General features: G+C 63.6%; 107 protein-coding genes, 3 tRNA genes, 1 rRNA gene and 1 riboswitch (1 of these 112 cut by a window edge). Of the genes, 57 read left to right on the forward strand and 54 right to left on the reverse strand.

The window, feature by feature from the left end:
• Positions 1–232: 232 nt before the first annotated feature.
• The 3 genes from JQ628_RS08005 to JQ628_RS08015 form a co-directional block, all read right to left on the reverse strand.
• Positions 233–308 (reverse strand) — tRNA-Ala (locus JQ628_RS08005).
• 35 nt (positions 309–343) lie between these two features.
• Positions 344–420 (reverse strand) — tRNA-Ile (locus JQ628_RS08010).
• 210 nt (positions 421–630) lie between these two features.
• Positions 631–2,119 (reverse strand): 16S ribosomal RNA (locus JQ628_RS08015).
• Positions 2,120–2,975: 856 nt separating this feature from the next.
• On the opposite strand from JQ628_RS08015, the gene JQ628_RS08020 reads away from it, so the two are divergent.
• On the forward strand, positions 2,976–5,033 hold the full coding sequence (locus JQ628_RS08020) for a M23 family metallopeptidase (protein ID WP_212221652.1): 2,058 nt from the start codon (positions 2,976–2,978) through the stop codon (positions 5,031–5,033).
• A gap of 52 nt (positions 5,034–5,085) precedes the next feature.
• Here the strand turns inward: JQ628_RS08020 and JQ628_RS08025 are convergent, their stop codons facing one another.
• From JQ628_RS08025 to JQ628_RS08035, 3 genes are all read right to left on the reverse strand, one after another.
• Positions 5,086–5,493: a hypothetical protein gene (locus tag JQ628_RS08025; RefSeq protein WP_212221654.1), complete on the reverse strand. Its 408-nt coding sequence runs from the start codon at positions 5,491–5,493 to the stop codon at positions 5,086–5,088.
• Positions 5,494–5,787: 294 nt separating this feature from the next.
• On the reverse strand, positions 5,788–7,680 hold the full coding sequence (locus tag JQ628_RS08030) for a TIGR02594 family protein (protein WP_212221656.1): 1,893 nt from the start codon (positions 7,678–7,680) through the stop codon (positions 5,788–5,790).
• 24 nt (positions 7,681–7,704) lie between these two features.
• Positions 7,705–9,189 carry a hypothetical protein gene (locus JQ628_RS08035; protein WP_212221658.1) on the reverse strand — a complete coding sequence of 495 codons (1,485 nt, stop codon included), beginning with the start codon at positions 9,187–9,189 and terminating at the stop codon, positions 7,705–7,707.
• Between the two features lie 432 nt (positions 9,190–9,621).
• Here JQ628_RS08035 and JQ628_RS08040 point away from each other — a divergent pair, with 432 nt between their 5' ends.
• Complete coding sequence (locus tag JQ628_RS08040; protein ID WP_212221660.1) at positions 9,622–9,888, forward strand: hypothetical protein; 267 nt, start codon at positions 9,622–9,624, stop codon at positions 9,886–9,888.
• Positions 9,889–9,938: 50 nt separating this feature from the next.
• On the opposite strand, the gene clpB is transcribed toward JQ628_RS08040, so the two are convergent.
• On the reverse strand, positions 9,939–12,578 hold the full coding sequence (clpB, locus tag JQ628_RS08045; protein ID WP_212221661.1) for an ATP-dependent chaperone ClpB: 2,640 nt from the start codon (positions 12,576–12,578) through the stop codon (positions 9,939–9,941).
• Positions 12,579–12,796: 218 nt separating this feature from the next.
• Between clpB and JQ628_RS08050 the strand changes: the two genes are divergently transcribed.
• Positions 12,797–13,585, forward strand: a complete 789-nt coding sequence (locus JQ628_RS08050) for an MOSC domain-containing protein (protein WP_212221664.1) — start codon at positions 12,797–12,799, stop codon at positions 13,583–13,585.
• Positions 13,586–13,690: 105 nt separating this feature from the next.
• Here JQ628_RS08050 and JQ628_RS08055 read toward each other — a convergent pair whose 3' ends face one another.
• Positions 13,691–14,305 carry a TIGR02594 family protein gene (locus JQ628_RS08055; RefSeq protein WP_433996120.1) on the reverse strand — a complete coding sequence of 205 codons (615 nt, stop codon included), beginning with the start codon at positions 14,303–14,305 and terminating at the stop codon, positions 13,691–13,693.
• Positions 14,306–14,771: 466 nt separating this feature from the next.
• Here JQ628_RS08055 and JQ628_RS08060 point away from each other — a divergent pair, with 466 nt between their 5' ends.
• On the forward strand, positions 14,772–15,644 hold the full coding sequence (locus JQ628_RS08060; RefSeq protein WP_212221667.1) for an alpha/beta fold hydrolase: 873 nt from the start codon (positions 14,772–14,774) through the stop codon (positions 15,642–15,644).
• A gap of 92 nt (positions 15,645–15,736) precedes the next feature.
• Here JQ628_RS08060 and metW read toward each other — a convergent pair whose 3' ends face one another.
• Together metW and metX are read right to left on the reverse strand one after the other, a co-directional pair.
• Positions 15,737–16,396, reverse strand: a complete 660-nt coding sequence (metW, locus tag JQ628_RS08065; protein WP_212221669.1) for a methionine biosynthesis protein MetW — start codon at positions 16,394–16,396, stop codon at positions 15,737–15,739.
• A gap of 1 nt (position 16,397) precedes the next feature.
• Positions 16,398–17,597: a homoserine O-acetyltransferase MetX gene (metX, locus tag JQ628_RS08070; RefSeq protein WP_212221671.1), complete on the reverse strand. Its 1,200-nt coding sequence runs from the start codon at positions 17,595–17,597 to the stop codon at positions 16,398–16,400.
• An 82-nt stretch (positions 17,598–17,679) separates the two neighbouring features.
• Positions 17,680–17,759: riboswitch (SAM riboswitch) on the reverse strand.
• Between the two features lie 170 nt (positions 17,760–17,929).
• Between metX and JQ628_RS08075 the strand changes: the two genes are divergently transcribed.
• Genes JQ628_RS08075 through JQ628_RS08085 form a run of 3 tightly spaced genes read left to right on the forward strand, consistent with a single transcriptional unit; the run spans position 17,930 to position 20,835 of the window.
• Entirely contained in the window at positions 17,930–18,778 is an 849-nt protein-coding gene (locus JQ628_RS08075) for a chorismate mutase (protein ID WP_212221673.1), read from the forward strand.
• A gap of 24 nt (positions 18,779–18,802) precedes the next feature.
• Positions 18,803–19,900 (forward strand): histidinol-phosphate transaminase, encoded by a 1,098-nt coding sequence (gene hisC, locus JQ628_RS08080; RefSeq protein ID WP_212221675.1) that lies wholly within the window; start codon positions 18,803–18,805, stop codon positions 19,898–19,900.
• Between the two features lie 11 nt (positions 19,901–19,911).
• Entirely contained in the window at positions 19,912–20,835 is a 924-nt protein-coding gene (locus JQ628_RS08085; protein WP_249127610.1) for a prephenate/arogenate dehydrogenase family protein, read from the forward strand.
• A gap of 161 nt (positions 20,836–20,996) precedes the next feature.
• Here JQ628_RS08085 and JQ628_RS08090 read toward each other — a convergent pair whose 3' ends face one another.
• Positions 20,997–22,178 (reverse strand): DUF2125 domain-containing protein, encoded by a 1,182-nt coding sequence (locus tag JQ628_RS08090; protein WP_212221679.1) that lies wholly within the window; start codon positions 22,176–22,178, stop codon positions 20,997–20,999.
• A gap of 99 nt (positions 22,179–22,277) precedes the next feature.
• On the opposite strand from JQ628_RS08090, the gene JQ628_RS08095 reads away from it, so the two are divergent.
• Positions 22,278–22,883 (forward strand): gamma-glutamylcyclotransferase, encoded by a 606-nt coding sequence (locus JQ628_RS08095; RefSeq protein WP_212221681.1) that lies wholly within the window; start codon positions 22,278–22,280, stop codon positions 22,881–22,883.
• Here JQ628_RS08095 and JQ628_RS08100 read toward each other — a convergent pair.
• The 4 genes from JQ628_RS08100 to ftsE all read right to left on the reverse strand — a co-directional run bounded on the left by JQ628_RS08100 (position 22,880) and on the right by ftsE (position 26,096).
• A complete protein-coding gene (locus JQ628_RS08100; RefSeq protein ID WP_212221683.1) occupies positions 22,880–23,653 on the reverse strand; it encodes a lysophospholipid acyltransferase family protein in 774 nt (257 codons plus the stop codon). The two genes, JQ628_RS08095 and JQ628_RS08100, sit on opposite strands and share 4 nt — an antisense overlap.
• An 11-nt stretch (positions 23,654–23,664) precedes the next feature.
• On the reverse strand, positions 23,665–24,384 hold the full coding sequence (locus JQ628_RS08105; protein ID WP_212221685.1) for a YdcF family protein: 720 nt from the start codon (positions 24,382–24,384) through the stop codon (positions 23,665–23,667).
• Between the two features lie 91 nt (positions 24,385–24,475).
• On the reverse strand, positions 24,476–25,444 hold the full coding sequence (locus JQ628_RS08110; RefSeq protein ID WP_212221687.1) for a cell division protein FtsX: 969 nt from the start codon (positions 25,442–25,444) through the stop codon (positions 24,476–24,478).
• A complete protein-coding gene (gene ftsE / locus JQ628_RS08115) occupies positions 25,437–26,096 on the reverse strand; it encodes a cell division ATP-binding protein FtsE (RefSeq protein WP_212221689.1) in 660 nt (219 codons plus the stop codon). The genes JQ628_RS08110 and ftsE overlap by 8 nt, the downstream gene beginning before the upstream one ends.
• A gap of 145 nt (positions 26,097–26,241) precedes the next feature.
• On the opposite strand from ftsE, the gene JQ628_RS08120 reads away from it, so the two are divergent.
• Together JQ628_RS08120 and JQ628_RS08125 are read left to right on the forward strand one after the other, a co-directional pair.
• Positions 26,242–27,117, forward strand: a complete 876-nt coding sequence (locus JQ628_RS08120; protein ID WP_212221691.1) for an MJ0042-type zinc finger domain-containing protein — start codon at positions 26,242–26,244, stop codon at positions 27,115–27,117.
• 31 nt (positions 27,118–27,148) lie between these two features.
• A complete protein-coding gene (locus JQ628_RS08125; protein WP_212221693.1) occupies positions 27,149–27,523 on the forward strand; it encodes a response regulator in 375 nt (124 codons plus the stop codon).
• An 84-nt stretch (positions 27,524–27,607) separates the two neighbouring features.
• On the opposite strand, the gene JQ628_RS08130 is transcribed toward JQ628_RS08125, so the two are convergent.
• Positions 27,608–30,163, reverse strand: a complete 2,556-nt coding sequence (locus tag JQ628_RS08130; RefSeq protein ID WP_433996116.1) for a TIGR02302 family protein — start codon at positions 30,161–30,163, stop codon at positions 27,608–27,610.
• A gap of 287 nt (positions 30,164–30,450) precedes the next feature.
• Here JQ628_RS08130 and JQ628_RS08135 point away from each other — a divergent pair, with 287 nt between their 5' ends.
• Both JQ628_RS08135 and JQ628_RS08140 read left to right on the forward strand, forming a co-directional pair.
• Positions 30,451–31,362, forward strand: a complete 912-nt coding sequence (locus JQ628_RS08135) for an NAD(P)-dependent oxidoreductase (RefSeq protein ID WP_212221697.1) — start codon at positions 30,451–30,453, stop codon at positions 31,360–31,362.
• Between the two features lie 13 nt (positions 31,363–31,375).
• The gene (locus JQ628_RS08140; protein WP_212221699.1) at positions 31,376–31,660 is read left to right on the forward strand and encodes a hypothetical protein; all 285 of its coding nucleotides are present in this window, start codon (positions 31,376–31,378) and stop codon (positions 31,658–31,660) included.
• A gap of 6 nt (positions 31,661–31,666) precedes the next feature.
• On the opposite strand, the gene lysA is transcribed toward JQ628_RS08140, so the two are convergent.
• The 3 genes from lysA to argH all read right to left on the reverse strand — a co-directional run bounded on the left by lysA (position 31,667) and on the right by argH (position 34,795).
• A complete protein-coding gene (gene lysA, locus JQ628_RS08145) occupies positions 31,667–32,932 on the reverse strand; it encodes a diaminopimelate decarboxylase (protein ID WP_212221700.1) in 1,266 nt (421 codons plus the stop codon).
• Positions 32,933–33,032: 100 nt separating this feature from the next.
• A complete protein-coding gene (gene lptM, locus JQ628_RS08150; protein ID WP_212221702.1) occupies positions 33,033–33,305 on the reverse strand; it encodes an LPS translocon maturation chaperone LptM in 273 nt (90 codons plus the stop codon).
• A gap of 92 nt (positions 33,306–33,397) precedes the next feature.
• A complete protein-coding gene (gene argH, locus JQ628_RS08155) occupies positions 33,398–34,795 on the reverse strand; it encodes an argininosuccinate lyase (RefSeq protein WP_212221704.1) in 1,398 nt (465 codons plus the stop codon).
• 97 nt (positions 34,796–34,892) lie between these two features.
• On the opposite strand from argH, the gene tlpA reads away from it, so the two are divergent.
• Complete coding sequence (gene tlpA / locus JQ628_RS08160; protein ID WP_212221706.1) at positions 34,893–35,579, forward strand: thiol:disulfide interchange protein TlpA; 687 nt, start codon at positions 34,893–34,895, stop codon at positions 35,577–35,579.
• A gap of 14 nt (positions 35,580–35,593) precedes the next feature.
• On the opposite strand, the gene JQ628_RS08165 is transcribed toward tlpA, so the two are convergent.
• A complete protein-coding gene (locus tag JQ628_RS08165) occupies positions 35,594–35,782 on the reverse strand; it encodes a putative motility protein (RefSeq protein ID WP_212221708.1) in 189 nt (62 codons plus the stop codon).
• 865 nt (positions 35,783–36,647) lie between these two features.
• Between JQ628_RS08165 and JQ628_RS08170 the strand changes: the two genes are divergently transcribed.
• Positions 36,648–39,470 (forward strand): toll/interleukin-1 receptor domain-containing protein, encoded by a 2,823-nt coding sequence (locus JQ628_RS08170; RefSeq protein ID WP_212221709.1) that lies wholly within the window; start codon positions 36,648–36,650, stop codon positions 39,468–39,470.
• 29 nt (positions 39,471–39,499) lie between these two features.
• Here the strand turns inward: JQ628_RS08170 and JQ628_RS08175 are convergent, their stop codons facing one another.
• From JQ628_RS08175 to JQ628_RS08190, 4 genes are all read right to left on the reverse strand, one after another.
• A complete protein-coding gene (locus tag JQ628_RS08175; RefSeq protein WP_212222261.1) occupies positions 39,500–39,703 on the reverse strand; it encodes a hypothetical protein in 204 nt (67 codons plus the stop codon).
• A gap of 196 nt (positions 39,704–39,899) precedes the next feature.
• Entirely contained in the window at positions 39,900–41,384 is a 1,485-nt protein-coding gene (locus JQ628_RS08180; RefSeq protein ID WP_212221711.1) for a UbiA family prenyltransferase, read from the reverse strand.
• An 11-nt stretch (positions 41,385–41,395) separates the two neighbouring features.
• On the reverse strand, positions 41,396–43,072 hold the full coding sequence (locus JQ628_RS08185; protein WP_212221713.1) for a hypothetical protein: 1,677 nt from the start codon (positions 43,070–43,072) through the stop codon (positions 41,396–41,398).
• Between the two features lie 161 nt (positions 43,073–43,233).
• Entirely contained in the window at positions 43,234–43,932 is a 699-nt protein-coding gene (locus JQ628_RS08190; RefSeq protein WP_212221715.1) for a TetR/AcrR family transcriptional regulator, read from the reverse strand.
• Between the two features lie 96 nt (positions 43,933–44,028).
• Between JQ628_RS08190 and JQ628_RS08195 the strand changes: the two genes are divergently transcribed.
• From JQ628_RS08195 to JQ628_RS08205, 3 genes are all read left to right on the forward strand, one after another.
• Positions 44,029–45,246 carry an HlyD family secretion protein gene (locus JQ628_RS08195; protein ID WP_212221717.1) on the forward strand — a complete coding sequence of 406 codons (1,218 nt, stop codon included), beginning with the start codon at positions 44,029–44,031 and terminating at the stop codon, positions 45,244–45,246.
• Between the two features lie 4 nt (positions 45,247–45,250).
• On the forward strand, positions 45,251–46,861 hold the full coding sequence (locus tag JQ628_RS08200; protein ID WP_212221719.1) for a DHA2 family efflux MFS transporter permease subunit: 1,611 nt from the start codon (positions 45,251–45,253) through the stop codon (positions 46,859–46,861).
• Positions 46,862–47,079: 218 nt separating this feature from the next.
• The gene (locus JQ628_RS08205) at positions 47,080–48,105 is read left to right on the forward strand and encodes an SAM-dependent methyltransferase (protein ID WP_349628041.1); all 1,026 of its coding nucleotides are present in this window, start codon (positions 47,080–47,082) and stop codon (positions 48,103–48,105) included.
• Between the two features lie 152 nt (positions 48,106–48,257).
• On the opposite strand, the gene JQ628_RS08210 is transcribed toward JQ628_RS08205, so the two are convergent.
• The 5 genes from JQ628_RS08210 to JQ628_RS08230 all read right to left on the reverse strand — a co-directional run bounded on the left by JQ628_RS08210 (position 48,258) and on the right by JQ628_RS08230 (position 51,904).
• Positions 48,258–49,139 carry a 3-hydroxybutyryl-CoA dehydrogenase gene (locus JQ628_RS08210; protein ID WP_212221723.1) on the reverse strand — a complete coding sequence of 294 codons (882 nt, stop codon included), beginning with the start codon at positions 49,137–49,139 and terminating at the stop codon, positions 48,258–48,260.
• A 170-nt stretch (positions 49,140–49,309) separates the two neighbouring features.
• Positions 49,310–50,254: an electron transfer flavoprotein subunit alpha/FixB family protein gene (locus JQ628_RS08215; RefSeq protein WP_212221725.1), complete on the reverse strand. Its 945-nt coding sequence runs from the start codon at positions 50,252–50,254 to the stop codon at positions 49,310–49,312.
• On the reverse strand, positions 50,254–51,003 hold the full coding sequence (locus tag JQ628_RS08220; protein WP_212221727.1) for an electron transfer flavoprotein subunit beta/FixA family protein: 750 nt from the start codon (positions 51,001–51,003) through the stop codon (positions 50,254–50,256). Before JQ628_RS08220 ends, JQ628_RS08215 begins: the two co-directional genes overlap by 1 nt.
• A gap of 117 nt (positions 51,004–51,120) precedes the next feature.
• Positions 51,121–51,693: a cob(I)yrinic acid a,c-diamide adenosyltransferase gene (locus tag JQ628_RS08225; RefSeq protein WP_212221729.1), complete on the reverse strand. Its 573-nt coding sequence runs from the start codon at positions 51,691–51,693 to the stop codon at positions 51,121–51,123.
• Between the two features lie 16 nt (positions 51,694–51,709).
• A complete protein-coding gene (locus JQ628_RS08230) occupies positions 51,710–51,904 on the reverse strand; it encodes a twin transmembrane helix small protein (protein WP_212221731.1) in 195 nt (64 codons plus the stop codon).
• Between the two features lie 129 nt (positions 51,905–52,033).
• On the opposite strand from JQ628_RS08230, the gene JQ628_RS08235 reads away from it, so the two are divergent.
• Positions 52,034–52,927 carry a YihY/virulence factor BrkB family protein gene (locus tag JQ628_RS08235; protein ID WP_212222224.1) on the forward strand — a complete coding sequence of 298 codons (894 nt, stop codon included), beginning with the start codon at positions 52,034–52,036 and terminating at the stop codon, positions 52,925–52,927.
• Here JQ628_RS08235 and JQ628_RS08240 read toward each other — a convergent pair.
• Entirely contained in the window at positions 52,854–54,161 is a 1,308-nt protein-coding gene (locus JQ628_RS08240; protein WP_212221733.1) for an ATP-binding protein, read from the reverse strand. The two genes, JQ628_RS08235 and JQ628_RS08240, sit on opposite strands and share 74 nt — an antisense overlap.
• 102 nt (positions 54,162–54,263) lie before the next feature.
• Positions 54,264–55,139, reverse strand: coding sequence for a tRNA glutamyl-Q(34) synthetase GluQRS (gene gluQRS, locus JQ628_RS08245; protein WP_212221735.1), 876 nt, complete (start codon positions 55,137–55,139; stop codon positions 54,264–54,266).
• Positions 55,140–55,258: 119 nt separating this feature from the next.
• Here gluQRS and JQ628_RS08250 point away from each other — a divergent pair, with 119 nt between their 5' ends.
• Positions 55,259–55,909: a DNA-3-methyladenine glycosylase family protein gene (locus JQ628_RS08250; protein ID WP_212221737.1), complete on the forward strand. Its 651-nt coding sequence runs from the start codon at positions 55,259–55,261 to the stop codon at positions 55,907–55,909.
• Here JQ628_RS08250 and JQ628_RS08255 read toward each other — a convergent pair.
• Both JQ628_RS08255 and JQ628_RS08260 read right to left on the reverse strand, forming a co-directional pair.
• Positions 55,903–56,355 (reverse strand): hypothetical protein, encoded by a 453-nt coding sequence (locus JQ628_RS08255; RefSeq protein WP_212221739.1) that lies wholly within the window; start codon positions 56,353–56,355, stop codon positions 55,903–55,905. The two genes, JQ628_RS08250 and JQ628_RS08255, sit on opposite strands and share 7 nt — an antisense overlap.
• A gap of 176 nt (positions 56,356–56,531) precedes the next feature.
• On the reverse strand, positions 56,532–57,419 hold the full coding sequence (locus JQ628_RS08260) for a LysR family transcriptional regulator (RefSeq protein WP_212221741.1): 888 nt from the start codon (positions 57,417–57,419) through the stop codon (positions 56,532–56,534).
• 181 nt (positions 57,420–57,600) lie between these two features.
• Here JQ628_RS08260 and JQ628_RS08265 point away from each other — a divergent pair, with 181 nt between their 5' ends.
• The 7 genes from JQ628_RS08265 to JQ628_RS08295 all read left to right on the forward strand — a co-directional run bounded on the left by JQ628_RS08265 (position 57,601) and on the right by JQ628_RS08295 (position 64,979).
• Entirely contained in the window at positions 57,601–58,575 is a 975-nt protein-coding gene (locus tag JQ628_RS08265; RefSeq protein ID WP_212221743.1) for an NAD(P)H-dependent flavin oxidoreductase, read from the forward strand.
• 28 nt (positions 58,576–58,603) lie between these two features.
• The gene (locus JQ628_RS08270) at positions 58,604–59,788 is read left to right on the forward strand and encodes an ABC transporter substrate-binding protein (protein ID WP_212221745.1); all 1,185 of its coding nucleotides are present in this window, start codon (positions 58,604–58,606) and stop codon (positions 59,786–59,788) included.
• A 19-nt stretch (positions 59,789–59,807) separates the two neighbouring features.
• Positions 59,808–61,334 (forward strand): acyl-CoA synthetase, encoded by a 1,527-nt coding sequence (locus JQ628_RS08275; protein ID WP_212221747.1) that lies wholly within the window; start codon positions 59,808–59,810, stop codon positions 61,332–61,334.
• Between the two features lie 106 nt (positions 61,335–61,440).
• Complete coding sequence (locus JQ628_RS08280) at positions 61,441–62,283, forward strand: AraC family transcriptional regulator (protein WP_212221749.1); 843 nt, start codon at positions 61,441–61,443, stop codon at positions 62,281–62,283.
• Positions 62,284–62,436: 153 nt separating this feature from the next.
• Complete coding sequence (locus tag JQ628_RS08285; RefSeq protein WP_212221751.1) at positions 62,437–63,294, forward strand: helix-turn-helix domain-containing protein; 858 nt, start codon at positions 62,437–62,439, stop codon at positions 63,292–63,294.
• Positions 63,295–63,395: 101 nt separating this feature from the next.
• Complete coding sequence (locus JQ628_RS08290; RefSeq protein ID WP_212221753.1) at positions 63,396–64,760, forward strand: FAD-binding oxidoreductase; 1,365 nt, start codon at positions 63,396–63,398, stop codon at positions 64,758–64,760.
• Between the two features lie 30 nt (positions 64,761–64,790).
• Positions 64,791–64,979, forward strand: a complete 189-nt coding sequence (locus JQ628_RS08295; protein WP_212221755.1) for a hypothetical protein — start codon at positions 64,791–64,793, stop codon at positions 64,977–64,979.
• A 40-nt stretch (positions 64,980–65,019) separates the two neighbouring features.
• Here the strand turns inward: JQ628_RS08295 and JQ628_RS08300 are convergent, their stop codons facing one another.
• Positions 65,020–66,342 (reverse strand): hypothetical protein, encoded by a 1,323-nt coding sequence (locus JQ628_RS08300; RefSeq protein WP_212221757.1) that lies wholly within the window; start codon positions 66,340–66,342, stop codon positions 65,020–65,022.
• A 161-nt stretch (positions 66,343–66,503) separates the two neighbouring features.
• Between JQ628_RS08300 and JQ628_RS08305 the strand changes: the two genes are divergently transcribed.
• The 4 genes from JQ628_RS08305 (at position 66,504) to JQ628_RS08320 (ending at position 71,091) form a co-directional block, all read left to right on the forward strand.
• Positions 66,504–66,983 (forward strand): NUDIX domain-containing protein, encoded by a 480-nt coding sequence (locus tag JQ628_RS08305; protein ID WP_433996117.1) that lies wholly within the window; start codon positions 66,504–66,506, stop codon positions 66,981–66,983.
• Between the two features lie 119 nt (positions 66,984–67,102).
• Entirely contained in the window at positions 67,103–68,194 is a 1,092-nt protein-coding gene (locus tag JQ628_RS08310; protein WP_212221759.1) for a DUF2855 family protein, read from the forward strand.
• A gap of 94 nt (positions 68,195–68,288) precedes the next feature.
• Positions 68,289–70,082, forward strand: coding sequence for a flavin-containing monooxygenase (locus JQ628_RS08315; RefSeq protein ID WP_212221761.1), 1,794 nt, complete (start codon positions 68,289–68,291; stop codon positions 70,080–70,082).
• A 37-nt stretch (positions 70,083–70,119) separates the two neighbouring features.
• On the forward strand, positions 70,120–71,091 hold the full coding sequence (locus tag JQ628_RS08320) for a peptidyl-alpha-hydroxyglycine alpha-amidating lyase family protein (protein ID WP_212221763.1): 972 nt from the start codon (positions 70,120–70,122) through the stop codon (positions 71,089–71,091).
• 124 nt (positions 71,092–71,215) lie between these two features.
• On the opposite strand, the gene JQ628_RS08325 is transcribed toward JQ628_RS08320, so the two are convergent.
• Positions 71,216–72,190: a tripartite tricarboxylate transporter substrate-binding protein gene (locus tag JQ628_RS08325; protein ID WP_212221765.1), complete on the reverse strand. Its 975-nt coding sequence runs from the start codon at positions 72,188–72,190 to the stop codon at positions 71,216–71,218.
• Between the two features lie 179 nt (positions 72,191–72,369).
• Between JQ628_RS08325 and JQ628_RS08330 the strand changes: the two genes are divergently transcribed.
• The 6 genes from JQ628_RS08330 (at position 72,370) to JQ628_RS08355 (ending at position 78,427) form a co-directional block, all read left to right on the forward strand.
• Positions 72,370–72,927, forward strand: a complete 558-nt coding sequence (locus tag JQ628_RS08330) for an HNH endonuclease (RefSeq protein ID WP_212221766.1) — start codon at positions 72,370–72,372, stop codon at positions 72,925–72,927.
• A gap of 42 nt (positions 72,928–72,969) precedes the next feature.
• Positions 72,970–73,428, forward strand: a complete 459-nt coding sequence (locus JQ628_RS08335; RefSeq protein WP_212221768.1) for a hypothetical protein — start codon at positions 72,970–72,972, stop codon at positions 73,426–73,428.
• Between the two features lie 108 nt (positions 73,429–73,536).
• A complete protein-coding gene (locus tag JQ628_RS08340; RefSeq protein ID WP_212221770.1) occupies positions 73,537–75,054 on the forward strand; it encodes an AMP-binding protein in 1,518 nt (505 codons plus the stop codon).
• Between the two features lie 72 nt (positions 75,055–75,126).
• The gene (locus tag JQ628_RS08345) at positions 75,127–76,212 is read left to right on the forward strand and encodes a DUF2252 family protein (protein ID WP_212221772.1); all 1,086 of its coding nucleotides are present in this window, start codon (positions 75,127–75,129) and stop codon (positions 76,210–76,212) included.
• Between the two features lie 135 nt (positions 76,213–76,347).
• On the forward strand, positions 76,348–77,319 hold the full coding sequence (locus JQ628_RS08350; RefSeq protein ID WP_212221773.1) for a S1C family serine protease: 972 nt from the start codon (positions 76,348–76,350) through the stop codon (positions 77,317–77,319).
• A gap of 25 nt (positions 77,320–77,344) precedes the next feature.
• Positions 77,345–78,427 (forward strand): phospholipase, encoded by a 1,083-nt coding sequence (locus tag JQ628_RS08355; protein ID WP_212221775.1) that lies wholly within the window; start codon positions 77,345–77,347, stop codon positions 78,425–78,427.
• A 19-nt stretch (positions 78,428–78,446) separates the two neighbouring features.
• On the opposite strand, the gene JQ628_RS08360 is transcribed toward JQ628_RS08355, so the two are convergent.
• Both JQ628_RS08360 and JQ628_RS08365 read right to left on the reverse strand, forming a co-directional pair.
• Positions 78,447–79,112, reverse strand: a complete 666-nt coding sequence (locus JQ628_RS08360) for a nucleotidyl transferase AbiEii/AbiGii toxin family protein (RefSeq protein WP_212221777.1) — start codon at positions 79,110–79,112, stop codon at positions 78,447–78,449.
• The gene (locus JQ628_RS08365) at positions 79,096–79,398 is read right to left on the reverse strand and encodes a hypothetical protein (RefSeq protein WP_212221779.1); all 303 of its coding nucleotides are present in this window, start codon (positions 79,396–79,398) and stop codon (positions 79,096–79,098) included. The genes JQ628_RS08360 and JQ628_RS08365 overlap by 17 nt, the downstream gene beginning before the upstream one ends.
• Before the next feature lie 153 nt (positions 79,399–79,551).
• Between JQ628_RS08365 and JQ628_RS08370 the strand changes: the two genes are divergently transcribed.
• From JQ628_RS08370 to JQ628_RS08380, 3 genes are all read left to right on the forward strand, one after another.
• Entirely contained in the window at positions 79,552–80,880 is a 1,329-nt protein-coding gene (locus JQ628_RS08370) for a hypothetical protein (RefSeq protein ID WP_212221781.1), read from the forward strand.
• Positions 80,881–80,888: 8 nt separating this feature from the next.
• On the forward strand, positions 80,889–81,740 hold the full coding sequence (locus tag JQ628_RS08375; RefSeq protein WP_249127614.1) for a hypothetical protein: 852 nt from the start codon (positions 80,889–80,891) through the stop codon (positions 81,738–81,740).
• An 89-nt stretch (positions 81,741–81,829) separates the two neighbouring features.
• Entirely contained in the window at positions 81,830–82,036 is a 207-nt protein-coding gene (locus JQ628_RS08380; RefSeq protein WP_212221783.1) for a hypothetical protein, read from the forward strand.
• A gap of 62 nt (positions 82,037–82,098) precedes the next feature.
• Here JQ628_RS08380 and JQ628_RS08385 read toward each other — a convergent pair whose 3' ends face one another.
• From JQ628_RS08385 to JQ628_RS08395, 3 genes are all read right to left on the reverse strand, one after another.
• Positions 82,099–82,764: a DsbA family protein gene (locus JQ628_RS08385; RefSeq protein WP_212221785.1), complete on the reverse strand. Its 666-nt coding sequence runs from the start codon at positions 82,762–82,764 to the stop codon at positions 82,099–82,101.
• Between the two features lie 207 nt (positions 82,765–82,971).
• A complete protein-coding gene (locus tag JQ628_RS08390; RefSeq protein WP_212221788.1) occupies positions 82,972–83,451 on the reverse strand; it encodes a PaaI family thioesterase in 480 nt (159 codons plus the stop codon).
• A gap of 5 nt (positions 83,452–83,456) precedes the next feature.
• Positions 83,457–83,888: an acyl-CoA thioesterase gene (locus JQ628_RS08395; protein ID WP_212221790.1), complete on the reverse strand. Its 432-nt coding sequence runs from the start codon at positions 83,886–83,888 to the stop codon at positions 83,457–83,459.
• Positions 83,889–83,982: 94 nt separating this feature from the next.
• Between JQ628_RS08395 and JQ628_RS08400 the strand changes: the two genes are divergently transcribed.
• The gene (locus tag JQ628_RS08400; protein ID WP_212221792.1) at positions 83,983–84,543 is read left to right on the forward strand and encodes a TetR/AcrR family transcriptional regulator; all 561 of its coding nucleotides are present in this window, start codon (positions 83,983–83,985) and stop codon (positions 84,541–84,543) included.
• A 44-nt stretch (positions 84,544–84,587) separates the two neighbouring features.
• On the opposite strand, the gene JQ628_RS08405 is transcribed toward JQ628_RS08400, so the two are convergent.
• Entirely contained in the window at positions 84,588–85,088 is a 501-nt protein-coding gene (locus JQ628_RS08405; protein WP_212221794.1) for a hypothetical protein, read from the reverse strand.
• A gap of 349 nt (positions 85,089–85,437) precedes the next feature.
• Here JQ628_RS08405 and JQ628_RS08410 point away from each other — a divergent pair, with 349 nt between their 5' ends.
• Entirely contained in the window at positions 85,438–86,517 is a 1,080-nt protein-coding gene (locus JQ628_RS08410; RefSeq protein WP_212222230.1) for an AbrB family transcriptional regulator, read from the forward strand.
• Here the strand turns inward: JQ628_RS08410 and JQ628_RS08415 are convergent.
• Positions 86,514–86,996, reverse strand: coding sequence for a disulfide bond formation protein B (locus tag JQ628_RS08415; protein WP_249127683.1), 483 nt, complete (start codon positions 86,994–86,996; stop codon positions 86,514–86,516). The genes JQ628_RS08410 and JQ628_RS08415 overlap by 4 nt on opposite strands.
• 214 nt (positions 86,997–87,210) lie before the next feature.
• Between JQ628_RS08415 and JQ628_RS08420 the strand changes: the two genes are divergently transcribed.
• Positions 87,211–87,295, forward strand: a tRNA-Leu gene (locus tag JQ628_RS08420).
• A gap of 569 nt (positions 87,296–87,864) precedes the next feature.
• On the opposite strand, the gene JQ628_RS08425 is transcribed toward JQ628_RS08420, so the two are convergent.
• Together JQ628_RS08425 and JQ628_RS08430 are read right to left on the reverse strand one after the other, a co-directional pair.
• Entirely contained in the window at positions 87,865–88,173 is a 309-nt protein-coding gene (locus JQ628_RS08425; protein WP_212221798.1) for an EthD family reductase, read from the reverse strand.
• Positions 88,174–88,175: 2 nt separating this feature from the next.
• On the reverse strand, positions 88,176–88,661 hold the full coding sequence (locus JQ628_RS08430; protein WP_212221800.1) for an OsmC family protein: 486 nt from the start codon (positions 88,659–88,661) through the stop codon (positions 88,176–88,178).
• 163 nt (positions 88,662–88,824) lie between these two features.
• Between JQ628_RS08430 and JQ628_RS08435 the strand changes: the two genes are divergently transcribed.
• The 6 genes from JQ628_RS08435 to JQ628_RS08460 all read left to right on the forward strand — a co-directional run bounded on the left by JQ628_RS08435 (position 88,825) and on the right by JQ628_RS08460 (position 93,769).
• Positions 88,825–89,190, forward strand: coding sequence for a winged helix-turn-helix transcriptional regulator (locus tag JQ628_RS08435; protein ID WP_212221802.1), 366 nt, complete (start codon positions 88,825–88,827; stop codon positions 89,188–89,190).
• Positions 89,191–89,257: 67 nt separating this feature from the next.
• A complete protein-coding gene (locus JQ628_RS08440; RefSeq protein ID WP_212221804.1) occupies positions 89,258–90,037 on the forward strand; it encodes a 2-keto-4-pentenoate hydratase in 780 nt (259 codons plus the stop codon).
• Positions 90,038–90,146: 109 nt separating this feature from the next.
• Positions 90,147–91,145, forward strand: coding sequence for an aldo/keto reductase (locus tag JQ628_RS08445; RefSeq protein ID WP_212221806.1), 999 nt, complete (start codon positions 90,147–90,149; stop codon positions 91,143–91,145).
• Between the two features lie 149 nt (positions 91,146–91,294).
• On the forward strand, positions 91,295–92,707 hold the full coding sequence (locus tag JQ628_RS08450; protein ID WP_212221808.1) for a UDP-N-acetylmuramate--L-alanine ligase: 1,413 nt from the start codon (positions 91,295–91,297) through the stop codon (positions 92,705–92,707).
• Positions 92,708–92,716: 9 nt separating this feature from the next.
• Positions 92,717–93,238 carry a hypothetical protein gene (locus JQ628_RS08455; protein WP_212221810.1) on the forward strand — a complete coding sequence of 174 codons (522 nt, stop codon included), beginning with the start codon at positions 92,717–92,719 and terminating at the stop codon, positions 93,236–93,238.
• A gap of 321 nt (positions 93,239–93,559) precedes the next feature.
• Positions 93,560–93,769 (forward strand): hypothetical protein, encoded by a 210-nt coding sequence (locus JQ628_RS08460; protein WP_212221812.1) that lies wholly within the window; start codon positions 93,560–93,562, stop codon positions 93,767–93,769.
• A gap of 76 nt (positions 93,770–93,845) precedes the next feature.
• Here the strand turns inward: JQ628_RS08460 and JQ628_RS08465 are convergent, their stop codons facing one another.
• From JQ628_RS08465 to JQ628_RS08480, 4 genes are all read right to left on the reverse strand, one after another.
• Entirely contained in the window at positions 93,846–94,709 is an 864-nt protein-coding gene (locus tag JQ628_RS08465) for a carbohydrate ABC transporter permease (RefSeq protein WP_212221814.1), read from the reverse strand.
• Entirely contained in the window at positions 94,709–95,635 is a 927-nt protein-coding gene (locus tag JQ628_RS08470) for a carbohydrate ABC transporter permease (protein WP_212221816.1), read from the reverse strand. Before JQ628_RS08470 ends, JQ628_RS08465 begins: the two co-directional genes overlap by 1 nt.
• A gap of 381 nt (positions 95,636–96,016) precedes the next feature.
• Entirely contained in the window at positions 96,017–97,321 is a 1,305-nt protein-coding gene (locus JQ628_RS08475; RefSeq protein WP_212221818.1) for an ABC transporter substrate-binding protein, read from the reverse strand.
• 265 nt (positions 97,322–97,586) lie between these two features.
• Positions 97,587–98,270 (reverse strand): hypothetical protein, encoded by a 684-nt coding sequence (locus tag JQ628_RS08480; protein ID WP_212221820.1) that lies wholly within the window; start codon positions 98,268–98,270, stop codon positions 97,587–97,589.
• Positions 98,271–98,471: 201 nt separating this feature from the next.
• Between JQ628_RS08480 and JQ628_RS08485 the strand changes: the two genes are divergently transcribed.
• Together JQ628_RS08485 and JQ628_RS08490 are read left to right on the forward strand one after the other, a co-directional pair.
• The gene (locus JQ628_RS08485; protein ID WP_212221822.1) at positions 98,472–99,149 is read left to right on the forward strand and encodes a response regulator transcription factor; all 678 of its coding nucleotides are present in this window, start codon (positions 98,472–98,474) and stop codon (positions 99,147–99,149) included.
• Complete coding sequence (locus JQ628_RS08490; RefSeq protein WP_212221824.1) at positions 99,146–101,062, forward strand: ATP-binding protein; 1,917 nt, start codon at positions 99,146–99,148, stop codon at positions 101,060–101,062. The genes JQ628_RS08485 and JQ628_RS08490 overlap by 4 nt, the downstream gene beginning before the upstream one ends.
• Here the strand turns inward: JQ628_RS08490 and JQ628_RS08495 are convergent.
• On the reverse strand, positions 101,059–101,337 hold the full coding sequence (locus JQ628_RS08495; RefSeq protein WP_212221826.1) for a hypothetical protein: 279 nt from the start codon (positions 101,335–101,337) through the stop codon (positions 101,059–101,061). The genes JQ628_RS08490 and JQ628_RS08495 overlap by 4 nt on opposite strands.
• 230 nt (positions 101,338–101,567) lie before the next feature.
• On the opposite strand from JQ628_RS08495, the gene JQ628_RS08500 reads away from it, so the two are divergent.
• The 3 genes from JQ628_RS08500 to JQ628_RS08510 all read left to right on the forward strand — a co-directional run bounded on the left by JQ628_RS08500 (position 101,568) and on the right by JQ628_RS08510 (position 105,315).
• Complete coding sequence (locus JQ628_RS08500) at positions 101,568–101,813, forward strand: cysteine rich repeat-containing protein (protein WP_212221828.1); 246 nt, start codon at positions 101,568–101,570, stop codon at positions 101,811–101,813.
• Between the two features lie 246 nt (positions 101,814–102,059).
• Positions 102,060–103,556 carry an FAD-dependent monooxygenase gene (locus tag JQ628_RS08505; RefSeq protein ID WP_212221830.1) on the forward strand — a complete coding sequence of 499 codons (1,497 nt, stop codon included), beginning with the start codon at positions 102,060–102,062 and terminating at the stop codon, positions 103,554–103,556.
• A gap of 175 nt (positions 103,557–103,731) precedes the next feature.
• A complete protein-coding gene (locus tag JQ628_RS08510) occupies positions 103,732–105,315 on the forward strand; it encodes a L,D-transpeptidase (protein WP_212221832.1) in 1,584 nt (527 codons plus the stop codon).
• A gap of 124 nt (positions 105,316–105,439) precedes the next feature.
• Here JQ628_RS08510 and JQ628_RS08515 read toward each other — a convergent pair whose 3' ends face one another.
• Both JQ628_RS08515 and JQ628_RS08520 read right to left on the reverse strand, forming a co-directional pair.
• Positions 105,440–106,120 (reverse strand): hypothetical protein, encoded by a 681-nt coding sequence (locus tag JQ628_RS08515; RefSeq protein WP_212221833.1) that lies wholly within the window; start codon positions 106,118–106,120, stop codon positions 105,440–105,442.
• Positions 106,121–106,254: 134 nt separating this feature from the next.
• Positions 106,255–106,500 (reverse strand): hypothetical protein, encoded by a 246-nt coding sequence (locus tag JQ628_RS08520; protein ID WP_212221835.1) that lies wholly within the window; start codon positions 106,498–106,500, stop codon positions 106,255–106,257.
• 128 nt (positions 106,501–106,628) lie between these two features.
• Between JQ628_RS08520 and JQ628_RS08525 the strand changes: the two genes are divergently transcribed.
• Positions 106,629–107,303: a hypothetical protein gene (locus tag JQ628_RS08525; protein ID WP_212221837.1), complete on the forward strand. Its 675-nt coding sequence runs from the start codon at positions 106,629–106,631 to the stop codon at positions 107,301–107,303.
• Between the two features lie 135 nt (positions 107,304–107,438).
• Positions 107,439–108,002: a DUF488 domain-containing protein gene (locus JQ628_RS08530; RefSeq protein WP_212221839.1), complete on the forward strand. Its 564-nt coding sequence runs from the start codon at positions 107,439–107,441 to the stop codon at positions 108,000–108,002.
• A 577-nt stretch (positions 108,003–108,579) separates the two neighbouring features.
• Here JQ628_RS08530 and JQ628_RS08535 read toward each other — a convergent pair.
• Complete coding sequence (locus JQ628_RS08535) at positions 108,580–109,764, reverse strand: ABC transporter substrate-binding protein (protein ID WP_212221841.1); 1,185 nt, start codon at positions 109,762–109,764, stop codon at positions 108,580–108,582.
• A 205-nt stretch (positions 109,765–109,969) separates the two neighbouring features.
• Between JQ628_RS08535 and JQ628_RS08540 the strand changes: the two genes are divergently transcribed.
• Positions 109,970–110,575: a MarR family winged helix-turn-helix transcriptional regulator gene (locus JQ628_RS08540; protein WP_212221843.1), complete on the forward strand. Its 606-nt coding sequence runs from the start codon at positions 109,970–109,972 to the stop codon at positions 110,573–110,575.
• Positions 110,576–110,591: 16 nt separating this feature from the next.
• Here JQ628_RS08540 and JQ628_RS08545 read toward each other — a convergent pair whose 3' ends face one another.
• Together JQ628_RS08545 and JQ628_RS08550 are read right to left on the reverse strand one after the other, a co-directional pair.
• Positions 110,592–110,924, reverse strand: a complete 333-nt coding sequence (locus JQ628_RS08545; RefSeq protein ID WP_212221845.1) for a Rieske (2Fe-2S) protein — start codon at positions 110,922–110,924, stop codon at positions 110,592–110,594.
• 45 nt (positions 110,925–110,969) lie between these two features.
• On the reverse strand, positions 110,970–112,196 hold the full coding sequence (locus tag JQ628_RS08550; RefSeq protein WP_212221847.1) for a Rieske 2Fe-2S domain-containing protein: 1,227 nt from the start codon (positions 112,194–112,196) through the stop codon (positions 110,970–110,972).
• 93 nt (positions 112,197–112,289) lie between these two features.
• On the opposite strand from JQ628_RS08550, the gene JQ628_RS08555 reads away from it, so the two are divergent.
• A protein-coding gene (locus tag JQ628_RS08555; protein ID WP_212221849.1) for an SDR family NAD(P)-dependent oxidoreductase crosses the window boundary here: on the forward strand, positions 112,290–112,639 show its start. Its footprint extends 532 nt past the window's final position; the window shows 350 of its 882 coding nt (coding positions 1–350); the start codon lies at positions 112,290–112,292; its stop codon lies off the right edge, out of view.

A 112,639-nucleotide genomic window follows, 5' to 3' on the forward strand; every position in this document is an offset into this window, starting at 1 on the left:
ACCCGCTATCTGCCTCACGGCTGATAACGAGCGCCGAAATGATCCGGAGATAATGAAGTCTCGCGCAACGAATGCTGCACGATCCAACTCGGATCGATCTCCTCTTTACGATGTCAGAAAACACGCAATTACAGTTCTTGGTGAGAACCTGCAAAAGCGAAGCGATGTTTCGCGGACGATGATTGAACGGCAAGCCACTCGAATGGAGTGAGCGTCGATCTTCGATTTCATCTGGTGGAGCCAGACGGGATCGAACCGACGACCTCATGCTTGCAAAGCACGCGCTCTCCCAGCTGAGCTATGGCCCCGTAACCAGAAGACGAATGCTCACGCTCGATGAAAGTGGTGGGCCTGGGAAGACTTGAACTTCCGACCTCACGCTTATCAAGCGCGCGCTCTAACCAACTGAGCTACAAGCCCCTTACACGAGGAGCATGCTGCCGCGCGCGATCGGCAAGCTGCCGATGCTTGGCACAGCGCAGCCCCTGGCGCGTGTTCGTCCGCGAAGAAAGAGAAACGAAGACGGCGAAATCCCGCCTATGGAGCTCAACAATCCTGAAATTGCTGGCCCCTGAATGTTTCTAAAACGATCCGATAGCGAGCGTGAGCTCTCTGAAGGATCATCCTTAGAAAGGAGGTGATCCAGCCGCAGGTTCCCCTACGGCTACCTTGTTACGACTTCACCCCAGTCGCTGACCCTACCGTGGCCGGCTGCCCCCTTTCGGTTAGCGCACCGTCTTCAGGTAAAACCAACTCCCATGGTGTGACGGGCGGTGTGTACAAGGCCCGGGAACGTATTCACCGTGGCATGCTGATCCACGATTACTAGCGATTCCAACTTCATGGGCTCGAGTTGCAGAGCCCAATCCGAACTGAGACGGCTTTTTGAGATTTGCTAGGGGTTGCCCCTTCGCTTCCCATTGTCACCGCCATTGTAGCACGTGTGTAGCCCAGCCCGTAAGGGCCATGAGGACTTGACGTCATCCCCACCTTCCTCGCGGCTTATCACCGGCAGTCTCCTTAGAGTGCTCAACTAAATGGTAGCAACTAAGGACGGGGGTTGCGCTCGTTGCGGGACTTAACCCAACATCTCACGACACGAGCTGACGACAGCCATGCAGCACCTGTCTCCGGTCCAGCCGAACTGAAGAACTCCGTCTCTGGAGTCCGCGACCGGGATGTCAAGGGCTGGTAAGGTTCTGCGCGTTGCGTCGAATTAAACCACATGCTCCACCGCTTGTGCGGGCCCCCGTCAATTCCTTTGAGTTTTAATCTTGCGACCGTACTCCCCAGGCGGAATGCTTAAAGCGTTAGCTGCGCCACTAGTGAGTAAACCCACTAACGGCTGGCATTCATCGTTTACGGCGTGGACTACCAGGGTATCTAATCCTGTTTGCTCCCCACGCTTTCGTGCCTCAGCGTCAGTACCGGGCCAGTGAGCCGCCTTCGCCACTGGTGTTCTTGCGAATATCTACGAATTTCACCTCTACACTCGCAGTTCCACTCACCTCTCCCGGACTCAAGATCTTCAGTATCAAAGGCAGTTCTGGAGTTGAGCTCCAGGATTTCACCCCTGACTTAAAGACCCGCCTACGCACCCTTTACGCCCAGTGATTCCGAGCAACGCTAGCCCCCTTCGTATTACCGCGGCTGCTGGCACGAAGTTAGCCGGGGCTTATTCTTGCGGTACCGTCATTATCTTCCCGCACAAAAGAGCTTTACAACCCTAGGGCCTTCATCACTCACGCGGCATGGCTGGATCAGGGTTGCCCCCATTGTCCAATATTCCCCACTGCTGCCTCCCGTAGGAGTTTGGGCCGTGTCTCAGTCCCAATGTGGCTGATCATCCTCTCAGACCAGCTACTGATCGTCGCCTTGGTGAGCCATTACCTCACCAACTAGCTAATCAGACGCGGGCCGATCTTTCGGCGATAAATCTTTCCCCGTAAGGGCTTATCCGGTATTAGCCCAAGTTTCCCTGGGTTGTTCCGAACCAAAAGGTACGTTCCCACGCGTTACTCACCCGTCTGCCGCTGACGTATTGCTACGCCCGCTCGACTTGCATGTGTTAAGCCTGCCGCCAGCGTTCGCTCTGAGCCAGGATCAAACTCTCAAGTTGGACTTGAAACTTTGAACCGGCTGATCACAACGTTTGACGAGGTCCACACCAAAATCGCCTGCGATTCACATCGCGGGCGACCCGATCTCAATGAAGAGATCATGGTGTAACCTTATTCAAAACGTGTACCGCCGAAGTCTTTCGTCCGATCCCGAAAGATGAAAACCGAAGTTTTCAAGTATTCGAGATCACGCAAGGACTCCGCCGTCCACGTTTCTCTTTCTTCATCTTTACTTGTCAAACAGCCCGGGGTTCGAAAACCCCAACTCCCAACCAAGGGAGGTTCCGCAGCCCCTCATTCGACGGCAAATGACAACCGACGAACTATCGGCTGTTGTTGCACTCATCTTAATGAGGAGCATGACGGGCACGAAAACTTGCCTTGGCCGAGGGCCAATGCAGTGCCGCGCTCAGTGGCCGGGTTATAGGCCCGCCCGATCGTCGCTGTCAACACCCGTTGTCAACAAATCATCACATCGGGCGCGAGAATCTTTTCGGCCCGAGAACTCCCGACAAAGGGGGCCTTTGTGCCGTACTTGAGCCACAATCCTGCGACGTTCTGACGGTAAGTTAAGCATTGAATCATCGGATGCCAGTGGGGGCTGCCGGTGACGATCTATCCGGGAACGGGCGGTTCCGACCGAGCATCGCCTGTTTCAGACGGCCGAGAAACATCGAGAGCTCTGCACACCATTGACCTTCGTGATTCCGGCCGGTCTTCTTGCTGGCCATTGATTCCCGAATTTTCATGCGTGCGGCACGCCATGCTCCGGAGGCGCCTTGAACGGCGGATGTGGGACCCGGGGTGTGAGCGAAGGGGTTGTCGAATGTTGATGGAAACTGGGGGGATGGTGGCTTGAGCCAAAGGGCGTCACGCGGGGGCGGATACGGTCGCGAAACCGGGATCATCGATCTCGGCAACGAGCCGCCGCTTTCGGTCGATGGCACCGAAGCTGCCGTCATCGACCGCCGTCGCGTCTCCGTACAATGGTTCAGCGGCACGATCCTGACCGGCCTGTGCGGCGCAGCCCTGATCGGCGGCGCCGTTTTCGCGTCTCTCGACGGCGAAATGACCTTTGCCAAGATTCCGGAACGGGTTGATGGCGCGCTGCGCGGCGCCTTCGGCGCCAATGACAAGGGCGCCTCACTCCACAAGAGCGACCGCCTGCCCCCGCCGAGCGAGTCGACCGCCGCCCGCAACGTGGTGCGCGTCTCGACCGCCACCCGCGTCGGCAACCGCGACGTGATGCGCGTGCGGCCGTTCGTCCGGATTTCCGGCAATCTGTCGATGACGACCAGCGACCTCTCGGCCAAGATTCCGCCGTTCAACGCCCAGCGCATGCTGACCGACGTCGGCACCACCACCCAGGCGGCGGCGGAAGATCCGAACAATCCCGACGCCGTCGAGCCGGATGCGGAAGTCTCCTTCGTGATGAAGGATCTTTCCACCGTCCTGCCGAAGGCAAAGATCGCCGCCGTGGTTCCGCTCGACGAGATCATCCTGCGGGTGCGCGATGCCTCGAACTGGCGCGGCAACAGCGGCGGGGTGCGCTATGCCGCGCTCGCCAACGCCGCTGCGGACGCCGGTCGCGTGCAGTCCGACATCAAGCTGGCCTATGCCACCGAGGGCGTTTCCTCCGATCCCTATGCCGGCTTCGAGACCCGCGTGGTGCCCGAAAACGTCACGCTGTTGCCGAAAACCAAGGACCAGGTCACCGGCGGCAATCCGAACGGCGAACGCGTTCATATCGTCAAGAAGGGCGACACCATCCCCTCCATCCTGCGCGAGGCCGGCGCCACGCCGGAGGAGGCCAAGGCGATCGCCGCCACGCTCGGCGCCAAGGGCCGCGATGGCGGCCTGAAGGAAGGCCAGAAGGTCCGCATCCTCATGGCCGCGCAAACGCCCGGCGCCCGCCTTCAGCCCTACCGCGTGGTGGTCGCCGGCGAATCCGCGGTCGAGGCGGTCGCCGCGCTCTCCGACCTCGGCAAATACGTCGCGGTCGACGTGCAGAGCATGAACACCGTCACCGAAACCGCCGCCGCCGACGATGACGACGAGGATGATGGCAGCGGCGTGCGGCTCTACCAGAGCATCTACGAGACCGCGCTGCGCAACAAGGTTCCGGCGAACATCATCGAGGATATGATCCGGATCTATTCCTACGACGTCGACTTCCAGCGCAAGGTGCAGCCCGGCGACTCCTTCGACGTGTTCTATGCCGGCGAAGACGAAGGCGCGACCATCACCGAAAAGAACGAAGTGCTGTTCGCATCGCTCACGGTCGGCGGCGAAACCAAGAAGTACTACCGCTTCCAGACCCCCGACGACTCGGTCGTCGATTTCTATGACGAGACCGGCAAGAGCGCGAAGAAATTCCTGGTCCGCAAGCCCGTCAATAATGCGATCATGCGCTCGGGCTTCGGCGGCCGCCGCCACCCGATCCTCGGCTACGTCAAGATGCACACCGGCGTCGACTGGGCGACGCCCTACGGCACGCCGATCTTCGCATCCGGCAACGGCGTGGTCGAAAAAGTCGGCTGGGAAGGCGGCTACGGCAAGTATGTCCGCCTGAAGCACAACAACGGCTATGAGACCGCCTACGGCCACATGTCGGCCTTCGCCAAGGGCATGGAGCCCGGCAAGCGGGTACGGCAGGGCCAAGTGATCGGCTTCGTCGGATCGACGGGCATGTCGACCGGCGCTCACGTCCACTACGAAATCCTCGTCAACGGCCGCTTCGTCGACCCGATGCGCATCAAGCTGCCGCGCGGCCGTTCGCTCGAGGGCTCGCTCCTCGGCAGCTTCGAGAAGGAGCGCGACCGTCTCGACGGCATGATGAACAGCCGTGGCGGCAGCGCACGCATCTCCGATGCCGGCAACACCGGCAACGTCCGCCAGGTCAGCAACCGCTGAGCCCCGTCAATTCTGACCGCCACGCCCACACTGCGTGAGATCAAGCCTCACGTCAGGGCGCAAAGTACGAGCAGATCAGAAACACGATGCCGATTCCGGTGAGACCGAATGCGACGGCCGCAAGCGGCAGCAGCATATCGATCGCAGCCTCCGTTCCATGCAGGCGGCTGCCCCAGACCGCGAAATCCCCGGTACGCCATTCGCGAAACGTGACCGCGTCCGGACGCCGATCGTCGACGCCGTGTGTTCGCCAGATCCACGCCAACGCCAGCGGAATGAGAACGGCAATCAGGAGCAGCACGCTGGCCATCATCAGCGGCAGGGCGATGTCATCCTGCCGATCAAACAATATCCACGCTGCCAGCGCGAACCAGGCCACGAGCCCGACCGCGGCGGCATAGATCCTCGGATGGAATTGATCGAAGACAGGCTTGTTGTGAGTGACGAGTTCCCTGGACATGTGTCCGTCTCCCTCTTTCATTTCGGGGATTCGGTCAGCCGGTCCATCTCACAGGCGCAACGCTTGCACTTGATGCCGGCTGTGCCGGCACAGGGACAATTGTCGGCGAGAGCGCGCGGTTTCATGAATTCGCTTTAATGTGCGCCGTCTCCAACCCTTCGGTCTGCAAGATCAACAGCCGCGGCTTCGCGAAGTCGCGCGGGGACGCGCGGCGGCGTGCCATCTGCACGCGTGAACAATTTCGGCCCGACGTCCCGGCTGGCGCGCGCTTTCGAGCAAACAGCAAGGCCTGCTTCACACCATGCGCCAGCTTCGCACGACACCAATCGGAAAGCCCTGCTCCTTGACCGCATCGCCCTGATTTCCGCCGAGCAGCCTGACGCGAGTTCCGTCCCAGGACACGACGAAACCCACATGCCCGCTGGCGCCGGCGGCAAGCGGTTTGGTCACGGCAATCGCCCCGTATTGAGGGCCATCAAGGCCTTTCCCGTTGTTCAGCCAGTCAGCGGCGCGCGCTGAATAGTTCAGCGGGGAACGGGCACCGTTGGATTCCTTTATGCACCAGGACACGAAGGCGGCGCACCAGGACACATCATCGGGCTGCATGCCGAGGGTGGTAGCCTTGTGATACTTTTCAATTTCCGGGTTGCTGCCGTTCCTGAATTCATGAATGTCTTTTGCCAGCTCCTCCTTGGCTTTCACCATCCATGGCGCATCGCTCGCATCGTCTGCCGTTTCCGGAGGACCGACCGAGAGCTCCGGTTCAATCTTCTGGATGAGCCCGGCAGCATCTTCGAATCCTGTCTCGAGCCTGGCTTCGATTGCGGCCCGCAAATCCTTGACAATGACGCCGGCGGTGAACAGGCCCGGCCTTCGGGCAAAGATGGCATCGATATCGGCGGCGGGCATTGGAGCCAAAACGTCGCGAACCGTTCTGGTCTGGTTCGCCTCGTCCAGAAAGGCCGGGATTAGATCGGAGCCGAACACGCGGGCTATGCATAACTCCTCTGAAGTTGGCAGCCTCTTGTCGGGCAGCTTTTCCCGCGCCTTCTGAGTAAGGTCGACAACAAAGCGCGCTGCGATGGCGGCCTGCGCGATTGGATTGAATCGTCCCGCATCTCCATATCCGGTCTCGGCCGGAACGTTCACAGCCTTCCATTCGGTCTCGCTGATGGCGTAGGGGCCGAAAAAGAGACCGTCCGGGCTTTCCTTGTTCGTCAGTGCCGTTTCGGCATCGGCAAGCGCAATCAACAGATGGCCGTTCGTCCCGTAGTGGGCAGCCGCGTCAAGACAAGCCTGCGCAAACTCTTCCGGCACGAAGCTGGACAGCACCGTTTGCGGCACCAACCAGTCCTTGCGTGCAAATCCCTCATGCGTCGAAGTGTCCGGAGCCGTCACCTGGACTTTCAACCACGCTGCGTCGACTTCCTGGAGTTTCCGCACGGGCATGTCTGTTTCTACACGAAGCAGCCGCTGAGCCTCGTCCTTGGCTTCTGCGCGCAACCCGAATGGTTGCTTGTCCGCAAGAAACAATCCGGTCGGGACGGGAACGGCGGGCGGCCGCACAAACGGCTTCGGTGGCGGCATATCGGCTTGCCCACTTAGCTTGACCGCACCGTCGGCAACCAGCTGCTTGAGAACCGCTGCGGCCCCAACCTGACTGCTCTCCGCGTTGGGGTCAAACTTATGATCGCCGACATACTTGCCCCTCGTGTAATGGTTCGTGCACGACCACAGGTAGGGCGACTTCACCTCCGGGTGGTTTCGTCGGTATCCGAATCCGTTATAGCGCTCCAGTTCGAACAAAATCCGCTCAATCGACCAGTTGGCCTTTCCGATGTTCTGGAGGCCATGCATGGTCAAGGCATCGATCGCGCTGGCGGCCCAGGTAAATGGCGGCGAGCCGCTCTTCGGGCGGCCGTCTGGAACCTGCACCGTGCGCGCTGTGAGTCGATCCCCATTGTGGAGATGGCGGTCCATCCGGAGGCTGGCCTCCAGGTTGTGAACCGCCCCGATGAAATACCAGGGGACGCCGGTGGCAGCGCTCACTTCGTCATAGGTCGCCTTGAGGCCGCGCACATCCTGTGCGGTCTTTTTCACCACCTGAGCCTTTTCGGGCCGGATGACGGCAGTATCCCAGAGAGATTTGTATTCAGCGGCAAGGGCGGCGGCGGTGAACTTCGGCATGCTGCGCTCCGGAGGATCGCCAGATTATCTTTCAGGATTCATCTTCGCGTAGAATTCGAGAGTGACGTCACCGTCGCTCGGAAGCCCATATTTGGTCTTAAGCTTGCTGATAGCCTGCCGGGCTGCATCGTCGATAGCGGTGGAAGGGGCGGCGGGCGCTGCGAGAGGCGGAATGCCCTCAGCTTGCAATGCCTTGTTGAGCATCGGGTAGAATGGAGTTCGCGCAAGCTCCAAGCGAGTGAACAAGCCGACTTCAAGGGCATTGCTGAACCCTGCCTTCCTGCAATCAGGAAATAGCCGGGATGCGTCTCGTAATCTCCCCAAAATAGCATCGTTGGCAACCCGATCGACCGCGTCCTTGTCGGTTGGAAACAAGGTAGCTCTGTTGAAGTTCTTCAGCTGCTGCCGAGTGGGCGTATCGAACGTACCGGATGCCTGGACGCACAGCATCTTTTGAAATTTCTGGCCGTCGGTAACTGTGATGGTCGTCTCGACGGGTGGTATCGCACCACCCATCTTCTGCGATAAATCACTGCCTGGCGATGGGCCGCCTCGATCCGATCTTTGACCACCTGCGGGTCCGACGTTGCCAGTCCTGGTAACTCTGAGATCGCCGATCTTGAACGGCACGCTTGGGCCCAAAGCAGCCACCGGTGCGACCGAAATCGCTGGCAAGTTCGCCTTGCAGGTGTTCGGGTTGTTAGACTTCGGGTCCGACGTGATGAGATCGCAAATATAGTTCATCAGCCCGGCAAGTTCGTAGAAGAATTTCTGTTGAGGGAACGGTTCGAGTCCGCGTCCGCGCAACGCCGCCATTTCGGCGATCCATGCCGGCATGTCGTCGTTGCCGCGAATATAGATTTCATAGAGAGGTGCAATATCGGCCGGCGTAACCTGATAAGGCGGCGGACGCGTATCAATGGCAGGCGTGCCGATCCATACCTGCACTTCGAGCTCGACCGTGTCGCGGTAAAGCGCACCGACCACACGCCCGTATTTCAGGGCGTCCCTGCCGATCTGCACGAGGCTGGTCAACAGGTCGATGACGTTGATTGGATTGACGCCCCCCGAGACCGTCGACATGAGGGCTTTTGCGTCGTCGAACGGCAATGCGATCATGGCAAGATCGAACAATCCCGTCGAATAGTCGACCATCGCGCTGTCATAGTAGAAGCAGGGATCGTTCTTGGCTTCCGGCACCGCCAGCGGATTGTTGTTGAATGCGCACATGTAGATCGGCATGAAGCGCTTCGTCAGGGCGCCGATGCGGATTGCCAACAATTGGCGATCTGACTCGTTTTTTGCCGAAACGGACGCAATGCGGGCCAACGAAACCTGCATCGCGAAAGCGCGCAGGGCGCGCATCGACTTGGAATCCGCCCTCAGCCAATGCCTGTCGAGAACGGAATCGAGATAACCGCCTCGATTTCTCGTCTCCATGTCATAAACTGCGCATCCGCTGTTGAGCAGCAGCGCAGCTGCCACAAACATACTGACTAAAATACGCATATCACGCCCCACCTGCGCTTGAACGATTGTGGTTGCGAGACGATCAATTGTTCAAGGAGATTCACGCGGCCGCGCGAGAATCGCGATGCGTGTCTCATTTACATCACACCCGTAAAACGAGATACCGAATAAATCGCTCTGTGGTTGTATGACCAGAGCCACGGAATTCCTCGCGAAAAGACGTTTGCGCGCTACGCGGGATACGGGAGACGACAAGCTGACGTCGGGCTGAACTTCCGCCGCGCGCTGCGAGGCAAGAATTCCGCCTGCGGCTATTTGCCTATGACGGCAAGGCAGGCTTTCGCGATCCCAGGGGCAAGTCGCATCGGCGCCAACGGCAAACTTCGCCACTTGGCAACCGCCAGCGAGGGAAACCTCTCCGCTGCTCCTTGGTTATCCCTGCCGGGGGCATTCAATGTGGGATGCCAAGCCATGACGCGCATTACGCGGGAGGACGTTACGCGGGCAGTCAGCGCCGCCGACGACGTCACCATTGCACAGATCGTTGGAACCCAGGCCACCGTCGAGGAACTGGCCGAGGCCCAGGCATGGCTCGCCAATGACGAGCCGATGATGAACAGCGGCCGGCCGCTGGCGATCGGCCGGGTGCGCCAACTCGTCGATATTCTCAGCGAATTGCAGGCGGACGATGAGGATGAAGCCGGGCCAGCCGCGAACCCGCAAGCTACCCCGGAGTAGGATACAAAAATGCACCCTGCCTCTCGGCAGAGTGCATCCTCGCATTTTCGTCAGTTCAGCTTCCGCTTCGGCACCGGCGTCTCGAACTGCGCGATCTCGGCGGTCTGGGCCGGCTTGCCGTTGAAGGTCAGCACATTGCCCTTGGTCGAGATATTGACGGTGTCGCCGTCGGCGACCTCGCCTGCCAGGATCATCTCGGCCAGCGGATCCTGTAGGTTGCGCTGGATCACCCGCTTCAGCGGACGGGCGCCGTAGGCGGGATCCCAACCCTTCTCGGCCAGCCAGTCGCGCGCGGAGGCATCGAGCGTGAGCGTGATCTTGCGATCCTCCAGCAGCTTCGTGAGGCGGGCGAACTGGATCTCGACGATCCGGCCCATCTCGCTCTTCTGCAAGCGGTGGAACAGGATGATCTCGTCGACGCGGTTGAGGAATTCGGGGCGGAAATGCGCCCGCACCATTCCCATCACCTGCTCGCGCACAGCCGAGGTGTCCTCGCCTTCCGGCTGGTTCACCAGGAACTCCGAACCGAGGTTCGAGGTCATGATGATCAGCGTGTTGCGGAAGTCGACGGTGCGGCCTTGCCCGTCGGTCAGGCGGCCATCGTCGAGCACCTGTAGCAGCACGTTGAAGACGTCAGGATGCGCCTTCTCGATCTCGTCGAACAGCACGACCTGATAGGGCCGCCGCCGCACCGCTTCGGTGAGCGCGCCACCCTCGTCATAGCCGACATAGCCCGGAGGCGCGCCGATCAACCGCGAGACCGAGTGCTTCTCCATGTATTCGGACATGTCGAGGCGAACCATCGCGGTCTCATCGTTGAAGAGATATTCCGCCAGGGCTTTGGTCAGTTCGGTCTTGCCGACGCCGGTGGGGCCCAAGAACATGAACGAGCCGGTCGGCCGGTTCGGATCCTGCAAGCCGGCGCGCGAACGGCGCACGGCGGTCGCTACCGCACGCACGGCCTCGGCCTGGCCGACGACGCGCTTGCCGAGCGCATCCTCCATCTTGAGGAGCTTGTCCTTCTCGCCTTCCAGCATCTTGTCGACGGGCACGCCGGTCCAGCGCGACACCACCTGCGCGATGTGGTTGGCGGTGACCGCCTCCTCCATCATTTCGCCGGGAGCCTCATTGGCCTCGATCGCTGCGAGCTTCTTCTCGAGCTCGGGGATCTTGCCATAGGCAAGCTCGCCCGCCTTCTGGAACTCGCCGCGGCGCTGCGCATTGGCCAGCTCAATGCGCAAGGCATCGAGCTCGCTCTTGAGCTTGGCGGCATCCGAGAGCTTGTTCTTTTCCCTGCTCCAGCGCGCCGTCAGGGCCGCCGACTTCTCCTCAAGCTCGGCCAGCTCCTTTTCCAGGTTCTGTAGCCGGCTCTTGGAGCCCGGATCGCTTTCCTTTTTCAGCGCCTCCTGCTCGATCTTGAGCCGGATGATGTCGCGGTCGAGAAGATCGAGCTCTTCGGGCTTGGAATCGACCTGCATCTTCAGCCGCGCCGCCGCCTCGTCCATCAGATCGATGGCCTTGTCGGGCAGGAAGCGGTCGGTGATGTAGCGGTTCGACAGCGTGGTCGCCGCCACCAGCGCGGAGTCGGTGATGCGAACACCGTGGTGCTGCTCGTATTTGTCCTTCAGGCCGCGCAGGATCGAGATGGTGTCCTCGACCGAGGGCTCATTGACATAGATCGGCTGGAAACGCCGCGCGAGCGCCGCGTCCTTTTCGACGTGCTTCTGGTACTCGTCGAGCGTGGTCGCGCCGATACAATGCAGCTCGCCGCGCGCCAGCGCGGGCTTGAGCAGGTTGGATGCGTCCATCGCGCCATCGGCCTTGCCGGCGCCGATCAGCGTGTGCATCTCGTCGATGAACAGGATGATGCTGCCTTCGGCCGAGGTGACCTCCTGTAGCACGGCCTTCAGCCGCTCCTCGAACTCGCCGCGGTACTTTGCGCCTGCAATCAGCGCGCCGAGATCGAGCGACAGCAGCTTCTTGTCCTTCAGGCTCTCCGGCACGTCGCCATTGAGGATGCGAAGCGCCAGGCCCTCGACGATCGCGGTCTTGCCGACGCCGGGCTCGCCGATCAGCACCGGGTTGTTCTTGGTGCGGCGGGAAAGCACTTGAATGGTGCGGCGAATTTCCTCATCGCGGCCGATCACCGGATCAAGTTTGCCGTCGCGCGCGGCCTGGGTCAGGTCGCGGGCATACTTTTTCAGCGCGTCGTAGGCGTTCTCGGCGGTGGCGGAATCCGCGGTGCGGCCCTTGCGCAGCGATTCGATCGCCGCGTTCAGGTTCTGCGCCGTCACGCCGCCCTTGCCCAGAATGCTGCCTGCCTCGCTGTTCTTCTCCAGCGCCAGCCCGAGCAGCAGCCGCTCCACGGTGACAAAGCTGTCGCCGGCCTTTTCAGCCGCCTTTTCGGCGGCATCGAAGGCGCGCGCCAGTTCCGGCGAAAGATAGATCTGCCCGGCGCCGCTGCCGGAAACCTTCGGCATTTTGTTCAGCGCGTCTTCAGTGGCCTTGAGGATGGCGCGGGAATTACCCCCGGCGCGGTCGATCAGACCGCCGGCGAGGCCCTCACTGTCGTCCAGCAGCACTTTCAAGAGATGCAGCGGCGAGAACTGCTGATGCCCGTCGCGCATGGCAAGCGACTGCGCAGACTGGATGAAGCCGCGCGCCCGCTCGGTGTATTTTTCTATATTCATTGCGTGTTTTCCCTCGGCATGCCGCCCCGCCCCGAAGGCACGGAAAGCAGCATCTTCATTGGGTATCCGCGGACCGCGTTGACATTCCTCAACCGGCCGCGGTCGTCGCCCACGGTAGGCTTGACGCAAATGTGGGCATCGGCATGGGAAACCGGAAGAGCCCGGCTCACAAAATCGCGAGCGGTGGCGGCCGGATCGAGAATCCCTTAATAAGCCGCATGCCTGACCCAGCCCCCGCCAAGATCGCCAGCATCTACCGCTATCCCGTCAAAGGCCTGACCCCGGAGCCGCTGCCGCAGGCAGCACTTCGGCCCGGCCAAACGCTGCTCGCCGACCGCCGCTACGCCATCGAGAACGGCCCGAGCGGCTTCGATCCGGCCGAGCCGAAATGGCTCGCCAAGCCGCATTTCCTGATGCTGATGCGGGACGAGTGGCTGGCCGGCCTGCGCACGCATTTTGACGATGCGAGCTACGTCCTGACCATCCGCCACAACGGCAAGGTTGCCGCTCAGGGCGACCTCGAAACCACCGAAGGTCGAACTGCCATCGAGGGCTTCCTGACGACCACGTTCCCGAGCCTGATCAAGGGCCCGCCAAAGGTGCTGTCGAGCCCGGGCCACAGCTTTTCGGATGTCGCCCGCAAAGTCGTTTCGATCATCAACCTCGCTAGCCTGCGCGCCATTGAGAACATGGTCGACCGCCCGGTTCATCCCCTGCGCTTCCGCGCGAATCTCTACGTCGAGGGCTGGCCCGCATGGCACGAGTTCGACCTGCTCGACCGGACGATTGCGATCGGCGGCGGCGTCAGGCTGCAAGTCGTCAAGCGCATCGTCCGCTGCGCTGCCGTGAATGTCGACCCCGATACGGCCGAGCGCGATCTGTCCATCCCGCAGGCCCTGCAACGCAAGCTCGGCCATGGCGATTGCGGTATCTATGCCGAGGTGATCACCGGCGGCACCATTGCCGTCGGCGATACCATTGCGGCCGAACAGCCGGAGCTGATCTAGGCACCGGCCTTTGTTCGTCATTGCGAGGAGCGAAGCGACGAAGCAATCCATGCTTCAGCAAGTCGATAGGTGGATTGCTTCGCTTCGCTCGCAATGACGATGCGGCTAATTCGGCATCACATACGCATAGATCCGTCCGCGCGAGACCGGCGCCTCCCGCACCCGGTTGCCGTTGTTGCCTGAAATCATGATCGGATTTCCCTTGGCATCGATGCCGGTGATGATGCCGACATGACCGCCGCCGCGTCCCCTCGTCATCACGGCAATCGCGCCGACCTGCGGCCCTGAAACACGCTGGCCGTATTTGGCGAACGAACTTGCCATGTCGGAACCGGTGCCGCGGTGACCGGTATGCTGGAGCACCATGTTCATGAAGCGCGCGCACCACAGGCTGCCGCGCCCGGTGGGATTGCCGCCGAGATAGCGGCGGGCTTCAGTAACGATGTTCGACGATCCAACGCCGCCGGCCAGAGCTGCGGGGGCGAGGTTGGGCGGGACGCTGGCCTGCGTATCGGCAAGTCCGCGCGCCCTGGTCTGCGCGACGCTGCGATCCCAGTTGGCGGCGCGGGCGACACGGCGAAGCTGGCGCGACTGGTGAGACTGCCGATATCGGGGGCGCGTCTCGGCGACGATGCCGGACGATGCAAAGCCGGCAGATGGAGCAAGGGCGGAATCGGGGGTGACGCTGATATAGGTGTTTGCCAGTCCACGCGGCTGCATCCGCGCAATGCCGCGATGCCGGTTCGAGACGGCATAGCGGAAATGACGGTGACGATGCTGGTGCCATCCGGCGTGATGACCGGCGTGCCATGCGCGCACATGACGTCCTGAGCCGTGATGATAAGGCCGTGCCGAAGCCGGCGAGACGGATACGGCGATCGCCGCGGAACACATCGCCAGCGCCAGAACACGAAGCGACAGGCGGAACGCAACCATACGAAGCATACTTGGTCCTCTGTAGACACCCCCATTTCCCCTGCGCCCGCGCGAGAGGCGAACGCGACCGCGTTTTGCAAATCGGGTTGTGGCAAGAGCAAGATTTCGTGCGGCGGTGCGGGAACGCTTTCCTGATGATTCCGCGCAGATTTCGTGACGAAAAATAATCGGCGCTGCCGCATTGCCGCCGCGAGCATTAACTGCGATTTTGTTCCGGCAGAACAACAACGAAGAAACAACGGGAGCTGGAATGCCCTACGCCACCACGCTGGACAATGTGCGGCTTCATTTTGAGGAGGCCGGCAGCGGAACGCCGATCATTTTCCTGCACGAATTCGCGGCCGACCACACCAATTGGGAGCCGCAGATGCGCTATTTTTCGCGCGGCCACCGCTGCATCGCCTATTCCGCGCGCGGCTACACGCCATCGGACGTGCCGCCTTCGGCCGAGGTCTACACCTACAAGCATTTCTACACTGATGCGCTCGCTGTGCTCGATCACCTCGGCATCGCAAAGGCGCATTTCGTCGGCCTGTCGATGGGGTCCTACTCCTCGCTGCAAATCGGCCTGAACGCGCCCGAGCGCGCGCTGTCGATGACGCTGGCCGCAGTCGGCTCCGGCTCTCCCCTCGAAACCCTCGAGGCCTTTCGCAAGCAGTGCCGGGCCAATGCCGAGCAATATGAGTCCATCGGCTCGGCGGAAGTTGCAAAGGTCACCCGCGAGGCGCCAAGCCGGATCCCGTTCCTGCTGAAGGATCCGCGCGGCCACGCCGATTTCTACGCCGCGCTTGCCCGCCACGACGCAAAAGGCTCGGCGAACACCATGCGCAGCTTTCAGGGCGGCCGGCCGTCGATCTACACGATGACCGAGGCGATCCGGAAAGTGCCAACGCCGGCGCTGATCATCTGCGGCGACGAGGACGACAATTGCATCGAGCCCAGCCTCTTCCTGAAGAAGCACCTGCCGGCGGCGGGGCTGGCATTCTTCCCGAAAACCGGCCACGTGCTCAATCTCGAGGAGCCCTCGCTGTTCAACGAGATGGTCGAGCGCTTCGTGACGCTGGTCGAGGCCGGAAGATGGCCGGTGCGCGATCCGCGCTCGCTGGTGCACGCGCCGGTCTAAGCCGTCATTGCGAGGAGCAAAGCGACGAAGCAATCCAGCTTCGGTGGTGCGGCGAGATGGATTGCTTCGCTTCGCTCGCAATGACGGGACGGCTATTTCCCCCGACTGAGCAAGAACACGCCCTGCTCGCCGAACATGTTCCAGACCCACCAGGGCAGGTTCAGCGGCACCGGGCGGCCGTAGAGATCGAGCGCCACCGCGCGCTCCATCTTGACGTTGATCGCGTCGCACAGCTCGACGAAATCCTTGATGGTGCAGAAATGGATATTGGCGGTGTCGTACCAGGTCGCCGGCAGATTCTCCGTGCGCGGCATGTGGCCGCCGATCAGCAGTTGCAGGCGCATCTTCCAGAAGCCGAAATTCGGGAACGAGACGATGGCGCGCCGGCCGATGCGCAGCAGATTTTCCAGCACCACGCGCGGCTGCCGCGTCGCCTGTAGCGTCTGCGACAGGATCACGTAGTCGAAGGCATCGTCCGGATAATTGACCAGGTCGGTATCGGCATCGCCCTGCACCACCGCAAGGCCCTTGGCGACGCAGCGGTTGACGCCTTCGCGCGACAGCTCGATGCCGCGGCCGTCGATGCCGCGGCTTTCCAATAGTTGCAGCAATTCGCCGTCGCCGCAGCCGACATCGAGCACGCGCGAGCCGGGCTCCACCATTTTGGCGACCAGCAGATGGTCGGTGCGGTAATCGCCGGTGCGGTCGGGCGCGATGCCCGGCAGCGGCAGGGCCTGTTCCTGAAGCGCCATCTCAGCCACCTGATTTCAGCCCGCGCGCCTTGCCTGCCGATTGCAGGAAGGCGCGGGAAATGTCGAAGAATTCGGGCACGTCGAGCAGGAAGGCATCGTGGCCGCGATCGGTCTCGATCTCGGCAAACGACACCCGCGCGCTCGAGGCATTGAGCGCATGCACCAGCGCCCGCGATTCCGAGGTCGGAAACAGCCAGTCGCTGGTGAACGACACCACGCAGAAGCGTGTCTTGATGCCGGCAAACGCTTTTGCGAGCACGCCGCCATGGTCAGCGGCGATGTCGAAATAGTCCATCGCGCGCGTCAGATAGAGATAGCTGTTGGCATCGAAGCGCTCGACAAAGGACGAGCCCTGATAGCGCAGATAGCTCTCGACCTGGAAATCCGCGTCGAACGAGAAGGTCGGCAGTTCGCGATCCTGCATCCGCCGCCCGAATTTCCGGTGCAGCGCCGCGTCGGAGAGATAGGTGATATGGCCCGCCATGCGTGCCACCGCGAGCCCGCGGTGCGGGAGCATGCCCTGTTCGAAATAGCGGCCTCGGCACCAGTCCGGATCGGCCATGATCGCCTGGCGGCCAAGCTCATGAAACGCGATGTTTTGCGCCGAGTGGCGCGTCGAGCAAGCCACCGGCATCGCCGAAAATACCCGCTCGGGATAGGCCGCGGTCCATTGCAGCACCTGCATGCCGCCCATCGAGCCGCCGATCACACACAGCAAGGTCTCAATTCCCAGACGGTCGAGCAGCATCGCCTGTGCCCGCACCATGTCGGGAATTGTGATGATCGGAAAATCCAGCCCCCAGGGCTTGCCGGTCGCGGGATTGGTGGAGGCAGGGCCGGTCGAGCCCATACATCCGCCGATCACGTTGGAGCAGATCACAAAATATTTCTCGGTATCGATCGGAAGACCCGGCCCAACCATGATGTCCCACCAGCCGGGCTTGCCGGTCAGCGGATGTATGTTGGCGACGTGCTGGTCGAGCGTCAGCGCCTGACAGATCAGGATGGCATTGGAGCGGTCGGCGTTCAGTTCGCCATAGGTCTGGTAAGCAATCTGGAATGGAGCGAGGTCGACGCCACAGTCGAGCTTGAGCGGTTGATCCGCGCCAAACTTCGCAACCAGCGACGAAGGATGGTCGGCCTCATGCGCGCGATCCTCCATCTGGATCGCCGGACTTACAATCGACTTCAGCTCTGCCATCTCAGCACCGGCCTCCGCGCACGGAGGTCCTTCGAACAGACATCAGGCCAATAAAAAACCCGGCCTGAACGGGGTTCGGCCGGGATATCTGTCCCCGGCCTGTTTAGCGATTTATTTAACGTGGCTGCAAGCCGGCCGGCTCAAATGACCACGAAGTGACGGAAAGCTAGTCCTGCCGGACCTTTTCGTCAAGGCAGGCAGATGGTTAACCGGATAGCGCAGACCTCATGGCCAGAAGCCGCCCTTGCGCGGCCGCAAGCCATGGGACAGAACGGAGGCCTTCGCCATCGAACCGCGCTCGATGGCGAGAAGCTTTTCGCCGGGTTTTTCAGATGTCCAAGCCACCCCCCGCTCCGCCTACGCTGCAAGAGCTGCGCAAGGAGATCGACACGATCGACGCCGAGGTACACCGCCTGCTGATGGCGCGCGGCGACATCATCGACCGGCTGATCCAGGTCAAGCAGACGCAGGAAGTCGGCTCGGCCTTCCGCCCTGCGCGCGAAGCCAGCATGATGCGGCAGCTCGTGGAGCGCCATCGCGGCATCCTGCCTCTCGACACCATCGAGAGCATCTGGCGCGTGATCATCTCGACCTTCACCTATGTCCAGGCGCCCTTCTCGGTGCATGCGGATGTGTCGGTCGGCGAATCCGCGATGCGGGATTCGGCGCGGTTTCATTTCGGTTTTGTCGTGCCCTATGTCGCGCATTTTAGCGGCGCGGCGGCGGTCGAGGCCGTGGCCAAATCCAAGGGCGATCTGGCGCTGGTGTCAGCCCTGTCGGCCCGCACGCCGTGGTGGAGCGAGCTCGAGGCCGACGGCGCGCCAAAAATCATCGCGCGATTCCCCTTCCTCGAGCGCGCCGACCATCCGGCCGCACTGCCCGTGTTCGTGGTCTCGCGCGTCGCTGACGACGCCGTGGTGACGGAAGTGCAGATGTGGAGCGTCCGCGTCTCCGGCTGGAATGCCGATATCGCGCGCGCCGTGGCGCCGCTGGCGGAAATCGTCGCCGTGCCCGACACCGCCTTCGACGGCGCGGCGCTGCTGGTATCGGTCGCGGGCGGCGGCTTCGAGAAAATCAAGCTGGCCCTGCTCAAGGCCGGCGCCTCGGTGCGCTCATCGGCCCTCGTCGGCAGCCACGCAACGCGCTATACGGTGCCCCCGAATGGGGCGGCCAAGCCATAACGCCTCAGAATTCCGGAGCCAAAAATGAACCGCTGCGTGCCGAATCCCGGCATCCTCGATATTGCGCCCTACACGCCGGGCAAGACCCCCGTGCCCGAGCCGGGCCGCAAGGTCTTCAAGCTGTCGGCCAACGAGACCCCGTTCGGGCCGTCGCCGAAGGCGCTTGCAGCCTACAAGGACGTGGCTGATCATCTTGCGGATTATCCGGAAGGCACCTCGAAGGTGCTGCGCGAGGCGATCGGTCGCGCCTTCGGGCTCGACCCCAACCGCATCATCTGCGGCGCCGGGTCGGACGAAATCCTCAATCTCTTGGCGCACACCTATCTCAGCCAGGGCGATGAGGCGATCTCCACTGCGCACGGCTTTCTGGTGTACCCGATCGCGACCATGGCGAATGGCGCGAAGAACGTCGTCGTGCCCGAGACCGACCACACCGCCAATGTCGATGCGATCCTCAAAGCGGTGACGCCGCGCACCAAGATCATGTGGCTCGCCAACCCCAACAATCCGACCGGCACCTACCTGCCGTTCGATGAGGTCAAGCGCCTGCGCGCCGGCCTGCCGCCGAACGTGCTGCTGGTGCTGGATGCCGCCTATTCCGACTACGTCTCGCGCAACGACTATGAGCTCGGCATCGAGCTGGTGGCGACATCAGAGAATACGGTGATGACGCACACCTTCTCGAAGATCCACGGCCTTGCCGCGTTGCGCATCGGCTGGATGTTCGGACCTGCGCACATCGTCGACGCGGTCAACCGCATCCGCGGGCCCTTCAACGTCTCGACACCGGCGATGATGGCGGCGGTCGCCGCCATCGAGGATACTGCGCATGTCCAGATGTCGAAGGCGCACACCGAACAATGGCGCAACTGGCTGACGGAAGAGATTTCAAAACTCGGCCTCAAGGTGACGCCGAGCGTGGCCAATTTCGTGCTGATTCATTTCCCGCAAGCGAAGGGCAAGACCTCGGCGGAGGCCGACGCCTTCCTCACCAAGCGCGGCCTCGTGCTGCGCGCGCTGAACAATTACGGCCTGCCTCATGCGCTGCGCATGACCATCGGCACCGAGGAAGCCAACCGCCTCGTCGTCGACGGCCTGCGCGACTTCATGGCGGCCAAGTGAACGGTTCGCCCATGTTCAAACGCCTTGCACTGATCGGCTTCGGCCTGATCGGCGGCTCGATCGCGCGCGCCGCGCGCGCACAGGGACTGGTCGGCGAGATCGTCACCACCGCGCGCTCGGAGAAGACTCGCGCGCGCGTGAAGGAGCTCGGCATCGTCGACCGCGTGGTCGAGACCAACGCGGAAGCCGCTGAAGGCGCCGATCTCGTCATCCTCTGCATTCCCGTCGGCGCCTGCGGTCCGGTCGCGCAGGAGATATCGAAACATCTCGCACCGGGCGCGATCGTCTCCGATGTCGGCTCGGTGAAGGGCGCGGTGGCGCGCGAGATGGGTCCGCATATTCCTGATGGCGTCCACTTCGTGCCGGCCCATCCGGTCGCCGGCACCGAGCATTCCGGCCCCGATTCCGGCTTCGCCGAACTCTTCATCAACCGCTGGTGCATCCTGACGCCGCCGGAGGGCACCGATCCCAGTGCGACCGAAAGACTGCGCGCGTTCTGGGCCGGCATGGGCGCCAAGGTCGAGGTGATGACACCCGATCATCACGACCTCGTGCTGGCCATCACCAGCCACCTGCCGCATCTGATCGCCTACACCATCGTCGGCACCGCCGATGAGCTGGCGCAGGTGACATCGTCGGAAGTGATCAAATTCTCGGCCGGCGGCTTTCGCGACTTCACGCGTATCGCGGCTTCCGATCCCACGATGTGGCGCGACGTTTTCCTGAACAACAAGGACGCCGTGCTGGAGATGCTCGGCACCTTCAACGAGGATCTCTCCAAGCTCACCCGCGCCATCCGCCGCAACGACGGCGAGGCGCTGTTCGAGCACTTTACCCGCACCCGCGCCATCCGCCGCGGCATCGTCGAGATCGGCCAGGATTCCGCCGCGCCCGACTTCGGCCGGCAGCATGAAACGCTGAAGAAGCCGGGATAGTCAGCCGGTCTGAGTTTGGGGGTTCATCCTTCGAGACGCACGCTGGCGCGTGCTCCTCAGGATGAGATCTGAGAGTTGAGCAACAGGCAGGAGACCCTCATGGTGAGGAGCGCGGCACCGCCGCGCGTCTCGAACCATGGGGCCCCGTTGCCGCCACTAATTTAGAACAGCGGCGGCACCTGCCCGACCTTCACCGGGCCGAACAGCACGGCGCCATCGGCGAAACGCAGCGGGAAGGAGCGCGCCTTCTTGCCTTCGAGAGTGGCCTCGCTGCCGATCGAGTTCAACGTCGCGGCAACGCCGACATTGGCGTTCTGCTTGATGACCTTGCCTAGCCCCGGAACGGCCTTGTCGAGCGCGCCGAAGAGGTTGTTGAGGTCCTGCGTTTTCACGCCCGGCGCGACGCGGTCGAGCGTCGCCTGCGGCACGCCCTCTTCCAGGATCTTGTCGATCCCGAGCGCCGGCACGATCCGCTCGAGGCCGGTCACCGTCATCTGCAATTCCCCATCCAGATTGCCGTTGGCATTGAGCGAAAGCGTGCCTGCGGCAACCGAAATCATGTCGCCCTGCTGGATGCGCGACTGCACGATCTCGACCTTGCCGCCGGCCGCCGCGATCTCGCGAAACCGCTCCGGCCAGGGTTTTGGCGCAAAATCCTTCAGGCCGGTCAGCTTGGCGCGGACATCGGCGTTGAAGGGCACGGCCATCACGGGATGCACGCCCTGCACGCTGCCGTCGTTGAGCTGTAGCACGGTCTCGATCACGGGATTGTCGGTGGACGATCCCTCCGCAAGGCGGCCGTGCAGTTCGACATGTTTGGCGCGGGCCACCGGTATCTGTAGCGAAGAGCTGTTGACGCGGTCGATGCCGACATCATCGAACACGATCGAGCCGCGCTGCGGCACCGCCGGCAGGCCCACCACGCTGGCGCGTGCCTTGCTCCAGTCGACCCGCAGCGGCGACTGATCGGGCACGGCGATGCTGGCGGGCGACTTGAACTCCGCGATCACGAGCTTGGGATCGTAGATCTGCGCGACCACCAGGATCTCGCCGAGCCTGGCCGTGAACGGCAGGTTGGACGCCGTCTGCGAGACCAGCGAGACGCTGGCGTCCTCGCAGCGGATTTCGAGCCGGAACGGATAGCCGCCCACCGTCCGCTTCGCACAATCATAGTTGCGGCCGGATTTGGCCTCCTGCGCACGCCAGGCATCGGCCTGCACGCCGACCTGCGAGGCCGCAAAGAACCAGAATCCGCTCCACACCGCGGCGCCTAGCAAAAACAATACGGGTACGATGAAAAGGCGCCAAAGCGGACGCCGTCGCGGCGCGGGTAAGTCTGACATGGGCGTCCTTTGTCTCGCGATTTTGTCAAATGTAAGCGGCTGGATACCCGACTTAAAGCCGTGGAATTCAATCCGCAGGTCTGCTAGCCGTTCCCCATAATGTCGGCGATTACACTTTCAGACCACGAATTCAAGGGCGACCTCTGGGTGTTCGGCTACGGTTCGCTGATGTGGCGGCCGGGTTTCGAATACGTCGAAAAGGTACCGGCACGGCTGATCGGCGAGCACCGGGCGCTGTGCGTTTACTCCTTCGATCACCGCGGCACGCCGGAAAAACCGGGCCTGGTGCTGGGGCTCGACCGCGGCGGCGCCTGCCGCGGCATCGCCTTCCGCGTGGCCTCCGGGCTGCGCGAGCGCACGGTCAATTACCTGCGTGAACGCGAACAGACCACCCACGTCTATCGCGAAGTGATGCGTTCGGTATGGCTCGACAACGACGCCCGTCAGCGCGTCAGCGCGCTGACCTATGTCGCCGATCGCGGGCATGTGCAGTATGCCGGCCGGCTGCCGCTGAACGAGCAGCTTCGCATCGTCCGGCAAGGACACGGCCGCTCCGGCAACAATCGCGACTATGTGCTGGCCACCGTCAAGGCGATCGAGGCGGAAGGTTTTCGCGACGCGCAACTGCACCAGCTCGCGATGATGCTGCATGATGCACATCCCCTGCACATTCCCGCGGTCACGCAGGTAGAAGACAGCCCCTAGCCCTTTGCCGCAACATAACTCGGCGCACAGCCGATCAACTGCTCCTGCTCCCTCCGCCCAGCCTCGACGATGCGCGTAGTTGCTTCCTCGATCGTGTCGCGGATGCGCGCAATGAACTCATCCTTCGGCAGGCCCGGCGGCAGCGGGTCGAGAAACTCCACGACCAGCGTGCCGGGATAGCGCATGAACGTGCGCCTTGGCCAGAACAGGCCGGAGTTGAGCGCGACCGGCAGGCACGGCACGCCGCAGGCGGAATAGATCTGGGCAAAGCCGGTCTTGTAATCCGGCGGCGCACCCGGCGGGCGGCGCGTGCCTTCCGGAAAGATCACGAGTTGGCAGCCGCTACGCACGGCGGCGCGTGCCCGCCGCGTCATGTCGAGCAGTGCCTTGACGCCGGCGGTGCGATCGATGGAGATCATGCCGTATTTGGCCAGGAATTGCCCAAACACGGGGATGTACATCAACTGCCGCTTCAGGATGAAAATCGGATGTTCGAACAGCGGCGGCAGCGCGCAGGTTTCCCAGAACGACTGATGTTTCGCGACGACCACCAGAGGCCCCTTTGGAATCCTCTCGACGCCACGGAATTCGACCTTGATGTTGCAGATGACACGCATCAGGAACAGCGTCGCATTCGCCCACCATCGGGCGACCGTCATCAGCGCGCCGAGCGGCATCAGAAGGGTGGGCAGCGCCAGGATCGCGAGGATCACGAACACGGCATAGAACAGCACGTTGAAGACGAGCGAGCGCAGGAAAATCAGCAACATCAGGAGTCCGATCAGTTGGCCTGAGCCGTCGCCGGCCTGCGCGGCGGCTGGCTGCCGGCTGGCTGGTCGGAAGCTTCGGGCATGAGGTCGAGGCCGAGGTCGGCCAGCCGCACCCGCACCTCCGCGGCGACGTATTTTGCGTACTCCGATAGCAAGAGCCGCAGCGTCGCGCCACTCGTCCACCACGCCTCGTCGCGCCATCTTTCGCCGACCACCACGAACGGAATCAGCGTGACGTCGGGCATGGCGTGCGACAGTTCCACGATAGCCCGCGGCATATGGTAGTTCGATGTCACTACGATCAGCGATTTGAATCCGCGTTCCTTCGCCCAGCGCCGGGTCTCGGCGGCGTTGCCGCGGGTATCGATTGCGGAACGGTCGAGGTCGACGCAGCAGATCAGGAGCTTGTGATTGTCGGGCAGTGTGCGGGAAATATCGCTGACGTTGTTGGTGGGGTGCACGCCCGAGATCAGCAGCCGCTTGCCATACCCGGCGGCGAGCAGCTCCATCGCATCCGACACCCGCGACGAGCCGCCGGTCAGCACCACGATGCCGTCGGCATTGCGGGCGGGCTTTTCCTCGGCGCCGCGCAGTTGCGAGAGAAAACCGATGAAGCCGAAACCGGCGCTGACGAAGGCGAGCGCCAGCGTCGCGACGATGGCTGCGCGCACGGTTCCCCGCGGCCGCCGGGCCGAACCATTCGGCGGTCTATCGTCAGGCTGCTGGCTCATCCGAACTGACGTTCCTCCCCCGAAAGCCCAATTCTAAAGGGTTTTTGCGTGAAGTGGAATCTCGCATGCTCCGCAACAGCATAAGTCCGCTTCAATCGATGTCGTCCAGCGCCGCAAACAGCGCGCGGCGGGCAGCCCAACCGGTAATCCCGGCAATCACCACGGCCTGCACCGCCAGCACCAGGTAGCCGGACGGGCGCAGCGAAAACGTCCCCAATAGGGCTGCGAACTGGTCGCCGACCGGGGTGCCGGAAAACCATCCGGCGATCGATTCGGAGAAGCCGAATGCCAGCATCGCGGCGCCACCGCCGATCACGCCGCCTTCGAGGCCAAGCCGCAGGAAATGCCGCAGGAAGCGGTTGGCGATGTAGCTGTCGCCGGCGCCGACGAAATGCAGCACCTCCACGATCGGCCGGTTCGCCGCCATCGCGCCGCGGGTCGCGAACGACACCGAGATGATGGTCGCGATGATGACGAGCACGAGGATGCCGATCCCCGCAAACACGGTGGCGCCGGTCATCGAACGCATCCGCTCGATCCAGGCGCGGTGATCGTCGACGCTGGCGCTGGGCGCCACCTGCATCACGCGCGCACGCAGGTTCACGAGGTCGAGTACCGTGCCGGGCTGCACCCGCGCGACGACGACGCGTGGCACCGGCAGATCGTCCAGCGACAGCCCGCTGCCGAGCCACGGCTCCAGCAGCTTTGCCGATTCTTCCTTGCTGAACGGCCGGACCTCGACGATGCCGGGCTGCACCCGCATGGTTTCGATCACGGCCGCGGTGTCGCGCGCGATGTCACGGCCGGCGACGGGCCGTATCTGGATTGTGATTTCGCTGGCGACCTCGGACTGCCATTCCGCCGCGGAAGCGCTCACCAGCAGCACGGCGCCCGTCGTCATCGAGGCAAGGAACGTCATGATGGCGACGACGGCGACCAGCGCGCGACCCGAGATCGAGGCGCGCGGCACGATCGGCGACATGATGCGTGCCTTGGCCGGCAGTTGCGGCCGCTCGTTGCCGAGGTCCACCAGCGGAACGTGCTCGTCGGCCCTACTCATAGATGTGCAACCGTCCCTGATGCAGCACCAGCCGCCTCGCCTCGTACTGGTCCATCAGGGTAATGTCGTGGGTGGCGATCACGACCGCCGTGCCCGACTTGTTGAGCTCGATGAACAGCCGCAGCAGGCGCCGTCCGAGCGTCGGGTCAACGCTGCCGGTCGGTTCGTCCGCCAGCAGGAGCTGCGGCCTTGAGATCACTGCGCGCGCGATCGCGGCGCGCTGCTTCTCACCGCCGGACAGAATCGGCGGCAACGCATCCATGCGTTCGCCGAGGCCCACCCATCTAAGGAGATCGATCACCTCGCGCCGATAGCTCGATTCCTCGCGGCCCATCACGCGAAAGGGCAGCGCGACGTTCTCATAGGTCGTCATGTGATCGAGCAGGCGGAAATCCTGTAGCACGATGCCGATCCGCTTGCGCAGGTCCGCGACCTGCTCCTTGCCGAGCAGCGAGACATCGTGGCCGAACAGGTTGACGAGCCCGCGGGTCGGCCGCAGCGACAGGAACAACAGCCGCAGCAGCGAGGTCTTGCCCGCTCCGGAGGGCCCGGTCAGGAACTGGAACGAATGGGCGGGGATGAGGAAGGAGAGGTCGCGCAAAATCTCCGGGCCGAGCCCGTAGCGTAGACCTACATTTTCGAACCGAACCAAGCTCAGCTCCGTTCGACGGGGAATCCGACCGAAAACCAAGGTCCCGCAGCCCGCCCCGGCCGGGACGGTTGTGCGGCTTTTATGGTTTCCGGTTCGTTAACGGTCGCCTTGTAGCATCCCGCTAGTACCATTGGAGACCGGCTCCGTGCACATCGTTTGCCCCCATTGTACAACGTCTTATGCCATCAATCTGGCTACCTTGGGCGCAGCCGGCCGCACCGTGCGCTGTTCCCGCTGCAAGGAAGTCTGGCTGGCGCGGCCCGAGGACGCGATCGCGGCGTCAGCCGCGATCCCCGCCATGGCAGAGGCCGGCCAGTCCAGCGCCGAGGCGGACGCCGCCGCCCAGTGGGAAGCGATGGCCCGCGAGGAGGCCGCCGAACAGCAGGCGCCGCATGTCGACAGCCCCTCCATTTCGGCCGACTGGCCCACCGATGGCGCGGCCCGTTCCACCGTGGACGACTGGACGTCGGCAGCCCGCGACGATGGGCTTGGCCATGACGAGGAGCCACCCAAGCGCGCTTCGCGGCTCTCCAAGCTCTTCCGGCTGCCGGCGCTTCCCCGCATCCTCCCGGGCAAGCCGATGATCGGCCTGCCCACAGCCTGCGTGGCGATGGCCGCGCTGGCAGTGGCCTTGCTGTTCTGGCGCACCGACGTCGTGCGCCTGCTGCCGCAGACCGCCGCGTTCTACAAGATGATCGGGCTGGACGTGAACTTGCGCGGGCTGGCGTTCAAGGATCTGAAGATCACCAACGAGACCGTCGAGGGCAAGCCGGTGCTGGTCATCGAAGGCATGATCGTCGGCGCGAGCCGCAAGGCGGTCGAATTGCCGCGGCTGCGCTTCTCCGTACGCGACGCGCAGGGCGCCGAGATCTACGCCTGGAATGCGGTGCTGGAGCAAACAGCCCTCAAGCCCGGCGAGCGCGCCTGGTTCAAGTCGCGCCTTGCCTCGCCGCCGCCCGAAGGGCGCCATATCGATGTACGCTTCTTCAACAAGCGTGATCTGACCGGCGGCCAGGCCTGAGACCTTCCGGTCACCAACGATGTGAGACCCGATGCCGCGCGTGCTGATCGCCGATGATGAAGACTCCATGCGCCAGTTGGTCTCGCGCGCCATTGCCATGGACGGACATGTCACGGTGACCGCAGAGGACGGCGCCGAGGCGCTGGAGATATTGACGCGCGAGCACGGCGCATTCGATCTGTTGCTCACCGACATTCAGATGCCCGTGATGGACGGCATCGCGCTGGCGCTCGCCGCTGCACGCGATTTTCCCGATCTGAAGATCCTGCTGATGACCGGCTATGCCGACCAGCGCGAGCGCGCCTCCGGCCTCAACGCCATCGTGCACGACGTGGTGACGAAGCCGTTTTCGGTGGCCGACATTCGCACTGCCGTGGCGGATGCGCTGGCGGCGCGGAAGGCGTAGCGCCTACCCCGTCATTGCGAGGAGCCAACGGGTCGCGCGAACGCGCGCCCGATGACAGGCTCCCGACGAAGCAATGACGTTGAACTAGTAATCCTTCAGCAGCCGCTCGATGTAATCGAGCTCGATCTGCGGACGCGAGGGATCGGCGAGCCGGCGGCGCAGCTCTTCGAGAATGCGGCGGACGCGCTGCACGTCGATCTCGCCGGGAATCTTGACCGTGTAGTCGTCGCCGAACTCACGGCCCTGCAACGGACGACCGAGGGGATCCGTGCCTCGCTGCGCACCCTGCTGGCGGCCGGCGCGGTTGCCGGGTCCGTCGTTCTGGCCTTCGCCATCGCCCTGCTGCATCGCTTCCGCAAGGCTCTGGGCGCCCTTGCGGAGCGCCTCCAGTGCGCGGCCCTGCGAATCCACAGCGCCATCGGCGTTGCCCTCGCCGAGCCGGCCGGTGGCATCGCCCATCGCGCTGTCGGCCTCGCCAAGGCCGTCCTCGCCGTCGCCCTGATCGCCGCCCTGGCCCTGCTGTCCCTGCTCGCCGCGCTGGCCCTTTTGGCCGCGCTGACCCGGACCCATGCCGCGCTTGGCCAGCTCCTCCTGGAGCTGCTTCAGGCGATCGCGCAGGCCCTGCTGATCCTGCTGCAGGTCGCCCATGCTCTGGTCGCCCTGCTTGCCGCGCATGCGATCGCGCCGCGAATCCTGGCCCTGCTTGAAGGTCTTGTCGCGGAGCTGCTGCTGCTTGCGGATCATGTCGCCGAGCTCGTTGAGCGCCTGCTCCATCTCGTTGTCGCCGCCCTGCCCGGGCTGCGCCATCTGAAGGTTTTCCAGCATCTGCTGGAGCTGCTCGAGCAATTGCCGGGCGGCATCCTTGTCGCCGGAGCGTGACAGGCGCTCCATGCGATCGAGCATGTTCTTCAGGTCGTTCTGGCTGAGCGTGCGCGTATTAGGATCGAGCGGACGCGCCAATTGCTGCGGATTGTTCTTGAACTGCTCGACGAGCTGACGGAGGAAGTTGTCGAGCGCGGCACGCAGATTGTCGGTGAGCTTCTTGATCTCCTCGTCGCTGGCGCCGCGTTCCAGCGCCTGCTTCAGCGCGTCCTGCGCCGCGCGCAATGCCTTGTCGACATCGCTGATGTTGCCGTCCTCGATGGTGACGGCAAGCGCCCAGAGGCTGGCGACGACATCGCGCAAGGCCGCGTCGGTGCGGGCGGCGTCGAGCTGCCGCGCCACGCTGTGGAGGCCGAGATATTGCCCGGCTTCCGGCATGAACATTTCCGGCGCGATCATCAGCGCATCGAGCGCGGCATAGACCTGGCCATTCTGGTTGGCGTCGAGCGCGAGGATACGACGCTGCTCGATCAGTGCTCGCGCCAGCGGCTTGACGAACAGCCGCTCCGGCAGGCGCATGTTGAACGGCTCGCTCGTGGCGGTGTTGCCGGCTTCGTCCTTGGCCGTCAGCGTCAGCGTGACTTCGGCGCCGGCATAGGGGTCCTCGCTGAGGTCCTTCACGGTCTGACCGACACCGTTGCGGGTCCGCGCATTCGGCAGCACCAGCGGAAACTGCGGCGGCTCAAACAGCGGGCGCGGCTCGGCGGCGCCTTTCGGCACATCTCGCGCGGCAAACTGCGCGCGGGCTTCGGTGACGCCGTAATCGTCCTCAAGCTTGTAGGACATCTGAAGCGAGCCGCGCGCCTGCCGCTCCGGGTCCTTGGCGAGCGAAATCGTCGGCGCGCGGTCCGGCGTTGCGGCGAACTTCCATTGCGGCTGGCCGGAGGGGGCGCGCACATGCACCGTGCCGTCGCCCTTGACCGTGAAGTGCCGCTCATTGGTACCCTTGGGGGCCTGCTCATTCGGCGCCGTTTCGCTCACGCCGCCGCCGGCCACCACGTCGAGCGTGCCGCCGCTGGAGCGCACGATCACGGTTGAGCCGGCCGGCACGGCCAATGGTCCGTCCTGCGCGGCATTTTCCTTGTTGGCGGACGACAGGATGATCGGCGGCTTGCCGGTATAGACCGGCGGCGTCACCCAGGCGTCGACCCGGATGTTGGTCGGGGCCAGCACGCCATTCCAGTCGAAGGCGGATGAGATGCGCAATGTTCGCTCATCGCCGGCGGCAACATAGGAGGCCACCAGCATGACCATGACCAGCGCGCGCAGCGCCCAGGGATCGTGGATCGCCAGCCGCGGCGACGGCAGGCCGGCGCGGATGCGCTTGAGCGAGGCCAGCGTGCGTTCACGCTGGACCTGCCACAGCGCCCGGGCAACCGGGTCCTGCGTGGTCAGCGTATCGGTGAGCGCGGTCGCCGGGCGGTGGCGGATGCCGGTGCCGCGGTCGAGGCGGCCGAGCGCCTCCTCGCGGGTCGGCCAGCGGAAACGAATCAGGGGAACCAGCGCGCCGAGCAGCAGAAGCGCGAACAGGCCGAGGCCGATCGCACGTGCGACCGATGGCAGCACCAGCCACAATCCGGCCCACGACGCCACCAGGAACAGGCCGACGACCGTCATCAGCCGGGCCAGATTCGGCCAAGCCCGCTCCCACGCGATGGCATATTTCGCCCGCTGTAGGGCCTGCGTCAGCTTGAGGCGCGCAACATCGTCAGGCTCGCGCGCGGGCTTTGACGGGTCGGTGTTGACAGCGTTCAACAAAATCTCCGGGTTGCCGGCATGTGAGCCTATCACAACGGCGGCAATGGGGCACCCGTTCCTGCACGGTATCCCACCCCTAATGGCGCATAACACGAAGGCGTGACTACCTCCGGGCAACCCCGTAGTTTCCCGCCCCGAACCGTCGGCACGGCCCGCGCCGTCATTGCGAGTGAAGCGAAGCAATCCATCTTCCTTTGCCGCAGCAACACAGAATGGATGCTTCCGCCTTCGCTCTGCGAGTTCCGGCGGACAAGTCGTCGCCGGAGCGACGAAACGGAGGAACGCTCATGGAAATCGGATTCATTGGCCTTGGGAAGATGGGCTTCCCGATGGCGCGCCGGCTGATCGAGGCCGGGCACAAGCTCACCGTGTTCGACACGCAGAAGGCGGCGATGGACAGGCTGGTCGCGCTCGGCGCCAAGGCCGGTACCTCGGTCAAGGAGATCGCCGATGAGGTCGAGACTGTCATGGCAAGCCTGCCCTCGCTCCAGGCCTCGCTCGATGTCGCCACCGGCAAGGGCGGCGTGATCGAGGGCAAGCGCGTCAAGCGCTTCATCGACCTCTCCACCATCGGCTCGCAGATGGCGGTCAGAATTCATGACCTCTTGAAGGCCCGCAACATCGTTCAGCTCGACAGCCCTGTCAGCGGCGGCGTCGGTGGCGCCGAGAAGGGAACGCTGGCGGTGATGGTCTCCGGCCCGCGGGCGGACTTCGAGGCAGTGAAGGACGCGCTCGGCGTGATCGGCAAGGTGTTCTTCATCGGCGAGAAGCCCGGCTCCGGGCAGACCATGAAGCTCGCCAACAACTTCCTGTCGGCAACCGCGATGGTGGCGACGTCGGAAGCTGTCGTGATGGGCGTGAAGTCCGGGCTCGATCCGGCCGTGATGGTCGACGTCATCAATGCGGGCTCGGGCATGAACACGGCGAGCCGCGACAAGTTTCCGAAGTCGGTGCTGCCGCGCAGCTTCGATTTCGGTTTTGCGACGGGGCTGATGGTGAAGGACGTGCGGCTGGCGCTGGAGGAGATGAAGCAGCTCGGGCTGTCGATGGAAGTTGCCGAGGCGGTCGGGCGGCTGTGGGAAGTCGTGATCCGCGATCAAGGCGCGGAGTCGGATTTCACGGCGGCGATCAAGCCGATCGAGAAGGCGGCTGGTGTCGTCGTTGGTGGCAGCGGCAAAGGCAGTCACGCGGCGAAGTAGGACGTACTACACGATGGCAACAAGACTTGGTGACATAGTAACGAGCCTCTCCAAATTCGACCGAAGCGATACGATTTACGCCGCGGAACCGTGGACGGAGGATTCCAGCGCGCTTGTTGCATATGAACCTGAATCGGGTGGGCTGCCGCGTGAGGCTGCCGAGGCTGGTATGAAGTACTTCCTTGAGGTGGACATCGCGAGCGAAGTTCTCGAAGACTGGATCGCCTCGTTGCAGGATGAACCTAGCGCGTCGGCAACCTGTGAAAGGCTTATTGAGTATGCCATCAACGATGCCTAGCCGCGCCTAGAGCCACGGCGCCGTGCGGTCCATCGCGATCAGTGCATCGACGTCGATGCGCGGGCGGACCACCGCGTATTGGTCGTCTTTGACCAGCACTTCCGGCACTAGGGGACGCGTGTTGTAAGTGCCGGATTGCACGGCGCCGTAGGCGCCGGCGGTGAGGATGGCGATCAGGTCACCGCTCGCCAGCTCCGGCAGCTTGCGGTCGAGGGCGAGGTAGTCGCCGGTTTCGCAGACCGGGCCGACGACGTCGGCGGTGATGGTGGCGGCGCCCGGCTCGGCCTGCCGCACCGGCAGGATGTCGTGATGCGCCTCGTACAGCGTCGGCCGGATCAGATCGTTCATGGCGGCGTCGATGATGACAAAGTTCTTGGCATCGCCGTGCTTCACATAGATTACGCGCGCGACGAGGATGCCGGCATTGCCGACGATCATCCGGCCCGGTTCGAACATCAGCGTGCAGCCGAGATTATGCGTGACGCGCTTGACCATCGCGGCATAGGCCGATGGCAGCGGCGGCGCTTCGCGGTCCATGTGATAGGGGATGCCGAGCCCGCCGCCGAAATCGATATGCGAGATATTGTGGCCGTCGGCGCGCAGCGTGTTGACGAAATCCGACAGGATGCGGAACGCGGTCTCCATCTTGCCGAGATCGGTGATCTGGCTGCCGATATGCATGTCGGTGCCGGTGACCAGAATGCCCGGCAGCTTTGCGGCGCGGGCATAGACGGCGCGCGCCCGCGCGATCGGCACGCCGAACTTGTTCTCGGACTTGCCGGTGGCGATTTTGGCGTGCGTGCCGGCGTCGACGTCGGGATTGACTCGCACGGAAATCCGCGCGGTCTTGCCGGCTTCGACCGCCAGCCGTGACAGCAGCTCGAGCTCCGGCTCGGACTCGACGTTGATGCAGAGTATGTCGGCGGCGAGCGCGGCGCGCAGCTCGGCCTCGGTCTTGCCGACGCCGGAGAACAGTATCTTGCCGGGCGGGATGCCGGCCGCCAGCGCGCGCTTCAATTCGCCGCCCGAGACCACATCGGCGCCGGCGCCGAGCTTTGCCAGCGTGCGCAGCACCGACTGGTTGGAGTTCGCCTTCATGGCGTAGCAGACCAGCACCTTCTCGCCGGCGAAGGCTTCGGTGAAGACGCGGTAGTGCCGCTCCAGCGTTGCGGTCGAATAGCAATAGAACGGCGTGCCGACGGCGTCCGCGATGTCGGACAGGTCGACGCCCTCGGCGTGAAGCACGCCGTTGCGATAATCGAAATGATTCATGGCAACGATTCGGAGCGCGATGACTTCGTCATCTCACTCCTTCTTTTTGTTTGAGCATGATCTTTTCGGAAAACCGGTGCCCACTTTTCCGGATCATGCTCTAGTTACCGAGCAGCGGGTCGAGGATAAAGGATTTCTTGCGGCCTTTGGGCGCGGTCGGTCCCTGCTCGGAGCCATAGGTGCCGTTATAAACGCTGGGCGTGGCGGCGCGTTCGGCGTCCGAATCAGGCTCCGCCACGGCGCTCGACGAATTCATGGCGTTCGGCGGCAGGTCGAGGCCGGCCTTGCGGCCGCAGCCGCCCAGCGCGAGCGCTGATACGCTCAGGACAAGGATGGCCCACCCCGACGGGGTCAGGCGACAGTTGCGATTCACGACGAAATCCCCAATGCGGGCCGCACCATACAAAGATTGGTCCGGTCTGGCGAGACCCGGATAACCATGGAATTGCAGCGAAATTTATGACCTCAGCCCAATTTTCGCTCTTTTTCGAGCCGCCTCGCCCACGCTTTCGCCTGGGCCAGCACGTTCTTCGGCGCGGTGCCGCCAAAACTGGTGCGGCTTTTCACAGAAGATTCCACCGACAGCACTTTTAGCGCATCGGCCGTGATCTTCGGCTCGACCTCCTGCATCGCCTTCAGCGGCAATTCATGCAGCGCCACGCCCTGTTTCGAGGCGAGACCCACGATGCGGCCGGTGACGTGATGCGCGTCGCGGAACGGCATTTTCAGCGTCCGCACCAGCCAGTCGGCCAGATCGGTCGCGGTAGCGTAGCCCTCGCCGGCCGCAGCCTTCATCTTCGATTCGTCCGGGACGAGGTCAATCACCATGCCGGTCATCGCCCGGATCGCGAGCGACAGCGCGGCAAACGCCTCCATCGCGCCCTGCTTGTCCTCCTGCATGTCCTTTTGATAGGCGAGCGGCAGGCCCTTCATCACGATCAGCAGCGCCGTCAGCGCGCCGATCACCCGGCCGGTCTTGGCGCGCACCAGTTCCGCCGCGTCCGGGTTGCGCTTCTGCGGCATGATCGAGGAGCCGGTGGTGTATTTGTCGGACAGCCGCACCAGCCCGACCAGCGGCGAGGTCCAGATCACGATCTCCTCCGCAAAGCGCGACAGGTGAACGGCGCAGATCGCGGCGGCCGACAGCGTCTCCAGCACGAAGTCGCGGTCGGAGACCGCATCGAGCGAGTTGGCCATCGGCCGGTCGAAGCCAAGCGCCTTGGCGGTCGCAGTTCGATCGATCGGGAACGAGGTACCGGCGAGCGCCGCCGCGCCAAGCGGTGATTCGTTGAGCCGCTTGCGCGCATCGGCGAACCGGCCGCGGTCGCGCGCGGCCATCTCGACATAGGCGAGCAGATGATGACCGAACGTCACGGGCTGCGCGGTTTGCAGATGGGTAAAGCCGGGCATGACGGTTCCGGCATGCTCCGTCGCCCGCTCGACCAGTGCATGCTGGAATGCGGCGAGCGCTGCATCGGTCTCGTCGATGACGTCGCGGACATAGAGGCGGAAGTCGGTCGCGACCTGGTCGTTGCGCGAACGCGCGGTGTGCAGCCGTCCGGCGGCCGGGCCGATCAGTTCCGACAGCCGGCTCTCGACATTCATATGGATGTCTTCGAGCGCGCGCTTGAAGTCGAACGCGCCCTTGCCGATCTCCGACAGGATCGAATCGAGGCCCTTGGCAATGTTCTTCGCATCGCCAGCGGTGATGATGCCGTTGTCGGCGAGCATGGCGGCATGGGCCTTGGATGCAGCGATGTCCTGGGCATACATGTGACGGTCGACGTCGATGGAGACGTTGATTTCCTCCATGATGGCGTCGGGGCGTTCGGAAAACCGCCCGCCCCACATTTTGTTGCTCATGACCTCGTGCCTTATCGCTTGCCTTTTATTGCCGGAGGCGCGAAACGCCGTGCGTCCCAGCGCGTAATATCCCCTGCATAGCCGTATCCGATACAGAATGACAAACGATATGCCCGAGCCTTCCCTGGCCTCCTCGGCCGCCATGCGCCGGATTCCGATCGTGATCGGTGCCGTGCTGGTTGCGGCCCTGATCGGGTATGTCGGGGTTTACGGGATCGGCGGCACCAGGCACGTCGCGGGCGATTCGGCGTGTTCCGCGGCGGTGGACCTGGCGAAAAAGATCGCGCCGCTGGCCCATGGCGAGGTGGCCGCGCTGACCATGGCGACGGCACCGCTGCGGCTGCCGGACCTCGCCTTCCAGGATGCCGACGGCAAGACCAGAAAGCTCTCCGACTGGCGCGGCAAGACCGTGCTGCTGAACCTGTGGGCCACCTGGTGCGTACCTTGCCGGAAGGAAATGCCGGCGCTGGATCAATTGCAGGCCAGGCTCGGCGGACGGGATTTTGAGGTCGTCGCCGTCAATATCGACACCCGCGATCCCGAAAAGCCCAAAAATTTCATGAAAGAGACCAAGCTGACCAATCTGGCCTATTTCGCCGACCAGAAAGCCAAGGTTTTTCAGGATCTTAAAGCCATAGGCCGGGCGCTGGGCATGCCGACCTCGGTGCTGATCGATGCGCAGGGCTGCGAGATCGCCACCATCGCCGGGCCGGCCGAATGGGCCAGCGAGGACGCGACGAAGCTCATCAAGGCTGCGATACAGCCGAAGATGGCTGGGTCCTAGGCGGAGATTGGGTCTTAGGCGGAAATATCGAGATTGCCGCCGACGCCGGCACCGAGATTGGCCTGCGAGGGTTGGCCGAGCAGGGTCTGGACCGCGAACTTTTCCGCGTCCGCGTTCTTCTTGATGAGCGAGGTTGAGATCTGCTGCTGGAGGGCGCCGGCCTGCTGCATCATCATGCTCGAAACCATGGCCATCATGTCCATACGCGATACTCCCGATCTGCGGGCAACCTAGCGGCAGGTAGTTAATGAATGGTGGCGGAGGTTGCGGTGGCGATGAGCGTCGGACCGCCGCATTCCCACAGACCGTCATCCTCCGCGCATGCGGGGGATCCAGTACTCCGCGGCTTATCGGTTCAATCACTGGCGACTCTGGAATACTGGGTCCCCCGGTCAAGCCGGGGGACGACGACTGAATACGTATCGGCGTTCTCGCGGTGCAATTTGCATCCGAGCTTTGCAAATCTATTCGCGCCTCCAACGATAGAGGGCGCAGGGAATGCCGGGTGCGCGCTGCACCCGCGGTCTCGTGTGCGCTGCTTGCGCAACAAGAAATTGCACACGAGCATACAGGTGAGCGGAGGCAGTCCGACATCCCCTGCGCAATGGCTTTACAGCTTATATCGCGCTTTCCCTGGTGAGCGGGCTTGTTGTCACCATCGCCGGCAGCAAAATGCCACCGACTTAGCGCCAGCGTCGCGGCGCCAGGACCACACGACTTCGCCGTACGCGATCAGCGCTTCGTCAAGCACGCCGCCCGCGTCCACCGCATCCCATCCCAACGTTTGGTGGCGACGGCCAACGCCCCTCCTCGGGGATGAGGTGCCGCCGTTATAATTCTGATTTGCCGAAATTGACAAGCGGAATATTTTTACGCGAGGGGCTTGACAACACTTCCGATAACCAGAAATCGATTTGCCCCGTCGACCTGGCGAACTCGGTCAGCTATTTTCTCTGAGCGCAGCACGTCCGGCGCCGCTTCTCTTGCGAGCGTTCTTTGCATATGGCAACCTCCGCGGCAGCAGTCTTCCGGAGTTCGAAAGGACTGTCCGGCCGCGGGTGAGGCGCAATGCTGTATCATGGCTTTATTTCCTATAGCCATGCCGCCGATGGAAAGCTGGCTCCAGCGCTACAGCGCGCACTGCATACCCTCGCGAAGCCCTGGTACCTGCCGCGTGCCCTCAGGATATTTCGCGACAAAACCAGCCTGTCAGCCAATCCGGCCCTATGGCCTGCCATCGAGCAGGCGCTCGGCGAGTCCGCGTGGTTCCTGTTCATGGCCTCGCCGCAAGCGGTGCAGTCCGCGTGGGTGCGGAAGGAGATCGAATGGTGGATCGCGAACCGGGGCGCCAAGACGATCCTGATCGTACTCACCGACGGCGAATTGATCTGGGACGCGCAGGCGCGGGACTTCGACTGGCAGCGCACCACCGCGATCCCCGACAGCCTCCGCGGCTGCTTCGAGGATGAACCGCTCTATGTCGACCTGCGCTGGGCCAAGTCGGAAGAGAATCTTTCGCTTCGCCATTTGCAGTTCCGCGGCGCGGTGCTCACCCTCGCAGCGCCCCTGCACGGCAAGGCGATGGACGAACTGGACGGCGAAGACGTCCAACAACTCAGAAGAAACAAGACGTGGGCGTGGTCGGCGGTCGGCGCGTTGTCCGTGCTGCTTGCCGTATCGGTGCTTGCGACGATCAATGCTGTCGCGCAACGCGACGAAGCCGTTCGCCAGCGCGACCTGGCACAAGGCCGCCAGCTTCGGGCGGAAGCGCAACGCGTCGGTGAGACCGACGACCAATGGGCGCTCGGCATGCTGCTGGCCATCGAAGCCTTCCGGAGGGCGCCGGACGCCGACAGCTACGAGCAGCTCTGGAAACTCAGTGAAATGGGAGCAAAGCCGGTCGGGCGATTCTTCGTCAAGGATGTCTCCGGCCCGCCGCTGGCGTTCAGCCCCGATGGCGAGCTGGTCGCCACGGGCGATCGCGAAGAGATCGTCGTTTTCCGCGCAAGAGGCGCAGTCGAGGTCAAGCGCATACCTTTTCCAAAACTGCTCCGCTTCGTGGCCTTCAGCCGAACCGGAGATCAGATCGTCGCGGCGGACGACACCTCGGTGCGCGTCTTCGATTTTGCCAGCCGGAAAGAGCTTGCCCGTCGCGACGAGGGGATGCCGGAGCCCCGCTTCGGCTTCAGCGACGACGGCCAAATTCTTGCGGTGGCGTCGGGCACGCATGCGAAGGTCATGGAGGTATTCACCGGACGCGTGCTCGGAGCCTTCGATCTCCCGGCGCCGGTCAGGAAGGTCGTCGTCAGCCCCGGCGGCAAGAGGCTCGCGTTGATATCGGAGAACAGCGCGTGGCTGCTCGATACGGCTGGCGGCCAGACCGCGGCGCTGCCCGAACGCCCGGCGCCCATCCGACCGGTGGCGTTCAGCGGCGACGATACTCTGGTAGCCACTACAGAAAAGAACGATGTGTTCTTGCTGGACGCAGCAACCGGCGAGGACCCCTACAAGCCCCCATCGGGCCCGACAGCCGCCTGGTTCAGCCCGTTCCGCAAGTTTTTGCTGACGCAAAGCCTGACCGGGGATTCCACGCTGGTGGTCCACGACGTTGCGAGGCGCGTGCATCTGGATCGGATTCCCTTGCGAGATTCCGTTCGTGTCGTCGACTGGAGCGAGGGCGGTCAGCTCGTCGCCGTGGGGACAGGCGAGCGCGACGGCAGCACCAGTGTCTTTCGTGTTGGTACCTGGCGCCGCCTGGCCCGGCTGAAGCATCAGGGGTCGGTAGCGGTGGAAGCCGTCGCAATCAGCCCCAACGGCGATCTCGTCGCATCGAGGGCGAACCGAACCATCACCGTGTTCGAGACCGGCCAAGGCGCTGCCCTCGCGCGCTTTCGCAATATCGGGAAATCGCCGCTGGTAGCTGTTGGCGGCAAGACGATCGCCGGCCTCGTGGACAAGAGTACCGTTCTTGCCTTTGCAGCCGGCTCGGATCGCCAACTGGCCCGCCTCGACAATTGCAGCAGTTTTGCCTTGTCCTTGAGCGCGGATGGCGGGCGACTTGCCGCCGGTTGCGAGGATGGCGAGGCCCGCATCATCGACGTCAGGAATAACAAGGTCATCGGCAAGGTGCCCCACAGGGCTAACACCAATGATCTGGCAATCAGTCCTGACGGAACGAAGGTGTTTGCCATCGGTCCGCGGCGTGCGACCATATTCGACACGGACGGCCGTGAGATACGGGTTCTCGGCGGCGACGCTATCGCCGCGCTCGCTTTTGATCGTGCGTCAAAGCAAGTGGCGGTCTCCGGAATGGGAACTCGGGTGTTCGAGGTATCGGGTAGCCAGCCTTCCAAAAAGTTCGACGAGAAACAGTTGATCGAAAGCGTCGCCTTCAGCCCGGACGGCAAACGCCTGGCGCTTGGCGCTCGCAACCGCTTCGTCAATGTGCACGACATTGACGCCAACCGGCCGGTGGCTGCCCTGGACCATATGCAGGAGGAAACGCAGGTGTTGCGGGTAAGCGCGATCGCCTTCAGCGGCGATGGCCGGTTGCTGGCATCGGTCGCACTCGATCCCACAGTGACTTTGGAAGGCGGCGCGACCCTGCGGGTCTTCAGTATTGATGACGAAAGGCAATTGATCCGCGTTCCACTCCCGGAGGTGCCCCTTCATATCGGCTTCAGTGCCGACCATGCTTTTCTCGAGGCGGTCGTCGGTGAAGAAGACATTCGGCTCGTGCGATTCCCGATCCATTCGCAGGATCTGATCGAGCAGGCCTGCGCGCGCCTGGGCCGCAACCTGAGCGAAGACGAATGGAACCGTTATTTGCACGATGCGCCGCCGCGCAAGACGTGCGCCGAATTAAATGCAGCAGCCGCGAGGATCAAATAGAACCGGCGGAGGCAGCGCCAGCCTCTTCGTCAGTCGCCCGGCGCGATGCCGGCGCGTTCTCTCAACTGGTCGAACTCCGCGGAATTGTAGGTGGCGCCGTCGGGCGCGACGATCTCCACGTTCCAGCAACCGTCCGATATCAACTCGTCCGCCTTCTTGATCGCGCCTGGCACGGTCTCCCGATGCAGCGTCACGCTTCCTGCCGTGTCGTGCGCAGTAACGTAGAATATCATGCGAGGTGGCCCTCCGCTCGAACACTGCCAGTCTGACGCCGGCCAAGGCGGCGTCAAGGGTCTTCGTCGGTCTTTGAGCGGGATGACTTTTTCTTCAAATCGTCATCCCACTCTATCTTTTTGTTTTAGCATGATCTTTTTCGGAAAACCGGTACCCACTTTTCCGGATCATGCTCCTAGCCGCCAACAGGCGGCGTCAGCCGAACATGCCCGACCAGGCGAGGCCGAAGCACACCATCAAAGCGCCGCCGAGCGCCAGGCTTGGGCGATCGGTGACCGCGAAGGCCACGGGATCGTCGTGCAGCTCGCTGCGTCCGCACTTCAGCCAGATCCGGCAGACGAACAGAAACAGAATGGCCGGAAAACCCCAGAGCCAGGCGGTGTTTCCGTAAAAACTCTGCCGAAACGCGTCGTTGATGATGTAGAGCACCATGATCAGCACGGCGGCGACGCCCGTTGCCATGCCGATACCCATGATCAACGGCAGGTCCATGGACTTGTAACCGCGGCCGCGGACTTCGGTGCCGCCGCGCTCGATCACGCGGGCGACCTCGGTGTGACGCTTTGCGAAGCTGAGCGAGGCGAACAGGAACATCGCAAACACCAGCAGCCAGGGCGACGGCGGTGCGCCCGACGCCACGATGCCGGCGCCCAGGCGCAGCGTGAACAGCCCGGCCAGAACGAAGCCATCGAGGATCGGAATTCGCTTGAAGGAGAACGAATACAGCAGCGTCACGGCGAGATAGAGCAGGACGACGCCGACCGTTGCAGGTCCGGCAAGCGCCGCCATGGCGAGGCCAGCGAAGATTCCGACCGGAACGGCAGCGATGCCCGTTGCGAGCGGCAGGCGTCCGCTCGCCAGCGGCCGGTTGCGCTTCGACCAGTGGCTGCGGTCGTCGGTGAGATCCCAGATATCGTTGACGAGATAGGTCGACGAGGCCACCAGACCCAGCGCAATGAATGCGCAGGCCGTCGCATAGACCGCATCAACGTGAGAGATCAGTCCGCCGAGAATAAGAGGCACGAACACCAAGGCGTTCTTCGCCCATTGGTGCGGGCGCATGCTGCGCAGCAGCGCACGGGTTCGGGACGGCCGCGGGAAGATCTTTGCAACGTTCGCAACCGTTGCGGCAGCACGCACCACCGACGCCGGCGCTTCGACAACGATCGCATTGCTGGCCTTACGCCACACCGGAATGTCGGCCCGCGCGTCGCCGGCGTAATCGAAACCTTCGGGGAAACGCTCGGCAAGCACCAGCGCCTTCGCTTCGCCTTTCAGGTTGCGTACGCCGTCGCTGCCGATGACGCCGCGAATAAAGGGAATGCGCTTAACGACCTTTTCTGCGATGCGGGCGTCGGCGGCGGTAGCGACATAGACCGGGCGCCCGCTGGCAGCGACATCGGCCGCGTAGGCGAGCAGCTCCTCGTTAAAGGGCAGGACATCCGGCTCGACGTTCGCTTCTTCGGCCAGCCGGCGCTTGAGATAGGCGCGGCCACGCAGCATCCAGATGCCGACCTCGAACAGCCGCCACGGCTTGCTCTTGAGCAGCGCCAGCGCGCTCTCGAGCAGCATGTCCGCACGCACGAGCGTGCCGTCGAGATCGAGGATCAGCGGCCGCGGCCGTGGGGCCTCGTGCGAGTCGGAGATTTCGGGAGCGATCGGCAGCGGCAAGGTGGTCATGCAAAACCCTTTCAGCGCGCGCGGCTGTAGAAATCCCAGCAGGGATGCAGCGGGTGACGCACGAATTCCCGTTCAAGGACGGTGCGGAAGGTGGCGGGATTGGTGTTCGCGCCCGGGATCACGCAGGTGCGGAAGAACACACCGTCGGCGGATGCGAGATAGGCCGATGCCTGGCTTTCCGAAAACGCCGGCACGGTGCGCCCGGTATCCATCGCCAGCGTGGTGCCGCGGGCCGGCGTCAGGCCGAGCAAGCGCGGAAAGGATTCGGCAAAATCGATGGTGGTAAAGCGTTGCGCCTTGGCCGCATAGCCGAGGCGCTGAAAGTTTGCGCCGGCCTCGGCAACACTGACGGCCCATGCCGCGCGGGTCGCGGGGCTGGTGCTGGCGGGATCGCCGTCGAGGTCAAAACCCCTGGCGTCGGCCTGTTCGAGATCGGGTAGCCATTTCTGCTGGAGGCGCGCCATCAGTTGCGAACCGGCGAGCGTCGCCGCCGGCACGCGCATGCCCGGAAGGAATTTTGCAAAGGCGTGATCGGTCGTGCCCTGCCGCTCTCGGATCAGGCTCGAGACGACACGCTTCTCGGCGACGTCGGCCAGCGGCAGAACAAGCGTGGCGCCGAGCACCGCTGCGGCGATCAGGCGCCAGCCGCGCTCGATCCGCAGGCTCGGGTGGAACAGTGCGGCGGAGGCGGCAATCAGTCCGACGCCGCCGGTGTTCTGGCTCTCTGCGACAAGGGATATCGCGACCAGCACGGCCGTATCCACGGCGAAGGCTTGCCGATCAACCGTGTCGCGCAGGAAGGCGAGCGGGCGCCGCATCGCGGCGGCAAAATCCAGTTCGCGGACGGCGAGCACGACAATCGCGGCCGTTACGAGGAGAGGCAGCCAGTTGCGGGCGGAAGAGGAAGCCAGCCGGTACAGCGAGCCGCCGCGGTTCAACGCGCTCATCGAGACGATGTCGTGCAGATAGCCGGACACCAGTCCCCCGGTCACCAGTTGGACTAATCCGGCGGCCGCGCCCGCGACGAGGAGCATGACGAACAGTTCGACTATTCGCGCGCGTCCGAGCAGGACCGCGGCCACGACAAGGCCGAACATCGCGATCCCTGCGGTGATCTTGAAGAAGATCAGGACGGTGAAGAGGTAGCCGAGCAGCACGCCGTCGCCGCGCGCCTTCGGCAGCACGAACCAGAGGCCTGCGAGGAACAAGAGCGCGGTGGCGAAGCGATTATAGGTCGCGAAGTAGCTGATCTCCGACAGCATGGTGGGATCGAGCGTGTAGGGCACGAGAACCACCAGCGCGAGAACGACAAAGCTTGCGGCAAATCCCCAGTTCGAGCGAATGCGCGAGGAGAGCAACGCGAAGGGCGGCACCATGATCAGCCAAGCCAGCGCGTGCAGGCCGACGAACGGCTGTCCGCCGGGAAACAGGCGTTCGGCAAAATGCGTGAGGTAAAGCGTCAGCGCGCCGATCGGTGAAGCGAAGTCGACATGCGGGACCTGGCCGAGGCCGATGCGATAGGCGCCGTCGAGGACGAACACGAAATCCCACACCGCGCGGCCATAGGGAATGACATGGAGCAATGCCGCCAGCGCCACGACCACGATCGTGAACAGCGCGATCGAAACCATCCGCCCGTTGAGGGACGCCGTTCGTGACCTGAAGAGATCGTAGCTCGCTTCCGCCATATCGAACCTCGCTGCGCGCAACTGGTCGATATGGCTGTTTTCAGCGGGAGAAAACTCGTTTCACGCGTTAGGGTAAACTGCGCCGCGCGCTGCAAAAGCAGTGTCTGCTATTGGCACGCTGATGTTTGCTATTGGCACGCGTGGGACAAGTTGTCTGGCGCCTAGCAAGGCTCCCCGCGCGCGGAAGCGCCGGATGCGCGCGCGCCGTTGAGGAATAGCGCCGCACAGATTTGTACCCGGCGCTCCAGTTCGGCGCGTTTAGGCAGCGGCTTTTTACCGAACATGACGTCGCGCTGCGGCATGTAGATGACCATGCCCAGCAGCATGCCGGCGGCAAGCTCGGCATCATCGATGGCAATCAGCCCCCGCTGCTTCTCGGACTCGAGCCATTTGGCCAACGTTGTGACGGTGAGGCGCATCGCTTTGGTATAGAAGGTACGCGCAAGCTCCGGAAACGTGTCGCTCTCGGCGAGAACCATCCGGTAAATCGCGGTGACGTCGGCGTCGAGCACGCGCTCGGCGCAAACGAGCAGCGCTTCCCGCAACGCCGCCTCGATGTCATCGTTGCCGCAAGCGCGCAGACGTATCGCGGACACGAACCGGTCCTGGCGTTCGACGATCAGTGCCTCGAACAACGCCGCCTTGGTCGGGACCAGCCGGTAAAGCGTTTTGGTCGAGATGCCGGCGCGGCGGGCGATGTTCTCCATGCTCGAGGCCGCAAAGCCGCTGGTGGTGAATTCGTGGCGTGCGGCATCGATGATGACGTCACGGGTTTCTTCATCGGACCGCAATTGCGGCCGTCCGGGACCGCGCCGCGGCTCCGCGGTCGTTTGCGTCTTCACGGTTTTGTGCTGAGCCATGCTGCCGGCCGGTGCCTGTCATTCCATTGACAGTCCAAAGATGGGGTCTATTTTGGAAAATGTCAATTTTCCTAATTAGGGCATAAGGAGCCCGCCATGACCCCACAGGAACTCGTCGAAGCCGGAAATCTGCTTCTCACCGAGGCGTCGAGACTAAACCCCGCCTCCGATCACCCCGTGGTGATCGATGTCGAACCGGTTGCCGCCAAAACCGCCGCTCGCCCAGGACGGCTGCGCCGCGTTCTATTGGCAGGCGCGGCCGTGGCGTTGCTGGCCGGGGCCGGCTGGTATGGCTGGGACTACTGGAAGGTCGGGCGTTTCCTGGTTTCCACCGACGATGCCTATGTGAAGGCCGACAACACGACGATTGCGCCAAAGGTCTCCGGCTACATCGCGCAAGTGCTGGTCGGCGACAATGAGCCGGTGAAAGCCGGCCAGGTGCTCGCCCGCATCGACGATCGCGATTACAAGGTGGCGCTCGAACAGGCCAAGGCCGACGTTGCCGCGGCGGACGCGGCGGTGACCAGCAAGCGCGCGCAGATCGAGGTGCAGCAGGCCGCGATTTCCGCCGCGAATGCGACCCTCGATGTCGACAAGGCGTCGCAGGTTTTCTCGAGCCAGGAGAACAAGCGCTACAGCGATCTCGCCAAGACCGGCTATGGCAGCGTGCAGAACGCCCAGATGGCCCAGTCGCGCGATGCCAGCGCGCTGGCGGCGATCGAGCGGGACAAGGCCAATCTTGCTTCGGCGAAAAAGCAGCTCGATCTGCTGAACGCGGAAATCGCCCAGGCCGTGGCGGCATCGGCCCGCGCCGTCGCCGTCGAGCGGCAGGCCGAACTCAATCTCGGTTACACCACGATCGTGGCCCCGATCGACGGCGTAGTCGGCAACCGCACGCTGCGCGCCGGCCAGTTCGTGCAGGCCGGCACGCAGTTGATGTCGCTGGTCCCGGCAGACGGCGCCTATGTGATCGCCAATTTCAAGGAGACGCAGCTCACCAATGTTCGCGCCGGCCAGCGCGTCGACATCGAGGTCGACATGTTCCCGGGACAGGTGGTGCACGGCCATGTCGACAGCCTCGCTCCCGCGAGCGGCCAGGAATTCGCGCTGCTGCCGCCTGACAACGCCACCGGCAATTTCACCAAGGTGGTGCAGCGTATCCCCGTCAAGATCACCCTCGATGGCGGCGCCGATGTCGACCTGAGGCCCGGCATGTCCGTGATCCCGACCATTGCGACCCGGACGCAACGCAACATCGCTCCGCGTTCCACCGCCACGCAATCAAGCGTCGCCTATCTCGGACCCGAAAGGTGATGTCATGTCCGCCCTCACCGTTTCCGGCGCTCCGCCGCCGCCTTCGGCACCTGCCACGGCCTTAAATCCGAACAAGGCCAGCGCCGCGGTCTGGATTTCCGTCAGCGCCGCCATGATCGGCGCGTTCATGGCGATCCTCAACATCCAGATCACCAACGCCTCGCTGCTCAACATCGAAGGCGGGATCGGCACCGGGGTCGACAACGGCTCCTGGATCTCGACCTCCTATCTGATCGGCGAGATCATCGTCATTCCCCTCACCGATTATCTCAGCCGGGTGTTCTCGTTCCGCAGGATCATGCTGTCGTTTGCGACGCTGTTCGCGGCCTTCTCAGTCTCCTGCGCGTTTGCCACCGACCTGCCCTCAATGATCGTGCTGCGCGCCTTCCAGGGCTTTTTCGGCGGCGTGTTGATCCCGATGGCCTTTACGCTGGTGTTCACCAAACTGCCGAAGCAGCAGCAGCCAGTCGGGCTTGCGATGTTCTCGCTCGCGGTCACCTTCGCCCCCGCAATCGGGCCGACCATCGGCGGCTACCTGACCGAAAATTACGGCTGGCAGACCATCTTCTTCGTCAATGTGATTCCGACGGTGGTGATGGTCACGACGCTGTTCTTCACGCTGGAACGCGAGCCGATGCGCCTTTCCCTGCTGCGCGAAGGCGACTGGCTGGGCATTATCACCATGGCGGTCGGCCTCTCCGCCCTCCAATCGGTGCTGGAGGAAGGCAACAAGGACGACTGGTTCGGCTCGCCCTTCATCGTCAAGCTTGCGATCGTAGCGGCTGTCAGCCTGACGCTGTTCATCATCATCGAGCTCACGGTCGAAAAACCGCTGCTGCGGCTGCGCCTTCTGACCCAGCGCAATTTCGGGATGGGCACCATCGCCGCCGTGTTCATCGGCTTTGCTCTGTTCGGCTCGGTCTATCTGCTGCCCGCCTATCTCGGGCAGGTGCAGGGCTACAATGCCGAGCAGATCGGCAACGTGCTGGCCTGGACCGGCCTGCCGCAATTGCTGCTGATCCCGTTGGTGCCGATCCTGATGAAGCGCTTCGATGCCCGCTACATTGCCGTCACCGGGGCACTGCTGTTCGCCTACAGCGCCTTCATGAACATCGAGATGTCGCTCAACTATTCCGGCGACCAGCTATTTGTGCCCAACATCGTGCGCGCCGTCGGCCAGGCGCTGCTGCTGACGCCGCTGAGCGCGGTGTCGCTCGGCAGCGTCGCTCCGCAGGATGCATCCGCCGCCAGCGGCATTTCCAACATGATGCGCAATCTCGGCGGCGCGGTCGGCACCGCTGTGCTGGCGACGATCGTCACCAAGCGCGAGCAGTTCCATTCCAACATCATCGGCCAGTCCGTCAATCTCGGCCGCGAGGAAGTGCGCACCCGGATCGCGCAACTCACCGACTACTTCATGGCCCACGGCGTGGCGGACCCGGCCGGTGCGCACAGCCAGGCCATCGTTGCGCTCGGCAATACCGTCAAACGCCAGGCGCTGGTGATGGCCTATAGCGATGCGTTTACGGTGATCGCAGTTGTGCTGGTGATCGCCGCGGTTGCGCTCATGGTGACCAAAAAGGTGTCCGGTGGCGCCGGAGCCGGGGCGCATTGAGGACATGAATTGTCCGGGACGGATCAGGCAAACGGCTTATGCGGCAACGGCCCCGCGCATTGCAGGCCGGCGGCCCGCCATTCCGGTCAGACGCGACAATGACATAATGCACATTGCCAGCCAAATTTTTTGATCGACAAAGCCGGGGCAAGGGGCGATTTTAACGCATTGGCCCGATACGTCGGGTGCTCGCCGGCTGGGAATGACCTTTGGACATCGTGTTCGCGTTTTTGCTGGTCGCGGCGATCGCTGTCGCGTTGTTCGCAGCGTATAATTTCTTTCACTACGTGCTTTTCCTGCTGGTGAGCCGGCCGAGGGATGCCAGCCTGATCGGGCGGGAGTTGAACGAGTTCGAGCAGCGCCAGTTGGTCGAGTGGGCGCCGCGGGCGGACGACTTCCTCAAGCACGACGACGAGCAGCGTACCTATGACGACGTGTTCGGCACCTATCGCGACGAGAACGCAAATTACAGCACCTGCATTTTCCCCCGCGCTGCGTTTTCGCGTCCCTACGAGGCGCAACTGCTCCTGCTACAGGTGAAGGACGGGATGCGGCTGCTCGATCTCGGCTGCGGATCGGGCGCAGCGGCCTACTACCTCGCCAGCCGGCGCAATATCGAGATCGTCGGCGTGACCAATTCACCCGTGCAGGCGGACATTATCCGGCGCAAGTTCGCCAGGCTCGGCGGGCGCGGACGGGTGATCGTCACCGACTTCGACAGCCTCGATCTGCCGAATGAAAGCTTTGACGGCATCTATTCGCTGGAATCGATCGGCTACACCAAGAACCTCGATGCCTGGCTGGAGCGCTGCTGGCGCATGCTGAGGCCGGGCGGACGCCTGTTGATCCTCACACCGGGCTCGCTGGACCATTGCCGGCGCGAGGTGGATTACAAGAGCGTCACCGCCTTCTTCGACAACTGGCGCTACAATTTCGTCGGCGCCAACCTTCTCGTCTACAAGCTGCGCCGGCTCGGCTTCGCCCCGATCCGCTATCGCCGGCTGCCGTTCTGGGCCTGGGGGCTGACCTGGAATTTTCTTCAGCACCTGGTGCTGTGGAAGTACCGGCTGAAGATGCGCACCTTCGTGGAGCTGGAGAAGATCATCTGGCGGACGTCGAAAGTGTTTGTGTTCGGCAATCCGTACAACACGGTGCTGGCGACTAAGCCGGCGGCGATGTCGGCTGAAGCGGCGGAGCCGGGACAGATCGCCGAGCCGGATGCCAAGGGCCTCGCGGCAGAATGATGGCACGCGAACCGTCATGCCCGCGCATGCGGGCATCCAGTACGCCGCGGCCTCTCGATCAACTACTGCTGTCTCTGGAATACTGGATCGCCCGCCGGAGCCTGTCATCGGGCGCGCATTCGCGCGACCCGTTGGCGGGCGATGACGACTTATTACCTCGTCGGGACCGGCTTGTCGCCGCGGTAGTCGTAGAAGCCGCGCTGGGTCTTGCGGCCGAGCCAGCCGGCCTCGACATACTTCACCAGCAGCGGACACGGGCGGTATTTTGAATCCGCAAGGCCTTCGTGCAGCACCTGCATGATCGACAGACACGTGTCGAGGCCGATGAAATCGGCGAGCTCCAGCGGGCCCATCGGGTGATGCGCGCCGAGCTTCATCGCAGCATCGATCGCCTCGACATTGCCGACGCCTTCATACAGCGTGTAGATCGCCTCGTTGATCATCGGCAGCAGGATGCGGTTGACGATGAAGGCCGGGAAATCCTCCGACACGGCCACCTGCTTGCCGAGCTTGGCAACAAACTCCTTGGCGGTGTCAAACGTGTCGTCATCGGTAGCGATGCCGCGGATCAGTTCGACCAGCTCCATCTGAGGCACCGGGTTCATGAAATGAATGCCGATGAATTTTTCCGGGCGATCGGTGGAAGCGGCGAGCCGCGTGATCGAGATCGAGGAGGTATTGGTAGCTACAATCGCCTCAGGCTTCAGCACCGCGCAGACGTCATGAAAGATCTTGCGCTTGACCTCTTCCCTTTCGACCGCGGTTTCGATCACGAGATCGCAATCGGCTAGGCCGTCAAGCGATGACGCCGAGGCGATGCGGTCGAGCGCCTGCTTGCGGGCGTCCTCGGTGATGATCTTTTTCGCCACCTGGCGCGACAGGTTGCCGTTGATGGTCGCCATCGCATTTTTCAGGCGATCGTCGGAGACGTCGTTGAGCACGACATCAAAGCCGGCCAGCGCGGCGACGTGCGCGATGCCGTTGCCCATCTGGCCCGAGCCGATCACGCCGACCTTCTTGATTGAAACCGTCATCTCTTTATCCATCGGAATGGCGCGCAACGCGCCGAACCCCATTCCCCAAAGCCTCGGCCCGCGTTGAGCCCTGGCTCCCTCTTAGACGCGTTTTCCGAGCTTCGCCAGAAAACGCTCCCCCTAAAGTAAACACCGGCCGGATGTTCGTCATCCGGCCGGTGCTGTGTCGATTATTTTCCGAGCTTACTCAGCGCCTCGGTCAGTTCCGGAACCGCCTGGTAGAGGTCCGCCACCAGGCCGTAATCCGCGACCTGGAAGATCGGCGCGTCCTCGTCCTTGTTGATCGCCACGATCACCTTGGAATCCTTCATGCCGGCGAGATGCTGGATCGCGCCGGAGATACCAATCGCGACATATAGTTCCGGCGCCACCACCTTGCCGGTCTGGCCGACCTGCCAGTCGTTCGGCGCATAGCCGGCGTCGACCGCGGCGCGCGAGGCGCCGACGCCGGCGCCCAGCTTGTCGGCGAGCGGCTCGATATATTTGGCAAAGTTCTCGCGGCTCTGCATGGCGCGGCCGCCGGAGACGATGATCTTTGCCGAGGTCAGCTCGGGACGGTCGCTCTTGGCGACTTCCTCGCCGACGAAGCTCGACAGGCCCGGATCGGCTGCCGCGGCGGCGTTCTCAACCGGGGCGCTGCCGCCGTCGCCGGCAGCGGCGAAGGTCGAGGTGCGCACGGTGATGACTTTCTTGGCATCCTTCGACTTCACGGTCTGGATCGCGTTGCCGGCATAGATCGGCCGCTCGAAGGTATCCGGTGAGACCACCTTGATGATCTCGGACACCTGCATGACGTCAAGCAGCGCGGCGACACGCGGCATTACATTCTTGAAGCGCGAGGTCGCGGGCGCGACGAAGGCGTCATAGTTCCCGGCGAGCGAGACGATCAGCGCGGCCAGCGGCTCGGCGAGATCGTGCGCATACGGCGCGCCGTCGGCCAGCAGCACCTTCTTGACGCCGGAAAGTTTTGCAGCGGCGTCCGCGGCGCCCCTGGCGTTCTCGCCGGCGACCAGCACATGGACGTCAGCGCCGAGCGCAGCGGCGGCGGTCAGCGCCTTGTTGGTGGCGTCCTTGATCGACGCATTGTCGTGTTCGGCAATCAGCAGCGTCGTCATCAGAGAACCCCGGCTTCCGTCTTGAGCTTCGATACCAGTTCGGCGACGTCCTTGACCTTGACGCCCGCCTTGCGGCCTGAGGGTTCCGTGGTCTTCAGAATCTCCAGATGCGGCGTCAGGTCGACGCCGTAATCGGCCGCACTCTTGTCGTCGATCGGCTTCTTCTTCGCCTTCATGATGTTGGGCAGCGAAGCATAGCGCGGCTCATTGAGCCGCAGATCGGTAGTTACGATCGCCGGGCCCTTGAGTTTCACGGTCTGCAGGCCGCCATCGACCTCGCGCGTCACCTTGAAATCGGAACCGTCGACCTCGAGCTTGGAGGCGAAGGTCGCCTGCGACCAGCCGAGCAGCGCGGCCAGCATCTGGCCGGTCTGGTTGGAATCGTCGTCGATCGCCTGCTTGCCGAGAATGACGAGGCCGGGCTTTTCCGCATCGACCACCGCCTTGAGCAGTTTTGCCACCGCGAGGGGCTCCACATTGCCTTCGGCCTTGACCAGGATGCCGCGGTCGGCGCCCATCGCCAGGCCCGTGCGGATGGTTTCGGAAGCCTGCGCGGGGCCGATCGAGACCACCACGACTTCGGTCGCCTTGCCGCCCTCTTTCAGGCGCAGCGCCTCTTCGACGGCGATTTCGTCGAACGGATTCATCGACATCTTGACATTGGCCAGTTCCACGCCCGACCCGTCGCTCTTGACGCGGACCTTGACGTTGAAGTCGACGACCCGCTTTACCGGCACAAGAACCTTCATCGATCCTCTTTCGCTTGAATTTTGTGATTTTGATTGGCTCGGGCGCGGAACCTAAAGGGATGGTCCCCCCCGGTCAACGCGCCAAAGCCAAAAAACACGCTCCGATTCGGCCCGTTTTCAGCGGTTCTGGCCGGGCACCCAAAGCACGTCGCCGGCGCCATTATCGTTCATGACGCGGGCGGCGACGAACAGAAAATCCGACAGGCGGTTGATATAATGTATGGCAGCCGCGCTGACGGGCTCGTCAGGCTTTGCCGCCAGTTCCACCATCACCCGTTCCGCCCGACGGCAGATGGTGCGCGCCACATGCAGATGCGCGGCAGCCGGCGTTCCGCCCGGCAGGATGAACGAGGTCAGGGGCGCGAGCTTCTCGTTCAGGCGGTCGATGTCGCGCTCGAGCCGCTCGACCTGGGTTGCCAGCATGCGCAGGCGTTCGGCCTTGCCCTCGCGCTCGGGCACCGCGAGGTCGGCGCCGAGGTCGAACAGATCGTTCTGGATCAGGCCGAGCATCCCATCGAGTTCGCGCGCTTCGGCAAGATGCAGCCGCACCACGCCGATCGCGGCATTGGTCTCGTCGACGGTTCCGTAGGTGGCGATGCGAAGATCGTATTTCGGCCGGCGTTCGCCGCTGCCGAGCGCCGTGGTGCCGTCGTCGCCGGTGCGGGTGTAGATGCGGTTGAGAACGACCATGATGTCTCTCTGTATCTCAGCGGCCCATGGCCCAGACGGCGAGCATGGTGATGACGATCGCGACGAACTGCAACAGCACGCGCAACCGCATCAGCTTTTGCGAGGTGTTGGGCGAGCCGCCCCGCATCATATTGATCAGACCGAGCAGCAGCACGAATGCGACGGCACCGACTGCGACGGGAAGCAGGATAGAACTCAAAAACGTTGTCATTGGCGGTACATAACACCGCACCATCAACTTCGCCACACGCCGAGGAACCTCGTGGCGATCTGGCTTTTAGCCCAATAATATCAGAAGCTGGCAACCGGAATGGCCGGCTTTCGGCAGACAGGGGTGGCAGTGAAGGCAGTTCGCTACGTCTACCACGTCGTGGAGGATGCGCTTTACACCTTCCTCGCCGACGACGGCTGGGCGATTGCCAGCCATATCGCGCTGTCGACGTTGATGGCGCTGTTTCCGTTCCTGATCGTGCTGACCTCGCTTGCCGGCTTCTTCGGCTCCAAGGAACTGGCCGACCAGGCCGCGGAGCTGTTGCTTCAGGTCTGGCCCAAGCGAGTGGCGGACGCGATATCGGGCGAAATCCACGACGTGCTGACCACGACCCGTACCGACATCCTGACCATCGGCGCCGCGCTGGCGCTGTATTTCGCCTCCAACGGCGTGGAGGCGTTGCGGGTGGCGCTCAACCGCGCCTATGCGGTAGTCGAGACACGGCGCTGGTACTGGCTGCGGCTGGAATCGATCGGCTACACGCTGGTCGCCGCCATTGCCTCGCTGGCGATGGCATTTTTGATCGTGCTCGGTCCGCTCATTCTCGAAACGGCGCGCCAGCACATTCCGTTCTTCGTCGAGAGCAACGAGCGGCTGCTGTTCTATCTCCGCTACGGCATCGCCATCTCGGCGCTGGTCGTCGCGCTGTTTGTCCTGCACGCCTGGCTGCCGGCCGGACGCCGCAGCTTTCTCCAGATCCTGCCCGGGATCATCTTCACCATGGTGGGCTCGATGATCTCGGGCGTGGTGTTCGGCCAGTACCTGACGCGCTTCGCCGGCAACTACGTCACCATGTATGCGGGGCTCGCCTCGGTGATCATCGCGCTGGTGTTTCTGTACGCGATATCAGCGATCTTCGTTTATGGCGGCGAACTGAATGCGGCGATCATCAAGTCGCGGCTGCCGAAGGGCGTGTCGCTGCAAGCAGCGCAGTCGCTAAAGCCCGCGGAGAGACAGGCTTGAGCAGGAAGGCGTCGGCGCCGGCGGCGCGCGAAGCCGCCTCGTCCTCGCCGCGGCCGCTTACGCCGATGATCGCGACCCGCCCGGCCGGCCCTTGGAGGGCGCGGATGCGTTTGATCGCCTCGATACCGCTGATGTCGGGCAGCACCATGTCCATCAGCACCGCATCGAACGCGCCCTGCGCGACCCGCTCAGCGGCGGTAGCGCCCTGGCCGATGAACTCGGCGTGATGGCCGAGCTCGGTCAGGATCGCGTTCAGCACGACGCGCCCGAACGGATTGTCTTCGACGCTGAGGAGGCGCAGCGCCGGCGCCGGATCCGCGGAAGCATTCGCGCCCGGGCCTGACGGTTTCGGCGCCTTTGCCAGCACCAGCGTCACCATCAGCGTAAAAATGGTGCCGCCGCCCTTGCGCTCGGCCACCACGATGTCGCCACCCATTGTGCGCGCGAGCTGCTTGACGGACGACAATCCGAGCCCGGCGCCGCCAAAGCGCGAGGCGATCGACATGTTGGCCTGCGAGAATGGACGGAACAGCTTTTCGATCTCCTTCAGCGAGAGGCCGATGCCGCTGTCGGACACCGCAAAGGAGATGCCGGCCCTGCCATTTGCGCTGCTGCCCGGCTCAACCGACAGCGCGACGCCGCCCGTCTCGGTGAACTTCACGGCATTGTCGATCAGGTTTTCGAGCGCAGCGCGCAGCCGGACCGAATCGCCGACCACCAGCGCCGGCAGCTTTTCGGAAATGTCGACCTGGCATTGCAGGCCCTTGGCGGCGGCCCGGCCTGCCAGCGAATCGCCGGCGCTGCGCGCCAGCGCCCGCAGGTCGAACAGGTCCTCGCGGCCGGTCGCCGTGCCGCGGCTGCGCGCGGCATCGACGAACAGCGTGGCAAGGCTCGACAGATGTTCGGCACCCGCCTTGATGGTGTCGACCCAGCGCCGCTCCCGCTCGGGCAGGTCCGAGGTCGCCAGCAGGTTGCTGATGGCCAGAATGCCGGTCAGCGGGGTGCGCACCTCATGCGCGAAGGAGGCCAGCGCGGCCTCGATCATGCGCGGTGCAGATTTTCGCGACGCGGCCTTCTTTCGTGGTGCGGCTTTGCGTGGCGCGGCTTTGCGTTGTGCGCGTTTGACGGCCGCACGCTTGCGCGGCGCCTTTCCCTTGCCGGTCGAGACGCGTTTTCCACTATGCCCCTTGTTGGCCGCCCGCACCTTGCGCTTTGCGCGCGATCTTGCCGCCATGGTCCCCTTCAACCCCACGCCCGAACCAGAATGGCATGGCCGGGCCGTGGGAGTCACGGAGTGGATTCGGCTGCTCCCAAGATTACGGCATGGTCGCCGTTTTCATGCCGGCAGGCCAACGAGACGCCGTATGTCGGCGGGCGTCACGCCATCGGCGCGCAGTTCGCGCAGGCCGGTTGACCGCGTCGACTTCGAGAGCTTGTGACCGGAATCGTCCAGCAACAAACGATGATGCCGGTAAACGGGTTCCGGGATGCCGAGCAGCGCCTGTAGCAGCCGGTGCACGCTGGTCGACCAATAGAGGTCCCTGCCCCGCACCACGTCGGTGATGCCCTGGAGCGCATCGTCGATCACCACCGACAGATGATAGCTGGTCGGCGTCTCCTTGCGCGCGAGGATAACGTCGCCCCAGGATTCCGGCCGGGCCGCCACCCGGCCGGTCTCGCCGGCGGCGCCCTCGCCCCGCTCGACCCACGATAGTTCGCCGGCACGCGCAAGGGCGGATGCCATGTCAAGCCTCAGCGCGAAGGGTGCGCCTGATTTGGCGAGCCGCTGCCGCTCATCCGCCGAAAGCGATTTTGCCATGCCCGGATAAAGCGGTGCGCCATCGGGATCGCGCGGCCATGGCCCGCCTGTCTCGCGCTGCGAGACTTCCCGCGCGATCTCGGCGCGGCTCTCGAAGCTCGGATAGATCAGGCCCTGCGCCGACAATTTGCCGATCGCCTCATGGTAGGCGGCAAGATGCTCGGACTGCCGCCGCACCGGCGTTTCCCAGGATATGCCGAGCCAGGCGAGGTCCTCGTAGATCGCCGCCTCGAATTCGGGGCGGCAGCGCGCGGCATCGATGTCCTCGATACGCAGCAGGAAACGCCCGCCGCTCTGCCGGGCGAGTTCGAAATTGAGCAAGGCCGAATAGGCATGGCCGAGGTGGAGATAGCCGTTCGGGCTTGGCGCAAATCGGAAGACGGGTGGCGGCATTAGTTTTCAACACTTGTCATTGCCGGGGCTTGACCCGGCAATCCATCATTTGAAGAGTCCTTTACAAGATGGACACGCGGGTCAAGCCCGCGTGTGACGAGTGGAGAAACGTCCGGCAAATGCTCGTTCACCTCAAAACCCAGTCCGATCTCGAGGACGCCGTCCATACGCTGGTCAAGCAGGACAAGCGCTTACGGCCGGTCTTCGAGCTGACCGGCATGCCTTCGCTGCGGCAGCGCGAGCCGGGATTTGCAGGGCTGGCGCACATCATCTGCGGCCAGCAGCTTTCCACCGCCAGCGCTTCCGCAATCTGGGGGCGCATCAGCGCCGCCTTCGATCCGTTCGATCATGACGCGATCCGGAAAGCACGCACCGACCGGCTCGGCCGGCTCGGGCTGTCGGCGGCCAAGATCAAGACGTTGAAATTGCTCGCGCGCGAGATCGCAGAGGAGCGCCTCAACCTTGATGTGCTCTCCAACGAGGACGCCGACGCCGCGCACAACACATTGACGTCGCATCACGGCATCGGCCCGTGGACCGCCGACGTCTATCTGTTGTTTTGCCTGGGCCATGGCGATGCCTGGCCAGCCGGAGATATCGCTGTGCAGGAGGCCGTGAAAATCGGTCTCGGGCTGAAGACGCGGCCGACCGCAAAGCAGATGGCGCCGCTGGCGGAACCGTGGCGTCCGCTGCGCGGCGCGGCCGCGCATCTTTGGTGGGCCTATTATCGCGTGCTGAAGAAACGCGAGGGCGTCGCCGTCGGTCAGTAACAGCGCGTGACGTTGACCGAGTGATCGCCGCCGCGACCGGGAACGGTCACCACCTCCGTGTTGCAGCCCGGCACATAGGGCCGGTCCGACGGCAGCGTCAGCGGATAGCGATGGGTCCAGTCCCAGGGGACGTCGTAGGAATAGGTGTAGTGGAACTTGTTCGGCATCTGCGGCACGGCGTCCACGGGTGGCTGGCTGTACGGCGCACCGTCATAGTAATCCCCGTAGAAGCCACCGAATCCCGGAAAGAAGCCGAGAGTTCCGCGATTATGATTCCGGAACGCGCGCGCCCCCGGGCGGAACATCGGCGCGGGTCTGGCAAAGCCTGCGGGAGGCGCGGCTGCGGGCGCTCCGCCGCCGGGCCGTGCAAAAGTGTCGCCGGCCGGGAGCATGACGGCCGCCACGCTGAGCGAAGCGAGAAGCGCTCCATACATTTTGTACTTCATGGCACGCACCATCGTTTGGTTACACGAGCACCCCTCGCCCCCCAAAGGGCACGCTAGGCAGCGGCTTTCGCGGCTGCAAACACATAATTAATGTTTGGTTAAGGCATAGTGTTAACGGCGGCGCGCCACTTCAAACCGCCGCGGAATGCGCGGAAAACGCTGCAAAATTTCCACAATCACCCACGCAACTTTACGCGATCCTCCCGTGCGCTGGCGGTCACAAAAGAAATCACCGCGCGTACCGCCGGGAGCTCGACCAGATCAGGGTGCGCCAGCAGCCAGAGATCGGCGACGCTGACGAGCTTTTGCGGGGCGACGCGGATAAGGTCCGGATAGGCGGCGGCGACAAAGCAGGACAGCGCTGATATGCCGAGGCCGGCGCGCGTGGCGGCCAGCATGTCGCCCTGCGAGGAGCAGCGCATCACCACATTTCCCTGCCGCGTGATAAAATCGCTCCAGCGCGCCAGATGCGCGTTCGACTCGCGGTCGGCAAAGCCGATGATGCTGTGGTCTTTCCACTCGTCGCGCCGTTCTGGGAGTTTTTTGCGCGCGGCATAGTCGCGCGAGGCATAGAAGCCGGTGCCGAGCCGGCCGATTTTTCGCCCCACCAGATTTTCCTCGCCGGCATCCACCGGACGCAACACGACATCAGCCTCGCGGCGGCGCACGCTGGCGGGGAACGGATGAGTGATGATTTCCAGTTGCAGATGGCCGTGCTCGCGCAGGAACGCGCCCATGCGCGGCATCAGCCAGTGCGCGGCGAGCGTCGCGCCGATCGACAGCTTCACCACACCGCGCGCCTGCGCGCCGCCCGCCGATACCGCGGCTTCCGCACGCAGCGCCGCGGCCGACATCGCTTCGACGTGCTCGCGGAATTTTCGCCCCTGTGCGGTCAGCGAGAGGCCCTCGTTCGAGCGCGCGAACAACCTGGTGCCGAGCTGGTTCTCCAGCATCGCGATGCTGCGGCCGACGGTCGGATGGCTGGAGCGCAGGCGGCGCGCGGCGCCGGCAAAACTGCGGGTTTCCGCCACCGCAACGAAGGTCTTGCAGAGGTCCCAATCCATCGGGCGTCACCTGTTCATTTCCAGCGGTCAGGCTGTTCAATATTGAACGGGCCGATGCACGCGTCGAGCCCTATAATGATCGCAATGAACAGCGCCGGTCCGGGCCACCCATGAAAAGCGGCTTTCCCGGGCGCAGGCCGATCCGCCGCCTCGCCGGCCTCATGCCAAGGGATGGAATTCAATGCCGCTGCCAGCTTCGCTTGCCGATTCCCTCGAACTCCCCGTGGTGGGCTCGCCGCTGTTCATCGTGTCGGGGCCCGAACTCGTGATCGCCCAGTGCAAGGCCGGCATCGTCGGCTCGTTCCCTGCGCTGAATGCGCGGCCGGTCGAGAAGCTCGGCGAATGGCTGAGCCGGATCGAGGACGAGCTCGGCGAATACAAGGCGCTCAATCCCGGCAAGAAAGTTGCGCCCTACGCGGTCAACCAGATCTGCCACGCCTCCAACGACCGGCTGATGAAGGACATGGAGACCTGCGTAAAACACAAGGTGCCTGTCATCATCACCTCGCTGCGTCCGCCCTCGGAGATCGTCGAGGCCGCGCACTCCTATGGCGGCGTGGTGTTTCACGACGTCATCAACGTCAAGCACGCGCGGAAAGCAGCCGAACAGGGCGTCGACGGTCTCATTCTCGTGTGCGCCGGCGCGGGTGGGCATGCCGGCACGCTGTCGCCGTTCGCGCTGGTGCGCGAGGTCAAGCAATGGTTCAAGGGCACCATCCTGCTGTCGGGCGCGATCTCCGACGGCTGGAGCATTGCTGGCGCGCTCGCGCTCGGCGCCGACCTCGCCTACATGGGCACGCGCTTCATCGCCACCGAGGAAGCCAATGCCGATATCGGCTACAAGAAGGCGCTGATCGAGCACGCCGCGCACGACATCGTCTATTCGAATCTGTTCACCGGCGTGCACGGCAATTATCTGGGACCGTCGATCGCCGCTGCCGGGCTCGATCCGCAGAATCTGCCGGTCGCCGACAAGTCCAAGATGAACTTTGGCTCCGGCGGCAACATGAAATCGAAGGCGTGGCGCGACATCTGGGGCTCCGGCCAGGGCATCGGCCAGATCAACGACGCGCCGCCGGTGGCGGAGTTGGTGGAAAGGCTCAGGTGCGAATTCTCCGAGGCCGGCGCCGATTTCCATCGCCGCGCGATCGCCTGACCACAAAGAGAAATCGAGGGAGGAAAGAATGACGCGGCTGCGGCATGCATTGACGATCGCATTTTCGCTCGGCGGGATCGCCACCGCCATGGCGGCGGCGGAAATCCGCATCGGGCAGACCCTGCCCTATAGCGGGCCGGTATCCGGCTTCGGCATCATCGGCAAGGCGGAAGAGGCCTATTTCGAGAAGATCAACGCGGAAGGCGGCATCAACGGCCGCAAGATCAAGTTCATCTCGCTCGACGATGCCTATTCGCCGCCCAAGACGGTGGAGCAGACCCGAAAACTGGTCGAGCAGGAAGAAGTCGTGATGATGTTCGGCTCGCTCGGCACCGCCACCAACAATGCCGTGCACCGCTACCTCAACGCCAAGAAGGTGCCGCAACTGTTCGTGCTGAGCGGCGCCACCAAATGGGCCGACCCGAAGGGCTTTCCATGGACCATGCCGGGGATGGCCACCTACGATTCCGAGGGCGTGATCTATGCCAAGCATGTGCTCCAGACCAAGCCGGACGCCAAGATCGCGATCCTGTCGCAGAACGACGATTTCGGCCGCGACTATGTCGCCGGCTTCAAGCGTGCGCTGGGCAGCAAGGCCGCTTCCATGATCGTGGCGGAGGCGACCTACGAGACGTCAGCGCCGACCATCTCCTCGCAGCTTGCGACGCTGAAGGCATCCGGCGCCAACGTGATGTTCGGCGTGGTGCTCGGAAAATTTACGTCGCAGATGATCAAGGGCGTGGCGGAGCTGAACTGGAAGCCGGATCAGTTCTTCGTGCCGACCTCGGCATCGTCGATCTCGTTCCTCGAGCCGGCGGGACTGGAAAATGCGGTCGGCCTGATCTCGTCCAGCGCCCAGAAGGACACCGCCGATACGCAATGGGCCGACGATGCCGGCGTGAAGGAATATCTGGCGTTCATGAAGCAGTATCTGCCGAATGCCGACCTCAACAACTCGAACTACGCCGCCGGCTATCACTATGCCACCTTGCTGGTGAAGGTGCTGAAGGCCTGCAAGGATGATTTCAGCCGCGAAAACATCCTCAAGCAGGCGGCCTCGCTGCGCGACGTCGAGCTGCCGCTGCTCTTGCCGGGCATCACGGTTTCGACCGGGCCGGATGATTATCTGCCATTCCAGCAGTTGCGGCTGCGCCGTTTCAACGGCAAGAACTGGATCGGCTTTGGCGATCTGATCGACGACCGCCAGGACTGAGTCAGAACGGGAGCAGAGCATGATCATCAGCGGTGACCGGCAAATCAGCTATCCCGAGATTCATGCGCGCGGGGCGCGGGCCGCGAGCGGGCTGAAGGAGCTGGGGCTTTCCGGCGGCACGCCGGTGGCGCTGATGCTGCGCAATGACTTTGCGCTGTTCGAGGCGTCCGTCGCCGCGGCCACGCTCGGCTCGCCGGTGGTGCCGATCAACTGGCACCTCAAGGCCGAGGAAGTAAACTACATCCTCGGCGATTGCGGCGCCGGCATTCTGGTGTGTCACGCCGATCTCTGGCCGCAGATTCAGGGCGGCGTGCCCGCACATATCAAGGTGCTGATCGTGCCGACGCCGCCGGAGATCGCGGCGGCATTCGGTATCGCACCCGAACTGACCGTTGTGCCGTCAGGCATGACAGACTGGGACGTTTGGCGCGATACTCATCCGGCGTGGACTGGACCTGCGGGACGGATGTCGCCGATGTTCTACACGTCAGGTACCACCGGACTGCCCAAGGGCGTGCGGCGCGCGCCGATCCGCCCCGAGCAGCTTGCCGCGGCCGAACGCGTCTCGATCCTCGCTTACGGTGTCGCGCCCAACGACAACCAAATCGTGCTGATGAACGGGCCGATGTATCACTCGGCACCGAGCTCCTACGGCATGCAGGCATTCCGTTACGGCTGCACCATCGTGCTGGAGCCGCGCTTCGATCCCGAGGATCTGCTGCGGCTGGTGCAGGAATATCGCATCACGCACATGCATGCGGTGCCGACCATGTTCGTTCGCCTGCTGCGCCTGCCGGACGAGGTGAAGAAGCGCTACGACGTCTCCTCGCTGCGCTTCGTCATCCATGGCGCGGCGCCCTGCCCGACCGAGGTCAAGCGCGCGATGATCGAATGGTGGGGGCCGGTCATCAACGAATATCTGGGCTCGACCGAGACCGGCATTCCGGTGTGGCACTCGTCCGCGGAAGCGCTGGCGAAGCCCGGCACGGTCGGGCGCGCCATCGAGGGCGGTATCGTCAAAATCTTCCGGCCCGACGGCACGCTGTGCGACGTCGGCGAGCCCGGCGAGATCTTCATGCGGCAGACCGCGATTTCCGATTTCGACTATCACGGCAATGCCGCCGCGCGCACTGAAGCCGGCCGCGACGGCCTGATCAGCGTCGGCGATGTCGGCTATCTCGACGCGGACGGCTATCTCTTCCTGTGCGACCGCAAGCGCGACATGGTGATCTCGGGCGGCGTCAACATCTACCCCGCGGAGATCGAGAACACGCTGATCGGCATGGAAGGCGTGCACGACTGCGCGGTGTTCGGCGTGCCCGACGACGAATATGGCGAGCGGTTGTTTGCCTGTATCGAGCCGGAGGCCGGCGCTACGCTGTCGCGCGGCGCGGTGCAGGCCTTCCTGAAGGCGCGCCTTGCCAATTTCAAGGTGCCGAAGGACATCCAGTTCCTCGACGCGCTGCCGCGCGAGGCCTCTGGCAAGATCTTCAAGCGCAAGCTGCGCGACCTCTACACCGAGGGCAAGCTGCGACCGGCCGCCTGAGACCTGTTCACCGACTTTCACGTCTGCGTCAGGCGGTCCGACCGCCTCTTACCAAACCGCGTTTGGTCGACAAATAAATTCCCTCGTTTTTCGGGGAGCATTTGAGTTGACCAAATTGGGCGAAGCGATCTGGTCCGAGCGCGACGGCGGCCCGCCAGCCATGCTCGAAGCGCACGGCGCGCCCGGCGAAAGCGGCGTTTCGGTCCTGCGCCTCCAGTTTCGGCGCGTGGCGCACTTCAAGGCGGCAATTCAGCACCTGATTTTCCTTCAGCTATCGCCGCATCTGCGGCTCGACTGCCGCATTGGCGACAGCAGACTCCGCCATGAAACGGCAACCGGCGCGCTCGCGATTTGTCCGGCGGGGACCGACTGCTCCGTCGAAGCCGATGCGAGCGCCGATCTTCTCCTGGTGGCCGTCAAGCCCGGGCAGGTGGCGCTCACGGCGGCAGAGAATTTGGCGATCGAAGCACGATTGTGCGAGCGTCTCGCGGGATATGATCCGGCATTGTTGAGCATCGCCGGCCTGCTCGCTTACGAAAACGACAGCAATCATCCGGGCGGGACGCTGTTCTGGAACGGCGCGGCGCAGAGCTTTATCCGCCGGCTGGTCGTGGCTCATACGAAGCCCCTGCGCGCCAGATTGGGGCCGATCGTCCTGAAGAGGATCCGGGATTACATTCACGATCATCTGGCCGATCCGATCGAGGTCAATGACCTCGCCGCGCTTGCCGCCCGGAGCCCGTTCCATTTCTCGCGCGTGTTTGCCCGCTCGATCGGCATGACCCCTTACCGTTACGTGGTGCATCGCCGGCTACAGATCGCAATCGACCGCATTCGCAGCGGCATGAGCCTGGCCGAAGTTGCGGCCGATACCGGCTTCTCCGACCAGAGCCACCTGTCGCGCTGGATTCGCCGCGTGCATGGCGTTGCGCCATCAGAGCTGGCCTGAAGCTTCGATGCCGCAGGGCTCTCAGCGAACGCTGCACATCGTCCGGCCGCCTGTTCACCGACTTTCACGACTGCGTCAGGTGCGGTGAGCAGACCTTACGAAACTGCATTTGGTGGACAAATGAATGCCTTCGTTTTGTCGGGAGCATTTTAATTGACCAAATCAGGTGAAACGATCTGGACGCAATGCGACGATGGTCCGCCAACCGACCTCGAGACAGGCCGCGCCCACGGTGAGAGCGGCGTATCGATCCTGCGCATGAATGTGCTGCGTACCGCCACCTTCAAGGCTGCCCGGCAGCAGCATCTGATCTTCCTGCAATTGTCCCCCCATCTGCGGCTCGAGTGCCGGGTCGGCGGAAGCAGGCGGCGCCATGAAGCAACGACCGGCTCGATTGCCATCTGTCCCGCCGGCTGGGAATCCTCCGTCGAAACCGATATGCACGCCGATTTCCTGGTCGCGGTCGTCAAGCCGGACCAGTTCGCACTGGCGGCCGCCGAGGATTCCGCAATCGCCGCGCAGTTGCACGAATGTGACATCGGACACGATCAAACGCTGCTCGGCCTCGCAAAGGTGCTCGCGGCCGAGAATGCGGCAGAATACCAGAGCGGCTTGCTGCTGTGGAATCGCACCGCAACGAGCTTCATCAATCGCCTGGTCCTCGCCCATACCCGGATTCCGACGGCATCGTCGCGCGGGTCGCTGGGGCTGCCCGTCCTGAACAAGATCAGGGATTATGTGCACGCCAATCTGTCCGAGCCTATCGAGGTCAATGACCTCGCCTCGCTCGCGGGACAAAGTCCGTTCCACTTCACGCGCGTGTTTGCTCGCTCGATCGGCGTGACGCCCTATCGCTATGTCGTGCACCTGCGGCTGCGAGCGGCGATCGAGCGCATCCAGCGCGGCATGAGTCTGGCTGAAGTTGCGGCCGATACCGGCTTTGCCGACCAGAGCCATTTGTCGCGCTGGATCCGGCGGGTGCATGGCGTCACGCCTTCGCAACTGGCTTGACCCGCAAAACCGCAGGAATCTTCACGAACTGCACGCATCGCCTTCGCTAATCGGCCATGACGCGGGTGCAGCACCCGCGCCTTCAACGAAAGGAAAGCGTCATGACGGATGCAGTTCTTCAGAGCGACGGCGACATTGTCATGCAATTGCGCGGTCTGGTATCCGCGCCGGGCGACGAAGGCTATGTTGCGGCCACCTCGATCTGGGCCAGGCAGCGCGACGTCCGCCCGCGATTCGTCGTTCATTGCCGGACGGCGAATGACGTGCAGGCCGCCATCCGCGCCGCGCGCGAGCGAAACCTGCCATTGTCGGTCCTCGGCGGCGGCCACGACTGGGCCGGCCGCGCGCTCTGCGACGGCGTCGTGATCGATCTCACGCGGATGCGAGCCGTGATCATGGACTCTGATCGCCGTGCGGTGACAGCGGGCGGCGGCGCACGCGTCCGTGATATCACGGCCGTCACTGACGGCCATGACCTCGCCGTAGTGGCGGGGTCGGTCGATTCCGTCGGCATGGCCGGACTGACGCTGGGCGGCGGTTACGGTCCGCTGATCGGACGTTTTGGGCTGGCGCTCGACAATCTGCTGGATGCGCAGGTCGTGCTGGCGGATGGGCAAATCGTGTTCGCGAACGCGGAGCGCAATGAAGAATTGTTCTGGGCGTTGCGTGGCGGCGGCGGCAATTTCGGCGTGGTGACGGCGTTGCGTTACCGCCTGCACGAATTGCCCAACATCCAATCGGGCATGCTGTCCTATCCGCTCGGGGAAGCGCAGTCCGTGCTGGAAATCTGCGCGGCCGTCACGGCATCGGCGCCGGACGAACTATCCGTGCAGTTCGGCATCGTGGCCGGCCCGGACGGCTCGTTTAACGTTCTGGTGATTCCGACCTGGTGCGGCGCAATCGAGGAGGGCGAAAGCTGGCTCGCGTCGATGATGGATCTCGGGACGTTGCTGAGCGGATCGATCGAGCAGAAGTCCTACGGCGCGCTGCTTCGCACCTTTGATGGCTTCATCACCGACGGATTGCGCGTATTTCTCGATTGCTGCTGGCTGCCGGCACTCGATCCCGGGAGCATCCAGACGCTGGTCTCGGCCATGAAGAATGCCGTTTCGCCGGCATGCGCCATCTTCACCCATCACTTCCGGGCCGCGGCAACGAACGTGCCTGTGGAAGAGACCGCATTCGGCCTTCGGCGCGAGCACATTCTCGTCGAAATACTTACCATGCTCCCCGGTGATTCCAGCCTGCGTGAGGAGTTGCAGCACCTCGACTGGATTCGCAACACCCGCGACGCCCTTCGCAGCGCCCTGCCCGGCGGCTATCCGAACATGCTCGGCCGCAATGAAACGGCGCGCGCCACGGAGAGCTTCGGCCCCAACGCAGCGCGATTGATGCGGGCCAAGCGGCAATACGATCCCGACAACCTGTTTTCGTCGGCGATTTCGCTGCCGGCTGACAGCGCCTGAGGACGGCAAGCGAGCGCCCGGAGCCAAAAAATGTTGATCTGCATTTTGGGCCTGTACGTGCTCAGCGCCCGGGCGCGGCGCCGGCTGACGATCCAGTTGCGGCTGTGCGCAGAGCGGCTGGCGATGCGGCGGGGTCCGCTCGATCGCCTTGCTCCGCCGCGCCGCGGGCTCGGCGGACGCGCCCGTGGCAAGCAACGTGTCATCCCGCAGGAAGAGTGACATCGTCGCCTGATCGTGGCTCAATTCCGAACATGACCGATTACCGGAAACCCCGCGTCGCTCTCTGCGACTGCTCCGCAGGTCCATGGCGGCTTGATCGTCCGCCGCGCCGGGACCACCACCGAGCGATTGCCCGGGCCACTTCGTCCCATAGCGCGCCGGGCATGTCGGGCACTGCGATGCGGACCAGGTATCGATCGGTGATGGAATCGTGAAACCATTCCGTAGCGCCGAAGTCGAAACCGAAGCTTCCGGCGTGTCGGATCAAAAATCCCATCTTGCCCAAGTCACGGCTTAGATCCTCGGCCATTTCCCTGGCCCTGCCCTCATCTACCGGCTTGTCCGGCTCCAGCGTAAGGTACAATGCATGTGCGAAATGCGCATGCGACGCGGGACCGAGCACATCGGCGAAGTACCGTGATGTACGACGGCTGTTTCGCAACATGGAAGCGACACGCCGATCTGTCAGCACGCGATACGTCGCCGATCCGACATAGGGTGGGAAATGAGCCGGAAGCGGAGCGCCGCCCAGCAAGCGGATGGCCTTCCGCATCTCGCCCGAAAGCGCGCTCAATAGATCACGATTGCGATCGACGGCGGGGCATTTGGCATCGACGAAGACGGCCGAGCCCAGCCGGCCATACTCCAAACCCAGCGAATCCAGCTTGGTATGGCTGCGAACCAGCACCATCGGGAATTCGCGTCGGCGCGCCCAATTCAGCACCCGGCCGATTCGTCGCGACCCGCTTGAGAAACACGTGGTGTCAAAGACCACGAGGTCGAGCTTCGGCGCAAGGCGCAAGACGCTTTCGAAGGCCTCGGCCGTGGAGCAGGAATCCAGCAGCAAGATGCGAGGACCGCCGGCCGGCCGCACGAGTTGTTTGGCCGGAAGGGTGATGTGGACCGGCTGCAAATGGCGACAGTAACTTTCCACGAACTCGATCGTCTCGCCGTATGAGCCCGGCAGCAACAGGATTTCGGCCGAGGGTATTGCGTTTTTGGAGCTGAGCAATAATGCCGATATCGCCGACATGCCCGACGATGTGTAAATCGTATCGTTCAGGACGGGATTTGCGAAAGCGTAGAAGGACGGTCCACGTACTTCGAGATCGGCACGCTGATAGTCATAGCTGAATTCGAACGGTCCTGCCCTCATCCGGCCATGATGGGCCCACGCCGTTTCGGTGAGGGCCCAATCTTCAAGGGCAAACTCCGCCTTGAGAGCCGAGGCGATTTTGAACTTCTGCTTGATGGCATCAGCCGGGCAACTCGGAGCTTGCAGTGACAGGGGCGTGTTCAGGCAAGCATTCAGCAGCTCGATTTCCTGCTTCTTTCTTTGCAGATACTTTTCCGGTGTTTCCATGGACGACGCCAGCTCAGGACCTCATCGAACAACGTTTTCAAGTGCCATAAGGTCCTAAAGTCCACTGACTGATAAAGTGCAGATCGAAACGCTGCCCGCTTGCCGAGCCCGGGTTTTCCGCGCAGTGAACATGTTCGTGCCACGATGAGGAAGCTGCTTCGATGGCGATGCCCGCGTCCAGACTACAGAGTGCAGGCCTCTTGCTGTTCCGCGCCGTCGACACCGGTGTCCAGATATTGCTTGGACACCCGGGCGGCCCATTCTGGCGTCGCAAGGATCAGGGTGTCTGGACTATCCCCAAAGGACTGATCGCACCCGGCGAGGCCTCTGATGCGGCGGCGCTGCGAGAGTTCGTCGAGGAGACCGGGCACCGTCCGGCCGGCGAGTTTTTCGCGCTTGGCAGTGCGAAGCAGCCGGGCGGCAAGATCGTTCACGTCTGGGCCGTTCAAGGTGACTGGGATCCGGCCGAGCTTGCGAGCAACACATTCGAGATGGAATGGCCGCCACGGTCCGGCCAACGGCAGGAATTTCCGGAGATCGATCGCGCGGCCTGGTTTGGCATAGCGGAGGCGCGGGCCAGGATACTGAAGGGTCAAGCGGTGTTCATAGACCGTCTGTTGGAGATCATCGGGCAAGGTTGAACAAACCGGCTCGATCGCCGGGGCTCGCAAAAAGCCAACAACGTTTCAAACATTGTTGCTGTTGCCAAACCGCCGGCGACCGGCGCAAAGATCGCAACCATCAAACGCGGGAGAGCATCATGAAGGCCGCCGACTTCATCGTGGCACGCAACGATTTGCAGCAATGCAGGGTGATCGAGACGCAACTGCCCGATATCGCCGCCCTGCCCGACGAGACGTTGCTGGTGAAGGTGACGCGCTTTGCCTTCACCGCCAACAACATCACCTATGCGGTGACGGGCGATCGCTTGAAATACTGGTCGCTGTTTCCCGCCCCTGACGAGTTCGGCAATATCCCGGTGTGGGGGCTTGGCGAGGTGATCGCCTCACAGCATCCGAACGTGCCGGCCGGCGAAATCCTGTTCGGCTATTTCCCGATGGCGACGCATCTTTTGATCGAGGCGGCCGATGTTACAAAACGCGGCCTGCGCGACGGCGCCGCGCACCGGCAGGGCGTCTCTCCAGTCTATAATGCCTATGCGCGCGTCAGCGGCGATCCCGCGTTTGCGGGCAAGCAGGGCGACTATCAGGCTTTGCTGCGGCCGTTGTTCATGCTCTCGTTCATGGTCGACGATTTCCTCGCCGAGAACGAATTTTTCGGCGCAAAGAGCGTGCTGCTCTCTTCGGCCTCCAGCAAGACCGCGTTCGGCCTCGCGCATCTGCTGCACTTAAGGCGTAACGGCATCAAGGTGGTCGGCCTCACCTCGGCGTCGAACGTCGGCTTCGTCGAGTCGCTCGGCTGCTACGACGAGGTCGTGACCTATGACCGCGTGACCTCGCTACCATCCGGCTCGCCTGTCGCCTTTGTCGACATGGCCGGCAACAGCGCGCTCCGTGAAAACCTGCACCGGCATTTTGACGCACAGATGAAGTATTCAGGACTGATCGGCCTCACCCATCGCGCCACTTCGCCGGACGAGAAAGCGCTGCCAGGCGCCAAACCGGCATGGTTCTTTGCGCCCGACCAGATGCGCAAGCGCGCCAAGGAATGGGGACCGGGCGGGATCGATACGCGCTTCGGCGCGGCGTGGTCCGGCTTCGCGCCGAACCTCGACCGCTGGCTCAAGGTCACCGAGGGCCGTGGGCCGGCGGCAGTGAAACAGGTTTATCTCGATACCCTCAACGGTCATGTTCCGCCCCAGCAGGGCCACATCCTGTCTCTCGCGTCATAGCCGCCTGCTCTGCACGCTCTTTCTGGGCCGACCCGAATGGGTATAGGCTTCCTCCAAACAGGCCGCGCGAGACGGCCGCTGGAGAGAAGCGCGCATGCTGGACAAGACGTCGGACATTGCGATTGCTGCCGAGAGCTGGCTGGCGGAATTCGAATCCGCAATAGCCGCGCGCGATGACGGCGCGCTGAAAAACCTGTTCCTTTCCGACAGCTATTGGCGCGATGCGCTGGCCTTGAGCTGGACGCTACAGACCCTCAACGGACGCGATGCGATTTTGCCGGCGCTGAAGGCGCAGGCGGCGAAGGCGAAGCCGTCAGGTTTTGTCGTCGATCCCGATCGCGCGGCCCCGCGAAAAGTGATGCGGGCCGGCATCGATTGCATCGAGGCGATCTTCAAATTCGAGACCACGGTCGGGCGCGGCGACGGCGTGATACGCCTCATCCCGGACGCCGACGATAGCGGCCGGCTGAAGGCGTGGACGCTGCTGACGGCGCTGGAGGAACTGAAGGGCTTTGAGGAACAGCTCGGCGTCAACCGCCCGCGCGGCAATGCCTATTCGCGCGATTTCCGCGGACCGAATTGGCTCGATCTGCGCAAGGCCTCGAATGACTATGTCGACCACGACCCGACCGTGCTCGTCATCGGCGGCGGCCAGTCGGGCCTCTGCATCGCCGCGCGGCTGAAGCAGCTCAATGTCGACACGCTGATCGTCGACCGGATGCAGCGCATCGGCGACAACTGGCGCAAGCGCTATCACGCGCTGACGCTGCATAACCAGGTGCAGGTGAACCACCTGCCTTACATGCTGTTTCCGCCGAATTGGCCGACCTATATCCCGAAAGACAAGCTCGCCAACTGGTTCGAATCCTATGTCGACGGCCTCGAGCTGAATTTTTGGACCAGCACCGAATTCGAGGGCAGCACGTACGATGAGGCGCAGGGCCGCTGGACCGTCACGCTGCGCCGTGGCGATGGCTCCAGGCGCATCATGCATCCGCGCCATGTCGTGCTCGCCACCGGCGTCAGCGGCATTCCGAACATTCCAGCCATCCCGGGCCTGAAGAATTTTTCCGGAAAAGTCGTGCATTCCAGCGGCTACGACGATGGCGAGAACTGGAAGGGCAAGCGCGCGATCGTGATCGGCACCGGCAATTCCGGCCACGACATCGCGCAGGATCTGTATTCCAGCGGCGCCGCGGTGACGCTGGTGCAGCGCTCCTCCACGCTGGTGGTCAGCATCGAGCCTTCGGCGCAACTGGTATACACGCCGTACAACGAAGGCACGCTTGACGATAACGACCTGATCGCGGTCTCGATGCCGCTCAAGGTTGCGCGCAAGAGCCATGCGCTGACCTGCAACAAATCCGCCGATCTCGACAAGGAGTTGCTCGACGGGCTGCGCGGCATCGGCTTCAAGCTCGATTTCGGCGAGGACAACACCGGCTGGCAGTTCAAATACCTCACCCGCGGCGGCGGCTATTATTTCAACGTCGGCTGCTCCGATCTCTTGATCAAGCGCGAGATCGCGCTGAAGCAGTTTTCCGATATCGATACGTTCGTGGCCGAAGGTGCCAGGATGAAAAGCGGCGAGATCGTCGCCGCCGATCTCATCGTGCTCGCCACCGGCTATCGGCCGCAGGAAGAGCTGGTGCAAAAGCTGTTCGGCGATGAAGTCACACGGCGCGTCGGCACCATCTGGGGCTTTGGCGAGGAGCAGGAGTTGCGCAACATGTATGTGCGCACCGGCCAGGCGGGTCTGTGGTTCATCGCCGGCGGCCTCGCGCAATGCCGGATCGGCTCGAAGCAGCTCGCGCTACAGATCAAGGCAATCGAGGAAGGGCTGATACCGCGGCACGTAGGCGCGACGACGGAGGCTGCGATCGCGTGAACCATCCGCCGTCATTAACAAAGTGGGGGAAACATACATGCGAACCATCCTTGGCACCGGCGAACACCGCTACCGCGTCGTCGAGAACTGGGCAAAGCTGCCGGACGGCTGGAGCCTGACCGACGCCGCTTCCGTCGCGGTCGACAGCAAGGACCGCATCTACGTCTTCAACCGCGGTGAGCATCCGATGGTGGTGCTGGATCGCGAGGGGAATTTCATCACCTCCTGGGGCGAAGGCGTGTTCAACCGCGCGCATGGCCTGCATATCGACGCCGACGACAATCTCTACTGCACCGATGATGGCGACCACACCGTGCGCAAATGCGACACCAGCGGCAAGGTGCTGCTGACCATCGGCATCCCCAACAAGCCGACGCCGTTCATGAGCGGCGAGCCGTTTCACCGCTGCACCCACACCGCGCTGTCGCCGAAGGGCGAGATCTACGTCTCCGACGGCTACGGCAATGCCTGCGTCCACAAATTCTCGCCGGACGGAAAGCTGCTGATGACCTGGGGCGAGCCCGGCACCGATCCCGGCCAGTTCAACATCGTGCACAACATCGTCACAGACTCCGATGGCTGGGTCTATGTCGCCGACCGCGAGAACCACCGCGTGCAGGTATTCGACGGCAACGGCAAATACGAGACGCAGTGGAATAATCTGCACCGGCCTTGCGCGCTGTGCTGTTGCGGCGGCGGCAAGCAGCCGAACTTCATCATCGGCGAGCTCGGCCCGGGCCTTGCGGTCAACCGCAAGGTGCCCAACCTCGGCCCGCGGCTGTCGATCGTCGATGCAAAGGGCAAGCGCATCGCGAAGCTCGGCGGCGAGAACGGACCCGGGATCGAGGTTGGAAAATTCCTGGCGCCGCACGGCATCGCGATGGATTCGAAGGGCGATATCTACGTGGGCGAAGTCGGCGTCACCGACTGGAAGACGAGTTTTCCGGACACCGAGATGCCGCCGGAGGTTCGCGTGACGCGGTGCTTGCAGAAGCTGGAGAAGGTGTAGCGCGGCATCGCGCGCTCTATCCCCGTCATTGCGAGGAGCGATAGCGACGAAGCAATCCATCTATCCTCGCGGGGAGAGATGGATTGCTTCGCTTCGCTCGCAATGACGTGGAGAGAGCGTTGCCTCAATCGACCTTGATGCCCGACGCCTTGATGATCGGCCACCAGCGGTCGGCTTCCTGCTTCTGGAATGCTCGCAACGCTTCCGGCGATTGCTGGGCGAGCGGCGGAATCTCGATGCCGAGCTCGGCAAAGCGCTTTTGCACCGATGGATCGGCCAGCACCTGCACCATCGTGGCGTTCAGCTTTGCAACGATCTCCTTCGGCGTATCCTTCGGCACCCAGAGGCCGTACCACAGCGTCGTGACGAAGCCGCGCAGACCTGCTTCATCCGCGGTCGGAATGTCGGGCGATGATTTCAGCCGGGTCTTCCCTGTGACCGCGAACGGCTTGACGCTGCCGCCCGCCAGCAGCGAGCGGAAATTCGAGGACGGCTCGATCATGAAATCGATCTGCCCGGAGACGAGATCCTGCATCGCCGGGCCGTTGCCGCGATAGGGCACGAACTGGAATTTCGTGCCGGTCTCCCGCTGCAACGAAATCCCGGTGAGATGGCCGGTGGCGCCGACGCCGGCGATGCCGACCGAGGCCTTGTCGGGATTGGCCTTCAGCCAGGCGATCAGCCCCTTGAGGTTGTCGGCCGGTAACGCCTTTTTGCCGACGATCAGCAGCGGCTCGCTGCCGATCATGATCACCGGTTCCAGATCCCTGAGCAGGTCGAACTGGAGCGCATACAGCCCGCCGGTCAACATATGAGTGGTCGAGGTGCCGATGCTGAGCGTGTAACCGTCGGCCGCCGAGCGCACCGCGCGGCCCACCCCGATGGTGCCGGCCGCACCCGCGACATTCTCGATCACGATGGGTTGCCCGAGGACGGGGCGCATTTGCTCGGCAAGGTAGCGCGCCAGCGAGTCGGTGGCCCCTCCGGCCGAAAACGGCACGATCACGGTGACCGGGCGCGACGGATAGTTTTGCGCGGCGGCTAATCCGCCCCACAACAGCCCCAACAGGAACGCCGTCAGGAAAAACCCTCTGCGCATGCTCCCTCCGAATCACTTTTTGGCCGCAATATGCGCCTCAGGCCGCCGTCAAGCCGGGACCGGAACGCAAGTTAGGCCTGCAGGATAAGCCCTTCAACGCTCTTCACAATCCCGTCACGCTGCATGTAGTATGTGATCGCATGCTGCTTCGCAGCGTATACGGAGGCCGGGAGCGTTACTTGAACGCACATGTCTCGCAAGGCGGTTGGCCGGTACTGGTGTTGAATGCGGATTTCCGGCCGCTGAGTTATTACCCGCTGTCGCTATGGTCCTGGCAGGACGCGATCAAGGCGGTGTTTCTCGACCGCGTCAACATCGTCGAACACTACGACCGCGCGGTACGAAGTCCGACCTTCGAAATCCGGCTTCCCAGCGTTGTGTCGCTAAAGTCCTTCGTCAAGCCGACCACGCATCCCGCCTTCACCCGGTTCAACGTCTTCCTGCGCGATCGCTTCTCCTGCCAGTATTGCCTGTCAGGCGACGACCTCACCTTCGATCACATCATTCCGCGCAGCAAGGGCGGCCAGACCACCTGGGAGAACGTGGTCGCGGCCTGCTCGCCGTGCAATTTGCGCAAGGGTAATCTGACGCCGCAGCAGGCGCGGATGTTCCCCAAGCAAACGCCGTTTGCGCCGACGGTGCATCAACTGCACCGCAACGGCAGGCTGTTCCCGCCGAACTATCTGCACGATAGCTGGCTCGACTATCTCTATTGGGACACCGAGCTCGATCCGTAGGATCGCTTCTCTGCCGCATCCTCTTTCCGTGCAGGTGAGCCCGTGTGGAAGCAGCTTTGGCAGACATGGACGATCGACAAGCCCGCGGCTTTCGGCGATTTGCTGCGGGAGGCGTTTGTCGTCCAGCTCGCCGCATGGCTGGACCGGCTGACGCTGCGACGGATTATCGCCGTCCTTCCCATACCCATTCTTGCCTGGGCCTACACGCACAACGTTCCGATCCCGCCGACATTGATGCTGGTCGGCGACCTCCTCGCCTACATCGATATCTTCGCGATCATCTTCCTGCTCAGCGTCGTGAGCCGCGTCGAAAACCTCGCGTTCATCCTGAAGCAGACGGCTTCGTATTTGGTCAGACTCGGGCACCGCCTGTCGGCCGGCATGAAACGGCCCGACTTCCGTAACCGCCGCGAGGGCGGCACGCAAAGGCGGAGGGATACGGAGCGAGCCGGCAGCGCAGATGACGATCCTGCCGCCATTCATGGCCTTGCCTGGGCCTGATTGCTTCGCTCACCGGCGGCCTTGACTCCCGGCGTCGCTCGCTGGTGAACTGCGCGCCAACTGGAAACACAAGCGCGTCAGTCAAGACGCCCGTCACGGAAACGCCTCATGCTCATCCCCATGGCCGATGTGCCGCGCTGGTATGCCGAGCGCAAGCCAAAGGACACGATCGCGATCACCCACGGCAAGGATACGCTGACCTGGGAACAGCTTGAGCGCAATGCCAACCGCCGCGCCCGCGCCTTTGCGGCCAAAGGCGTCGAGCCCGGCGATTTCGTCGCCATCGGGCTGCCGAACGGCAACACATTCTTCGAGACCAGCTTTGCAGTGTGGAAGTGCGGCGCCACGCCGACCTCGCTGTCGTGGCGGCTGCCACGCGGCGAGGCGGCGGCGGTGCTGGAGATCCTGCGACCCGCTTTGGTCGTCGGCGGCGAAGCCGACTGGAACGCGGCCAACCGCCTGCCGGCGGACTTCGTGCCGGAAGGTTTTTCGGACGAGCCGATCAGCAATCCGGTCGCCCGCTACTGGAAGGCGATGACCAGCGGCGGCTCGACCGGGCGGCCGAAGGTGATCCTCGATCACGGACCCGCCGTCACCGACACTGCGGCGGACCAACTGCTCGGCATCACGCGCGACGTCTCGCTGCTCAATCCGGGGCCGCTCTATCACAATGCGCCGTTCATCCTGTCGCATGCAGGATTGTTCGCCGGCGGACATCTGACCGGGATGGTGAAGTTCGATGCCGAGGAGGCGCTGCGCCTGATCGAGACCAATGGCGTGCAATGGGTCAATTTCGTGCCGACCATGATGCATCGCATCTGGGCGCTACCGGACGAGGTGCGCAACCGCTACGACGTCTCCAGTCTGAAGATCGTGTTCCACATGGCCGCGCCCATGCCGCCCTGGCTGAAGGAGAAATGGATCGAGTGGCTCGGACCGGAGCGGATCTGGGAGCTCTATGGCGGCACCGAGCGCCAGGGCGCCTGCGTCATCAACGGCGTCGAGTGGATGGCCCACAAGGGTTCTGTCGGCAAGATCGGGGACACGGCACGCCTGAGGATCATTGGCGAGGACGGCAACGACGTGTCGCCAGGAGAGACCGGCGAAATCTATTTCCTGCCCAACGACGGCGCGGGCAGCACCTACCACTATCTCGGCGCCGAGCCGAAGCGCCGCGCCGACGGCTGGGAATCGCTCGGCGATATCGGACGGCTCGATGCCGACGGCTATCTCTATCTCGGCGACCGCCTCGCCGACATGATTTTGCGCGGTGGCGCGAATATCTATCCGGCGGAAGTGGAAGCTGCCGTGAGTGCGCATCCCGGTGTGCGCTCCTGCGTCGTGGTCGGCCTGCCCGATCCGGAATTCGGCCAGCGCGTCCACGCCATCATCGAACTGAACGAGACAGCCAATGCGCAAGCGGTCGCCGACGACATGGGCGAATTCCTCGCCGATCGCTTGAGCCGCTACAAGCATCCGGAAAGTTTCGAGATCGTCAGCGTCGGCTTGCGCGACGATTCCGGAAAGGTCCGCCGTACCCTGTTGCGCGACGAACGCGCAGCCTGGCTGAAGGAGAACCGCGCCTTCCGGATCATGCCGTCGCGCGTGACCGCGAAGGCCGGTTGAGGTTCCACGGTCTGACATCTTGAGGTAGGATAACCCCGGGGGATCGGCTCGCCGGTCCGTGGGAGATCACCGATGTCGTTCGTCAAAGACAATGACGCCTACGAGGCCTGGCTCGCGCGGCAATGCGATGTGGTCAAGGAGGACATCAAGCTCAAGCACGAAGAGAAGATGACGGACAGCGCCTTCTCCTTCCTGCGCGCCACCTATTTCCGATGGGCAAGGAAGATCGGCTCATGGTGTCCGGAATTGATGGATGCGCCAAATGTGCTTGCGGTCGGCGACCTGCATCTGGAAAATTTCGGGACATGGCGCGATGAAGACGGCCGCCTGGTCTGGGGCGTCAATGATTTCGACGAAGCTGCCGTCATGCCCTACACGCTCGATCTGGCCCGCCTCGTCACCAGCATCCAGCTTGCGCCCCGGCGCCACGAGGACGTCAACGACAAGGCGGCGGCGAAAGCTGTTCTCAAGGGATATCGCCAGGGTCTCGACAGCCCGCAACCGGCGCTGCTGTTCGAGGGCGAGACCTGGCTGTGGGATTATGCCTTGCCGGACAAGGGCGGCCCCAGGCGCTTCTGGAAGGAGGTCGACAAATATCCCAAGGCGAAACGCCCGCCGGATGCACGGATCAAGCGCGCGCTGATCGAGAGCATGCCGGAAGGCATCGACACCAAGACCATTCACATGCGCACGCGCCAAAAGGGCAGCGGCAGCCTCGGGCGGCCGCGTTATGTGGCGGTCGGCTATTGGCGCGGTGGGCGCGTCTTGCGCGAGGCCAAGGCGCTGGTGCCGTCGGCGTGGACCTGGGCCAACGGCCAAAAGCAGGAATCGAGGCTGCTCGACGCGGCGAACGGCCCCTACCGGGCACCGGATCCGCTGCTCGATGTGCGCCACAAATTCATCTTCCGCCGCATCGCGGGCGATGCCGAGAAAATCGAACTCGGCAAGAAGGCCGGCGCCAACATCCACCTGGAACTGCTGCGAGCGATGGGATTCGATCTTGCGTCGGTCCATGCCGCAAGCGCGCGCAGCGCGGGTCCAATTAGGAAGGATCTCGACAAGCGGCCGCGCGGCTGGCTGAACAAGGCCGCCGCCATCGCGGCCACTGAAGTTGAACGCGATTTTCATGAATGGAATAAATACATGGCGCAGCGCTAGTCTTTCAGCGACCTCGCGCCCCGCCACTTTCGTTGCTATATTATTGCGGAGCCGGTCCGCAAAAGGACCCACGATTTTTTCGATTGCGCAGCGTTGTGCAGATGGCGCGGGACGCAATTGCAAGGGAGTGCCAGCATGGCCTCAACCTCCGAATGGCAAGTGCCGCCGGCGTTCCAGCCCCGCCCGGGAGATTACAGTTTCGATGTCGATGCCGTGCTGAGCTCGGTTGTCGGACTGCATTCGATCATCCCACCCGATGCCTTCAGCGCCGAGACGCTCGGCACCGAGCGCGCCGGCAACGGCGTGCTGATCGACGACGGCCTGGTGCTGACGATCGGCTATCTGATCACCGAAGCGGAAGCCTTGTGGCTGCACCTCGGCGACGGCAAGGTTGTGGAGGGCCATGCGCTCGGCTTCGACTCCGAAAGCGGGTTTGGGCTGGTGCAGGCGCTCGGCCGCGTCGATCTCGAGCCGGTGCCGCTCGGCTCTTCGGCAGCGACCAGGGTCGGCGACCGCGTGGTGATCGGCGGCGCCGGCGGCCGCACCCGATCGGTCGCAAGCCAGGTTGTGGCGAAGCAGGAATTTGCCGGCTATTGGGAATATCTGCTGGATGAAGCGATCTTCACCTATCCGGCGCATCCGAACTGGGGCGGCGCCGGGTTGATCTCAACCAGGGGCGAACTGATCGGCATCGGCTCGCTACAGATGGAGCGCGAGCGCGAGGGCAAGACGGAGCACGTCAACATGATCGTGCCGATCGACCTCCTGAAACCCGTGATCTCCGACATCAGGAAATTCGGCCGTGTCAACAGGCCATCACGGCCCTGGCTCGGCATGTACTCGACCGAGATCGACAACCGCGTCGTGGTGGTCGGCATCGCGAGCCGCGGCCCTGCCGCGCGCGCCGAGCTGAAGGCCGGCGACGTCATCCTGGCGGTGAACGGCGAAAAGATTTCCAGCCAGAACGCGTTCTATCGCAAACTATGGGCGCTCGGCCCGGCCGGCGTCGACGTGCCGCTCACCGTCTATCACGAGGGCGTCACCTTCGACGTGACGCTGGCCTCGACCGACCGGGCAAAGCTGCTCAAGGCGCCGCGGCTGCACTGACACCTCTGATCGCTGGAATCCGCCAATGAGCGAGGCCGTCGTCGACGACATCGTGGCCGTGTTGCCGCCGCTCTTGCAGTCGCTGGAAGCGCTGTCCTTTGTCGCGCGCCATTTTCATCCGCCGGATTTCGACCGGGTGATGCAGGCTGCCGGCACGCCGGACCAGGCGCTGCAATCGGTGCGCGAGCGTCTGAACGACTGGCCGGAAGAGTTTGCCGGCATCAGAACCGCGCTCGAGACCGCGAGCGACGCGGCGCTCGCGGGATTCGGCGGCTTGCGCATGGTGCACAACGGTCGTGGCGATATCACCGATATATTCAAGGCGATGCGCTATGCCCCGCGCGCGCAGGAGGCGCTTTATCCGCTGGTCGCAAAATTGCCGCCGGTGAGCCAGTTCTTTCTCGACGTCTCGCTCCGTGAAGACGCCGGCCTGCTGGAACGGCTCGCCGCACCGGCCGACAACACCGGCATCTTCCATCACGACAACGAGCCGGGCAGCCGCGGCGGCTTTTCGATCTATGTGCCGGAATACTACACGCCGGACCGGCAATGGCCGCTGGTGATGGCGCTGCATGGCGGCAGCGGCAATGGACGTAACTTTCTCTGGAGCTGGCTGCGCGACGCCCGCAGCCGGGGTGCCATCCTGGTCGCGCCAACCGCGACCGGTCCGACCCCGGAGAAAAGCACCTGGGCCTTGATGGGCGAAGACACCGACACGCCGAACCTGATGCGCATCCTCGAATCCGTTCGCGCGCGCTGGAACATCGATCCCGCCAGAATGCTGATGACCGGAATGAGCGACGGCGGCACGTTCTGTTATGTCAGCGGCCTCGATGGCGCTTCGCCTTTCACGCATCTCGCGCCGGTCGCCGCCACCTTCCATCCATTGATGGCGGAAATGGCCGACGCCGAGCGGCTGCGCGGCCTGCCGATCCACATCACCCATGGCCGCCTCGACTGGATGTTCCCGGTGCAGGTCGCGCGCCAGACGCAGCAGGCGCTGTCCGCCGCGGGCGCCGATGTGACCTATCGCGAGCTCGACGACCTCAGCCACACCTATCCGCGCGAGATGAACGCAGCGATGCTGGACTGGATGAACGGCCCGTGACGTCAATCCTTCCTATCGGTCACCCGCCTGCAACAAGACCGGTCCGCAGATGGACATCCGGCAGTTTTCCAATCTGATCTCTGGCCTTTAGCAAGACCTGGCGGTCATCGGCCCCCAGTGTCGGCAGATCTCCGTCCCTGAAGAATCCAATGGCGCGCAACACCTGAGCCGGTTCACCATGAAACATCTGACGGAAGGCGCTCAGTCCTACCGGCAATGACACACCCGCGGCAATCAGTTGCGCGATGTCCCGATAGTCCTTTGCTTCTGCGCGGTCGAGCGTTGCCTTCAATTTGGTTGCCAACAAATCCTCGCGAGATGCGACGAGCAAAACACCGTCATTGGTACAAAGCGGATCGTTCACCCGTCCAAAGCTCATTCCGCCAAAGAACGATACCTTCACTGGGCCGGATGGCATCTCGGCGAGCACGACCAGAGTTTCCGGCATGTCCTGCAAGATCGTGGCGTCCTGCATAAAGTTGAAATCCCTTCGCAGGCTCTCCTTGTCCAGCGGACTCGACTTGAAGAAATCGAAGTCAACCGATACCCGGTGTCCCAGGTAAAGCGCGACCGCAGTACCGCCGTAGAGCACCAAACCTGATTCCACGGCAGGTGCCAGGCTTGGCCAGATTTCTCTCTGCGCAACCGGCATGGCCTCAAATCTCGGCTCAAGGCGTTGCGTCATGAAATACCCTGCGGGGCGGATCGGCCGGAACTGCTGCGCCGGTTCTAAAATGCAATCGGCCTCGCCAGAAATCCCACGAGCGATCGTCGATCCAACCGGGCTCGGCCCGACGCATGACTTCGACCAGTCGAGGCCAGCCGACCGTCTGCTCAAGCAACAGGATGTCGTCATAGGTCGCAAGACTCATGGCCTGCGCGATAATGCGATCCTCAGAAAATGGCCGTCCATCGATCGGCGTCCACCAAAGGTATTTCCGCCGAAACTTCGCGAGTACGTCTGCCGACATGTCATTTCCCATCATCGGCCACGATAGCAAAAACGATCCCGTGAGGCCACGGTCGCCGACATATTGTCGTCAGAATTTATTCTCATATCTGAATGACTTACACCAACGTGGGGGCGTTGACCGGGGCGGTTCGTACCGCAACAGGAACACCAGATGTCCCCGATCACAGGCGCGGCCCCGAATGCGCCCGCTTCTCCCGCCTCCAACTCGCTCCTGCTCTCCAAAAATGTCGGCCGGCTCGAGGTCACGCTAAAGCTCACCACCGCGATCCTCGCGCTGGCGGCCGGCGTCTACACCTATCTCGGCGTGCGCGAACTGCTCAACGGCAGTCCGACCATGGTGTTCTTTGCCGCCGTGATCTATTCCGTTGCGGTCTCGGTCGGCATCTACGCCTTCTGGGTGTTTCTGATGCAGTTGATGCCGCATGTGGTCGAGCGCACCGGCCGCGCGCTGATGGTCGGCTGCATGCTGCTGGGCTCGCTGATGATCGTGGCGATGTCGTCCTGGCTCAACGCCTCGGCGCTGGCCGGAGCCGCCGCGATCCAGCAGCATCTTGCGATCACCGTGCAGAACTATACCCGCGACCTCGACCAGGCGAACACCAATGCGATCGCCGCGCAAGGGCTGCTGCCCGACATCCAGCTCGCCTCCGCGCGCTTTTCCAAACTGGCCGATGCCGAGCGCGCCGGCTCGCTCACGGGTACCGCGGGCTCGGGCACCGTCGTGCAGCTTCTGACGCAGATGTCGGGCCAACTCGACAGCCTCGGCCAGGAGGTGCAGGCCTCGGGAAAGCGCGTCTCGGCGCTGTATGAACAGGGCGGCAAGAGTCTCGCAAAGATGCGCGAGCTCATCTCCGACCGCGGGCCGATCGCGGCGCGCAGCGATGCATTCGCGACGGAATCGCTGGCGCTAATGGGCGTGATCGCCAATCTACAGCAGACCTCGGTGGCGCCGGCCGTGAAACGGGCGGCGACGTCGCTCTCCTCGGGCTTCATTGCGCCCGCCGCCGGCGGCCGCACAGCCGATCTCGCCGACCGGCAGACCGCAGTCGTCGGCAAGGTGGAAAGCTCGATTGCGACGCAAGCGGCTTCGCTTGCCGACGCCGCTGACAAGATCCTGGCGATGCCGAAGGTTGAGCCCGCCCGTTTCCAGACGCTGTCACCGGCCGAAGCCGTGCTGCGCTATGCCGGCGACTTCATTCCGAGCTGGGCCGGCGCGATCTCGATCGACCTGATGCCGGCCGTGCTGGTGCTGATCCTCTGCGTCGTGCATGCCGCGATTCGCCGCGAGGGCCTTCCGGCAATGAGCGCGTCCGAGATGACCGCGGGGCAATTGGTAGCCGCCATGCAGATGGCACGCGAGGTTGCGAACGCGCAGCGACCCGTACCTGCTGAGATCAAACCCGATGCCGATCGCACCGGCGAGCCTCCGGCGTTGGACGAGAACGTCACCACGCTGCCGGCGGCGCGTCACACCAAGTAGCGACAATCATGTCGAGCATTTCGCAACGCTTTCACGCCTGGCTCGCCGACAATCCGGACGAAGCCGTGTTGCGCTGGCTGTTTCGCAGCATCGTCGCGGTGACGGTTGCCGTGCTCGCGCTCGATCTGGCGGACCAGAACGGCTGGATGACAAGTCCCGACGTCGCGGCATCGCCCGCCGAGACCGGACCGGCAACGCCTTCGCTCGATCTTCCATCCATCCTGCCCTCGATTCTGGCGCCGCTGCTTCCGGGCGGCGACCGGCGCACGACGCCGTTGCCGCAGCCGGAAGGCGTGCTGGCGAAACCAATGACGTTCGAACTGGTCGGCGGCGGCAAGCTGATGGCGAGCGGGACCATCACGCCCGGCATATCCAGGGATTTCGCGGCCGAGGTCGGCAAGCGCGGCGACTACATCAAGACGATCGTGCTGAATTCGCCCGGTGGTTCGGTCGCCGATGCCATCGCGATCGGCCGGCTGATCCGGGAGAAGAGGTTCTCGACCGAAGTCGAGCCCGGCAAATACTGCGCTTCCTCCTGTCCGCTGGTGTTTGCCGGCGGCGTCGAGCGCCGGGCCGGCGACAAAGCCACGATCGGCGTGCATCAAGTCGCCGCACTCCGCTCCGCAGCGAACGGCCCGCCCCGCGACGAGATGGGCATCGCGCAAAATATCTCGGCAAGCTGTCAGCGCTATCTGCGCGAGATGGGGATCGATCTCGAAGTCTGGGTGCATGCAATGGAAACACCGCATGACCGGCTGTTCATCTTCAAGCCGGACGAATTGAAATCGCTGAATTTGGTGACGGCGGCGCCAGTTGCAACGCCTGCGCCGTTGCCTGTTACGACCAAAGGACGCACGTGAAATTCATCGGCGTTCCTGCGTTAACAGCGACGACGCGGAACCAAACTGCCGGCCCTTACGTTGTCCGGCCATCATCGGAGGCATGGACCATGCAGACGTTTATCGGAATGATCCTGGGCATTCTGCTGCTAGTGGGCGGCGTCTACATCTACGATTCGATCCAGACGTCGAGCGCCACCAGCGGCCAGGCGGCGCAGTCCAATCGCACGATCGTGAATTGGGATGTCGCGGCGGCGGAGTGGAAGACGCTGAAGAACCGCGCGCACGAGGATTGGGTCAAGATTTCGTCAAAATAGTCTCGATTGCGAGATCGCATGATGAGGCGCCATCGCTTTCGCGGTGGCGCCTTTTTTGGCGACTACTTTTTCGCCAGCGCCTTGCGGGCGTCGGCAATGACCAGTTCGAACTCTGACATGGTCAGAACGCCGGGGACGCGGAATTTGCCGACGATGAAGGACGGCGTGCCGCGGAATTCGAAGGCTTCCGCCTGATCGGCGTTGCGCTTGAGGATGGCGTCGATCTCCTTCCCCTTCGCCGTGAGATCGCTGGCCAGGCGATCCATGTTGACGCCGGCGCCAGCGAGCAGTTCGCGGACGCGCGGCTCGGTCAGGCGGGAGCTGACGCCGATCAGCGCCTCATGCGCCTGGACGAACTTGTCCTGGTATTTGGCGGCCAATGCCATGCGCGCCGCGATCTTCGAGACTTCGCCGAGGATCGGCCAGTCCTTCAGCACGAGGCGCACCTTGCCGTCGTCCTGCACCACCTGACGGATTTCAGGCGCGACCTTGCGGCAGTACGGGCAATTGTAATCGTAATATTCGACGATGGAGATGTCGCCGTCGGGATTTCCGATCACGGGAATATCGGGATCGCGAAGCACCAGCGCTTCGGTCAGCACCTTCTCATGGTCGTCGTGGGCGAATGCCGGACCGGACGCGGCACCAAGCAGGCCTGCTCCGAGCAGCCCGAGCGCCTCGCGGCGGGTGAGCGAGGGGTGTACGGGCACTTCTATTGATTTTTTCATATCTGCTGGTCTCGTTGGGACCGCGGTGGCCCGATCTGTTGTAGCGCAGGAGTCTACGCTTAAGACACGGATAAGTTACGCGCCAGCATATACAGCGCTACCGCAATAATGACGATGGCAAGGCAATATTGAGGGCGCCGCGACAGGTCGCGCGGATCGCCGGCCGGCCAGTCCCCGGCCGACGGCGCCCGCGGCGAGCAGCGCGGGTCAGTTGGTTGTTGCCAGGACCCTGCCTTGCGATTTTGCTGGATGGCGCGGCTGCAACGCCATCAGCGTGCCTGTCATGGTCGCCACCAGATGCTCGGCGCCGCCGCGCTCGGCATAGGCGCGGGCGTCGCAGATCGTCAGCGTACGGCCCGCCTTGACGACGGCGGCGCGGAAGTAGAACCGCTCGCCGCTGGCAGGCGCCAGCAGATTGGTTTTGAACTCGACGGTGAGGATGTCAGAGCCGGCCGGCATCAGCGTGAAGGCAGCGATGCCGCAGGCGGTGTCGAGGCCTGCGGTAATGACGCCGGCATGGATAAAGCCGTTCTGCTGGGTGAGGTCGGACGAATAGCCCATCGCGAGATCGACCTCACCGGCATCGAGACGCGCGATGGAGATGCCGAGGGTGCGCATCGCCACTTGCCGGCCGAACGTGTCGGCCGCCACGCGGCGAAAGTCCGGGTTTTTCGGTTCGAAGCGCATCTGCTTCAGACTGCCTCTGGTTCTGGAACGACGACATGCTGCGCCGCGATGTTGCGGATCGATTCCTCGAATGGCGCTGACTTGCGGATTTTTCGATCCATATGCACGCCGGTAAGCTCGCACGTCGCGGCGATCTCGCCGGTTTCGACGTTGCGCATCTCGTGCAGGAAGCGGATCGATTTTTCGCGGATCCCGAGCAGCCTGCTCCTGATCTCGACGATATCGCCGGCCAGCAGCTCGCGCCTGTAGGCGATATTTTGCTGCACGGCGGCCATGCCGCGCCCTGAGCTGCGGAGATAGCTGGGGGTCAACCCGAACCGGGCGATGAAATTCCAGGTGGCCTCGTCGAATTTGCCGACATACCACATGACGTTCATGTGGCCGACATGGTCGCATTGCCACGGATAGACCGTGCCGCGATAGGTCGCCTCCTCCATCGAAACGCTCCCGCCTCCGATTTTTGATACGGTAGCGTATCACCGGCCTGCCGGGGTAGCAATACGGCACCGTATCACGATCGGGAGAGCGTCATTGACAGCCGGCAGCAAGGACGACGTCTGGATCGGGGCGGGGTTTGCGGAGCTTGCCCGCTCCGGGGTCGAGGGGGTGCGGGTCGAGGTGCTGGCCAAAAACCTTGGCGTCACCAAGGGCGGCTTCTATCGACGCTTTCGCGACCGCGCGGCGCTGCTCGAGGCCATGCTGCAAAACTGGAGCACCGGGCGCATCGCGGCGATCGAGGCGCAGACCAGCCTTGACGGGGTGAGCGCACGCGAGCGGCTGAAGGCGCTGATCCGGCTCTATTCCGAACGGATGAACACCGAAGGCATGGCGGTGGAGCTTGCGATCCGGCAATGGGCCCGCGCCGACGACAATGCCGCCGCCGCGGTCGCCAGCGTCGATGCGGCGCGGCTGAAGAATGTCGGCCAGCTCTATCGCGCGACCGGACTTCCTTCCGAGGACGCCGACGCGCAGGCGTTTCTGTTCTACAGCTTTATCTTCGGTCAAAGCCTGCTGTTTCCCGAACGGGGTCCGCGCAAGCGCGCGCAGCTGGTGGCGAAGTCGGCCGAAAAGCTGATCGACGACGGGGCATGAGACGCGGCCGGTATTGAGCGGCCGCGCCTCAAGCGCAAGGCCGCTTATGCCGCGCCCTTCAGCTTCTTGTTGCATTCGCTGTAGTAGCCGCCGCCCTTCTGGATCCACTTCAGGCCGCCATTGGCGTTGGTGGTCTTGTTGGCATTGTACTGGTCGACGCAGGTGTGCATGCGCGCCTTGCTTTCGCTCTCCTTGGAATATTTCGGGTCGACCGCGTTCGGGAAGACCGCAGGTCCCGCCGGAGCGGCCGGCGCGGCAGCCTCCTTCTGCTTGGCTTCCTTGGCCTTGGTTTCCTTGGGCTTGGCTTCCGCAGCCTTCGGTTCAGTGGGCGCGGCCGGTGCCGCCGCGGCGGGTGTTGCGTCGGCGCCGCACTGGGCCTTGCGGAAGTCATTCCATTTCTGGCCGCCCAGCGTGCCGTCCTTCTTGGCCGCCTGGTACTTGGCGCTGCATTCCTGCGCGGTGAGCGCCTGCGCCGGCGAAATGGCGATGGAAGCGGCGAACGCCGTCACGGCGGCGGCACACAATAATTTCGCGTGGTTATTCATCCCTGAGTCTCCCTACGGGGGCATTGCTGAACGGGCGCATCCTAACGCAACCGCAAGGTGCGACAACGCGGCCTCCCAATGACGTGATGAAAATATTCTGTTTTCGGGCACCCATTCTGTTCATATGCCGTTCATAAAGGCTGTAGTTGCGGGAACGTTCTCTGAACATTTTCACTATCGTACGGATATATGCGATATATTCCGTATATTGTTCGACTTTCTCCGTATATCGTACGGCACACATCGAAACACAGATCGGTCCTTCAACCGCATCGGGAAATGCGCATTGCCCCATGGCAGGGGCGCATTTGTCGCCTGTTCGCGGATTTGCCATAAGGCCCGCGTGAACATGATCCCGACATCGCTGGCCCAACATCTTCCGAGCCGCAGCGAAACGCTGCGCGTGGCGGAGACGATTGCGATCGGCACCGCCGGCGGCCTGCTGTTCCTGTGGGCCAACCTGCCGGGCGGGCTGATTTCGGGCGCGATGATCGCGGTCGGCGGCGCCGCGCTCTGCGGCCGGCAACTGCTGCTGCCGCCGGTCATGACGCAGACCGTGCTGCTGCTGCTCGGGATCTCGCTGGGATCGCTGGTGTCGCGGCAATTGATCCAGCATGTGAGCGAATATCCGCTGACCATCGGCCTGCTGGCGCTCGCCACCTTCTGCTCGACCTTCGGCAGCAGCCTTTATCTTCAGCGCTTTCACGGCTGGGACCAGACCTCCGCGCTGCTCGCCGGCAGCCCCGGCGCGCTGTCGCAGATCACGGTGCTTGCGGCCGAGAAAGGTGCCGATGTTGCCGGCATTGCCGTCGTACAGACCATTCGGGTGATCATCCTGACCGCGGCGTTGCCGCTGGTGCTGGTCGTCGCGGGGGTGGCGCCCTCGGCGCCGACGATCCTGTCGGCGGAGGTCGCCTCTCCCATCGGCCTCGCTGCGCTGATCGCGGCCTCGATCGCGGTGGCGCTGCTGCTGCGGCTGGCAAAATTTCCGGCGAGCTGGATGTTCGGCGCGATGCTCGCCTCCAGCCTACTGCACGGCGCCGGCCTCGTCGAAGGCGGCCTGCCGAGCTGGATGCGCAACGTGGCGCTGGTCGGCATCGGCGCGCTGATCGGCTCGCGCTTTGCGCGGATGCGGCTGAAGACGCTGCGCGCCCATGTCAATGCCGGGCTCGGCTCGTTTGCGGTGGCGATCGCGGTGTCCTCGGTCTTCGTCGCCGTGCTGGTGCTGATGACGAATGTGCGCTTCTCCGACATCGTGGTGGCGTTTGCCCCGGGCGCGATGGACGCCATGCTGGCGCTGGCGCTGACCCTGCACATCGACCCGATCTTCGTCGGCGCGCATCACCTCTCGCGCTTCGTATTCGTCTCGATCGCCACCCCGGGTATCGTCCATCTGTTCGGACGGCCGCAGGACGATGTGGACGACTAGGCTCGCTTCGCCGACGCCACAAAGCCCCACAGCGAGATCGCGGCCATGGCGAGCGAGATCAGCACATTGTAGCCGGCGAGCGACAGGCCGAGGAAACGCCACTGCACCTCGTCGCAGCGGATCACCTTCACCGTATCGAGCTGCTGTAGCAGATTGCCGGCCTTGCTGAGATCGAGGACCGGGCCGGAGCAATCGGTCGGACCCTGCCAGAACTTCCATTCGACGCCGGCGTGGTAGCCGCCGAGATAGGCGTTGGCGAGCGCGGCGATCAGCAGGATCGCAAACGCCGCCATCAGGAGGTGCCGCGGCGCGTGGCGCGCGGCGGCAAAGGCCGTCAGCGCGCCGAGCGGGACGGCGAGGTAATAGGCGTAGCGCTGCTCGAGGCAGAGCGGACAGGGGCGGATGTCCAGCACGAGCTGGAAGAACCAGGCGCCGGCCAGCGTCGCCGCCGCGACCAGCGTGATCGCGAGCGCGGCCATCAGCGCGGAATTGGAGGCGATGCCCTGCTGTGACGGATTGGCGGCGGCAAGTGTCACATTGATCTCCTCGGCCTTGACCGACTTTGTGGTATCGCGCCGGCACTTTTCTGTCGAGGCGCGCCACATTCACATCCGCGCGGGTTGACCGGAACAGGCCGCCAGCTATATTCCGCCGGCTTCGCGACAGTCGGCCCCAAAGGTCCGTGTCCTGAAGGCCCCTGTGGCGGAACTGGTAGACGCGCTCGACTCAAAATCGAGTTCCGCAAGGAGTGCTGGTTCGATTCCGGCCAGGGGCACCACGCTACGCCCGGCGGGCTTCGCGTGGCGCGGCCAAGTTTTCCGCATACGCTTTGCGAGCTTCGGCGTGACAGGTTCGCTTTCCAGTTCAATCTTCAATGCAACCACCGTCATCATTCCGGGACGCGCCACTTGGCGCGGGCCCGGAATCCATACGCCGTAGCGGTTGTTGTTTGGGCAGGATGGTTAACGGCTTTCTTTGAAACAACGGCGGCCTGTGGTTATGGATTCCGGGCTCGCGCCAAAGAGGGCGCGCCCCGGAATGACGAGCGGAAGCGTTCTCGCGACGCATTTTCGCCCGAGGTATTGCGATCTCGTGTCCCTCTACGAGAGAGGGCGCAGGGAATGCCGGGTGCGCGCTGCACCCGCGGTCTCGTGTGCGTTGCTTGCGCAACAAAAAGGTGCACACGAGCATACAGGTGAGCGGAGAACACTCCGACATCCCCTGCGCTGTTATAATTCTGATTTGCCGAAACTGACAAGAGGAATATTTTTGATTTCGGGGCTTGACATTGATTCTGAAAATCAGAAGTGATTTGCCCGACAGACCGACCGCGGCCAGGCAGCCGGTTCAATCGGTGGCGCAGATCAGATAGGTCGGCGTTCCGCCGGTTGAGACCTTTTCGGATGAAGCCCGCCCTTCGCGCGCCCGATCCGAGGTCACATACGCCCTGAGTGCATCCATGCTCTCGAACTTGATCTCGGCCACGCGATAGATGTCCTGCGGCGCGCCGGCGACGTTGCGAACGCGGTGGGTGGTCAACACGGCGCCAGCGCCGACGAGACGGCGCATCAGCGGCATGTGGCTTGCGAAATACGCGCGTTCGAAGGCCTTCGCATCGAGCGGCGGCGGATAGAGAACGATCAGCCTCGCGGCCAAGGTCAGGAGCCTTGCGGGACAGCGACCTCGACGACGGGTTCGTGAAGAACAGGAAAATTCACCGATCGCGTGACGAAGCAGTTGGCATGCGCCGTCTCGTGCAGTTGCTCGGCCTTTTGCCTGTCCGACCCCGGGGCCAGCAGGACGCGCGGGTGCAACGTGACCTGGACGAACTGGCCCGCTCCGTCGACCGCTTCCTCGACCATGATTCCTTCGGCTTCATCCTCATAGGCGAGCACGACGATACCCTCTGCCGCGCAAAGGCCCATGTACCAGAGCTTGTGGCAGGAGGAAAGCGAGGCGACCAGCAGATCCTCCGGATTCCAGCGCGCCGCGTCGCCGCGAAACACCGGATCGGAAGATCCGGCAATCACCGGTTTTCCGGGCGCGCTGATTTCATAGGAGCGGACATGGTTGCGGAAGGATTTTGTCTTGGCTGCACCAGTCCAGACGAGGTGCGTGCTGTAATGATGCCGGCGATCTGTCATCTGCCTGCTCCCGCTTCGATGCTGACGCTATTGGTTGCTATCAATTTTATAGCATTGTCCAAAAGATGCAAGCGGCATCGATTCGGACGGAGTGCGGCGCGCGTTCGGTAAGCCAGAATCAAGACTGTCGATCGGCAACGAAAAGCAGGGTAGGTTTCGCGTCATGAGTTCATCAAAAAAGCCTCGCCACCGCGTGCCGAAGGTCGGGACGCCAGTCCGCGGCTCGAAGACGGGACGCCCCATCATGGTGGCGCTCGACCTGCTCGGGCGGCGCACGGCCTTGCGCATTCTTTGGGAGCTGCGCGACGGGCCGCTGACTTTTCGCGCGCTTCAGGAGGCCTGCGAAACCACGCCGGGGCTGCTCAATACGCGCCTGAAGGAGCTGCGCGCCACCGATATCGTCACGCATGCCGACGGCGGCTATTGCCTGACGGCGCAGGGGCGCAAGCTGCGCACGGCCCTCAATCCGCTCAGCGCCTGGGCGCAGGCGTGGGCCGACGAGGGCGCCGGCAAGCGGGCACAGGATTGAGTGTGGCGGCCCCTCGCCGCTATTGTCCGCTCCGGACCGACAAGAACAATCAGGGGAGAGAAAGCCCATGGAAGATATCGCGGCCCGGCGCGCGGCCGAAACGCTGCTTGCCGAACACAAGGCCAACATCCGGTTCAGGACGCTTGCGCCGCCCGACGGTCCCGCCACGATTGCCGACGCCTACGATATCCAGGAGCGGTTTGTTCCGCTGCTGCGGGGCGAGCACGGTGAGGTGGCCGGCTACAAGGTCGGGCTGACGTCGGCGACGATGCAAAAGTTTTGCGGGATCGACCATCCGATCGGCGGCGTCGTGCTGGCGCGCCGCGTGCACCAATCGGGCGCCACCGTGCGGCGCGCGGATTACGGGCGGCTCGGCCTCGAATTCGAGATTGCCGTTCGCATCAAGTCGGACGTGCCGGTCGGGCCCTGCACCGCCGAGACGATCGCGCCGCATATCGACGGCGTCTGCGCGGCGATCGAACTCGTCGACGACCGCAGCGCCGATTACGGCAATCTCGATGTCCGCTCGCTGGTGGCGGACAATTCCTGGAACGCCGGCATCGTGCTGTCGGAATTTTCCACGAAATGGCCAGACCTCGAGGCTGTGCTCGGGCGCGCCACCAAGGACGGCGCCGCGATCGGCGAAGGCTATGGGCGCGATATCCTCGGCCATCCCTTCAATTCGGCGGCGTGGCTTGCGACGCAGCTCGCTTCGCGCGGCGAAGGCCTGAAGGCGGGCCAGGTGGTGATGACGGGAAGCGTGATGAAGACGGTGTTTCCGGAAGACGAAGGACGCTACCGGTTCGAGCTTGCGGGGCTAGGATTGGTTGAGGTGCAGGTGCGATAGCATCGTAGGGTGGGTTAGCGAAGCGTAACCCACCGCTTTCGCGCGAGGAGAATGGTGGGTTACGCCTTCGGCTAACCCACCCTACGGGTCGGCAGCCGGAGAGACAGCAATGCAATTTCGAACGTTTGGCCGCACGGGGCTAAAGGTCTCCGTGCTTGGCTTTGGCTGCGGCGCCGTCGGCGGGCTGATGGTGCGCGGCGATCCCGCCGACCAGGAACGCGTGGTCGCGCGCGCGATCGACGCCGGCGTGAACTATTTCGATACGGCGGTGCTTTATGGCGACGGCGAATCGGAAAAGAATCTCGGCCGCGTCCTCCAGAAGCTGAAGCCGGCCAATGCCATCGTCGGCACCAAGGTGCGCCTCGCCGCCGGCGATCCCGGCCGCACGGCGGACGCGATTGCGGCTTCGCTCGAAGGCAGCCTCGCGCGCCTTCGTCTTGATCGCGTGGACATCTTCCACCTGCACAATCCGATCACCGTGACGGGAGGCGGATCGTCGTTGAGCGTGCGGCAGGTGATGGACGACGTGGTGCCGGCGTTCGAGCGGCTGCGCGCGCAGGGGAAAATCCGTTTCCTCGGGATCACGGCGCTGGGCGATACCGCGGCGCTGCTTCAGGTGATCGACGCCGGCGTCTTCGACAGCGCGCAGGTGGTCTACAACATGCTCAACCCTTCCGCGGGCGAACAATTGCCGAAAGATTATCCGGCGCAGGATTACGGTCGCTTGTTCGATCACACCAAGGCGGCCGGAATCGGCGTAGTGGGCATTCGCGTGCTGGCAGGCGGGGCCTTGTCCGGTTCGGCCGAGCGCCACCCGATTGCGAGCCCGGCGCCCGAGCCGCTCGGCTCGGCCATGAGCTATGACGGCGATATCGATCGCGCGCGCCGCCTGATGCCGCTGGTGACGGAGGGCTTTGCCGGCAGCCTGACCGAGGCCGCGACGCGGTTTGCGATCTCGCATCCGGCGATGGACACCATTTTGGTCGGCATGGCAACGCCACAGCAGTTCGAGGACGCGCTGGCGGCGGTGGAGAAAGGTCCGTTGCCGCAAGCTGCGCTCGATCGGCTGGCCGTACTGCAACGCGAATTTTCCGGCGAATCGCGATAGAAGCCGCAGCGTGTAGGGTGGGTTAGCCAACGGGTCGCGCGAATGCGCGCCCGATGACAGGCTCCGCGTAACCCACCGCTTTTGTGGCGAAGAGGATGGTGGGTTACGCTTCGCTAACCCACCCTACGGACTGATCGATTGGATAGAGCGTGAATTATTCGAAAGCGCATTTCATCGGCATCGCCGGCAAAGGCATGAGCGCAACCGCGCTGCTGCTGCGGCAGATGGGCGTGCGGATCACCGGCTCAGATGAAGGATTCTATCCGCCGGTCAGCGACTATTTGAAGAACGAGAAGATCGCGTTCGCCTCGGGTTACCGGACGGAGAATATTCCAGATGATGCCGACGTCATCGTGATCGGCAAGAACGCAAAGCTCGTACCTGAAAGCAACGAGGAAGTCCGCGCCGCGATGGAGAGCGGCAAGCCGGTGCGCTCTTTCGCCGATCTGCTGCACGAGATGAGCCTTGGCGCCGAGACGATCGTCGCGGCCGGCAGCTACGGCAAATCGACCTGCACCGCCCTGCTCGCCTGGTGCCTCAAGAGCGCGGGCAAGGAGCCCAGCTATTTCATCGGCGAGATCACCAACGGTTTTGACACGCACGCCCGGCGCGGCAAGGGCAACACGTTCGTGCTTGAAGGCGACGAATACCCGGCATCGAACTGGGACGACCGCTCAAAGTTCCTGCTCTACAACGCCAGGAACGTGCTGCTGACCTCGGCAACCCACGACCACATCAACGTGTTTCCGACGCACGCGGATTATCTCGCGCCGTTCCGCACCCTGCTCGGCTCGCTGCCATCGGACGGGCTGCTGGTCGTCAGCGCCGAGCCGCACGCCCGCGCCCTCGCCGCCGGTCTTGCGTGTCCCATCGTCTGTTATGGGCTGAACGACAAGGCGAACTGGCATGCCGAAAATATCGTGCGCGGCGCCGAGACCGGTTTTGACCTAATGCGCGGCAGCGAGAAGATCGTGCGCCTGTCGACCACGCAGCTCGGCGACCACAACATCGACAACATCGTCGGTGTGGCCGCGATGCTGCTGGAGAAGAAGCTGCTGACGCCCGAGGAATTGCACGCCGGCATGCGCACCTTCCAGGGTGTCAAGCGCCGCATGGAATTGCTGTCGCCGCGATCGAAGGTGCCGGTCTACGAAGGCTTTGGCTCGTCCTACGAGAAGGCACGCAGCGCGATCGAAGCCACAAAGCTGCATTTTCCGAACAAGCGGCTGATCGTCGTGTTCGAGCCGCACACCTTCACCTGGCGCAACCGCGCGGCGATTGCGGCGTATGACGATGTGTTCGCGGGAGCGGAAAAGATATTCATTTTCGAGCCGGCGTCCCAAGGCGCGGGCACCCATGCCCAGTTGACCCAGGACGAGATTGTCGCGCGAACGAGGGCGGCGAACTACGATGCCGAGGCGATCAATGAACCAGACGAGGCGTTGCAACGACTGAGCGATGTCCTGCGCGCGGATGATGTCGTCCTGTTGCTGACCTCGGGCGAACTTGGCGGACTGATACGGCGAATTCCGGAATTGGTTGAAACGAAATACCCGCACTAAGGGGCCCTCATGCGAATCCGGCGCTTGCTTCTCATCCCGGCGCTGCTGATCGCGGCGGCTGTATCGGCCCACGCGTTCGAGGCCGACGGTTGCGAGAAGCAGCGCAAACTGTTTCCCGCCGACTGGAACGATACGTCAAAGGAGAAGACGCTGTTCGCCTGCGAGTCGCAGCAGACCCGCTTCTACGTCAAGACCGGCGCGACTGACGGGGCCGGCCGGACGCTGATGAGCCTTGTGCCGTTCTCGCGCAGCGAGGCCAATGCAAGGGTGGAGACCGGGCAGGATGTGTTGCGCATCTGGCTCGACAAGGAGCAGACCCGGCGGCTGCGCGAGGGGAGATATTTTGCGACGCTCGTCCGCAAGGAAGGATCGTGCTGGATCCGCGGCAGCATCGAGGAAGATCTCATCTTCCTGATGGACAACGCGCATCCGCCCGCGGACGATCCGGACAAGGCCGGCTCGTTCTACAACAAGGCACCGCGGTTCAGCGTGCTGGGCCGCGACACCACGAATTGCGAGCGGCTCAAGTAGCGTTTGCCCAACGGTCCCACGCTAAGCGCGGCCGATGACAGGCTCCGGCATAAACCTTGAGCAAAGATGGTGGGTTACGCTTCGCTAACCCACCCTACGATCCCTGCCCCAGTCACGCGCTTTTTATAACTCCGTTACCGCCACAGCGCTTCAAATTTGACGCTGAAATCCCACATCAGTAGGAAATGATGATCGTCATCTGATCATCCTCCCCCCGAGATCTGGAGCTGACATGGGCGAGGTTATTCAATTTGTCCCAAAGTCTGAACGTGAGCGAATCCGGCTGATCCGGGAAGCCCGCGCGATCTACGACCGCCTGTCGTGATCAAGATCATTGCCGTGCTTTGCAGTCTCTCGTCTCCGGCCAACTGTCACGAGCAGACGGTAACAACCTCGGACTTCGCCAACGTATCTATACAGTCCTGCCTGGTTGGTGCGCCGCAGCTCGCCGAGTGGATGAAGCAGCATCCGGCCGAACGGCTTGCGGGATGGCGCTGCGTTATCGGCAAGCAGGATGGCGGGAAAGCTTAGGCGCGGAAGGACCGTAGAGCGGGCTAGCTGAAGGCGTAAGCCGCCGCGGACAAGATGGTGGCCCACCCAACGATCCCTACCCCTTCACCGCGCCCGCGGTGAGCCCGTGGATCAAATGCCGCTGCAAAAACGCGAACAGCACTGCCACCGGGACGGTACTCAAGATCACCCCCGCCGATAACTGCCCCCACTGCACCTCGTACTGGCCGACCATGTAAAGCAGGCCGGCGGAGAGCGTGCGCATGTTGGTCTCCGTGGTGAAGGAAATCGCGAACAAGAGTTCGCTCCAGGAGACGACGAAGGCGAAGATGGCGGTCGCGGCGATGCCGGGGGCGGCGAGCGGCAGCACGATGCGGCAGAGCGCGCCGAAATGGTTGCAGCCGTCGATCATCGCGCTTTCCTCGAGGTCGCGCGGGATCGAGGTGAAATAGCCGACCATCATCCAGACCGTGAACGGCACGGTGAAGGAGAAGTTGGAGTAGATCAGCGCCTGGTAGCTGTCGATCAGACCAAGCGCGCGCCACTGGGTCAGCAGCGGCGCGATCAGCAGCACGCTCGGAAACATTTGCGTCGCGAGGAAGATCAGCAGCAGCGCGTCGCGGCCGGCGAATTTGAAGCGGGCGATGGCGTAGCCGGCGAGCACGGAGACGATGGTGGTGGCGACCATCGTCACCGAACAGACCCAGAGGCTGTTGAGAAAGAAGCGCGAGAACGGCGTGACCGGCGAGGTCCAGGCCTCGACATAGTTCTCGAAGGTGGGATGGCGCGGCAGATATTGCAGCGGCGTGGCGTAGAGTTCGGTGCGGTCCTTCAGCGAAGTCAGCAGCATCCAGATAAACGGGCCCAGCGCGAAGGCGGTGAGCAGGATCAGGCCGATCCAGATCACGGGGCCGGCGAGCAGGCGCTCGGCGAGATCCCTGGGGACGTGACGGCGCGCCATTATTCTTCCTCCACGCCCTTGGTCACCCGCAGGTACAGCGCGGTGAAGACCAGCATCACCACGAGCAGCACCACCGACAGCGCGCCGGCATAGCCGAAGTCGAGCGTGGAATAGGCCTGCACCAGCGTGTAGGTCGAGGTGATCTGGGTGGCGTTGGCGGGGCCGCCGCCGGTCATGACAAAGATCAGGTCGGCATAGTTGAAGGTCCAGATGATGCGGGTGGCGGTGGAGACCACGATGATCGGCCGCAGCATCGGCAGCGTGATGTGCCAGAAGCGCGAGAACACGCCGGCGCCGTCGACGTGGGCGGCTTCATAGAGTTCGTCCGGCACCGATTGCAGGCCGGCGAGCAGCATGATCGCGAAGAACGGGATGCCGCGCCAGATGTTGGTGAAGATGACCGCGCCCATCGCGGTATCCGGCGAGGACAGCCAGGCGATGCGCTCGCTCATCAGGCCGGTCCAGATCAGGAAGTCGTTGATGAAGCCGTAATTCGGCTGGTAGAGCCACTGCCAGATCAGCCCCACCACCACGCCCGGAATGATCCAGGGCAATAGCGTCAGCGTGCGCACCAGCGCGCGGCCGGGAAAGGCCTGATGCAGCAGCAGCGCGGCGGCAAAGCCGAAGATGAATTGCAGGAAGACCGAGCCGAACACCCAGACCACCGAATTCCACAGCGAGTGCCAGAAGACGGGATCCTCGATCAGGCGGAGATAATTGCCCAGCCCGATGAAGCGATAGTCCTGCGGCTTGTAGAGCACATCGGCATAGAGGCTCATCTTGATGGCAAGGAAGATCGGCACCACCACGGTCGCCAGCATGCAGAGCGCGGCGGGGACGAGATAGAGATAGCCGATCATGCGCTTTCGCACGCGCCAGGAGATCAGGGGACGGGTGCGCGGGGTGGCGAGAGTTACGGAGGTCATGGAGGATTCCAGTGACATCGCGCGCTGTGCGACGCGACGGGATATAACGACAAGAACAACCGCGCACTGCGCGTTGTTGCGCCCTCTCCCCTTGTGGGAGAGGGCATGTACGCAGGCGGCGTCAAACTCACCTGGGTGAGGGGTCTGCCCGACGGTCGTATCCTGCCCGCGGAGAGAGACCCCTCATCCGGCAGCCTTCGGCTGCCACCTTCTCCCACAAGGGGAGAAGGGAAGGAGAAGCGCAGCGCTGCGGGCGAGCGTATCGTCATGCAGATTCCCAAGGCGGGCGACTTTGCTCCGTCATTCCGGGGCGCCTCGAAGAGGCGAACCCGGAATCTCGAGGTTCCGGGTTCGATGCTGCGCATCGCCCCGGAACGACGGTCAGGACATTTCCTTCTTCAGAATCTCCGCAAAGCGATCGAGGCAATCCTTGGCGGAAATCTTGCCCAGCATCGCCTGCTGGATCAGCGGCACGCCGTCGGAGTCGATCTTGCCGCCCCAGCCGGGATAGGCGAGGTACGGGCTGACGACGCCGATGTCGAAGGACTTGATGAAGCCCGTCAGCGAGGGATCATTGGCGAATTCCGGCTGCTTCAGGATCGACTGGCGCGCCGGCAACAGGCCAAGCGTGGAATTGTATTTCAGGCTCGGCTCTTCCTCGAGCATAAAGCTCATGAAGGCCCAGGCGCCGTCCTTGTTCCTGGCGGCCTTGAAGGTGGTGAGCGTCTCGGAGAACCAGAACGAGGCGCGCTTCTTGGCGGGGCCCACCGGCAGCGGCAGCGTGGCGAAATTGGCGATACCGACATTCTTCTTCTGCTGACCGCTGGAGCCGGAATTGTGCAGGTACATGCTGGTGACGCCGCGGCCGAAGGCTTCGACGATCTCGACGAAGCCGTCGGTGGCGATCGAGGGCGGCGTGACCTTGTGCTTGAGCGCGAGGTCGAGATACCAGGAGAAGGCGTCAATCGCCTCCTTCGAGTTGATCACGACCTTGCCGTCCTTCAGCACTTCGGCGCCGTTGGCATAGGCGAACTCGCTGGGATAGAGCATCGCCCAAGTGCCGCTGCCGCGCATGCCAAAACCGTATTGATTCTTGTCTGATTTGGTGAGGCTTTTGGCGATGGCGAGGAATTCGTCCCAGGTCCAGTCGGGCGTCGGCTCCTTGAGGCCGAGTTCCTTGACGCGGTCGGTGCGGTAATAGATGCCGTCGAGCGTGACGGCGAGCGGCAGCGAAATGATCTTGTCGTTGATGGTGACGGTCTGCCAGGCCGTCGGCGCGACATCGGCGTAATGTTTCCAGGCTTTGGCGCGCGCGGTGATATCTTCGACCGCGCCCATGCCGTTGAACTGGCCGATCCAGTTGTCCCAAGCCTGGCACAGATCCGGCGGATTGCCGCCGGTGATCGAGGAGATCAGCTTTTGCCGCGCCTGCGCCTGCGGCACATATTCGATCTGCACCGCAAAATCCTTTTGCGACTGGTTGAAGCGCTCGGCGAGCGAATTCATCAGCGCAATGCGCGTCGGCTCGGGAACGCTCCACTGGAAGCGCACCGGCTGGGCGCCCCACGCCTTGCGCGGGCCGATATAGGGCGCGTCCCACCAGGCGAGGTCAGCCGCGGCGATGACGCCTGCGCCGGCCAATGTGTGCAAGAGTTTTCGACGAGAAAGCGTAGTGCGCTCATCCATGGCAGACCCTCCCGCTTCATGTTTGAGCATGATCTTTCGGAAAACCGGTGCCCCCCGCATCAAGTGCGGGGCAGGCTTTTCCGAGATCATGCTATTGGCCTTGTTGCGGCCATTAGCGGGATGATGCCACAGCAACCGAAGCGGGAAAAGCAGTCAGGCGTGCAGCGCGATACGCTCGAGTCTCTTTTTATTTTCGACTGCCCACCAAAATGATCGCAATCATTTTTTTGTAGCGCGTCAGGCACTCACGCTGACGCGCTGGATACTAATCGTCGTCTCCGCCGAACAGCCGGATGCGCGGCATCTCGATCCGCTCGACCCTCGGCTCGGAGGCAAACAGCGGCCGCTGCTCGGTGTCTTCGCGCACCCTTCGCTCGACGTCGCGCAGATCGGCGTCATCGTCGCGCTGGCGCCATTTGCGCCGTTCGGCCCAATGCTGGCGGCGTTCGCGTTCGGCCTTGCGTTTTTCTTCGCGGCGGGGGTCGCGCTTCACGTCGGCGTCACGCGCCTTGGCGTAAGATTCCTGCGGTGCTGCTTTTTCTTCGCGCGCTGCGGGCTGTTCGGCGGCGGCAACGGGCTGTGCAGCGGGAGGATTGGCCGGCGGTGCGGCCGCCTGCTGCGGCACAGGCTGGGGCGGCGCTTGCTGCGGCTGAGCTTGTTGCGGCTGGGCTTGTTGCGGTTGTGCCGGCTGCGGTTGAGGTGGCGTCTCGGCGACGGCGGCGGAAACCTGCGGCGCGGGGAGATAAGGCACCGGTTCGGGCGCCGCCTTGTTGGTGGCGGGGATCGGCTCCGGCGACGCCCGCCGCTCCAGCCGCGAGACCTCGCTGCTGCCGTGCTTCTCGGGGTGCGGACTGACGATACTGAAGAACAGGTATCCGCCGCCGAGGCCCGCGGCGATCGCCGCGATCACGGTTCCGGCGCCTGCGAAATAGGCGGTTGAACTGCGCATATTGTCTCTCCCTCTCCCGCGGAAAACGTCGGGTAAGGGCCGATGTTCCGGCAGGAACTGTCGCGGCGATCACTCAAATGCGAGCCTCTATGGAGAGTGCGCCGCCGCTAACCACCCCCATGAATATGGCTGTCGCAATCGCTGTTCCCGGCGCTAGAATGCGCCGTGGCTGCGGGGACAGCGGCAGGAAGCACCCATCCGATGACTGTGTTGAGCGATGAGCGGGCCTCGCAGGCAATTTCCGTGTTGCTCGTCGAGGATGACGCGCCGACCTCGTGGCGGCTACAGGACGCGCTGACGAGTGCCGGCTTCCAGGTCACGGCCGCCGCGACGCTCGCCGAGGCGCGCGCCTGCCTTTCGCGCGGCGGTCCAAAAGTGCTGCTGACCGACCTGCAACTGCCCGACGGCCACGGCGTCGAGCTGATCCGCGAAACACGGCGGCGCTTTCCCGATACCGAAATCATGGTGATCTCGATCCTCGGCGATGAGGAGAGCGTGATCTCGGCCATCACCGTCGGCGCCACCGGCTATCTGCTCAAGGATGCGTTTCCGACCGACATCGCCACCACCGTGCACGATCTCGTCGCCGGGCATTCGCCGATCTCGGCCTCGATCGCGCGTTTCATCGTGCGCCGGACGCAGGCGACCGTCGAGCCGCCGCCGGGGCCGCAACTCAACACCGCAAAATTGACGCCGCGCGAGATCGATATCCTCTGGGGCATCGCCAAGGGTTTTAGCTACGCCGAGATCGCGGGCCATCTCGGCATGTCGCGCCAGACCGTGCCCGGCCACATCAAGAGCATCTACCGCAAGCTCGAAGTGCATACCCGCGGCGAAGCGGTGTTCGAGGCGCTACAGCAGGGCCTGATCAAACTGTGAGCGAGATGGCGGCGAAGATAGCGCTGCCGGCCCGGCACCGGCGATGGCCTTCCCGGCTCGTCCCCTATCTGCTGCTACAGGCGCTAATTGCCGGGCTGTGCGTACTGGCGTTGCCGCTGTCGCTGCCGGAGCCGCCGGCGCAATATCGCATCACCGACTTCAGGATGATCGAAGACGGCACCGAGCGCCTGGTGGCGCTGCCTCACTTCACCGCGCCGCGCTATGCCCCGGACGATTCACCGCGCTTTGCCGCACAATTCGTCCGGCCACATGCCGAAGCAGGCCGTGCGTGGTCGGTGTTCCTGCCGCGCTTCACCAATGGCGTGGAGGTGACGGTCAACGGGGTCATCGTCCACGACAGCCGGCGCGATCCCGCCGCCAACCGGCCCGACCGCAATACGCCGCAGATCGCGGACATCCCGGCGCCAATCCTGCGCGACGGCGTCAACGATCTGTCGATCCGCCTGTTCGTATGGGGCCCGATCCCGGGTTTTCTCGACCGCATCTGGGTCGGAGCGGACGAGGTGCTGCGGCCGTATTACGACCTGCGGACGCAGTTGTTCGTGACGCTGCCTGTCGTGTTCTCGGCATGGCAGGCGATCCTCACCGTCATCCTCGGCATCATGTGGGTGATGCGCCGGCACGAGCCGGCCTATGGCGTGCTGGCGGCGGCGATGGCGGTGGGATTTATCCAGGCCTTCACGCAGACGCCGATGGACGAGACCCCGCTTTCCCGGCTGAACGTCTTCCTGATTTCGTCGGCGCCGCTGGAATGCGCGCTGGTGCTGACGTTCACGCTGCTGCTGTCGGGGTTGAAGTGGCAACGCTGGTGGCTGGTGTTCTTCGCGCCCGCCATGCTGCTTGCGCTGGCAGGCTTGATCGGCAGCCAGGCGACGGCGCGCGCGCTGTATCCCGTGCTGGCCGTGCCGACGGTCGGCACATCGCTGCTGGTCATGGCCTTCGTCTCGGCGCGCTCGGCGGTACGGCGGCAGAATGTTGCAAGCTTCCTGCTCGGCTGCGCCGTGACAATCATGCTGACCTGCTGGATCGTCGACCTGCTCTCGGTGTTCCAGATCGTGCCCAACCGCATCTTCACCTCGCGGCTGTCCTATTCGGCCATGCTGGTGGCGATCGGCGCCGGTCTGACCTGGCGGTTCGCCCGCGCCCTCAACGAGGTCGACAGCTTTGCCGGCCAGTTGGTGACGCGGGTGCGCCAGGCCGAGGAGCGGCTGAAGGCGAGCTTTGCCCGCGAGGAAGAGCGCGCCCGCGCCGCCGCGCTCGCGCGGGAGCGCACGCGGCTGATGCGCGACCTGCATGATGGCCTCGGCGGCCAGCTCGTCAGCATCGTGGCGCTGAGCGAGCGCGCAGAGGCCGGCGGGCCGATCGGCGACGCCGCCCGCGCGGCGCTGCGGGATTTGCGCGTCGTGATCGATTCGATGGACGACATCGGCGGCGACCTGATGCTGGCGCTAGGATCGTGGCGCGAGCGAGCCGTGGCGCAACTGCGGCCGCATGACATCGCGCTCGATTTCCGGATCCTGACGCCGCAGGGCCTGCCGGTTCATCCCGAGTTGCGGCCGTGGCACGTGCTCCAGATCGTGCGTATCCTGGACGAAGCGCTCACCAATGCGGTCAAGCATTCCGGCGCGCGCCGCATCACGGTGAGCATCGAGACGATCGATGATGCCGGCCCGCAAGGCCGCATCACCATCCAGGACGACGGCAAGGGTTTTGAGCTGGTGGCCGGCGACGGGGGTTTCGCCAGCCACCAGGGCGGGCGCGGCCTGCGCAATATGCAGAGCCGCGCCGCGCGCTGCGGCGCGGAGCTGGTGCTGAACTCCGATGCCGCCGGCACGCAGGTGAGGCTGACATTGCCTCACCGCCTTCCCGACAGCGACGGCGCGGGAAGTTAGCGCCTTCCGACGCGGTTGACGGGGCCGCCGCGATTCATCGGCGTGCCGGGACGGACACCGACGCCGGGCGCACCGACGCCGACGGTGCCGACACCCACGGGCGTTGCGACGGCTGCTGCAACGGGCGTCGGCCGCGCCACGCAGCCCTTCGGCACGCCGACCGTCTTGCAATAGACCACCGCGGCCTGCGCCGAATTTGCGCCAAGCGAAACCGACGCGGCGGCGAGCGCCACCAGCGTCACGCTTGCACCCAGCCATCCTGCTTTCTTCGACATCTCGATCTCTCCCATTTGCCGTGCGGCCTTGCGGACAACCGACCGGTCGTCGCAGCCGACGCGGGAGCTTGATGGCGCAGGCGAGTGCGCCGAAACATGCCATGAAGATGGGGGATCGATGAAACCGCGCGCGATCGCACGCCATGAACATGGCATGGACCGAGGCCCCCGCCGCGACGATGGTCCGCCCGCTCGTTCGAACCCCATTGTCCCAACGTCAGAGGCGATCCATGAAAATGTCGAACCATTTCGCGTCCGCCGCGCTCTCCCTCGTGATCCTCACCGCCAACGCCTTCCTGCCCGCCTCGGCGCAATCCGGCCCGACGCTTCAGGAGCAGATGGCCTGCCGCGGCGATGCCGGCAAATACTGCGCCGAGCATGTCGGCAAGCCGCCGCAGATGAATGCGTGCCTGCGCGCGAACAAGGACAAGCTTTCGGAGTCCTGCCGCAAGGTCGTGGAAGCGCGCGGCGGCTGAGGCTGATTACGGCGTCAGGATTTGTGCCCGCGTTGCTGCCCGAGCAGCGCGGTTGCGGAAGTCGCAGAAATGTCGTGGTGAGCGGAAGCGACTGAAATTACATTCACGGCTTCGGCGTGGAACCAGCCGGAGCGAGCGGACACCACTTCCCCCAAGCCTGATATGTGGTGCGCAAGGGGCTTGCTTCAAGAGTGGGCTCATCCCGTAGAACCGCCGGCCTGAGCCGGAAACTACGGGGATCACGAAATGACTGTATTGCTGTCAACGCGCCGGTCGCGCGCGGCTACGACCGATCATGCGGTGGTGATTGCCGGAGCAGGTCCGACGGGGCTGATGCTGGCGGGCGAACTGGCACTCGCCAGCATCGACGTGGCCATCGTCGAGCGGCGCCCCAACCAGGACCTCGCTGGCAGGCGCGCCGGCGGCCTGCACGCGCGCTCCATCGAGATCCTCGACCAGCGCGGAATCGCCGACCGGTTCCTCTCGCAGGGAAAGACGGGCCAGATCGCAGGCTTCGCCTGGATGCCGCTGGATATCAGCGACTTCCCTACGCGGCACAATTACGGGCTCGCCCTGAAACAGAACGACATCGAGCGCATCCTCGCCGGTTGGGTCGATGAGCTGGCGGTGCCGATCTACCGCGAACGTGAAGTGACGGGGTTTGCGCAGGACGACACCGGCGTCGGTATCGAACTGTCCGACGGTTCGTCGCTGCGGGCAAACTATCTCGTCGGCTGCGATGGCGGACGCAGCGTGGTCCGCAAAACCGCCGGCATCGAATTCCCCGGATGGGACCCGACAATCAGCCACCTCATTGCGGAGGTCGAGATCACAGAAGAGCCGCAATGGGGCTTGCGCCGCGACGCGCTCGGCATCCATGCCTGGAGCAAGCTGGAACATGGAACGGGCGTGATGGTGACCGAGCAGCGCCGCGACCGGACCGGCGAACCCAGCTCGAGTGATCTCCGTGAAGAGCTCACCGCCGTCTACGGGACCGATTACGGAGTCCACGCGGCAACCTCGATCTCCCGCTTCACCGATATGACGCGGCAGGCGGCGTCCTACCGCAAGGGAAGAGTGCTGCTGGCCGGAGACGCCGCGCATGTTCATTACCCCGCAGGTGGACAGGGCCTCAACACCGGCGTGCAGGATGCGGTGAATCTGGGATGGAAGCTCGCCCAAGTGCTCAGCGGGATATCGCCGGAAAGCCTGCTGGATACCTACCATGCGGAGCGGCACCCGGTCGCCGCCACGGTGTTGCGCAACACGATGGCTCAGGTCGCGCTGCTGCGCACGGATGAGCGCACCGACGCGTTGCGCGACATCATGGCCGATCTGCTTGGGATGGACTCGCCGCGCAAGCGGATCGCCGCGATGCTGTCCGGTCTCGACGTTCGCTACGACCTTGGCGAGGGACATCCGCTGCTCGGACGCCGCATGCCCGACCTCGATCTCGTCACATCGGATGGTCCGCTGCGGGTCTTTTCCCTCCTGCACCATGCGCGGCCGGTGCTGCTGAACTTCGGTGAGCCCGGCAGCCTCGACATCACCTCATGGAAGGATCGGGTGCAGCAGATCGATGCAAAATATACCGGCGAGTGGGAGCTTCCGGTGATCGGCGTCGTTACCGCTCCGGAAGCCCTGCTGATTCGGCCGGACGGATATGTGGCGTGGGTGGGGGACGGGTCGGCGCTGCGACTTACTGACGCCCTGACCTTCTGGTTTGGACCACCGGCCGGGTAATCGTGCGGGTTTCCAATGAGATCGGGAGGAAAAGCATCCCGGACAGACGGCTGCGGCAATTTCGGCCTGGGCCGCTCTTCCGGCTGCGCGGGCCGTCGTATATGAGATTTGTTCAGCAAACGCGCCGATAGTTGCTGGCATTTCGACAGTTGCAGGCATTTCGACCAGGGATCGCATGGCAAATCGATTGACAACGATGCAACCCACCGTGGCGATGCGGCGCTGGCGGCCTGCCGCCATCATGACCTTCGCGGCCATCACCGCGCTGACGGCGCTGACCACCGGCGCCGCGGCGCGACAGGCGCGCCCCACGGCACCCACCGAGGCAACGGCGCCGCGCGATGCCGGCGAGCCGATCATGGCGATCGTTTCGATCAAGAGCCAGCAGGTCATCTTCTACGACGCCGAGGGGTGGATTTTCCGCGCGCCGGTATCGACCGGCACGACGGGGCGCGAGACGCCGGCCGGCGTGTTCGCGCTGGTCGAGAAGAACAAGGACCACCGCTCGAACATGTATGACGATGCCGAGATGCCGAACATGCAGCGCATCACCTGGAACGGCATCGCGCTGCACGGCGGCTCCTTGCCCGGGTATGCCGCCTCGCACGGCTGCGTGCGGATGCCCTACGGCTTTGCGGAAAAGATGTTCGACAAGACGCGGATCGGGATGCGGGTGATCATCTCGCCGCACGACGCGGCCCCGGTCGACATTACCCACCCGGCGCTGTTCATGCCGAAGGCGGAAGCCATCGCAGCCGCACCGGCGCGTGCCGAGACGGCCACGCGTGAGGCCGAGGAAGCTGCCAAGGCAGCCGCCGAGGCCAAGAAGACCGCAGCAACTGCGGCGCGCGATGCGGCATCGATGACCGCGGCCCTGCGCAAGCTGGAAACGCTGAAGACCCGCGCGGACGCCGAGCTCGCATTCACCGACAAGGCGCTCGCCAACGCCAAGACAGATCAGGCCAGGGCGCAAGCCGAGGACCGCAAGCAGAAGGCCGCCCTCAAGGCCGCAGAAGCTGCAACGCAGTTAGAGGCCGCCAGGGCCGATGCGAAATCGAGGCCCGATCCCGCTGCTGCCAAGGAAGCCGCGAAAGTGGCCGACAAAAAGAAGGCCGATACCGCCAGAGCGACGACCGACGCCAGGCTCGCGCTCGAACCGGTCTCGATCTACATCAGCCGCGCGACGCAGAAGCTGTACGTGCGTCGCAACACCCATAAGCCCGCACCCGACGGCGGCGGCGAGGTGTTCGATACTTCCATCGAGGTTCCGATCACGATCCGCGATCCCGGCAGGAAGATCGGCACGCATATTTTCACGGCAATGGCGAAGAGCGACGCAGGCCTGCGCTGGAGCGCCGTCACGATCGACGATGCCGATGACGCCAAAAACGCGCTCGACCGCATCACCATCCCGCAGGACGTGCTCGATCGCGTCGCGCCGACCGCCTTGCCGCGGTCCTCGATCATCATCTCGGACGAAGCGCTGAGCAAAGAGACCAACTATCGCACCGAGTTCGTGGCGGTGCTGAGCAACCAGCCGCAGGGCGGCTTCATCACGCGTCCGCGCACACCGGATGTCCTGATTGCGGGCGGCAACGATTGGGGCGCCGACAGCTTCTTCCCGTTCTTCCAGCAGAATCCGTCGCCGCAGCCTGCCAATACGCGGCGGCGCGGCGGCGGGCAGCAGCAATATTATCAAGGCGGCCAATACTACCAACAAGGCGGGCAGGTTTATCAGCAACGCGGCTGGTCGTGGTAAGGCGCACGCCGCGCAGGTCGCTCGGAGCGTTGGCGCCTGATTTTCATCCTACCTTCAAAAGGCAAAGCCCGCTTCGGTGAAAGCGGGCTTCAGGCCATCGGCAGATGGTTGGGCGTGAACCGCGTCAGATCATCGAGGCGACGCGTTCAAGGCCGATGATGCGGGCGAGCGCGCGCACTTCGCGCTTCTGGTCCTCGCGGAGCTGGAACAGCAGTGGCATCGCCGCCGATTTGAGCTGCTGGACTTCATCCCAATCCGGATCGATCGGGGGCGCGCCGGCGGCGGGATCGGACTGGCGGACGGTGTGCATCTTGCGGGCGATGGCGCGCAGCGATTTCTCGACGCCGGGCCAATAGGATTCCTGATCGGGCGACAGCTTCAGCCGCTCCTTGATGCCGGCGATCTGGGCGTCGCTGAGCAGCGTGTAGTTCTTCTGCGCCGGCGGTTGCGGCTTTGCCGCGGCCTTCGGCTTGGGCTGCGGGGCCGGAGCCGGCGCGGTCACGATGCCAGGCGCGCCGATATCGGAGGGGGCGGTGGAGGCATAGGCCTGGCGCAGCGGCTCGGTCAGGACCGGCATCTGCTGCGGCGGCTCAAAGGCGGCGGTCGCCATCGCGACGACGGCGAGCTTGTCCTTCTTGCTTTCCTTGTTGGAGACGGGGCCCCTCGGCGTTGGAGCGGCGGCGGCCAGTTCGAACCGGTCGCTTAGTCCGGCGGACGGCAGGCTGTCGCGTCCCAAAATCGCCGCCGCGGCGGCGCCGACCACGAGAATGCAGGTCAGCGCGACAATCGAGATGGCTCGGGTCAAAAATGGTCTCCGTTTGGGTCGGCGGCTCACTGCTTTATCCCCGAAATGTGAACGGTAATTAAGGCTTAACCGTGCCGCGCCATCAGCGACAGGGCGCGAAAATGAGTGGAAAATCGCCCGAAATGGCCAAAAAATCAGGCCGCTGCGTACAGATCGTAGGCTTCCTGGATGTCGGCGACGATGTCGGAAGCCTCCCACAGGGCGTCCGGGGCGACCGACCGCAGGCTGATGGTCCAGTTGCCTTTGGCCGTGCGGGGCATGCTGATGATGTCGAACTCGACCCCGCGGCAGAGCGGGTGCCGGTCCAGCGCAAAGGCGACGCGGGTCCTGATCTCCTCGAGGGTGGCCGGAGTCTTTGCAAAAAGCCTATCGAAATCCATCCCGCTACCCCCGCAACGCCGGAGGTCCGGCCGTGGCGGCGGACCGTCCTGTCGGACTATTGTTGGCGTCAGCTTGGTTAATGGCGCGTTAAGCGGCCGGATTTTGCGCGGGAAGGCGACACATCGGCATGGCGGGATCGGCACCTGACCTGATGACACCCGAGGTGACGGCGGCGGCGCCGGCACCGGCGGCGGCCTCGGTGCGCGCCGGGGTGCTGGCGGCGGCCACGGTCTCACTGGTCACGCTGTCGATCGCTACTTTCGAATTGTCGATGGCGGACTGGCCATCCGGCTTCGTGCTGCTGGTGATCCTGCCGCTGGCGGCGCTTTTGTTCTTCAGTTGCAGCCTGTGGTCGGCCAGCCAGTTGCTGCGGATCCGGAAAGAGGGCGCAAGATTCGCCCTGCCCTTCCTGATCTGCGCGGCCACGCTGGCGGCGCTGGTCTATGCGCCGTTACAGCAGATCTACCTACAGCGCGATTTCTGGGCGCGCCGCGCCGACCGCGAAAGGATCGTGGCGCGGGTGGAGAATGGCGAGTTGTTTCCGAATGTCAGCTACAACAGGAATTTGATCGCGCTCGGCGAGAACGCGCCGCGCGTCTCCGCCGGCAACGACATCGTGATCGACGATCGCGACGAAGGCGCCTATGTGCTGTTTTTGACCTCGCGCGGGCTAAAACACCATTTCACCGGCTTCCTGCGCGTGCCGCCCGGCGGCGATCCCAAAAAATTCTTCGAGTTCGCGGACAAGCCGCCGTCGCGGCTCGAGCCATACGACAAGGATTGGTGGTTCGTGGCGAATTAGGGTGTGTCTGCTCACAGCGCCGCAAGCGATCGAGGTCCGCAAAGAGCCGGCTTGCTTGGTATGCTGGGATCAAAAATGATCGAGCAGGCTTATTTCAGCCCGGTCAGCGCGTTTTCACCCCGAGGGAGACCATGGATGGCGCACCCGTTCTATACCATCGGTCATGGCACAAGGCCGCTTGGAGAATTCATCGGCCTCCTGCAAAGCGTCGAGGTGACCCTGCTCGGCGATGTACGCACCGTGCCGCGGTCCCGGGCCAACCCGCAATATAACCGGGAAGCGTTGCCGGATGCGCTCCGGCCGCACGGAATAGGCTATGAGCACATGGCCGAGCTCGGCGGCCTGCGCAGTCGCGTGCGCGAGGTGGCGCCCACCGTCAATGCGTTCTGGACCAACGAAAGTTTTCATAACTATGCCGACTACGCCATGGGCGAGCGCTTTCGTGCCGGGCTCGGGCATTTGCGCGAGCTCGGCAAGACCCGGCGCTGCGCGATCATGTGCGCCGAAACGTTGTGGTGGCGCTGCCACCGGCGGATCATCACGGACTATCTGCTTGCCGCCGGCGAGCAGGTGTTTCACATCCTTTCGGCGGGGAAGATCGAACGGGCGATCATCAACGAGGCGGCCCGGCCGCATCGTGCCGACCTCCTGGTCTATCCGGCCGCCCCTTCGGCACAGTCCGACCTGTTCGCGAGGTAGGTTCCAAGGTGGCACTGCGCCGGCTTCCGCGCGTGAGGGCAAGGCGCTCGAGGACTCGCGGCTTCGTCAAGCCGGATCATCCGCTGGTCTTCATAAATTGAGACGTTGCGGATCGGGTGCGTTTGATGTCCGATATACAATCGACGGCGACGCGAAGCTCGAACGTCGCCGGATGTCCGAGTCGGGTTCAGGCTGTGTGTGACAAGGAGGCCAAGAGATGAGGATAATGACCGTGGCGTTCGCTCTCGGAACGACCCTGGTGCTGTGCACTCAGGGAACGTTTAGTGTCACAGCACATGCGCAGGAGGCCAGGGTCGTTCGTGAACCGCGGCAAAGGCCTCTGATCAGGGTGCCTATCGTAACACCAGCCCCATACTGGGATTCCTATATTGTTCCACGATATCGCTACCGGCCTGAGGACGACCGGGTCGATCCATGCGGCGGGCCCGTGGTGCCGGTGATCCGGTTCGGACCTCAAGAAGAAACGGTTCCGTTGTGGTTGGCGAACGAGCTGGGTCTTGGCCGTGTGCATGGCCGAGATTGGCCATGCAGGGGTCGGTAATGCGCCCGCCGCGCATTACTTGATCGCGATCGCGTCGGACATCGTGACCCACCTCGTGCCGTCGAAGCGCTGGGGGCGCAGCGATTTTATCAGCCGGTAATCGTCGCGGCTGGTGTTCACGGTGATTCCTGGAATCAATCCCGGAAGCTTCACCTCTTTCAGCGCGGTCGCCTGCTTCATGATGTTTTCAGGCGAAAGGTCGGAGCCGCAGGCTTCGAGAACCTTCGTCATCAGGACGGCGATATTCCAGCCGGTGAAGTTGAGTTGTTCCTCTATATTGCCCTCCGGGTAATACTTCTTCATGAAGTCCAGCCATTCGAGATAGCCGGGGTCGTTCACCCATTCGGGATCGCCCACCGTTTTGGTCGGCGTCGCCGATATCGCGCCTTTTGAGTATTCAAGCCCTGCCGGCTTCAGGATCGTCGCCACGAAATTGCTGCCGATCGGCAGGAATTGCTGGGCGCGCCAGCCAAGTTCGCCGGCCTTGCGGATGGCTTGCGTGGTGAATTTTCCAGTCGACGCGTTCAAGAATACGTTCGCGTTGGTGCTCGCGAGCGCAACGACCAGCGAGTCCACCGTGGGCGAGGTGACCTCGTACGGGGAAGCAGCCACGATCTCGGCCTTGGAGTCGAGACGGGCCAATTCCGCCTTGAAACTTCGAAGATATTCTCGCCCGTAATCATCGTTCTGGTACAGCACGGCCACGCGCGCCGCCGGGATCGTGCTCGATACGAGTCTGGCGTAGACCGTTGCCTCGGTGCTGAACAGCGTCATCCCCGAGAGCGTGTATGGGCTCGCATGGGGGTCGGCGAAACGGTCGCTCGCGGCAAAGACGAAGAGCTGCGGGATTTTTCGGCTGTTCAGATATTTCTGCACCGCCGCATTCTGCGCCGTGCCCATGCTGCCGAATATCGCGACCGCGCCGTCGCTCTCGACCAGCCGGCGCGTCTGCTCGACCGCCTTGGGCGGACTGTAGGCATCGTCGAGCGATATCAGCTTGACCTTGCGGCCGTTGATCCCGCCCTTTGCGTTGATCATCTCGAAGTAGCGCGTCTGCACCTTGCCGACGGCGCTGAGCGCGGATGCAGCTCCGCTGTAGGGCATGGTTTGTCCCAGAACGAGGTCGCCCTCGTCCGCCATCGATGGCGATGCCGCAATCGCCAACGCAGCCGCGACCAATATCCAGCGCTTGCCCCGCATGCCTCTCCTCCCCTCTTTGTTGTTATTCCAATTTGTCTTCCTAGGAAGATATATTGTCAAGCCGGAACGGACGGCGGCAAATGGTCGCCTTTAGGCTAAGGAGGCCAGCGATCTGCCGCCGGACAGGCCGCAGGGCGACACTGCAATTCCGGAATGATAGACTTTCGTCGGCTGCAATTTCCGGCTTTGGGAGAAGAGTGAAACGATGGCGAAGAGAAGCGTGTCCCGCAACGCGGTCCGGGTCGCAAGAGAACCGGAGAAGTCGATCGCGACCCTCTACGACAACATCGAGGCGGCTTGGCTTCAACAGCGTCCCGACCTCGACATGGCGATGGCGTGCACGCTGCTGCGCCTGGAGCGGGTCAACCAACTGCACGAAATGCGGGTGCAGGCGATATCGAAGACGGTCGGCCTGCAAACCGGCGAGCTTCATGTCCTGCTCGCGCTCAGGCGGTCGGGCAAGCCGTACGAGCTGCGCCCGACCGACCTGTTCCGCGCCCTGCTTGTCACTTCCGGCGCCATGACCAAACGCGTGGCAAGGCTCCAGGAGGGCGGCTTCATCCTTCGTGTCTCCGCCAACGACGACGGCCGCTCCGAACTCGTCCGGCTTACCGCAAAAGGCCTCGCGACCGCCGACCGCGGCATTACCGAAATCGCGCGCGTCGTCGAACGCGTGACGGAAGACAGCGGCTTGACGCGAGCCGAGATCGCAGCGCTCGACCGCGCGTTGCGCAAGCTGCTGACGGTCACCACGGTGGGGGAAGGAAAGCGCAAGAAGCGGCCGGCCGCGGCAGACCAGCGCGCCCGGTGAGGCGGCCTCGCCGCGTTCATCCGGCATTCGCATCATCGATGTTCACGTAAACCTCGCCGTCGCGAACCTCCACCTGAAAGACCCTGATGTCGTCATAGTCGCCCGCCCGGCACTCGCCGTTGCGCACGTCGAACATCGCGCCATGCAGCGGGCATTCGACGACATGTCCTTCGATGAATCCGGTCGACAGCAGCGCAAAGGCATGCGGGCAGACGTCGTCGGTCGCGAAGATTTCGTCGTCGACCTTGTAGAGCCCGATCCGCAATTCGCCGAGCTTGAAGCCCAACGGCTCGCCTTCCGAAAGCTTTGCAGCCGCGCACAGGTGCTGCCAGGTTGTGGTCGCGGTCATCGAATCCTCCGGGGAAGCCGATCGGGGCGATTGTTCTTGCGTGCCTCAGGCCGCTAGCGTCCGCCAATCAACGGCGGACGAAGCCAGCTTGCCGCCGACGGCGCGGATGCTCTTGTAGGACATCGCCTCGCCCTGGCCGCTCTTCGGCGGCTGTCCTTTCATGAAGCGGCTGACTTCGTCGAGCAGCTCGCGGCGGACGCGGATGATCGCCTGATCGGCCGAGCAGAGATATTCCTGGGTGCGATCGACGATCGGCCCCATGCTTACCATCACCACAAAGTCTTCCGTGGGGATGTCGTGAAAGCCGGTGGCGTTGCCGGCCGTCATGATCTCGCGGTTCTGCCCCCAGTTGTTGCTGCGGTCGCCCGGCAGGCCGCCGGACATCGGCCATTGATTGGCGCGCTGCACCCGGCGGAACGAGTCGCAGGGACGCTCAGGATTGTAATAGATGTACCATTGGATCAGGTTTTCATCGTCGATCGGCACCGCGATGATGGCGGTGCGGTCCTGCATCGCCCCGGTGCCGAACACCGGCGGGATCAGCCCGTAATAGGGCATGACGAATTCGGTGACGCGGGCAAGGCGGGAGCCATCGCCGATCTCGCGCAGCGCCGCCGCGCGAAAACCGTACGGCTTCTTCTCGAATTCGTAACCGACCGCCGTGTTCTGCCGCGTCGCCCCGAAATCCGATGCCGACGCCGCCGTCCAGCTCTGGTGCAGCAGCGCAATATGCGAGGAGTCGATGGTGGCTTCGACGCCTTGCAGCCAGTTCGCGTTCAGCTCGATCCCGGCCGTGTAGACCTGCTCGGGCGGCAGATCCATCCATTCGAAGTCGGGCGGCGGCGGAGCTACTCCCTCGCCGAGCCAGACCCAGATCAGGCCGGCTCCTTCGCGCGTCGGATAGGATTTGACCTTCACGGTCTTCATGAATTCCTTTGGGTTGTTCGGCTCGTTCGGCACGTCCAGCACCTCGCCGCGGGCGCTGATCCGCCAGCCGTGAAACAGGCAGGTGACCGCGCAATCGTCGACGCGGCCCAAAGCGAGCGAGGCGCCCCTGTGGGGACAGGCTTCATCGAGAAAGCCGACCTGACCGCCGCCTCCCCTGAACGCCACGAAATTGCGGCCGAACAGTTTGACCCGAACCGGCGCCTCTCCCTTTCGAACGCGCACCGACAGGATGGCGGGCAACCAATAATGCTGCCGGAGCATGCGCCCCATCGGCGCGTCGCCGGTGACGCGGCACAGCAATTCGTTTTCTTCCCTGGAGACCATGACGCATTCCCTCGATTGACGTTCGCGACTTTTGTCATATTATCTTCCTAGGAAGATATCTTGTCAATGCCGGCAATGCGGGGGTGGTTTGCGATGACGGGCGGGAGCTTGAAGAATTGCGTCGCGCTGGTGACGGGCGGCAGTCGCGGCGTCGGCAAGGGCGTTGCCATTGGCCTCGCCGAAGCCGGCGCTACCGTCATCGTCACCGGCAGGACGCGTGGCGGCGGCGACTCGGAGTGGCCCGGATCGCTCGAGGAAACCGTCAACGCCATCAATGAGGCCGGCGGCAACGGCGCGGGTCTATTGTGCGACCATTCCGATGACGATTCGGTGCAGTCCGTGTTCGAACGGATAAAGCGGGAGTACGGCCATCTCGATGTGCTCGTGAACAATGTGTTTGCAGCGCCGCACGTCATGCCGGTCAATGTGCCGTTCTGGCAGAT

The sequence above is a fragment of the Bradyrhizobium lablabi genome (assembly GCF_018129385.1).
GTDB lineage: Bacteria > Pseudomonadota > Alphaproteobacteria > Rhizobiales > Xanthobacteraceae > Bradyrhizobium > Bradyrhizobium lablabi_C.

Coding starts and splice junctions, on each gene's coding strand:
- JQ628_RS08200 (WP_212221719.1), top strand. CDS start 45,251: ATGTCCGCCCTCACCGTTTCCGGCGCTCCGCCGCCGCCTTCGGCACCT.
- JQ628_RS08100 (WP_212221683.1), bottom strand. CDS start 23,653: ATGTTGCTGATTTTCCTGCGCTCGCTCGTCTTCAACGTGCTGTTCTAT.
- JQ628_RS08090 (WP_212221679.1), bottom strand. CDS start 22,178: ATGTCAGACTTACCCGCGCCGCGACGGCGTCCGCTTTGGCGCCTTTTC.
- JQ628_RS08525 (WP_212221837.1), top strand. CDS start 106,629: ATGGCGGGATCGGCACCTGACCTGATGACACCCGAGGTGACGGCGGCG.
- JQ628_RS08540 (WP_212221843.1), top strand. CDS start 109,970: ATGGCGAAGAGAAGCGTGTCCCGCAACGCGGTCCGGGTCGCAAGAGAA.
- JQ628_RS08210 (WP_212221723.1), bottom strand. CDS start 49,139: ATGACGGTTTCAATCAAGAAGGTCGGCGTGATCGGCTCGGGCCAGATG.
- JQ628_RS08220 (WP_212221727.1), bottom strand. CDS start 51,003: ATGAAGGTTCTTGTGCCGGTAAAGCGGGTCGTCGACTTCAACGTCAAG.
- JQ628_RS08470 (WP_212221816.1), bottom strand. CDS start 95,635: ATGACCTCCGTAACTCTCGCCACCCCGCGCACCCGTCCCCTGATCTCC.
- JQ628_RS08265 (WP_212221743.1), top strand. CDS start 57,601: ATGCCGCTGCCAGCTTCGCTTGCCGATTCCCTCGAACTCCCCGTGGTG.
- JQ628_RS08215 (WP_212221725.1), bottom strand. CDS start 50,254: ATGACGACGCTGCTGATTGCCGAACACGACAATGCGTCGATCAAGGAC.
- JQ628_RS08385 (WP_212221785.1), bottom strand. CDS start 82,764: ATGAAAAAATCAATAGAAGTGCCCGTACACCCCTCGCTCACCCGCCGC.
- JQ628_RS08105 (WP_212221685.1), bottom strand. CDS start 24,384: ATGAGCCAGCAGCCTGACGATAGACCGCCGAATGGTTCGGCCCGGCGG.
- JQ628_RS08390 (WP_212221788.1), bottom strand. CDS start 83,451: ATGCGCTTCGAACCGAAAAACCCGGACTTTCGCCGCGTGGCGGCCGAC.
- JQ628_RS08495 (WP_212221826.1), bottom strand. CDS start 101,337: ATGTCGAAGAAAGCAGGATGGCTGGGTGCAAGCGTGACGCTGGTGGCG.
- JQ628_RS08075 (WP_212221673.1), top strand. CDS start 17,930: ATGTCCAAGCCACCCCCCGCTCCGCCTACGCTGCAAGAGCTGCGCAAG.
- JQ628_RS08545 (WP_212221845.1), bottom strand. CDS start 110,924: ATGACCGCGACCACAACCTGGCAGCACCTGTGCGCGGCTGCAAAGCTT.
- JQ628_RS08035 (WP_212221658.1), bottom strand. CDS start 9,189: ATGCGTATTTTAGTCAGTATGTTTGTGGCAGCTGCGCTGCTGCTCAAC.
- JQ628_RS08305 (WP_433996117.1), top strand. CDS start 66,504: ATGGCGATGCCCGCGTCCAGACTACAGAGTGCAGGCCTCTTGCTGTTC.
- JQ628_RS08465 (WP_212221814.1), bottom strand. CDS start 94,709: ATGGCGCGCCGTCACGTCCCCAGGGATCTCGCCGAGCGCCTGCTCGCC.
- JQ628_RS08125 (WP_212221693.1), top strand. CDS start 27,149: ATGCCGCGCGTGCTGATCGCCGATGATGAAGACTCCATGCGCCAGTTG.
- JQ628_RS08405 (WP_212221794.1), bottom strand. CDS start 85,088: ATGAATAACCACGCGAAATTATTGTGTGCCGCCGCCGTGACGGCGTTC.
- JQ628_RS08375 (WP_249127614.1), top strand. CDS start 80,889: ATGTCGAGCATTTCGCAACGCTTTCACGCCTGGCTCGCCGACAATCCG.
- JQ628_RS08110 (WP_212221687.1), bottom strand. CDS start 25,444: ATGAGTAGGGCCGACGAGCACGTTCCGCTGGTGGACCTCGGCAACGAG.
- metW (WP_212221669.1), bottom strand. CDS start 16,396: ATGGCGCTTCAGGAACAGGCCCTGCCGCTGCCGGGCATCGCGCCCGAC.
- JQ628_RS08140 (WP_212221699.1), top strand. CDS start 31,376: ATGGCAACAAGACTTGGTGACATAGTAACGAGCCTCTCCAAATTCGAC.
- JQ628_RS08520 (WP_212221835.1), bottom strand. CDS start 106,500: ATGGATTTCGATAGGCTTTTTGCAAAGACTCCGGCCACCCTCGAGGAG.
- JQ628_RS08440 (WP_212221804.1), top strand. CDS start 89,258: ATGGAAGATATCGCGGCCCGGCGCGCGGCCGAAACGCTGCTTGCCGAA.
- JQ628_RS08350 (WP_212221773.1), top strand. CDS start 76,348: ATGGCCTCAACCTCCGAATGGCAAGTGCCGCCGGCGTTCCAGCCCCGC.
- JQ628_RS08195 (WP_212221717.1), top strand. CDS start 44,029: ATGACCCCACAGGAACTCGTCGAAGCCGGAAATCTGCTTCTCACCGAG.
- JQ628_RS08060 (WP_212221667.1), top strand. CDS start 14,772: ATGCCCTACGCCACCACGCTGGACAATGTGCGGCTTCATTTTGAGGAG.
- JQ628_RS08095 (WP_212221681.1), top strand. CDS start 22,278: ATGTCGGCGATTACACTTTCAGACCACGAATTCAAGGGCGACCTCTGG.
- JQ628_RS08240 (WP_212221733.1), bottom strand. CDS start 54,161: ATGGCGGCAAGATCGCGCGCAAAGCGCAAGGTGCGGGCGGCCAACAAG.
- JQ628_RS08255 (WP_212221739.1), bottom strand. CDS start 56,355: ATGAAGTACAAAATGTATGGAGCGCTTCTCGCTTCGCTCAGCGTGGCG.
- JQ628_RS08340 (WP_212221770.1), top strand. CDS start 73,537: ATGCTCATCCCCATGGCCGATGTGCCGCGCTGGTATGCCGAGCGCAAG.
- JQ628_RS08310 (WP_212221759.1), top strand. CDS start 67,103: ATGAAGGCCGCCGACTTCATCGTGGCACGCAACGATTTGCAGCAATGC.
- JQ628_RS08510 (WP_212221832.1), top strand. CDS start 103,732: ATGGCAAATCGATTGACAACGATGCAACCCACCGTGGCGATGCGGCGC.
- JQ628_RS08025 (WP_212221654.1), bottom strand. CDS start 5,493: ATGTCCAGGGAACTCGTCACTCACAACAAGCCTGTCTTCGATCAATTC.
- JQ628_RS08250 (WP_212221737.1), top strand. CDS start 55,259: ATGCTCGTTCACCTCAAAACCCAGTCCGATCTCGAGGACGCCGTCCAT.
- JQ628_RS08050 (WP_212221664.1), top strand. CDS start 12,797: ATGCCTGACCCAGCCCCCGCCAAGATCGCCAGCATCTACCGCTATCCC.
- JQ628_RS08415 (WP_249127683.1), bottom strand. CDS start 86,996: ATGGCCGCGCTCGCGATCACGCTGGTCGCGGCGGCGACGCTGGCCGGC.
- JQ628_RS08395 (WP_212221790.1), bottom strand. CDS start 83,888: ATGGAGGAGGCGACCTATCGCGGCACGGTCTATCCGTGGCAATGCGAC.
- JQ628_RS08225 (WP_212221729.1), bottom strand. CDS start 51,693: ATGGTCGTTCTCAACCGCATCTACACCCGCACCGGCGACGACGGCACC.
- JQ628_RS08170 (WP_212221709.1), top strand. CDS start 36,648: ATGCTGTATCATGGCTTTATTTCCTATAGCCATGCCGCCGATGGAAAG.
- JQ628_RS08085 (WP_249127610.1), top strand. CDS start 19,912: ATGTTCAAACGCCTTGCACTGATCGGCTTCGGCCTGATCGGCGGCTCG.
- JQ628_RS08505 (WP_212221830.1), top strand. CDS start 102,060: ATGACTGTATTGCTGTCAACGCGCCGGTCGCGCGCGGCTACGACCGAT.
- JQ628_RS08180 (WP_212221711.1), bottom strand. CDS start 41,384: ATGACCACCTTGCCGCTGCCGATCGCTCCCGAAATCTCCGACTCGCAC.
- JQ628_RS08380 (WP_212221783.1), top strand. CDS start 81,830: ATGCAGACGTTTATCGGAATGATCCTGGGCATTCTGCTGCTAGTGGGC.
- JQ628_RS08410 (WP_212222230.1), top strand. CDS start 85,438: ATGATCCCGACATCGCTGGCCCAACATCTTCCGAGCCGCAGCGAAACG.
- JQ628_RS08345 (WP_212221772.1), top strand. CDS start 75,127: ATGTCGTTCGTCAAAGACAATGACGCCTACGAGGCCTGGCTCGCGCGG.
- JQ628_RS08475 (WP_212221818.1), bottom strand. CDS start 97,321: ATGGATGAGCGCACTACGCTTTCTCGTCGAAAACTCTTGCACACATTG.
- JQ628_RS08360 (WP_212221777.1), bottom strand. CDS start 79,112: ATGACGCAACGCCTTGAGCCGAGATTTGAGGCCATGCCGGTTGCGCAG.
- JQ628_RS08295 (WP_212221755.1), top strand. CDS start 64,791: ATGTTGATCTGCATTTTGGGCCTGTACGTGCTCAGCGCCCGGGCGCGG.
- JQ628_RS08455 (WP_212221810.1), top strand. CDS start 92,717: ATGCGAATCCGGCGCTTGCTTCTCATCCCGGCGCTGCTGATCGCGGCG.
- JQ628_RS08355 (WP_212221775.1), top strand. CDS start 77,345: ATGAGCGAGGCCGTCGTCGACGACATCGTGGCCGTGTTGCCGCCGCTC.
- argH (WP_212221704.1), bottom strand. CDS start 34,795: ATGAGCAACAAAATGTGGGGCGGGCGGTTTTCCGAACGCCCCGACGCC.
- JQ628_RS08055 (WP_433996120.1), bottom strand. CDS start 14,305: ATGCAGCCGCGTGGACTGGCAAACACCTATATCAGCGTCACCCCCGAT.
- JQ628_RS08190 (WP_212221715.1), bottom strand. CDS start 43,932: ATGGCTCAGCACAAAACCGTGAAGACGCAAACGACCGCGGAGCCGCGG.
- JQ628_RS08535 (WP_212221841.1), bottom strand. CDS start 109,764: ATGCGGGGCAAGCGCTGGATATTGGTCGCGGCTGCGTTGGCGATTGCG.
- JQ628_RS08300 (WP_212221757.1), bottom strand. CDS start 66,342: ATGGAAACACCGGAAAAGTATCTGCAAAGAAAGAAGCAGGAAATCGAG.
- JQ628_RS08185 (WP_212221713.1), bottom strand. CDS start 43,072: ATGGCGGAAGCGAGCTACGATCTCTTCAGGTCACGAACGGCGTCCCTC.
- hisC (WP_212221675.1), top strand. CDS start 18,803: ATGAACCGCTGCGTGCCGAATCCCGGCATCCTCGATATTGCGCCCTAC.
- JQ628_RS08430 (WP_212221800.1), bottom strand. CDS start 88,661: ATGACAGATCGCCGGCATCATTACAGCACGCACCTCGTCTGGACTGGT.
- JQ628_RS08275 (WP_212221747.1), top strand. CDS start 59,808: ATGATCATCAGCGGTGACCGGCAAATCAGCTATCCCGAGATTCATGCG.
- JQ628_RS08445 (WP_212221806.1), top strand. CDS start 90,147: ATGCAATTTCGAACGTTTGGCCGCACGGGGCTAAAGGTCTCCGTGCTT.
- JQ628_RS08550 (WP_212221847.1), bottom strand. CDS start 112,196: ATGGTCTCCAGGGAAGAAAACGAATTGCTGTGCCGCGTCACCGGCGAC.
- JQ628_RS08530 (WP_212221839.1), top strand. CDS start 107,439: ATGGCGCACCCGTTCTATACCATCGGTCATGGCACAAGGCCGCTTGGA.
- JQ628_RS08500 (WP_212221828.1), top strand. CDS start 101,568: ATGAAAATGTCGAACCATTTCGCGTCCGCCGCGCTCTCCCTCGTGATC.
- JQ628_RS08365 (WP_212221779.1), bottom strand. CDS start 79,398: ATGTCGGCAGACGTACTCGCGAAGTTTCGGCGGAAATACCTTTGGTGG.
- JQ628_RS08040 (WP_212221660.1), top strand. CDS start 9,622: ATGACGCGCATTACGCGGGAGGACGTTACGCGGGCAGTCAGCGCCGCC.
- JQ628_RS08315 (WP_212221761.1), top strand. CDS start 68,289: ATGCTGGACAAGACGTCGGACATTGCGATTGCTGCCGAGAGCTGGCTG.
- tlpA (WP_212221706.1), top strand. CDS start 34,893: ATGACAAACGATATGCCCGAGCCTTCCCTGGCCTCCTCGGCCGCCATG.
- JQ628_RS08320 (WP_212221763.1), top strand. CDS start 70,120: ATGCGAACCATCCTTGGCACCGGCGAACACCGCTACCGCGTCGTCGAG.
- JQ628_RS08165 (WP_212221708.1), bottom strand. CDS start 35,782: ATGGACATGATGGCCATGGTTTCGAGCATGATGATGCAGCAGGCCGGC.
- clpB (WP_212221661.1), bottom strand. CDS start 12,578: ATGAATATAGAAAAATACACCGAGCGGGCGCGCGGCTTCATCCAGTCT.
- JQ628_RS08135 (WP_212221697.1), top strand. CDS start 30,451: ATGGAAATCGGATTCATTGGCCTTGGGAAGATGGGCTTCCCGATGGCG.
- JQ628_RS08370 (WP_212221781.1), top strand. CDS start 79,552: ATGTCCCCGATCACAGGCGCGGCCCCGAATGCGCCCGCTTCTCCCGCC.
- JQ628_RS08485 (WP_212221822.1), top strand. CDS start 98,472: ATGACTGTGTTGAGCGATGAGCGGGCCTCGCAGGCAATTTCCGTGTTG.
- JQ628_RS08270 (WP_212221745.1), top strand. CDS start 58,604: ATGACGCGGCTGCGGCATGCATTGACGATCGCATTTTCGCTCGGCGGG.
- JQ628_RS08175 (WP_212222261.1), bottom strand. CDS start 39,703: ATGATATTCTACGTTACTGCGCACGACACGGCAGGAAGCGTGACGCTG.
- JQ628_RS08260 (WP_212221741.1), bottom strand. CDS start 57,419: ATGGATTGGGACCTCTGCAAGACCTTCGTTGCGGTGGCGGAAACCCGC.
- JQ628_RS08290 (WP_212221753.1), top strand. CDS start 63,396: ATGACGGATGCAGTTCTTCAGAGCGACGGCGACATTGTCATGCAATTG.
- JQ628_RS08030 (WP_212221656.1), bottom strand. CDS start 7,680: ATGCCGAAGTTCACCGCCGCCGCCCTTGCCGCTGAATACAAATCTCTC.
- metX (WP_212221671.1), bottom strand. CDS start 17,597: ATGGCAGAGCTGAAGTCGATTGTAAGTCCGGCGATCCAGATGGAGGAT.
- gluQRS (WP_212221735.1), bottom strand. CDS start 55,139: ATGCCGCCACCCGTCTTCCGATTTGCGCCAAGCCCGAACGGCTATCTC.
- JQ628_RS08230 (WP_212221731.1), bottom strand. CDS start 51,904: ATGACAACGTTTTTGAGTTCTATCCTGCTTCCCGTCGCAGTCGGTGCC.
- JQ628_RS08480 (WP_212221820.1), bottom strand. CDS start 98,270: ATGCGCAGTTCAACCGCCTATTTCGCAGGCGCCGGAACCGTGATCGCG.
- JQ628_RS08435 (WP_212221802.1), top strand. CDS start 88,825: ATGAGTTCATCAAAAAAGCCTCGCCACCGCGTGCCGAAGGTCGGGACG.
- JQ628_RS08325 (WP_212221765.1), bottom strand. CDS start 72,190: ATGCGCAGAGGGTTTTTCCTGACGGCGTTCCTGTTGGGGCTGTTGTGG.
- lysA (WP_212221700.1), bottom strand. CDS start 32,932: ATGAATCATTTCGATTATCGCAACGGCGTGCTTCACGCCGAGGGCGTC.